This is a genomic window from Blautia sp. SC05B48 (assembly GCF_005848555.1).
Lineage (GTDB): Bacteria > Bacillota > Clostridia > Lachnospirales > Lachnospiraceae > Blautia_A.
This window is the reverse complement of sequence record NZ_CP040518.1, coordinates 634,386-749,728: the sequence shown is the minus strand read 5'-3', so window position 1 is coordinate 749,728 and position 115,343 is coordinate 634,386. Positions and strand designations below refer to the sequence as shown.

General features: G+C 44.1%; 98 protein-coding genes, 1 tRNA gene and 2 pseudogenes (2 of these 101 cut by a window edge). 90 read left to right on the top strand and 11 right to left on the bottom strand.

Features of this window, described 5'->3' with window-relative positions; genetic code table 11:
- From EYS05_RS03330 to EYS05_RS03215, 24 genes and pseudogenes are all read left to right on the top strand, one after another.
- Nucleotides 1–663, top strand: partial view of a carbohydrate ABC transporter permease gene (locus EYS05_RS03330; RefSeq protein ID WP_227752301.1) — the 3' portion only. Its footprint begins 204 nt before the window's first position; 663 of the gene's 867 nt are visible here — the last part of the coding sequence; its start codon lies off the left edge, out of view; it ends in the stop codon at nt 661–663.
- On the top strand, nt 663–1,481 hold the full coding sequence (locus EYS05_RS03325; RefSeq protein ID WP_227752300.1) for a carbohydrate ABC transporter permease: 819 nt from the start codon (nt 663–665) through the stop codon (nt 1,479–1,481). The genes EYS05_RS03330 and EYS05_RS03325 overlap by 1 nt, the downstream gene beginning before the upstream one ends.
- A gap of 380 nt (nt 1,482–1,861) precedes the next feature.
- Complete coding sequence (locus EYS05_RS03320; protein ID WP_009273766.1) at nt 1,862–4,906, top strand: SrtB-anchored collagen-binding adhesin; 3,045 nt, start codon at nt 1,862–1,864, stop codon at nt 4,904–4,906.
- 234 nt (nt 4,907–5,140) lie between these two features.
- The gene (locus tag EYS05_RS03310; protein ID WP_004843348.1) at nt 5,141–5,467 is read left to right on the top strand and encodes a YdcP family protein; all 327 of its coding nucleotides are present in this window, start codon (nt 5,141–5,143) and stop codon (nt 5,465–5,467) included.
- A 15-nt stretch (nt 5,468–5,482) separates the two neighbouring features.
- A complete protein-coding gene (locus EYS05_RS03305; protein ID WP_138276596.1) occupies nt 5,483–5,866 on the top strand; it encodes a YdcP family protein in 384 nt (127 codons plus the stop codon).
- Nucleotides 5,867–5,952: 86 nt separating this feature from the next.
- Nucleotides 5,953–6,438, top strand: a complete 486-nt coding sequence (locus tag EYS05_RS03300; RefSeq protein ID WP_138276595.1) for a DUF6560 family protein — start codon at nt 5,953–5,955, stop codon at nt 6,436–6,438.
- A 91-nt stretch (nt 6,439–6,529) separates the two neighbouring features.
- Nucleotides 6,530–7,912, top strand: coding sequence for an FtsK/SpoIIIE domain-containing protein (locus EYS05_RS03295; protein ID WP_138276594.1), 1,383 nt, complete (start codon nt 6,530–6,532; stop codon nt 7,910–7,912).
- A 3-nt stretch (nt 7,913–7,915) separates the two neighbouring features.
- On the top strand, nt 7,916–8,332 hold the full coding sequence (locus EYS05_RS03290) for a hypothetical protein (RefSeq protein WP_009290089.1): 417 nt from the start codon (nt 7,916–7,918) through the stop codon (nt 8,330–8,332).
- Nucleotides 8,333–8,576: 244 nt separating this feature from the next.
- Nucleotides 8,577–9,773 (top strand): MobT family relaxase, encoded by a 1,197-nt coding sequence (mobT, locus tag EYS05_RS03285; RefSeq protein ID WP_138276593.1) that lies wholly within the window; start codon nt 8,577–8,579, stop codon nt 9,771–9,773.
- 12 nt (nt 9,774–9,785) lie between these two features.
- Nucleotides 9,786–9,920 (top strand): DUF3789 domain-containing protein, encoded by a 135-nt coding sequence (locus tag EYS05_RS03280; RefSeq protein WP_005339698.1) that lies wholly within the window; start codon nt 9,786–9,788, stop codon nt 9,918–9,920.
- 1 nt (nt 9,921) lies between these two features.
- Nucleotides 9,922–10,143 carry a hypothetical protein gene (locus EYS05_RS03275; protein WP_004843355.1) on the top strand — a complete coding sequence of 74 codons (222 nt, stop codon included), beginning with the start codon at nt 9,922–9,924 and terminating at the stop codon, nt 10,141–10,143.
- 70 nt (nt 10,144–10,213) lie between these two features.
- Complete coding sequence (locus tag EYS05_RS17575; RefSeq protein WP_005339695.1) at nt 10,214–10,504, top strand: alpha/beta fold hydrolase; 291 nt, start codon at nt 10,214–10,216, stop codon at nt 10,502–10,504.
- Nucleotide 10,505: 1 nt separating this feature from the next.
- Nucleotides 10,506–10,841 carry an alpha/beta fold hydrolase gene (locus EYS05_RS17570; protein ID WP_243119203.1) on the top strand — a complete coding sequence of 112 codons (336 nt, stop codon included), beginning with the start codon at nt 10,506–10,508 and terminating at the stop codon, nt 10,839–10,841.
- Between the two features lie 208 nt (nt 10,842–11,049).
- The gene (locus EYS05_RS03265; RefSeq protein WP_005339691.1) at nt 11,050–11,523 is read left to right on the top strand and encodes a GNAT family N-acetyltransferase; all 474 of its coding nucleotides are present in this window, start codon (nt 11,050–11,052) and stop codon (nt 11,521–11,523) included.
- A gap of 100 nt (nt 11,524–11,623) precedes the next feature.
- On the top strand, nt 11,624–11,920 hold the full coding sequence (locus EYS05_RS03260) for a conjugal transfer protein (RefSeq protein ID WP_101880314.1): 297 nt from the start codon (nt 11,624–11,626) through the stop codon (nt 11,918–11,920).
- On the top strand, nt 11,839–12,342 hold the full coding sequence (locus tag EYS05_RS03255) for an antirestriction protein ArdA (RefSeq protein ID WP_015559967.1): 504 nt from the start codon (nt 11,839–11,841) through the stop codon (nt 12,340–12,342). Before EYS05_RS03260 ends, EYS05_RS03255 begins: the two co-directional genes overlap by 82 nt.
- Before the next feature lie 17 nt (nt 12,343–12,359).
- The gene (locus tag EYS05_RS03250; protein WP_002323345.1) at nt 12,360–12,863 is read left to right on the top strand and encodes an antirestriction protein ArdA; all 504 of its coding nucleotides are present in this window, start codon (nt 12,360–12,362) and stop codon (nt 12,861–12,863) included.
- A gap of 108 nt (nt 12,864–12,971) precedes the next feature.
- Nucleotides 12,972–13,370: a conjugal transfer protein gene (locus tag EYS05_RS03245; protein WP_004843362.1), complete on the top strand. Its 399-nt coding sequence runs from the start codon at nt 12,972–12,974 to the stop codon at nt 13,368–13,370.
- Nucleotides 13,348–14,850: pseudogene (locus EYS05_RS03240) on the top strand (ATP-binding protein); the annotation flags it as partial. The gene EYS05_RS03245 and the pseudogene EYS05_RS03240, both read left to right, overlap by 23 nt.
- 744 nt (nt 14,851–15,594) lie before the next feature.
- On the top strand, nt 15,595–17,421 hold the full coding sequence (gene ltrA, locus EYS05_RS03235; RefSeq protein ID WP_002298631.1) for a group II intron reverse transcriptase/maturase: 1,827 nt from the start codon (nt 15,595–15,597) through the stop codon (nt 17,419–17,421).
- Nucleotides 17,422–17,533: 112 nt separating this feature from the next.
- Nucleotides 17,534–18,478: pseudogene (locus tag EYS05_RS03230) on the top strand (ATP-binding protein); the annotation flags it as partial.
- Complete coding sequence (locus tag EYS05_RS03225) at nt 18,478–20,688, top strand: CD3337/EF1877 family mobilome membrane protein (RefSeq protein ID WP_003431919.1); 2,211 nt, start codon at nt 18,478–18,480, stop codon at nt 20,686–20,688. The pseudogene EYS05_RS03230 and the gene EYS05_RS03225, both read left to right, overlap by 1 nt.
- Nucleotides 20,685–21,692 carry a C40 family peptidase gene (locus EYS05_RS03220; RefSeq protein WP_003431918.1) on the top strand — a complete coding sequence of 336 codons (1,008 nt, stop codon included), beginning with the start codon at nt 20,685–20,687 and terminating at the stop codon, nt 21,690–21,692. The genes EYS05_RS03225 and EYS05_RS03220 overlap by 4 nt, the downstream gene beginning before the upstream one ends.
- Nucleotides 21,693–21,708: 16 nt before the next feature.
- Nucleotides 21,709–22,620, top strand: coding sequence for a conjugal transfer protein (locus EYS05_RS03215; RefSeq protein ID WP_003431915.1), 912 nt, complete (start codon nt 21,709–21,711; stop codon nt 22,618–22,620).
- Between the two features lie 64 nt (nt 22,621–22,684).
- On the opposite strand, the gene EYS05_RS03210 is transcribed toward EYS05_RS03215, so the two are convergent.
- Together EYS05_RS03210 and EYS05_RS03205 are read right to left on the bottom strand one after the other, a co-directional pair.
- Entirely contained in the window at nt 22,685–24,061 is a 1,377-nt protein-coding gene (locus EYS05_RS03210) for a sensor histidine kinase (protein WP_003431912.1), read from the bottom strand.
- A complete protein-coding gene (locus EYS05_RS03205) occupies nt 24,061–24,771 on the bottom strand; it encodes a response regulator transcription factor (protein ID WP_003431910.1) in 711 nt (236 codons plus the stop codon). The genes EYS05_RS03210 and EYS05_RS03205 overlap by 1 nt, the downstream gene beginning before the upstream one ends.
- A gap of 162 nt (nt 24,772–24,933) precedes the next feature.
- Between EYS05_RS03205 and EYS05_RS03200 the strand changes: the two genes are divergently transcribed.
- From EYS05_RS03200 to EYS05_RS03180, 5 genes are read left to right on the top strand one after another with little or no spacing between them, the layout of a single operon-like run.
- Nucleotides 24,934–25,698 carry an ABC transporter ATP-binding protein gene (locus EYS05_RS03200; RefSeq protein WP_003431908.1) on the top strand — a complete coding sequence of 255 codons (765 nt, stop codon included), beginning with the start codon at nt 24,934–24,936 and terminating at the stop codon, nt 25,696–25,698.
- Complete coding sequence (locus tag EYS05_RS03195; RefSeq protein ID WP_003431907.1) at nt 25,695–26,420, top strand: ABC transporter permease; 726 nt, start codon at nt 25,695–25,697, stop codon at nt 26,418–26,420. The genes EYS05_RS03200 and EYS05_RS03195 overlap by 4 nt, the downstream gene beginning before the upstream one ends.
- A 15-nt stretch (nt 26,421–26,435) precedes the next feature.
- A complete protein-coding gene (locus EYS05_RS03190) occupies nt 26,436–27,200 on the top strand; it encodes an ABC transporter permease (protein WP_003431905.1) in 765 nt (254 codons plus the stop codon).
- A 6-nt stretch (nt 27,201–27,206) separates the two neighbouring features.
- On the top strand, nt 27,207–27,491 hold the full coding sequence (locus EYS05_RS03185; RefSeq protein WP_003431903.1) for a hypothetical protein: 285 nt from the start codon (nt 27,207–27,209) through the stop codon (nt 27,489–27,491).
- 43 nt (nt 27,492–27,534) lie between these two features.
- Complete coding sequence (locus EYS05_RS03180) at nt 27,535–27,759, top strand: hypothetical protein (RefSeq protein WP_003431901.1); 225 nt, start codon at nt 27,535–27,537, stop codon at nt 27,757–27,759.
- A gap of 45 nt (nt 27,760–27,804) precedes the next feature.
- Here the strand turns inward: EYS05_RS03180 and EYS05_RS03175 are convergent, their stop codons facing one another.
- A complete protein-coding gene (locus EYS05_RS03175) occupies nt 27,805–29,097 on the bottom strand; it encodes a sensor histidine kinase (protein WP_005342375.1) in 1,293 nt (430 codons plus the stop codon).
- Nucleotides 29,091–29,777 (bottom strand): response regulator transcription factor, encoded by a 687-nt coding sequence (locus EYS05_RS03170; RefSeq protein WP_015559973.1) that lies wholly within the window; start codon nt 29,775–29,777, stop codon nt 29,091–29,093. The genes EYS05_RS03175 and EYS05_RS03170 overlap by 7 nt, the downstream gene beginning before the upstream one ends.
- A gap of 162 nt (nt 29,778–29,939) precedes the next feature.
- Between EYS05_RS03170 and EYS05_RS03165 the strand changes: the two genes are divergently transcribed.
- The 17 genes from EYS05_RS03165 (at nt 29,940) to glpK (ending at nt 47,208) form a co-directional block, all read left to right on the top strand.
- The gene (locus EYS05_RS03165; protein ID WP_138276592.1) at nt 29,940–30,434 is read left to right on the top strand and encodes a chitinase; all 495 of its coding nucleotides are present in this window, start codon (nt 29,940–29,942) and stop codon (nt 30,432–30,434) included.
- 11 nt (nt 30,435–30,445) lie between these two features.
- Complete coding sequence (locus EYS05_RS03160) at nt 30,446–31,669, top strand: ABC transporter permease (RefSeq protein WP_055232974.1); 1,224 nt, start codon at nt 30,446–30,448, stop codon at nt 31,667–31,669.
- A 3-nt stretch (nt 31,670–31,672) separates the two neighbouring features.
- Complete coding sequence (locus EYS05_RS03155; RefSeq protein WP_138276591.1) at nt 31,673–33,118, top strand: ABC transporter permease; 1,446 nt, start codon at nt 31,673–31,675, stop codon at nt 33,116–33,118.
- Between the two features lie 13 nt (nt 33,119–33,131).
- Nucleotides 33,132–33,767: an ABC transporter ATP-binding protein gene (locus tag EYS05_RS03150; protein ID WP_003431891.1), complete on the top strand. Its 636-nt coding sequence runs from the start codon at nt 33,132–33,134 to the stop codon at nt 33,765–33,767.
- 274 nt (nt 33,768–34,041) lie between these two features.
- Complete coding sequence (locus tag EYS05_RS03145) at nt 34,042–34,482, top strand: RNA polymerase sigma factor (protein ID WP_003431889.1); 441 nt, start codon at nt 34,042–34,044, stop codon at nt 34,480–34,482.
- Nucleotides 34,467–34,700 (top strand): helix-turn-helix domain-containing protein, encoded by a 234-nt coding sequence (locus EYS05_RS03140; RefSeq protein WP_003431885.1) that lies wholly within the window; start codon nt 34,467–34,469, stop codon nt 34,698–34,700. Before EYS05_RS03145 ends, EYS05_RS03140 begins: the two co-directional genes overlap by 16 nt.
- Nucleotides 34,701–35,014: 314 nt before the next feature.
- On the top strand, nt 35,015–35,218 hold the full coding sequence (locus EYS05_RS03130) for an excisionase (protein ID WP_002347229.1): 204 nt from the start codon (nt 35,015–35,017) through the stop codon (nt 35,216–35,218).
- A 77-nt stretch (nt 35,219–35,295) separates the two neighbouring features.
- Nucleotides 35,296–36,486: a site-specific integrase gene (locus EYS05_RS03125; protein ID WP_025489609.1), complete on the top strand. Its 1,191-nt coding sequence runs from the start codon at nt 35,296–35,298 to the stop codon at nt 36,484–36,486.
- Between the two features lie 219 nt (nt 36,487–36,705).
- Nucleotides 36,706–37,986, top strand: a complete 1,281-nt coding sequence (locus EYS05_RS03120; RefSeq protein ID WP_243119200.1) for an ABC transporter substrate-binding protein — start codon at nt 36,706–36,708, stop codon at nt 37,984–37,986.
- A 288-nt stretch (nt 37,987–38,274) separates the two neighbouring features.
- Nucleotides 38,275–38,991, top strand: coding sequence for an MgtC/SapB family protein (locus EYS05_RS03115; RefSeq protein WP_158293300.1), 717 nt, complete (start codon nt 38,275–38,277; stop codon nt 38,989–38,991).
- 457 nt (nt 38,992–39,448) lie between these two features.
- Nucleotides 39,449–40,906, top strand: coding sequence for an NAD(P)/FAD-dependent oxidoreductase (locus EYS05_RS03110; protein WP_138276589.1), 1,458 nt, complete (start codon nt 39,449–39,451; stop codon nt 40,904–40,906).
- A 7-nt stretch (nt 40,907–40,913) separates the two neighbouring features.
- Nucleotides 40,914–42,200, top strand: coding sequence for an NAD(P)/FAD-dependent oxidoreductase (locus EYS05_RS03105; protein WP_138277670.1), 1,287 nt, complete (start codon nt 40,914–40,916; stop codon nt 42,198–42,200).
- 5 nt (nt 42,201–42,205) lie between these two features.
- A complete protein-coding gene (locus EYS05_RS03100) occupies nt 42,206–42,577 on the top strand; it encodes a DUF1667 domain-containing protein (RefSeq protein ID WP_138276588.1) in 372 nt (123 codons plus the stop codon).
- A gap of 300 nt (nt 42,578–42,877) precedes the next feature.
- Entirely contained in the window at nt 42,878–43,609 is a 732-nt protein-coding gene (locus EYS05_RS03095) for a glycerophosphodiester phosphodiesterase (protein ID WP_021976755.1), read from the top strand.
- 140 nt (nt 43,610–43,749) lie between these two features.
- Nucleotides 43,750–44,868, top strand: coding sequence for an Ldh family oxidoreductase (locus tag EYS05_RS03090; RefSeq protein ID WP_015527445.1), 1,119 nt, complete (start codon nt 43,750–43,752; stop codon nt 44,866–44,868).
- Nucleotides 44,869–45,081: 213 nt separating this feature from the next.
- The gene (locus EYS05_RS03085; RefSeq protein ID WP_138276587.1) at nt 45,082–45,657 is read left to right on the top strand and encodes a glycerol-3-phosphate responsive antiterminator; all 576 of its coding nucleotides are present in this window, start codon (nt 45,082–45,084) and stop codon (nt 45,655–45,657) included.
- A 51-nt stretch (nt 45,658–45,708) separates the two neighbouring features.
- Nucleotides 45,709–47,208, top strand: coding sequence for a glycerol kinase GlpK (gene glpK / locus EYS05_RS03080; protein ID WP_138276586.1), 1,500 nt, complete (start codon nt 45,709–45,711; stop codon nt 47,206–47,208).
- A gap of 126 nt (nt 47,209–47,334) precedes the next feature.
- On the opposite strand, the gene EYS05_RS03075 is transcribed toward glpK, so the two are convergent.
- Entirely contained in the window at nt 47,335–47,742 is a 408-nt protein-coding gene (locus EYS05_RS03075) for a DUF6465 family protein (protein ID WP_015527442.1), read from the bottom strand.
- A gap of 171 nt (nt 47,743–47,913) precedes the next feature.
- On the opposite strand from EYS05_RS03075, the gene holA reads away from it, so the two are divergent.
- Nucleotides 47,914–48,909, top strand: a complete 996-nt coding sequence (gene holA / locus EYS05_RS03070) for a DNA polymerase III subunit delta (protein ID WP_118625892.1) — start codon at nt 47,914–47,916, stop codon at nt 48,907–48,909.
- Between the two features lie 3 nt (nt 48,910–48,912).
- Here the strand turns inward: holA and EYS05_RS03065 are convergent, their stop codons facing one another.
- Nucleotides 48,913–49,485: a M48 family metallopeptidase gene (locus EYS05_RS03065; RefSeq protein WP_174235826.1), complete on the bottom strand. Its 573-nt coding sequence runs from the start codon at nt 49,483–49,485 to the stop codon at nt 48,913–48,915.
- A 113-nt stretch (nt 49,486–49,598) separates the two neighbouring features.
- On the bottom strand, nt 49,599–49,862 hold the full coding sequence (rpsT, locus tag EYS05_RS03060) for a 30S ribosomal protein S20 (RefSeq protein WP_022426951.1): 264 nt from the start codon (nt 49,860–49,862) through the stop codon (nt 49,599–49,601).
- Between the two features lie 292 nt (nt 49,863–50,154).
- Here rpsT and gpr point away from each other — a divergent pair, with 292 nt between their 5' ends.
- The 16 genes from gpr (at nt 50,155) to EYS05_RS02980 (ending at nt 71,968) form a co-directional block, all read left to right on the top strand.
- Entirely contained in the window at nt 50,155–51,084 is a 930-nt protein-coding gene (gpr, locus tag EYS05_RS03055; RefSeq protein ID WP_118625890.1) for a GPR endopeptidase, read from the top strand.
- A 23-nt stretch (nt 51,085–51,107) separates the two neighbouring features.
- Nucleotides 51,108–52,439 (top strand): stage II sporulation protein P, encoded by a 1,332-nt coding sequence (locus EYS05_RS03050; RefSeq protein ID WP_243119198.1) that lies wholly within the window; start codon nt 51,108–51,110, stop codon nt 52,437–52,439.
- 82 nt (nt 52,440–52,521) lie between these two features.
- Nucleotides 52,522–54,330 carry a translation elongation factor 4 gene (gene lepA / locus EYS05_RS03045; RefSeq protein WP_118515036.1) on the top strand — a complete coding sequence of 603 codons (1,809 nt, stop codon included), beginning with the start codon at nt 52,522–52,524 and terminating at the stop codon, nt 54,328–54,330.
- Between the two features lie 11 nt (nt 54,331–54,341).
- Nucleotides 54,342–54,719 (top strand): hypothetical protein, encoded by a 378-nt coding sequence (locus EYS05_RS03040; RefSeq protein WP_138276585.1) that lies wholly within the window; start codon nt 54,342–54,344, stop codon nt 54,717–54,719.
- Nucleotides 54,709–55,845, top strand: a complete 1,137-nt coding sequence (gene hemW / locus EYS05_RS03035; RefSeq protein ID WP_138276584.1) for a radical SAM family heme chaperone HemW — start codon at nt 54,709–54,711, stop codon at nt 55,843–55,845. Before EYS05_RS03040 ends, hemW begins: the two co-directional genes overlap by 11 nt.
- A gap of 154 nt (nt 55,846–55,999) precedes the next feature.
- A complete protein-coding gene (uvrA, locus tag EYS05_RS03030; protein WP_118625884.1) occupies nt 56,000–58,849 on the top strand; it encodes an excinuclease ABC subunit UvrA in 2,850 nt (949 codons plus the stop codon).
- A 132-nt stretch (nt 58,850–58,981) separates the two neighbouring features.
- The gene (locus EYS05_RS03025; protein ID WP_118515028.1) at nt 58,982–59,965 is read left to right on the top strand and encodes a rod shape-determining protein; all 984 of its coding nucleotides are present in this window, start codon (nt 58,982–58,984) and stop codon (nt 59,963–59,965) included.
- 125 nt (nt 59,966–60,090) lie between these two features.
- Complete coding sequence (gene recD2 / locus EYS05_RS03020; RefSeq protein ID WP_118515120.1) at nt 60,091–62,364, top strand: SF1B family DNA helicase RecD2; 2,274 nt, start codon at nt 60,091–60,093, stop codon at nt 62,362–62,364.
- Nucleotides 62,361–63,068 carry a ComF family protein gene (locus EYS05_RS03015; protein ID WP_243119197.1) on the top strand — a complete coding sequence of 236 codons (708 nt, stop codon included), beginning with the start codon at nt 62,361–62,363 and terminating at the stop codon, nt 63,066–63,068. The genes recD2 and EYS05_RS03015 overlap by 4 nt, the downstream gene beginning before the upstream one ends.
- Nucleotides 63,069–63,215: 147 nt before the next feature.
- Nucleotides 63,216–63,650, top strand: coding sequence for a hypothetical protein (locus EYS05_RS03010; protein WP_118625880.1), 435 nt, complete (start codon nt 63,216–63,218; stop codon nt 63,648–63,650).
- On the top strand, nt 63,647–64,756 hold the full coding sequence (locus tag EYS05_RS03005) for a hypothetical protein (RefSeq protein WP_138276583.1): 1,110 nt from the start codon (nt 63,647–63,649) through the stop codon (nt 64,754–64,756). Before EYS05_RS03010 ends, EYS05_RS03005 begins: the two co-directional genes overlap by 4 nt.
- Before the next feature lie 42 nt (nt 64,757–64,798).
- Nucleotides 64,799–65,683: a diadenylate cyclase CdaA gene (cdaA, locus tag EYS05_RS03000; RefSeq protein ID WP_118515022.1), complete on the top strand. Its 885-nt coding sequence runs from the start codon at nt 64,799–64,801 to the stop codon at nt 65,681–65,683.
- Nucleotides 65,664–66,965, top strand: coding sequence for a CdaR family protein (locus EYS05_RS02995; RefSeq protein WP_118515020.1), 1,302 nt, complete (start codon nt 65,664–65,666; stop codon nt 66,963–66,965). The genes cdaA and EYS05_RS02995 overlap by 20 nt, the downstream gene beginning before the upstream one ends.
- Nucleotides 66,966–67,023: 58 nt before the next feature.
- Nucleotides 67,024–67,287, top strand: coding sequence for an HPr family phosphocarrier protein (locus tag EYS05_RS02990; protein ID WP_118515018.1), 264 nt, complete (start codon nt 67,024–67,026; stop codon nt 67,285–67,287).
- A 52-nt stretch (nt 67,288–67,339) separates the two neighbouring features.
- On the top strand, nt 67,340–70,249 hold the full coding sequence (locus EYS05_RS02985) for a L,D-transpeptidase (RefSeq protein WP_138276582.1): 2,910 nt from the start codon (nt 67,340–67,342) through the stop codon (nt 70,247–70,249).
- Between the two features lie 171 nt (nt 70,250–70,420).
- Nucleotides 70,421–71,968, top strand: coding sequence for a GH25 family lysozyme (locus tag EYS05_RS02980; RefSeq protein ID WP_138276581.1), 1,548 nt, complete (start codon nt 70,421–70,423; stop codon nt 71,966–71,968).
- A gap of 43 nt (nt 71,969–72,011) precedes the next feature.
- Here the strand turns inward: EYS05_RS02980 and EYS05_RS02975 are convergent, their stop codons facing one another.
- Nucleotides 72,012–72,350: an EamA family transporter gene (locus EYS05_RS02975; RefSeq protein ID WP_118515012.1), complete on the bottom strand. Its 339-nt coding sequence runs from the start codon at nt 72,348–72,350 to the stop codon at nt 72,012–72,014.
- Entirely contained in the window at nt 72,343–72,693 is a 351-nt protein-coding gene (locus EYS05_RS02970) for an EamA family transporter (protein WP_015527420.1), read from the bottom strand. Before EYS05_RS02970 ends, EYS05_RS02975 begins: the two co-directional genes overlap by 8 nt.
- Before the next feature lie 168 nt (nt 72,694–72,861).
- Here EYS05_RS02970 and EYS05_RS02965 point away from each other — a divergent pair, with 168 nt between their 5' ends.
- The 11 genes from EYS05_RS02965 to EYS05_RS02915 all read left to right on the top strand — a co-directional run bounded on the left by EYS05_RS02965 (nt 72,862) and on the right by EYS05_RS02915 (nt 90,994).
- Complete coding sequence (locus EYS05_RS02965) at nt 72,862–73,794, top strand: glycosyltransferase family 2 protein (RefSeq protein ID WP_118515010.1); 933 nt, start codon at nt 72,862–72,864, stop codon at nt 73,792–73,794.
- Nucleotides 73,794–74,765, top strand: coding sequence for a hypothetical protein (locus tag EYS05_RS02960; protein ID WP_174235825.1), 972 nt, complete (start codon nt 73,794–73,796; stop codon nt 74,763–74,765). Before EYS05_RS02965 ends, EYS05_RS02960 begins: the two co-directional genes overlap by 1 nt.
- A complete protein-coding gene (locus tag EYS05_RS02955) occupies nt 74,762–76,054 on the top strand; it encodes an ATP-grasp domain-containing protein (protein ID WP_138276580.1) in 1,293 nt (430 codons plus the stop codon). Before EYS05_RS02960 ends, EYS05_RS02955 begins: the two co-directional genes overlap by 4 nt.
- Before the next feature lie 88 nt (nt 76,055–76,142).
- Nucleotides 76,143–77,273 carry a dTDP-4-amino-4,6-dideoxygalactose transaminase gene (gene rffA / locus EYS05_RS02950; RefSeq protein ID WP_138276579.1) on the top strand — a complete coding sequence of 377 codons (1,131 nt, stop codon included), beginning with the start codon at nt 76,143–76,145 and terminating at the stop codon, nt 77,271–77,273.
- Between the two features lie 18 nt (nt 77,274–77,291).
- On the top strand, nt 77,292–78,608 hold the full coding sequence (locus EYS05_RS02945; protein WP_138276578.1) for a D-alanyl-D-alanine carboxypeptidase family protein: 1,317 nt from the start codon (nt 77,292–77,294) through the stop codon (nt 78,606–78,608).
- A 27-nt stretch (nt 78,609–78,635) separates the two neighbouring features.
- Nucleotides 78,636–79,193: a dTDP-4-dehydrorhamnose 3,5-epimerase gene (rfbC, locus tag EYS05_RS02940; protein ID WP_138276577.1), complete on the top strand. Its 558-nt coding sequence runs from the start codon at nt 78,636–78,638 to the stop codon at nt 79,191–79,193.
- Nucleotides 79,194–79,204: 11 nt separating this feature from the next.
- Nucleotides 79,205–80,011, top strand: coding sequence for an ABC transporter permease (locus EYS05_RS02935; RefSeq protein ID WP_138276576.1), 807 nt, complete (start codon nt 79,205–79,207; stop codon nt 80,009–80,011).
- A 132-nt stretch (nt 80,012–80,143) separates the two neighbouring features.
- The gene (locus EYS05_RS02930; RefSeq protein WP_138276575.1) at nt 80,144–81,466 is read left to right on the top strand and encodes an ABC transporter ATP-binding protein; all 1,323 of its coding nucleotides are present in this window, start codon (nt 80,144–80,146) and stop codon (nt 81,464–81,466) included.
- 14 nt (nt 81,467–81,480) lie between these two features.
- Entirely contained in the window at nt 81,481–87,120 is a 5,640-nt protein-coding gene (locus EYS05_RS02925; protein ID WP_138276574.1) for a glycosyltransferase, read from the top strand.
- Entirely contained in the window at nt 87,096–89,543 is a 2,448-nt protein-coding gene (locus EYS05_RS02920) for a glycosyltransferase family 2 protein (protein WP_138276573.1), read from the top strand. Before EYS05_RS02925 ends, EYS05_RS02920 begins: the two co-directional genes overlap by 25 nt.
- An 11-nt stretch (nt 89,544–89,554) precedes the next feature.
- Nucleotides 89,555–90,994 carry an ArnT family glycosyltransferase gene (locus tag EYS05_RS02915; protein WP_243119195.1) on the top strand — a complete coding sequence of 480 codons (1,440 nt, stop codon included), beginning with the start codon at nt 89,555–89,557 and terminating at the stop codon, nt 90,992–90,994.
- Nucleotides 90,995–91,103: 109 nt separating this feature from the next.
- On the opposite strand, the gene EYS05_RS02910 is transcribed toward EYS05_RS02915, so the two are convergent.
- The gene (locus tag EYS05_RS02910) at nt 91,104–92,351 is read right to left on the bottom strand and encodes a D-alanyl-D-alanine carboxypeptidase family protein (protein ID WP_138276572.1); all 1,248 of its coding nucleotides are present in this window, start codon (nt 92,349–92,351) and stop codon (nt 91,104–91,106) included.
- Between the two features lie 214 nt (nt 92,352–92,565).
- On the opposite strand from EYS05_RS02910, the gene EYS05_RS02905 reads away from it, so the two are divergent.
- The 9 genes from EYS05_RS02905 (at nt 92,566) to EYS05_RS02865 (ending at nt 103,753) form a co-directional block, all read left to right on the top strand.
- Nucleotides 92,566–94,425 (top strand): glycosyltransferase family 2 protein, encoded by a 1,860-nt coding sequence (locus EYS05_RS02905; protein WP_138276571.1) that lies wholly within the window; start codon nt 92,566–92,568, stop codon nt 94,423–94,425.
- 4 nt (nt 94,426–94,429) lie between these two features.
- On the top strand, nt 94,430–95,386 hold the full coding sequence (locus EYS05_RS02900; protein ID WP_118625852.1) for a glycosyltransferase family 2 protein: 957 nt from the start codon (nt 94,430–94,432) through the stop codon (nt 95,384–95,386).
- Between the two features lie 108 nt (nt 95,387–95,494).
- Nucleotides 95,495–96,898 (top strand): undecaprenyl-phosphate glucose phosphotransferase, encoded by a 1,404-nt coding sequence (locus EYS05_RS02895; protein ID WP_022426969.1) that lies wholly within the window; start codon nt 95,495–95,497, stop codon nt 96,896–96,898.
- Between the two features lie 18 nt (nt 96,899–96,916).
- Nucleotides 96,917–98,257 carry an LCP family protein gene (locus EYS05_RS02890; RefSeq protein WP_118625850.1) on the top strand — a complete coding sequence of 447 codons (1,341 nt, stop codon included), beginning with the start codon at nt 96,917–96,919 and terminating at the stop codon, nt 98,255–98,257.
- Nucleotides 98,258–98,328: 71 nt separating this feature from the next.
- Nucleotides 98,329–99,258: a glycosyltransferase family 2 protein gene (locus tag EYS05_RS02885; protein WP_138276570.1), complete on the top strand. Its 930-nt coding sequence runs from the start codon at nt 98,329–98,331 to the stop codon at nt 99,256–99,258.
- A 150-nt stretch (nt 99,259–99,408) separates the two neighbouring features.
- Nucleotides 99,409–100,992 carry a S1C family serine protease gene (locus EYS05_RS02880; RefSeq protein WP_138276569.1) on the top strand — a complete coding sequence of 528 codons (1,584 nt, stop codon included), beginning with the start codon at nt 99,409–99,411 and terminating at the stop codon, nt 100,990–100,992.
- A gap of 136 nt (nt 100,993–101,128) precedes the next feature.
- Nucleotides 101,129–102,514 carry an ATP-dependent Clp protease ATP-binding subunit ClpX gene (gene clpX, locus EYS05_RS02875; RefSeq protein ID WP_022426973.1) on the top strand — a complete coding sequence of 462 codons (1,386 nt, stop codon included), beginning with the start codon at nt 101,129–101,131 and terminating at the stop codon, nt 102,512–102,514.
- Nucleotides 102,515–102,556: 42 nt separating this feature from the next.
- Entirely contained in the window at nt 102,557–103,210 is a 654-nt protein-coding gene (locus EYS05_RS02870; RefSeq protein ID WP_138276568.1) for a zinc ribbon domain-containing protein, read from the top strand.
- Between the two features lie 81 nt (nt 103,211–103,291).
- A complete protein-coding gene (locus tag EYS05_RS02865) occupies nt 103,292–103,753 on the top strand; it encodes a signal peptidase II (RefSeq protein ID WP_138276567.1) in 462 nt (153 codons plus the stop codon).
- Nucleotides 103,754–103,870: 117 nt separating this feature from the next.
- Here EYS05_RS02865 and EYS05_RS02860 read toward each other — a convergent pair.
- A tRNA-Leu gene (locus EYS05_RS02860) sits at nt 103,871–103,954 on the bottom strand.
- Between the two features lie 238 nt (nt 103,955–104,192).
- Here EYS05_RS02860 and EYS05_RS02855 point away from each other — a divergent pair.
- The 7 genes from EYS05_RS02855 to EYS05_RS02825 all read left to right on the top strand — a co-directional run.
- Nucleotides 104,193–105,269, top strand: coding sequence for a carbamoyl phosphate synthase small subunit (locus EYS05_RS02855; RefSeq protein ID WP_015527400.1), 1,077 nt, complete (start codon nt 104,193–104,195; stop codon nt 105,267–105,269).
- On the top strand, nt 105,269–108,484 hold the full coding sequence (carB, locus tag EYS05_RS02850) for a carbamoyl-phosphate synthase large subunit (RefSeq protein WP_138276566.1): 3,216 nt from the start codon (nt 105,269–105,271) through the stop codon (nt 108,482–108,484). Before EYS05_RS02855 ends, carB begins: the two co-directional genes overlap by 1 nt.
- Before the next feature lie 130 nt (nt 108,485–108,614).
- The gene (locus tag EYS05_RS02845) at nt 108,615–109,517 is read left to right on the top strand and encodes an undecaprenyl-diphosphate phosphatase (RefSeq protein WP_118512958.1); all 903 of its coding nucleotides are present in this window, start codon (nt 108,615–108,617) and stop codon (nt 109,515–109,517) included.
- Nucleotides 109,518–109,541: 24 nt separating this feature from the next.
- Nucleotides 109,542–110,435, top strand: a complete 894-nt coding sequence (locus EYS05_RS02840; RefSeq protein WP_138276565.1) for a hypothetical protein — start codon at nt 109,542–109,544, stop codon at nt 110,433–110,435.
- Nucleotides 110,436–110,462: 27 nt separating this feature from the next.
- Nucleotides 110,463–111,659, top strand: a complete 1,197-nt coding sequence (locus EYS05_RS02835) for a CDP-glycerol glycerophosphotransferase family protein (RefSeq protein WP_138276564.1) — start codon at nt 110,463–110,465, stop codon at nt 111,657–111,659.
- Between the two features lie 14 nt (nt 111,660–111,673).
- Nucleotides 111,674–113,338, top strand: coding sequence for a CDP-glycerol glycerophosphotransferase family protein (locus EYS05_RS02830; protein WP_118512956.1), 1,665 nt, complete (start codon nt 111,674–111,676; stop codon nt 113,336–113,338).
- Nucleotides 113,339–113,361: 23 nt separating this feature from the next.
- On the top strand, nt 113,362–115,343 hold the 5' portion of the coding sequence (locus EYS05_RS02825; RefSeq protein ID WP_118512955.1) for a CDP-glycerol glycerophosphotransferase family protein. 787 nt of this gene lie beyond the right edge of the window; 1,982 of the gene's 2,769 nt are visible here — the first part of the coding sequence; its start codon is at nt 113,362–113,364; its stop codon lies beyond the right edge, outside the window.

Here is a 115,343-nt window from a genome sequence, read left to right as displayed (position 1 = left end):
AACAGTTTGGTGGCAACACTGAAATTCTCTGTTATGCGAGTTATCCTTTCTATTGTGCTCGGTTTTATACTGGCAATCATCAGTACAGAGAAGATCAGGGCGAAAGGATTTTTCCGTACTGTATATGCACTTCCGATGGCTATTTCCGCAGCAGCGGCATCTGTAGTGTTCATGTTTATTTTCCACAGCTCTCTGGGTATCCTGAACAAGGCTCTCGGAACTCATATCGGATGGCTGACAGATAAGAAATATGCACTGATCGCAGTTACGATCGTCAGTGTATGGATGGCTATCGGTATGAACTTCATTTACCTTACTGCAGCGATCCAGAGTGTACCGGCTGAGCTTTATGAGAGCGTTGCCCTGGATGGAGCGAATTTCTTCCAGAAGCACCGCCATGTAACGATTCCGTCAATCTCTCCGACACTGTTCTTCCTTCTCATCATTAATGTCATCAACTCCGTACAGGCATACGCAGAGTTCAAGATGATGACCCAGGGCGGACCGGCAGAGAGTACCAACGTTATTGTGTATGAGATTTACCAGGAGGCATTTATCAACAGCCGTTTCGGTGTGGCCTGTTCAGAATCCGTAATTCTGTTTGTTATTTTGATCATCCTGACTGCACTGCAGTTTAGACTGGAAAAGAAGGTGACCTACTGATGAAAGAAAAACCATATGTAAAAGTGGCGATGTATGCGCTGAATATTATTTTTGCAATTATTATCATTGTTCCTGTTATCTACTGTTTCAATGTTAGTATGATGGATCTGAAGGAGATCTACGGTGGAAGGTTCTGGCCGTCCCATCTGACTATCGAGAACTATACGAGAGCATTTCAGCTTGCACCGTTCTTTACTTTCATTAAGAACTCACTGATCGTATCCGGTGTCATCACGGCAGCACAGGTTATCACAGGTGCTCTTGCTGCTTATGCTTTTGCAATGATGGAGTTTAAAGGCAAAAAAGTCCTGTTCTATATTATGCTGGCAACCATGATGATCCCGAGCCAGGCGATCATCATCGCAAACTACCTGACAATCGCTGACTGGGGTATCCGCAATACATATGCAGCTCTGATCCTTCCGAATGCGGCAGCAGCCTTTGCAGTATTTAACATGCGTCAGGCATTCCTGACACTGCCGAAAGAGATTCATGAGGCAGCCGAAATTGATGGATGTACAAACTTCAAGTTCTTATATACAATCGGTGTTCCGCTTATTAAACCATCACTTGGTGCTCTGATCATCTATGTATTCCTTCAGAGCTGGAACTACTATCTGTGGCCGCTGCTGGTAACAGACAGTGTAAATATGAGAACTGTTCAGATTGGTCTTGGTATGCTTCAGGGTGCTGAGGCAACGGACTTCCGACCTGTTATGGCAGGTGCAATGGTAATCCTGATCCCGTCAATCCTTGTATTCATCATTGGTCAGAAACAGATGATCAGTGGTCTGACAGCAGGTGCTGTTAAAGGTTGATTTGATCACAGATATTGGGTAATGTAGCGAAAATGTTAATTTATCCGGCCTGTATGGGGCGGGCCGGAACAAATAAAAAGGAGGGTTTTTATATGAAAAACACAATAAAAATCTGATTATCCGCTAAAACACAGTATCTATCAGCATTTTCAAGGAAACAAACACATCAATTTACTACTTATTTACTACTAACGAATGAGCCTTGATACGCAAGTTTTCCTAGATATGCAAAGATATGGTACAACACATCAGTATTGAAACAAGAAAAAATTGAATAACTTATAGACTATGGAACGCCTAACATGACGTTCCTTTTCTATTTCCAGCCGTTCTTATTGGACGGCTATTTTATTACCCAAAATGAAAGGAGCATTAGATTTATGAAAAAGATGTTAAAACGATTGTGTACTGGCTTCTTAGCTCTTGCAACTGTCGTTACTACTTTACCGACGACACCCGTTCATGCAGAAAGCAAGCAATACTGGACGGAGTCAAAAGAGCGTGTCGGTATCGTTGAAAAAGTAATGAATGACGGTTCGATTGGTTCTACTTTTAACGAGGGACATTTGACCGTCGAGGGCGAGGACGCTTACTGTATCGACATTAACACAGATTTTAGGAATGGCTACAAGACCAGAATTGACGCAAGCACCCGTATGAGTGCCGACCAGATAAGCGACGTTGCCTTATCTATCGAATATGTGAAACAGTACACAGACAGCCACAGCGGAATAAGCAACAATCACGCCTACCTTTTAAGACAGCTTGTTGTCTGGCAGAGATTGAGCGTACATCTTGGCTGGCAATGCGACAACGTGAGAGCTTCTTATGATGAAATTCCAAAGGCAACGCAGGACGAAGTTTTCTCTGGTGCAAGAGCCTTTGTCAAAGAAAATAAAGGACGTTATGAATGTGGCGGTTATATCTACTCTGGCGAGGGGCAGGAATTGGGGCAATTCTGGGCGAAGTTAAATATCGGAAATGCGAAACTTAAAAAGGCTACCAGTAATACCAGCATTACAGACGGTAACGGGAATTACTCTATCGCTGGTGCAACATACGGTGTCTTTTCTGATAAGAACTGCACGAAACAGCTTGCCACTCTTACGACTGATGAAAACGGAAATACAGATGTTGTAGAGGTAAAAGCAGGCACAGTCTATATCAAGGAATTATCCGCACCAGCAGGATATAAAGTAGATAAAACTATATATTCCTTAAAGGTTGAAGCTGGAAAAACAGCGACTTTGAAAGTATCTGATACACCAAAAGTAACGGACACGTTGATTGAGCTTTTCAAGATTGATATGGAAACACAGAAAGACAATCCGCAGGGGAACGCTTCTCTAGCAGGTGCGGAATTTACATGGAAGTATTATGCAGGCTTCTATAATAAAGACAATCTCCCTGCCGAAGCTACTCGTACATGGGTTACAAAGACAATCGCTGAAACAGACAGCGACGGGTCAACCCACTACATCACAAAATTTGCGGACGCATACAAAGTATCTGGCGATAGCTTCTATATGCAGGACGGTAAAGCGGTTCTTCCACTTGGAACGCTAACCGTTGAAGAAACAAAAGCTCCAAACGGATACTTGTTAGACGGTGCATATATGCAGGCTGGCGATAAGTCCGAACAGATAAAAGACTTATACCTTACACAGATTACCGAGGACGGCGACCTTGCCGTATTATCTGGAAGTAACCAGTTTTCCGTATCAGATAAGGTTATCCGTGGCGGTGTGAAAATTCAGAAACGAGATTTAGAAACGGGCGATACCAAACCACAAGGAAGTGCAACTTTAAAAGATACTGCCTTTGACATCATTTCCTTAAATGATAATGCAGTATTGGTTGAGGGCAAGCTCTATAAGAAAAATGAAGTGGTAAAGACAATTCGTACCGATATTGAGGGTATCGCTTCTACTTCTGCTGACCTTTTACCTTATGGAAACTTCCGTATCGTTGAGAGCGAAGCACCAGACGGATATTTGACAGACGGTGCAAAACCGATTGATTTTACAATCACAGAAAATGGAAAAATCGTGGACTTAACCGACGAAGCCCATTCTATCTATAATCAGATTAAGCGTGGAGATATTGAGGGTGTAAAAATCGGTGCAGGCACACACAAGCGTCTTGCTGATGTTCCTTTTAGGATCACAAGCAAGACAACGGGCGAAAATCATATAGTTGTAACTGATGATAACGGGCAGTTTTCCACTTCTTCTGAATGGGCTTCGCATAAGCACAATACCAACGCAGGCAAGACCAGCGAGGACGGTGTGTGGTTTGGAACTTCTGAACCAGACGACAGCAAGGGTGCATTACCTTATGATACCTACATCATTGAAGAAATGCGTTGCGACAGTAACAAAGGCTTTGAACTTATCCCACCTTTTGAAATCGTGGTATCAAGAAATAACCTTGTGATTGATTTAGGAACGTTGACTGATGAATACGAAAAAGAAATCTCTATCCATACCACAGCGACCAGCAAGGACGGCGAAAAAACTATCCTTGCAGGAAAAGAGGTAACAATCGTTGATACTGTCAAATTAAACGGGCTTACAAAAGGCACAAAGTATCAGTTGAAAGGTTGGCAGATGTTAAAGGAAGAAAACGCCGAGCTTATCATTGACGGGAAACGTGTAGAAAACGATTATACCTTTGTCGCTGATGATGAAGAAATGAAAGTGGAAATTTCCTATATATTCAATGCGTCTGCTTTAGGTGGCAAGAACCTTGTTACCTTTGAAGAATTGTATGATTTCAGCAATCCAGACGAACCCGTGAAAGTTGCGGAGCATAAAGACATTGAGGACGACGGGCAGACCGTACTTATCACAGAGCGTATCATCAAAATTCATACGACTGCTACCGATAAGGACGGCAACAAAGAGCTTGAAGCTGGAAAAGAGGTAACAATCATTGATACCGTAACCTTAGAGGGCTTAGAAGTCGGTACACAGTACAAACTGGTGGGCTGGCAGATGTTGAAAAAAGAAAATGCCGAGCTTCTTATCAATGGGAAACGTGTGGAAAGTGATTACACTTTTACTGCTGACAGCGAAACTATGAAAGTGGAAGTTGCCTTTACCCTTGACGCTACTTCCCTTGACGGCAAACAGCTTGTAACTTTTGAAGAATTGTACGATTTAAGCAATCCAGACGATCCGAAGAAAGTTACCGAGCATAAGGATATTGAGGATAAGGGACAGACGATTACCTTTAAGGAAAAGCCAAAAGAACCAGAGAAACCCGAAACACCACCGACACCAGAAAAGCCAAACAGACCGAGCGACAGTCCCAAAACGGGCGATAACACAAACCTTTACGGACTGCTTGCACTTCTTTTGACCTCTGGTGCTGGACTGGCAGGTATCTTCTTCTACAAACGCCGTAAAATGAAAAAATCATAAGGCGGTAACGGTATGAGAAAAGAAAAATCACGCTCTCCGCCGAAGTTGTCAAACGGCAGACTTCCGCTTATTCTGGCTTGTCTGCCAACAACCTGCAAGAACACGGATAGTCAAGGGTGCGTAAGCATTGATTTTACCCTTTACTATCTGTGGGATTGCTGGTACTTCCCAAACCGCCAGAATAAGAAATCACAATCAATTTATCAAAAATAGAAAGAAACGAGGTAAAACAATATGGAAATGAAATATGTCGTGCCAGATATGGTACAGTCTTTTGGAACTCTTGAATTTGCAGGCGAAAGTGAGCCAGTCTTTGAAAGAGATAAAAATAACCGCAGGGTCTTAGCAAGACGAAGCTATAACCTTTATTCTGACGTACAGAAAGGCGAAAATGTTGTGGTAGAAATTCCCGTGCAGGCTGGCGAAAAAAAGTTCAAGTATGAACAGAAAGTAAAACTTGTCAATCCGAAGTTATACGGCAGAGGTTATGCAATCGGGGATATGGGACATACCGATTATGTGTTAGTTGCTGATGATATTGTAGCAGTTGAAGAAAAGTAAAGGAGTGAAGAATTTATGAGATTATCAAACGGGTTTGTTATTGACAAAGAGAAAACATTTGGAGAATTAAAATTTACAGCGGTGCGTGATGTGTTCTTACAGAATGAGGACGGGACACCGAGTACCCAGCTTAAAAAGCGTATCTATGATTTGAAGTGCAGTTTGCATGGTGGAATTATCCCCGTGTCTGTACCGCCAGAAGTACCGTTAAGAGAATTTCCGTACAATGCAGTCGTGGAACTTGTCAATCCCGTAGCCGATACTGTATCACGAAAAACCTATATGGGTGCAGATGTGGACTGGTATGTAAAGGCAGAGGATATTGTGTTGAAGAATAAAGGCAATCAGAACGCAGGCAATCCACAGAACCCTACACCACAGGGACAGCCGAAGAAATAGGATTGTTGGATAGATTTTCGTTGTAGCGGATATATAAAACTGTTATAATATGGGTATGAAAAATTTAATTATAAGGAGTGCTGTTTATGATAAGAGCTATTATATTTGCTGTATTCGTTGTCCCTATTATATCTCTCGTATTAGATAAGACACAAAAAGCAACTAAAAAAGAAAAATTCACAAATACTGTTTTTGTATCACACGCCTATCAAACAGTATGTCATATTTGTTCATTGATAATGGTAGGAATTGCAATAGCTTTAGGATTGTTCATGGGATTTGATAATACGGTGGGACACTCTGTTGTTTTTGCTATTTTTGTTCTATTGATTGAATTTTGTGCGTGGGCATTAAAAAGACATAAGGTAGTAATTGACGGAAATAATTTGCGTATTACTCCTGCTGTTGGAAGAACAAGAGAAATTTCATTTAATGATATTTCCCGTTGCACAGAAAAAGAGCAAATAGGATTGAAAATATTTGTAGGAAACAAAAAAATTTGTACAGTTTCTTGCGACTGTGTTGGATATAAAGAATTTCTTGAAATGTTAAAAGAGAAAAGTTTACTCTAATACGTTTCGCCCAAATAAACAGTTATATTATTTTAGCAGTTAGTCTTAGGATTGACTGCTTTTTTCATACCCAGAAAGGAGTGAACGATTTATGCGTAAGATTTGGAACAAAGGACACCGTATCAGAGCCAGCGACAAGCACCTTGTTTACCGTTTTTCCATAGGGACACTTCTGTTTGTGTTTGTGGCGGTTCTTCTGCTACTGAATATAAAACAGCTCATGCGTACCGATTGGGAGCATTTCAGCTTGTTAGAAAACGGCTTGACGCTTTCCCCTTACAACTTCATAACTATACTGATAGCGACTGGTGTTTGTGCATTGGTCGCTTTTCTATATTACCGCTTCTGTTACGACAGTTTCAAGAAGCTCCTGCACCGTCAAAAGCTGGCAAGAATGATACTGGAAAATAAGTGGTATGAAGCCGATACCGTGCAAGACAGCGGTTTTTTTACTGACCTGCAAAGCAGATCAAGGGAAAAAATCGTCTGGTTTCCAAAGATTTATTATCAAATGGAAAAGGGACTGCTTCATATCTGCTGTGAAATTACGCTGGGAAAATATCAAGACCAGCTTTTACGGTTAGAGGATAAATTGGAAAGTGGCTTGTATTGTGAACTGACCGACAAGACCTTGCATGACGGTTATATCGAATATACCCTGCTTTATGATATGATAGCGAACCGCATTACTATTGATGAAGTACGGGCAGAAAATGGCTGTCTTAGACTGATGAAAAATCTTGTCTGGGAATATGACGCACTTCCTCACGCTCTGATTGCTGGTGGAACTGGTGGCGGTAAAACCTATTTCCTGCTGACGCTCATTGAAGCCTTACTGCATACCAACGCTGTCCTTTACATCTTAGACCCAAAAAATTCAGACTTAGCAGACTTGGGAACAGTTATGGGAAATGTGTATCACACCAAAGAAGAAATGATAGATTGCGTCAATGCCTTTTATGAGGGCATGGTACAGCGAAGTGAGGAAATGAAGCGACACCCAAACTATAAGACGGGCGAAAACTACGCCTATCTGGGACTGCCACCCTGCTTTCTTATCTTTGATGAATATGTAGCATTTTTTGAAATGCTTGGGACGAAAGAAAGCGTGGGCTTACTTAGCCAGTTAAAGAAAATCGTTATGTTGGGACGACAAGCAGGATATTTCCTTATCGTTGCCTGCCAGCGTCCAGACGCAAAGTATTTCTCGGACGGTATCAGAGATAATTTCAATTTCCGTGTGGGATTGGGGCGTATCAGCGAATTAGGTTATGGTATGCTGTTCGGTTCAGATGTGAAAAAGCAGTTTTTCCAGAAGCGTATCAAGGGGCGTGGTTATTGTGATGTGGGAACAAGCGTTATCAGTGAGTTTTACACGCCTTTAGTCCCGAAAGGACATGACTTTTTACAAACAATCGGCAGGCTTGCACAAGAAAGACAAGTCATGCCAGAACAACAAGGAAAGGAGAACTAACTCATGGAAATAAAAGAAATCAATAAAATAATACAATCAGATGATAAAGACGAGAAAGCTAAGAGCGTAAAATGTATCTGTATCAATTATGGAGATTTTCTAGCCGATTGCGAGGGATTTGTGCAGAAACGTTATCACGATTTTAAATGTAATCCAAAACATCAGTTCGAGAAAAAAGCTGATACTATTCTTGAAAATGCAATTCACGAAAAAAACTTCATGCCCGATTTGTTCTTGATACGCTTAAATAGAAAACAGTCGGCTTGCAACAGCCAGATTGATTTTGTTTTTGAATTGCTTGATAAGTCTTTTCTGGAAACAGACCCTATCCGTAAAAGTGAAATATCAGAAGAAACATTAAATTTATGTTTATCCGCTGATGTTTCATTCATCATGGTTTACATTGGTATGAACAGGTAGGATAAGTTCTGCCTGCACAACGGCAGGAACGGTCGGCGGAGCAAATACGACCGTGGAAGCCGTTTTGCAGAGCAGGGCTTGTCCCTGCTCTGCTGATGAACCCCTCGGTATCTAACAGAGGGGTACGTTTGCAAATAGACAATAGACAAAAAACATAGGAAACATAAGGCTTCTGGCATGATTTCCTAGTAAAAATCAGTTGTGAAGTCGCCTTAAAAAACTTCACACTTTACAGATTGGGGGTATGGTTCTGAATGAAGAACAATGGATAAAAGAATTACGGGAGAAACGGATTGCTTACGGTATCTCACAAGGCAGGTTGGCGGTGGCTTCGGGTATCACAAGGGAATATCTCAACAAGATAGAAAGCGGAAAAATGAAGCCGTCAAAGGAACTTCTGGAAACTTTGCATAAGGAACTGGCAAGGTTCAATCCAGAAGCACCGCTTACCATGCTGTTTGATTATGTGAAAATTCGTTTTCCCACGCTGGATATACAGCACATCATCAAAGATATATTAAAACTGAATATCAATTATATGCTCCATGAAGATTACGGACGTTACAGTTATACGGAGCATTATTCTTTAGGGGACATCTTTATCTATACGTCGGCTGACGAAGAAAAAGGTGTCCTTTTAGAGTTAAAGGGGCGTGGTTGCAGGCAGTTTGAAAGTTACCTGTTAGCACAACAAAGAAGCTGGTATGACTTTCTCATGGACGCACTCGTAGACGGTGGCGTGATGAAGCGTATCGACCTTGCTATCAACGACCATACGGGCATTTTAGATATTCCAGAGCTTGCGGAAAAATGCAGAAAACAGGAATATATTGGAAAGTCCAGAAGCTATAAGTTTTATCAGTCGGGCGAGCTTATCAAGCACAGAGAGGACGACAGAGAATATATGGGACGTACCCTTTATCTTGGTTCGCTGAAATCAGATGTGTATTTCTGTATCTATGAAAAGGACTATGAGCAGTACGTCAAGTTAGGGACACCGCTTGAAGAAGCCGACATTATCAACCGTTTTGAGATACGACTTCGCAATGAACGTGCCTATTATGCAGTACGAGATTTGCTGACCTATTATGACGCAGAACAGACCGCCTTTTCTATTATCAACCAGTATGTGCGGTTTGTTGATGAAGAACCAGACAAGCGAAAAAATGACTGGAAACTCAATGACCGCTGGGCTTGGTTTATCGGCGATAATCGGCAAAGTCTGAAGCTGACGACAAAGCCAGAGCCTTACACCTTAGACCGTACATTGCGGTGGGTACAAAGGCAGGTAGCACCGACCTTGAAAATGCTGAAAAAGATTGATAAAGGAAACGGTACAGACTACATGGAAACAATCGAACAGCAAGCAAAGCTCACAGAAAAGCATGAAATGATAATCAAACAGCAGACGACCCCTGCAAAAGATTTAGTAGAAAGTTAGGAGTGATAAAAAATGTGGGTATTATTAAAAGACTTCCTGCTGGTATCTATGGGAATGGGTATCGGCGTAGTCTTGATGTGTATTTTGAATGTCGGCAAAGAAGCTGACTATGAAATGAAACAATTAGAAGAAAGCGAGGACAAATAACATGAATTTCGGAAACAATTTGTATCAATGGTTTTTATCAAACGCACAGAGCTTAGTGCTTATGGCGATTGTGGTTATCGGTATCTACTTAGGGTTCAAGCGTGAGTTTTCAAAGCTCATTGGCTTCTTGGTAGTTGCCTTGATTGCTGTCGGTTTGGTATTCAATGCTGGCGGTGTGAAAGATGTACTGTTAGAGCTGTTCAATAAGATTATCGGTGCGTAAAATTTTATTGTGGTGCTGATATGCGAATGTTATAATGTGGATATGAAACACAGTATCTAGGAGTGATGGAATGAAATATATAATGCTTCATGGTTTGGGACAATCTTCTGAAAGTTGGAGTGATACCGTAAAAGTATTCAATGATGATTTTGAAGTTTTATGCCCTAATTTATCAGATTGGCTTTTTGGGAAAACACCATGTTATGATACATTGTATCGGACATTGGAAACATACTGTGAACAGTTTGAAGAACCGCTAAATATTTGTGGACTTTCTTTAGGTGGTATTCTTGCTATGCAGTATGCGATAGAACACCCAGAAAAAATGAACTCATTAGTGTTAATAGGCACAACAATATGAAATGCCAAAGTATCTGTTAAAAATGCAAAATCTGATATTCCGTATTATGCCTTGTTCAGCATTTGAAAAAATGGGCTTTCAGAAAACAGATTTTATCAATCTATGCAAATCTATGACGGAACTTAGTTTTAAACATAAACTGAAAAAAATATCATGTTCGGTACTTGTTGTCTGTGGCGATAAGGATAAGATAAATAAAAAAGCTTCTTTAGAATTGCAACAACAGATAGAAAACGCAGAAATAGCTATTATTGAAAATGCAGGACATGAAGTAAATACAGATAACCCAACACTACTAGGGCAAAAGTTAAATGTATTTTTCAAACAATATGTCTGATAAACAATTTCATATCCATACACACAAAGCAGTTAGTCTTAGGATTGACTGCTTTTTTCTTACAAAAATTTCAGATTGGAGTGATGAAATGATATACTCTTAGAACTTTTCAACAAGATTATCGAAGCATAAAATTTTGTTGTAGTGCTTATATGTGAATGGTATAATCGGGGTATGAAAAAAGATAAAATAGATTAGGAGTCAAGTTATGGATTATATCATAAGGGAAATTAAAAAAGCAGAATATGATTTACTCAATGACTTTTTGTATGAAGCAATTTATATTCCAGACGGTGTTGAGCCACCACCTAAATCAATAATTAACTGTCCAGAATTACAAGAATATGTTTTTGAATTTGGAAAGCGAAAAGATGATAGGGCTTTAGTTGCGGAAGTTCAAGGAAATGTCGTAGGTGCTATTTGGGTGCGAATAATGAACGATTACGGACACATTGACAATGATACACCGTCCCTTGCTATGTCTGTTTTTCAAAAGTATAGAGGACAAGGGATTGGGACTTCATTATTGCAACAATTATTGTTAGTGGAAAAATCTTTTGGTTATTCAAAAATTTCCTTATCTGTTCAGAAAAATAATTATGCAGTAAAAATGTATAAGAAAGCAGGTTTTCTTGTTGTTGATGAAAACAGCGAAGAATATATTATGACTATAAATCTATAACAAACAATCTAGTTTACAATTTCATATCCCTACACACAAAGCAGTTAGTCTTAGGATTGACTGCTTTTTTCTTACCAAAATTTCAGATTGGAGTGATGAAATGAACGATATTTTTAAGGATATGCAGGCAAAAGTCGGCTGTGATTATCTTTCCGACCTGCCCTCTTACAAGCGTAAGGTGTGGCATGAAATGAAACGGCTGAACCTTGCTGACTATGAAGAAAGACAGTTAGAAGATTTTTCAAAGTATGTGTTTGGTATGTCGTACCAGACCATAAAAGATGTGATGAAACAACAGAAAGGACGTGAGGAACAATGCAGGAAACAAGGGTGCTGGTGGAAACGAAAGGAACAACTGGCGAAGAAACAACATCATACTGGTTCGACCTGCCGATAGATGTTGCAGAGTTTGAAGAAAAGTTAGGTATCGGTGCAGAAAGTGGGGATTACCGCATTATCGAAAAGGTGTTGCCTTATGCTGATGAAGTTCACGAACATACAAGCGTGTATCAGCTTAACGAATTAGATTTTATGTACCGCCAGCTTTCAAGTGATATGCAGGAAGAATATGTATCACTACTTACGGTGTTTGAGAATTTAGAAGCACTTTATATTTGCAGGAACGTGATTACCGTTTATCCAGACTGCAAAAGCATGATAGATGTTGCAAGGCAAAAGCTGATGAACGACCCGACGTTCAAACATCTGTCCGAGGACTGTCAAGAATATTACTTTGATTTTGAAGCCTACGCTTCTCACTTGCAGGAACACGGGAAATTTTCAGTAACAGAACACGGTATCTTTGAACTGCCAGAGTAGGAAATGAGGTGGTGCTTATGATTGATGATATGGCGGTTTATATTGCTAATCTTGGTAAATACAATGAGGGTTATTTAGTCGGTGCTTGGTTCACGTTCCCCATTGACGAAGAAGATGTGAAAGAAAAAATCGGCTTGAATGAACAGTATGAGGAATACGCAATCCATGATACCGACAACTTCCCGATTGCGATTGGCGAGTATGTTTCCATTGAAGAACTCAATGAGATGTATGAAATGATAGAGGAACTTCCCGACTATATCGTAGAGTGTCTGGACGAATTTATCAGCCACTACGGGACGCTGGAAGAAGTCGTGGAACACAAGGACGATATTTATTATTATCCCGACTGTGAAACCATGACAGACGTTGCCTACTACTACATAGACGAATTGCAGGCACTTGGCGACATTCCACCCAGCTTACAGAACTACATTGACTATGAAGCCTACGGGCGAGATTTGGATATGGGCGGTTGCTTTATTGAAACAAGCCGAGGTATGTGCGAGATACCATACTAACGCTGGAAGATCAGCAACAAGCATTGTTGCTACTGACAGCGTATTTCTCTTTTAAGGGACAGTCTGAAAATGGCTGTCCTTTTCTATTTTGAAAGGAGCTGAAAGAACTTGAAAAAGATTAAATCTTATACAGGTATCTGGAACGTGGAAAAAGTCTTGTATGCAATCAATGACTTTAACTTACCCTTTCCCGTTACTTTTACACAGATTACATGGTTTGTGATTACGGAATTTATCATCATTCTGTTTGGGGATATTCCTCCACTTTCCATGATTGAGGGAGCATTTCTCAAATACTTCGGTATTCCTGTTGCTCTCACTTGGTTTATGTCGCAGAAAACCTTTGACGGAAAGAAGCCGTACAGCTTTTTGAAATCACAGATAACCTATGCCCTGCGACCTAAAATCACTTATGCAGGAAAAGCCGTAAAACTGCATAAGCAGACCTTGAATGAAACAATCACGGCAGTAAGGAGTGTGAACTATGTTCCCGATAAAATATATTGACAATAACCTTGTCTGGAACAAGGACAATGAGGTATTCGCCTACTATGAGCTGATACCGTATAACTATTCTTTCTTATCCGCAGAGCAGAAATTTATCGTGCATGACAGCTTTCGACAGCTAATCGCACAGTCCCGTGAGGGTAAAATTCATGCGTTGCAGATTGCCACAGAAAGCTCAATCCGCAGTATGCAGGAGCAGTCAAAGAAGCTGGTAACTGGAAAATTAAAGGAAGTTGCCTATCAGAAGATAGACGAACAGACCGAAGCGTTAGTATCTATGATTGGGGACAATCAAGTGGACTACCGCTTTTTTCTTGGCTTTAAGCTCATGGTTACGGAAGAACAGCTCAATCTGAAGAACATCAAAAAATCGGCGTGGCTGACGTTCACGGAATTTCTCCATGAAGTGAACCACACGCTGATGAATGACTTTGTTTCCATGCCGAATGATGAAATCAACCGTTACATGAAAATGGAAAAGTTACTGGAAAATAAAATCTCCCGTCGTTTTAAGGTGCGTCGCTTGGAAATCAACGATTTTGGGTATCTCATGGAACATCTTTACGGCAGGGACGGTATCGCCTATGAAGATTATGAATACCAGCTACCGAAGAAGAAATTACAGAAAGAAACGCTGATAAAATACTACGACCTTATCCGTCCGACAAGGTGTGTGATTGAGGAAAGCCAGCGGTATTTAAGATTGGAACATGAGGACAAGGAAAGTTATGTGTCCTATTTTACTGTCAATGCGATTGTCGGGGAGCTTGATTTTCCGTCAAGTGAAATCTTCTATTTCCAGCAACAGCAATTCACATTCCCCGTTGATACTTCTATGAATGTAGAAATCGTGGAGAACCGAAAAGCATTAACAACCGTCCGCAATAAGAAAAAGGAATTGAAAGACCTTGACAATCACGCTTATCAAGCAGGAAGTGAAACCAGCTCAAATGTGGTGGACGCATTAGACAGCGTGGACGAGCTGGAAACCGATTTAGACCAGAGCAAAGAAAGTATGTATAAGTTAAGCTACGTGATACGGGTGTCTGCACCCGATCTTGACGAGCTGAAACGCCGTTGTGATGAAGTCAAGGACTTTTACGATGACCTCAATGTAAAGCTGGTGCGTCCTGCTGGGGATATGCTGGGGCTTCATTCTGAATTTCTTCCAGCCAGCAAGCGATATATCAATGACTATGTGCAGTATGTAAAATCAGACTTCTTGGCAGGGCTTGGCTTTGGAGCGACCCAGCAGTTAGGGGAAACTACGGGTATCTATATGGGCTATTCCGTTGATACGGGAAGAAATGTGTACCTGCAACCGTCTTTAGCTTCGCAGGGCGTAAAAGGCACAGTTACAAATGCCCTTGCTTCTGCTTTTGTCGGTTCGCTTGGCGGTGGAAAGTCGTTCTGCAACAATCTTCTTGTGTATTATTCGGTGTTGTTTGGGGGACAAGCGGTTATCTTAGACCCAAAATCAGGTGCGAAACGTTCCTACTTGAAAAGAGTAGGCACAGCACTTCATTAAATCAATATTTAATGTGTGTTGGAGAACTAAACACACGAATAGTCGAATGACGGGGTAACGCCCTGAAAGGCTACTTTAATACTCCGACTGGCAGAAACTTGAGTAAACAAGGCTCTGTCAGAAGCTCGGTGAAGTCGGCAGACAGACACCGTAACAGATAATGCTGACGAAAGATTCCCAGAGGTGGGCGTTGTGTCCTATATGCCGGAAGTCTATAAAATATCTATGGTTAGAATGTAGATGAGAGGTCTACTGACGAATCCTTGAATGTACAGGTCTATATCGGGGCTGGATAGAAATGTCCAGTGACACAAACAGTGTCGCTACTGTGGGTGAGTAAGACTCCGCATTTATGAAAATCCATATAACGTTAAAGGCGTTATCAAGGTAGCAGGCTTATAGAGGAAACCTAAGGATATATGTACAGATAGTGTGTTTGGAACGTTGAAAGCTGACAACATGGAGATTTTACTGTCTGTGAAGTGTTCACATCAGAAAGTTATTGTGAGATTAGCAATGATATAAGGTGTGTTAATGTCAGTGAGAGTGGTGGCACAGTACCTATGAAACCGTGATAACAAGCGGTGGAGGGATAGCCACTAGTCATATGAAGAATAGAATTACTAAGAAAAATGGTATGGGTTCGAGTAAGACTAAGAGATGTACTTGCTCCTGCAAACAAGGAGGGTACAGACCATGCTAAAGAAAAACAAGCTCCGCTATAACGAGTATTATGATATGCAACATATTTATGACGAGTTATACGCACAGAGCAAGAACGGTAATAACTTTTATAAGTTACTTGAAATTATTGGTTCGGAACAAAATATTTGTTTAGCTTACCGTAATCTGAAATCAAACAGTGGCAGTAAAACGGCTGGAACGGATGGAATGACGATAGACGATATAAAACAACTCAGCAATGCTGAGATTGTTGCTACCGTTCGGGAAAGCCTTAGCAACTACCGCCCCAAATCAGTCAGACGTGTTTTCATTCCAAAAGCTGGGAGCGATAAAATGCGTCCATTGGGGATTCCGTGTATCTGGGACAGGCTGGTACAACAATGTATCCTGCAAGTCCTAGAGCCGATATGCGAACCAAAGTTCCATAATCATTCCTATGGATTCCGTGCGAATCGAAGTGCCCACCATGCAGTCAGCAGAGTAACGACACTGATAAATTTATCAAAATATCATTACTGTGTTGACGTAGACATTAAAGGATTTTTCGATAATGTCAATCATGGAAAACTATTAAAACAAATCTGGACACTTGGTATTCGGGATAAAAGATTGATTTGCATTATCAGCAAAATGCTGAAAGCCGAAATTGACGGCGAGGGTGTCCCAGAAAAAGGAACGCCACAAGGCGGTCTGTTAAGTCCACTGCTCTCCCTCATAGTCCTTAATGAATTAGACTGGTGGGTAAGCAGTCAGTGGGAAACATTCCAGCCGAAGAACCGCAGTAAAAATGGGTGGCTTCAATACGCAAAGAAATATACCAAACTGAAAAGCGGTTTTATTGTACGTTACGCTGATGATTTTAAAATCATGTGTTCAACCTATGGAGAAGCACAAAGATTTTACCACAGTACCGTAGATTTTCTTAATAAAAGGCTGAAATTAGAAATCAGTCCAGAGAAATCAAAGGTAGTAAATCTGAAGAAAAATTCATCAGATTTTCTGGGGTTCAAAATCAAAGTCATTCCAAAAGGAAGAACGAAACACGGTTATGTTGCCAAAACAGATATGAACCAAAAAGCATTAAAGAAAGCGAAAACAAATCTAAAGTTAAAGGTAAAAGATATAGCCAGACATACGACTGGCTTCAATATCAGCAGATATAATCTGACAGTTATCGGTATGCAGAATTACTACTGCATAGCAACTAACGTATATAACAACCTGACAGAAGTAAGTTACGCTCTCTTACCGACCATACGAATCCGTTTAAGGAACATTGCAAAATCAGTTCCATTTGAAAGTACAAGTTCAGAATTTCAGAGCAGGACAAAAGGAATCAGACCAAAAACAAAAATAGTGATGATTGCGGATAATCCGCTATTGCCGATTCAAGGAGTACAACACAAAAATCCTATGAATTTCTCGCAAGATATTTGTAATTTTACAAAGCAAGGGAGAAACAAGGTGCATGAGGACGTTGTAGTTGTAACAAAAGAAGAAATCCGAGCGTTGTTGGAAAATGAAAACCCTGCCGATAGCGTAGAGTTTAACGACAATCGTATTTCGGCATATATCGCACAACAAGGCAACTGCTATGTAATGAATCGTCGAGGAACTCCGTCCACTCTGATATGTATTCACAAATCAGACAAAGGAGATAACCTTGATAGATATTCTAATCTGGCATTTGTGGAAATTCCCATTGCAAAGGCAATCCTAACAGAATCAGCAGACGAAGCAAAATCACTGTTAAAAGGTTATGTTCTTAATAGTCAGCAGAAGAAAAAACTGAACAGAATACGGACGAATTACGGATACCAGACAATAACTGGGAAATAACTTATAAATCTATTTGGATATGATGGAACGCCGTATGAAGCGAAAGTTTCATGTACGGTGTGAAGCGGGGGAAAACTTGGAGATAACATCAAAAAGTTACCTATCGCTATAGCGTGGCAACTGGAAAGAAACACTTCCAGAAATCGCCCATGAAATCAATATCGTAAATCTTACCAGCGACAAGGACAATGCAGGACTTCTTGACCCATTTGTGATTATGAAAGACAAAGAGGACGGAGCGACGCTGGCAAAAGAAATTTTAACATTCTTAACGGGTATCTCTACCCGTGACGGAGATAAATTTCCTGTGCTTATTAGTGCAATCAGCAATGTATCTGAAAGCGAACACCGAGGGCTGTTAAATGTTATCACAGAATTACGGAAAGAAAATACGCCGATTGCGAACCATATTGCAAATCATATTGCCAGTTTTACGAACTATGATTTTGCACATTTATTGTTTTCAGACGGGACAGTAAAAAATACAATCAGCCTAGATAATCAGCTCAATATCATTCAAGTAGCGGACTTAGTATTGCCAGATAAAGACACCACTTTTAATGAATACACAACCATTGAATTATTATCGGTGTCTATGCTGATTGTGATTAGTACCTTTGCACTCGACTTCATTCACAGCGACAGAAGCATTTTTAAGATTGTAGACCTTGATGAAGCGTGGGCGTTCTTAAATGTGGCACAAGGAGAAACGCTCTCTAACAAGCTGGTTCGTGCTGGACGAGCTATGCAGGCAGGCGTTTATTTTGTTACCCAGTCTGCCTATGATGTTTCAAAGGAAAGTCTGAAAAACAATATCGGCTTGAAATTTGCCTTTAGAAGCACGGATATAAACGAGATAAAGCAGACCTTAGAATTTTTCGGTATCGACAAGGACGATGAAAACAACCAGAAACGCTTGCGTGATTTGGAAAACGGACAATGTTTATTGCAGGACTTATACGGGCGTGTCGGTGTGGTACAGATACACCCCGTCTTTGAAGAACTGCTACACGCCTTTGATACCAGACCGCCCGTACAGAGAAATGAGGTGGAGTGATGAAAGAAAGGATAAAAGGTGCGTTCACAAAAAAGAAGATTTTCCACTTTCTCAAAATGGCTCTGTTCGTGGTGGCACTCTCCCTTATCCTGCTTTCACTTCTGGGGACGGTGGCTCATGCAACGGGGCTTGTGGACGATACCATAAACGCAGAAAATCTTTACTCAAAATATCCCCTTTCCAACTACCAGCTTGATTTTTATGTGGATAATAGCTGGTCGTGGTTGCCGTGGAACTGGCTGGACGGGATTGGAAAATCGGTGCAGTACGGGCTTTACTGCATTACCAACTTTGTCTGGACGATAAGCCTTTATTTAAGCAATGCTACGGGCTATGTGGTGCAGGAAGCCTATAAGCTGGACTTCATTAACGATATGGCAGACAGTATCGGAAAGAGCATACAGACCCTTGCAGGCGTAACACAGAACGGCTTTTCTTCTACGGGCTTTTATGTTGGTTTCCTGCTTCTCATTATCTTAGTGGTGGGACTTTATGTTGCCTATACGGGACTTATCAAACGGGAAACCAGCAAGGCACTTCACGCCGTTATCAACTTTGTAGTGGTGTTCGTACTGTCCGCTTCGTTTATCGCCTATGCTCCCGATTACATCAAGAAGATAAATGAATTTTCATCAGACATCAGTACCGCTTCACTTGATTTGGGAACAAAAATCATGCTCCCCAACTCTGACAGCGAGGGCAAGGACAGCGTAGACTTGATACGGGACAGCTTATTTTCTATTCAAGTGGAACAGCCGTGGCTACTTCTGCAATTTGGAAACAGCAACGCAGAGGAAATCGGGGCAGACCGTGTAGAAGCTCTCGTATCGGCAAGCCCAGAGGACGAGGACGGAAAGACCAGAGAGGAAGTCGTGAAAACAGAAATCGAGGACAACGACAACAACAATCTGACGATACCGCAGGTGGTAAACCGTTTAGGCATGGTGTTCTTCCTATTGTTCTTCAATTTAGGGATAACAATATTTGTATTCTTACTTACGGGCATGATGTTGTTCAGCCAGATACTTTTTATTATCTTTGCAATGTTTTTACCTATCAGCTTTTTACTTTCCATGATACCGAGCTATGAAAGCATGGCAAAGCAGGCAATCGTGAGGGTGTTTAATACCATTATGACACGGGCAGGAATAACGCTCATTGTAACGGTGGCGTTCAGTATTTCCAGTATGTTTTATAACATATCCACAGACTATCCATTTTTCATGGTGGCGTTTTTGCAGATAGTATGTTTCGCTGGTATCTACATGAAGCTGGGCGATTTAATGAGTATGTTCTCTTTGAACGCTAATGACAGTCAAAGCATGGGACGAAGAATTTTCCGCAGACCGTATCTGTTTATGCGACATGGGGCTAGGCGTATGGAACACCGTATTGCAAGGGCGGTAAGTGCTGGCGGTATTTCGGGCGGTGTCGCTGGTGCGGTGGCTGGAAGTGCCGTTGCTAATAAACGAGCGGAAAGAAAAAATACAGCTTCAAAAGAAAATCGGGGCAATACCACTTCCAGCATGGGACAGCGTGCAGGCTCAAAGGTTGGTGCTGTCTTAGATACGAAAAATAAAGTAAAAGACAAGGCAAACGCTGTCAAAGAGAATATCAAGGATATGCCAACACAGACCGCTTATGCGGTATATTCCGCAAAGGAAAAAGCAAAGTCCAGCGTGTCTGACTTCAAGCGTGGTATGGTGCAGGAACAGCAGTCCAGACAAACGGGACGATTGGAAAAGCAGACACAGCATAGACAAAATATCGCCGATAAGCGTATGGAGCTTCAAAAGGCACAAGAAGCAAGGCAGGCACAGCGAAAGGCTGACGGATCAGCGACAACGGGAGCTACCCGTCCCCATGAGCGACCAGCCACGGCTTCAACCATTCCAAAGCCGAGTATGGAAAAGACGCAGGAAGTCAAACGCCCTGCCACAGCGACCACTTCAAAAACAAGTGAGCCAGTCAAGACAAGTGTTATCAAAGAGCGTCCGCTATCTTCTGGTGCTTCTGATAGAAAAGCGACCCAGTCTGTACAGCCAGTACATAGGCAGAATGTAGAAAAAGTGGTATCGCAGGAAACACGCCAGAACTACAAAGCAGAGCGTACTACAAAGACACAGACCTTTGAACAATCAAAGCGTACAACAGAACATACCGAAAAGAACCGTAGTCTTGTAATGAAGAAAGGACAGAAGAAAAAATGAAACTGAAACATATCGCTATCATTGGCAGTCTGTTTCCTATCCTCTTTTCTCTGGTGCTTTTCTTTGGTGTCTTGATTAGTGCGGACAGCGACGACGAGAACAGTAACTTTTCTTCTGGCATTACGGGTATGAACTTATCCGCAGAAGTCTTGAAACATCAGCCTATGGTGGAAAAATATGCCAGGGAATACGGCATTTCCGAGTATGTCAATGTGCTACTGGCTATCATTCAAGTAGAAAGTGGCGGTACGGCAGAAGATGTTATGCAGAGTTCAGAAAGTCTGGGACTACCGCCCAACTCTTTAGATACAGAAAGCTCAATCAAGCAGGGGTGTAAATATTTTGCGTCCCTGCTTTCTTCCTGCAAAAATCAAGGTATCGACGATTTGAATGTAGCGATACAGTCCTATAACTATGGCGGTGGTTATGTGGGATATGTGGCAGGAAAAGGAAAGAAACATACCTACAATCTTGCAGAGAGCTTCGCCCGTGAGAAATCGGGCGGAAAGAAAGTAACCTACACCAACCCGATAGCTGTTGCGAAGAACGGGGGCTGGCGGTATGGCTATGGAAATATGTTCTATGTGGAATTAGTCAATCAATATCTGACTGTGGCACATTTTGATAATGCGACGGCACAAGCGATTATGAATGAAGCGTTGAAATATCAAGGCTGGAAGTATGTGTATGGTGGCAGTAACCCGAACACTTCCTTTGATTGTAGCGGACTTGTGCAATGGTGCTATGGAAAAGCTGGTATCTCCTTACCGAGAACAGCACAAGCACAGTATGACGCTACCCAACATCTTCCACTCTCGCAGGCAAAGGCTGGGGACTTGGTGTTTTTCCATTCCACCTATAATGCTGGTTCGTATGTAACCCATGTGGGAATATATGTGGGAAATAACCAGATGTACCATGCAGGCGACCCGATAGGATATGCAGACCTAAGCAGTAGTTACTGGCAACAGCACTTAATCGGTGCAGGACGAGTAAAACAATAGAAAGGACTTGAAAAATATGTTTAAGAAGAATAAGAAACAGACAGAAACTATCAAAGAACCAAAAGAAAAAAAGGTGCGTACTGTCAAGGTAGGCACACATCAGAAAACCGTGATTGCGTTGTGGGTGGTGCTTATCGCAAGCGTGAGTTTTGGGGTGTATAAGAATTTTACGGCTATCGACCAGCACACGACCCACGAAAAAGAAATCATTGAGCTTCGCTTACAGGACACCAACGGGATAGAAAATTTCGTGAAGAACTTTGCGAAGTCCTACTACACATGGAGTAACAGTAAAGAAGCGATTGAAGCAAGGACGCAGGCAATCAACGGTTATCTGACAAAGGAATTGCAGGACTTGAATATAGATACCATTAGAACCGATATACCGACCAGCTCCACAGTTACAGATGTGATTGTGTGGCATATCGAGCAATCGGGAACGGACACTTTTTCTGCTACCTACGAAGTAGATCAGCAGATAAAAGAGGGAGAACAGACAAGAAATGTCAAGGCAACCTATACCGTAAAAGTCCATGTAGACGCTGACGGGGATATGGTAATCGTTCAGAACCCTACCCTTGCACCAGCAATCGAAAAATCAGACTATGAGCTAAAGACACCAGAAGCAGACGCAAGCGTAGACGCTGATACCGTCAATGACGCTACCGCATTTCTGGAAACATTCTTTAAGCTCTACCCAACAGCCACAGAAAAAGAGCTTGCCTACTATGTAGCTGGAAATGTGATTGAACCTATCGGCAGGGACTACCTTTATTCTGAATTGGTAAACCCTATCTTTACAAAGAACGGGGATAATGTGAAAGTCAAGGTAGCGGTAAAATTCCTTGATAATCAGACAAAGGCGACGCAGGTATCACAGTATGAGCTTGTGTTACAAAAGGATAGTAACTGGAAGATTGTAGGATAAATGATATAAAAAGACCGTAGCCTGTAATATAACACTCTGATGTGATATACAAGCTACGGTTTTGTCATTGATTATTTATAGGTAAGGAAATAGTTGTAGAAAAGCCTTTATTTAATGCACTTGAAATGGAAACTGTTCCTTTATGAATAGAAATGATTTCTTTCACAAGAAGAAGTCCTAGACCATGTCGCAAATCTAACCTATTATCTGTACTTTGTAAATAATGAGGTGTCGATTGTATTTTTTGTAGTTCTTTTTCGGAAATTCCTTTTCCATTATCGCTGATTACTAATTCTAAATTATTTCCATTTATTTCTAATCTAACTGAAATTATACAGCCGTTTTCATTATGATTGATACTGTTAGAAATAATATTTTGTATTGCTCGACATAGCAATCTTTCGTCGCCTATAATAGTGATTTGTTCTGTATTATGGTTTAAGTTCAATTCAAATTCAAACTTATTATTTATATTGCTGTTTAGATATTCAGCAACAATTTCTCGTATCAATTTACAGAAATGAACTGGTTTTTCTTGATGTGGTTGCACATTATAATTTAATTGGCTTACAAGGTTTAAATCTTGAACCAAATTTTTGATTTTTACACTTTGAATTTTGATAATATTAGCTTGTTTTCTAGCGTTTTCCTCAACATTTAATGAAGAAGATATTCTATCTGCATATCCCATAATCATGGAAAGGGGTGTTCGTATATCGTGTGAAACGCCACTTATCCAGTTTGCTCTTGCTTGATTTTGTTTTTTTAATTGCAATGACGTTTCGTTGATACGATTTCCAATTTCTTCCAATTCTCCATTTATATTAAGTGTAACCGTTTCGCCGTGTGATAGTTTATCTATTCCATTGAGTATAGGGGAAATTTTTAACATCACATTTCGTTTTGATAAGTAGTACACAATAAATAGAATGGCAATATTTGATACTAACATAATCAAAAAAAGAAAGGGTGTTTTCTGTATTGCTGATAAGGGAAGATAGTTAGTCATAAATTTTGAATAGCTGTTCTTTGGATAACCTAATACTAATAAATCATTTCCTTGTTTCCATGTAAATACGGGATAATTTTCGATATACCCCTTAGAAAAGGTAGCAACATCTTGTAATGAATAGTTTAATGGTATTTCTTTTGGTAGATTGTGTTTCCATACTACATTACCATTATCATCTATTACTATTCCCCAGATATTGTTTGTAACTAAATCTTTTTGACATTTATTATTTAATATATATTCTCCATTTTGAATAGTAAGGTTATTAGATACTTTTTCTAGTATTTGAATAGGATTATCTTTGCTTATACTGTTGACAGTACCATTAAAAGTTAGGAAGAAAATTAATAAATCTAAAAGCACTATAAGAATTACTACTGATAAGTATATAAAGAAATGTTTACTGATAAATTTTCCAAAATTACGCATTATTGTAACCTGCTTTCCACGTTTATTTTATATCCCAATCCTTTAACAGTTATTAATGATTTTGGTTTTGAGGGGTTAAGTTCAATTTTTTCTCTTATACGTCGAATATGAGCAAGGAGAGAATTTCCATATCCAAATGGGTTATCGCCCCATACAGCTTCACAAAGAGCGTCTATTGTTACAATATGATTAGCATTTCGTACAAGTGTTTCTAAAATATCATGTTCTTTTGCGGTAAGAGGTAAAACTTCATCGTTCTTTATAACTTGTGCATTAGCCAAATCAATTTTACAATCATGTAATTCTATAAGAGGGCTATCTTCCTTATAACATCTGCGTAATACGGCATTTAGGCGAAAGACAAGTTCTTTTGGCATAAAGGGTTTTGTTATATAATCGTCAGCTCCTAACCCAAAACCAGAATATTTATCTTGTATATCATCTTTTGCAGTCAAAAATATTACTGGAATATTAGTGAAACTTCTTAGTGCGTCCATAAGTTCAAAACCGTTTCCGTCTGGAAGCATAACATCTAATATAGCTATATCTGGTTTTTCCTGTTGGCAGATTTCCAAAGCTGATTTTACACAATCAGCGGTAATAATATTAAAAAAGTTTTCATCTTCTAATATGGTAATGAGCATACTTCTTAAACTTTCTTCATCATCAACTATTAATACTTTTTTTGATTTTAAGTATGTATCTTTCATTTGTTTGTCACACTCTCTTTATCTTTTTCTTTATCCTATTATAACATTCTGAAAAAAGTTGAACAGTCATTTTCGCATTTGTAAGGTAAATGTAAGGTAGAGAGAATGTTGCTGTAATGTCGGTGTTTTATATTATAAGTAACGAGAAAGGAGTTAAAAATTATGAAAAACATGATTGAAACTAAAAATTTGACAAAAACATACAAAGAGTTTATTGCAGTAGACCACGTATCTTTACACATTAAGAAAGGTAGTATTTACGGTTTTCTCGGACCAAATGGTGCTGGGAAATCTACGACTATGAAAATGCTTTTGGGTTTGACTGCACCTACTGATGGAGAATTTCAAATTGATAACATGACTTTCCCGAATGACCGTGTTCGTATTTTGAAAGAAGTTGGTTCATTTATCGAGTCTCCGTCATTCTATCCAAATTTAACAGGTAGAGAAAACCTTGATATTATTCGTAGAATTTTAGAACTTCCAGCGTCAAGTGTTGATAAAGCATTAGAATTAGTAGGATTATCTGAATTTGGTAATCGCTTGGCAAAAAAATATTCTTTAGGAATGAAACAGCGTTTAGGTCTTGCTTCTGCTCTACTTGGCGAACCACCAGTTTTAATTTTAGATGAACCAACCAATGGTTTAGATCCAGCAGGTATTCACGAAATTCGCAATCTCATTAAAACACTTCCAAAAAGATATGACTGTACGGTTCTAATTTCGTCACATATGCTGTCAGAAATTGAATTATTAGCAGACAATATTGGTATTTTAAATCATGGAAGATTATTATTTGAAGGAAGTCTTGATGATTTGAAATTGACGGCACATCAAGCTGGCTTTGAAAATGATAACTTAGAAGAAATGTTTTTATCTATGATTGATGAGGACAATGCCAATAGAAAGCAGAGGTTAAAATTATGAAGAATTTAACCGTAGAATTAAAAAAATGTAAACGTACTGGAATATTAGTGGTTTTACCGCTTGTTGGACTTCTTGGTGCATTATACGCTTTTGTAAATTTTATAGTTCGTAAAGAGGTTTTGTTGAGTTTACCGCTTCCGCCTATGGACGTTTTGCTGACACAACTTTATGGAATGGTTATGGTTCTTAATATGTTCGGCATTATCGTGGCAACAACTTTAACATATAATATGGAGTTTCAAGGAAATGCAATTAAAAAGATGTATATGCTTCCTTTTAAGACATCATCTATTTTCAAAAATAAATTTTATATATTATTTGTTTTGCTTACTTTTTGTATCGTCTTGCAAAATGGAGCATTGTGTATTATTGGAAATATCTTTTTACCCAACGGAACTTTTGAGTTACTAACACTTGTCAAATATACAGGATATTGCTTTGTATCATCTTTACCTGTATTGGCATTTATGCTTTTGGTGTCATCACGATGTGAAAATATATGGTTTACATTAGGTATTGGAGTAGCAGGTTTTTTTAGCGGTATGGCAATGTCCCTTTCAGATATATCACTATTTCTTGTCAATCCATTTGTACTGATGATGAAACCTGCGGTAGCTTCAACAGCAAGTATTGATACAGGTATTTTAATATTGGGAGTTTTTGAAACAATCATATTCTTTATGATTGGCTGGTATCTTTGCAAAATAAAGCATTATGAATAAAAGGGGGGCAATCGTATGTCAATTATTGAATTGTTAAAAATAGAATTTATGAAAGTAAAAAGGTCTATGATTTTACCTTTGCTTTTAATTCCGCCTATCTTAGTTGTGATTTCTGGCGTATCTAGTATTAGTATGTATATGACGCCAGAATATACAGACGCTTGGTCGGCAATGTTCATTCAAAGTGCATTACTTTTTGGATATTATTTACTTCCATTTTCAATGGTAATTGTTTGCGTTATGATTTCCAACAGAGAAACAAAGAATAATGGTATATTAAAAATGCTTGCTTTGCCCATCAGTAAAGGAAAACTTGCATTGGCAAAGTTCTTTGTATTATTAAGTTTTTTAATGATTGAATTATTAATCTTTTTCAGTTCATTCATCATTGCAGGCATTATTGCTACTAAAATAATGAATGTGGCAGAAAATATTCCTGTTTTCTACTTACTCACATGGACATTAAAATTGTTTGCAACAATGATTCCAGCTATTGCTTGTATGTGGGCGATTACTGTACTATTTGAAAAACCACTATTGTCTATGGGATTAAATTTACTCTTAATAATTCCGGGGGTTTTAATTGCTAATACGCCTTTATGGTTAGTGTACCCTTATTGTTATAGTGGTTATGTCGTATCAGACGCATTACATACTGTAACAACGACGGGAACAGGAAGTACAATATCGCTATTTCCTTTTATACCGTGTGCTGTAATCATATCAGCCCTTGCACTATATGTTTCTATTAAATGCTTTGGACGAAAAGAAATGAGGTAATATAAAATGAAAAAAAATAAATTAAGTGTTATTACATTTATCATTTCGCTGTTACCATTTATCACGTTATTGATTTCTCTTTTTACAGAAGAAATTACAGGAGGACTTCAAACGGGATTGATTGTATTAAATGTAATCTCGATATTATCTGGTTTTGTTCTTTCGGTTTCGTTAGTAAAAAATCCCAAACGACGAGATGTATTTTCAATCGTCGCTTTATGTGTTAGTGCTTTTTTCGGTTTTCTTATGTTTGGTATTTTAGCTTTTGGCTTAATAGCCACTTTTATGTAAAAAATGTTTATGAAAAATATATAGATTAAAGGTTATTTGAAATATGATAGGTCTAAAAAAACGAGATATTAAAAAAGCTTTGAAAGCAGGTGCAAAGGCTGGCGGTGTTTCATTGGCTGATATACGGGCTGATATTGAAGCAACGATTGATGAAGCCATGAACAGCCCAGACCCAGAGGTGCAGGCAAATTTCAAAAAATATTTTGGTAATAAACGCCCTACCCCAGAAGAATATATTTACAAGATTACCAAAAAGACAAAGATTTGAAAAAAGGCTTGCTCCATACATATTGTATGATCTGCAAGCCTTAATCTATTTCAGAGGAAATTTAACAGTAAAAGTAGCACCGCCACCAGCAGTATCATTGATAGTTATTGTGCCGTTCAGCATTTGGGTTAATTCTTTGGCGATACTTAGTCCCAGTCCAAAATTTGATTTGTTCGTATGGGACTTGTCGCCACTATAAAAGCGGTCAAAAATATACTGCTTATCTTCATCAGAAATGCCTTGTCCGTGGTCTGCCACAGAAAAAGCAATATTCTTTTCGGTGGCGATTACTTCTATCTCTATCAAAGAATTATTCTTGGAATGTTGAATGGCATTATCCATAAAGACACACAAGATTTGAAATAATCGGTCTTTGTCGGTAAGCATGGCAGGATAACTTTCCTCGGATAAATGCAGTTTTAGTTCTAAATTCTGCTTCATGCAGACGGGTTCGTAGGTTTCATATAACGTGATGAGTAAGGTATCTACATTGATTGTGCTTTTATGCAATGTCCATGTTTTAGCGTCGGAAGAAGCCAGAAGCAACATATCTTTGACTAAACGGGATAACCGCATACATTCAAAATCTATGGTCTGTACGGCTTGCCTTGCCTGCTCGTTTAAGGAAACATTATCAAGAAGCATATCCGTGTTGGAAATCATAACAGCAAGTGGAGATTTTAATTCATGGGACGCTGTTGCAACAAAATCTTTTTGGCTTTGCAGTATCCGTTCCGTTGGAGCAAACGACTTTTTCAGCAGATAACGGGTCAGCACGATAACAACGATACAAGCCAAAAACCAGATAAGAAGATAGATAGGCAATGTCTTTTGTAAAATATCCGTCAAACTGGCTGTCTGATAAAAAAAGGTTGCATGATATACGGTATCATTTGCTGTCCGAATGGTAGCAGGAATAACAAAATAAGTATCGTGATGTGTTCCTCTTATTTCCAGAAAACCGCCTTGTGAAGTTGTGCTGTTTTCTGTTTGTGATAATGGTTGTGTAGAAATCTGCTTTTCTACATCATGCAACAGATTGTCCGTAGGAGTTGGAAATGGAAAATTACTCTGATAAATGGTATTTCCTTTTGTATCGCTAATCAAGGAAAAAATATGATAACTTTCTTCGTAGGCTTTAAGTTCCTTATCCATATCCGAAGAAGCACTTTCCACTTGATAAATCAGCAAGGTTGTCAATCTTTGAAACAAGGTGCTTTCGTTGATTTTTTCCGTGTGAACTGTGTTCGCAACAACAAAGGAAATCACAAGGGTAATAATCAGCATAACAGAACTTGCAAACAGAATATGAAGTTTTCGGTATAAATTATTTAACATGTTTCTTTCTCCAGTTTGTACCCTGCACCGTAGACCGTTGTTATTTTACAGGAACTTTTTAACTCTTTTAGGCGTTTTCGCAGAAAAGAAATGTAACTGTCTACATTGCCAGTTTCCACCTCAGAAGAACTGCCCCAGATTTTAAGGATAAGCTGTTCACGGGAAAATAGTGTTTCTGGGTTCTGCATAAATACAAAAGTCAATTCGGTTTCCTTTGAAGTTAATAAAATAGAATTGACGGGTGTAGATAAGGTTCGGCTGTCTTTATCGAAAGTTAAATCTCCATATTGTAATTTAGACGATAACTGGATATTGGCAGGTCGCCTTGTCAATGCCCGAACTCTTGCAAGCAATTCTTTGATATGAAATGGCTTTACTAAGTAATCATCAGCACCGCCGTCTAAACCCTCAACCCGATTGTCAAGGGTACTCATGGCAGTAATGATAAGGATAGGAATAGATATTCCTTTTCTACGCATAGATTTTATGATTGTCAAACCGTCAATGATTGGTAGCATACGGTCTACAATGGCGAGGTCATAAGCATAGTCGGTATTTAAGGCATACAGCATAGCGGTTTCCCCGTCATTGCAACAATCAACCATATAGTTTTCTTTTTCCAGCGAAATTTTTATATTTTTACATAATTCTAAATCATCTTCCAGAAGAAGTATTTTCATAATGTATCAATCCTTTTCTATATAAATTATAGACAGTATAACAGAAAAGTCTGTAAAAATCCTCTAAAAAATGATGATGATTTTCTTACTTTTTTACAGGATTTTTAGAATGGTTTCCTTTTACAATAGGGGCATATCGAACAAGAAAGGTGGAATACAAAAATGAAAAAAACAAACATCAGTAAATTTGTAGCAGTTGGATTATGTATCTGTGCATTGACGGGGTGTGGTGCAAGTCCAGATGAAAAACCAGATACGTCTAATCCTATTGTCAATTCTAATACGAATGAAGAAAATGCAAATGGTTCTTCAGAAAATAAAGGAAACGACATATTAGATTCTGCTAATTTGATAGGAAGTGTTTTGGAATTTACAGACAATGGTTGCTTGGTAAATCAAGCAAAAGATATTGAGGGTGGAGCTGGGATAAAAATAGAAGCACCGGGAATGGAAAAAAAAGAGAATGCTGTTTCTGTAACCTATAACCCAGATTGTGAATTTGTCATTGCCACAGTAAATGCACAGTCTGGTGTTAGGAATGTAACAACGGGTTCTATATCCGATGTAAAAAAACAATCTGAAGTATATCTCTATGGAGAGTTTTCAGACACACTTCATTTTAATGCAACAAAGGTTGTCGTAGCTCGTTGGGAATAGAGGTGTGAAGTATGAAGTTTTATCAACTTGGCTTTCGCTATTTACAGCGAAAAAAAGGAAAAACCATTCTTCTGTTGATTGTTTTGATACTTGTAAACAGTATGATTTTAGGTACAAGCATGATTTTAAGGACTACAAATGAGTCCAAACAAGCCATGCAGGAAAAGACAAATTCTAAGATTGTAGCTGAAATTACAAGTAAGGACAGCAAGATAACCGAGAATGAAGTAAACAAGATTGAAACGCTGGAAGATGTTTCGTCTATCAACCGTATCGGCAGACAAGAGGTATTTCCGAATGATTTTGCTCCCGTTACGCTCAATACTTCTACGAATGAGGAAAATTTGAAAATAGCGTTGCTCTCCTATGATGATTTGGAAAAAGACAGTCCTTTTTCAGAAATGCAGTACCGCTTAGCTTCTGGCGATTATATCAAACATGAGAAAAAAGGTGCTGTTATCAATGCGAACCTTGCAAATCAAAATGGACTAAAGGTTGGAGATACGATTGAACTAGGTACAGAAAACGGAACAAAAGTATCTGTTCAGATTATTGGAATTTTCATGTCCGCAGGAAATGCGGAAAAAGACCAGCCGTCAAAAACTACGGCGGTCAATCGAATAGAAAATCAAGTCTTTATTGACAACAGCACTTATAAAGAATTGTTCAAAGAAGCTGAATTTGAAAAACTCTGCGTTTATTCAAAAAGACCAGAAAAATTAGATGTGCTGGAAACCAGCCTGCAAAAAATATTCGGAAATGATGTAGAACTTAGCACTTCCGATACCCTTTATCAACAGATGTCTGCTCCATTAGAGCAAATCAGTAAGGTGGCAAATCTTATGCTGGTACTTACATTGGTAACTGGTACTGTTGTTGTTTCCCTGCTGTTATGTATGTGGATGCGGACAAGGCAAAAAGAGGTGGCAATCTTTATGAGCCTCGGCAAGACAAAAAGTGAAATTTTCCTGCAAACTTTATTAGAAGCAGGCAGTGTATTTACACTTTCGGTTTTAGGAGCAACAGCCATTGGTAAATTGTTCTCGGGCGTTTTGCAAAACGTCATTACCGGTTCAGAAACAGTAACAGAAAATCTGAAAGTGGTTTTGCAGATACAAGATATTGGAATGTTGTTCCTTTTAGGCGGTGCAGTTATTTTGGTGGCATTGTGCTGTTCCATTCTTCCGATATTACGAGCAAACCCAAAAGATATATTAGCAAAAATGGAGGGATAGTACATGAATTTTTTTGGATTGGCAAGGCGTTCTGTGTTCAGAAAGCCCGTAAAAAGTATTCTCTTATTGTTGATTGTTTTTGCAATCAGTACCTTGCTTCTTGCAGGTGTGGCGAGCAAAAATGCCAGTATTGAGGTGCAGGACAAAACCAGACAAGCCATAGGTGCAGGCTTTCTTTTAGAAAGAAATGCAGAGTACCGAACAAAGCGAGTTCGTGAATACTCAGAAAAGATTGGTAATGATAAGGAAGGTAGTTTTGGTGGCTACCATCAGGAAAAAGAGATTATCAATGGTGTGGAGACTTGGACAGGCTGGACAACAAATGAATTTGAAAGCTTAGATATAAAAGACATTGAGAAATTGGCAAAAGCAAAAGGAATTGCTGATTACAATATTACAACAGTAACAACTCCCGTAAACCCTGTAAATTTCAAAAGGATTGAAGATAAAGATGTAGACCAGAATGCAGATGTTGGCGGTGTAAGTTTAATTGGAAACAAAGATATGAAACTAGACAGAAATGTTTTATCTGGAAACCTGCATATCAAAGAGGGACGAATGATAACCCCAGAGGATAAAGATATGTGTGTCATTTCAGAGGAACTGGCAAAGCAAAATAATCTGAAAATCGGCGATAAGATTTCTTTTAATGATTACCACGATACTGAAAATTCAAAGGTATCAGAAGCTGAGATTGTTGGAATTTATCAAGTGGATCAAAAGATGTCCCCACTTATGCAGGGAGATACTTACCGTTCGGAAAATGTAATATTTACAGATTTGAGATTTCCAGAAAAGGCAGAGGGTGAAACAAGTCCATTATATGAAAGAGCCTATTTCAAAGTGGAAGATGTGGAAGCTTACGACGAAGTAAAAGAAAATCTGCAAAAAGTAGACATCAATTGGGAGCAATATGATTTGATTGACAATAACGGAAATTCCGAAACCATGTCCTCAAACTTCAATGATTTAGCAAAAGTGAGCGAAATGATGATATTGGTAATCTCTGTTGCAAGTTTTGTTATCCTTGTTTTAGTATTTCTGTTCTGGCTGAAAAATCGGGTGCAGGAAGTTGGTATTTTCTTATCTCTCGGTGTTCCGAAATTTAGAATTATCGGACAAATTTGGAGCGAAGCGATTATGATTGCTGTTCTCTCCCTTATGTTGTCCTTTGCTGTCGCTCCTGCTGTTTCTAAAGTAACTGCAAATTATCTGGTATCACAGCAGGTTCAGCAAATGCAAGAGGAAGAAAAGAATAATGAGGGAAAAGTATCCACAGAATACGTTGCACCAAAGCAGGACGTGCAGAGTATCAGCGTAGAGGTTACGCCAGAAATGTATCTGTTGGACGGTGTAAGTGTTCTTGTGTTGATAACGGCTTCTGTTCTGGTATCTGGAATTGTAATACTAAAGAGAAACCCGAAAGATATTTTATCGGAAATGAGTTAGGAGGACGACGAAAATGTTAGAAGTAAAGAATGTAAGCTATGCTTACAAAACAAAAAAAGATAAAACCATTTTGAATAATGTATCTGCTACTTTCGAGGAGGGTATCTTCTATACCATTGTCGGTCCGAGTGGTGCAGGAAAAACAACACTCTTATCGTTGTTAGCAGGCTTAGACACAGCGGTAAAAGGGACTGTCCTTTGCAATGGCGAGGACATTACAAAAAAAGGGCTGAATTACCACAGAAAGCATAATATCTCATTGGTATTTCAAAATTATAATCTGATTGATTATTTGACAACGGTTGAAAATGTCAAATTAGGTGGTAGTGGAAATGCTGAAAAATTATTGGAAGAAGTCGGCATTGGAAAAGAATACTGGCAGAGAAATGTATTGCAACTATCTGGCGGACAGCAACAGCGTGTAGCGATTGCAAGAGCATTAGCCAGCGACGCTCATGTACTTTTGGCAGACGAACCGACGGGAAATCTTGACGAAACTACCGCTGATGAAATCATTGCTTTGCTGAAAAAGACTGCACATGAATTAGGAAAATGTGTTGTTGTGGTTACACACAGTAAGCATTTGGCAGAAGAAGCCGACGAAATCTTAGAAATTAAAAACGGTGCAATTTCTTTTCTGTCTGATTAAATTAGAATAGTGCCGTAAAGGAGTTGTCATTATGGAATATTTTAGATATACCTCGACGCAATCAGTTTGAACCTAACGGCATTTTTATAACAACTGAATATAGCACAGTTTTAAAAGCTCGTACAGACTATATGTTTTGTGCGGGCTTTTTTCATGCCAGAAAAAAATTTTTTAAAGTTTTTTCGATTTTGGTTACGCTGTCCCCCACTTTCAACGCGGTATATATGAAAAGGGGCAGACACCTCTTTTCGACTAGCGAAAGGAGGTGAGGAAAATGAAACCGTCAGAACTACAAGAAAAAACCTGTCATCAATTCGATTGTGCTATTAAAACAGTTATACGTCATAGAGCGATTGACTTCTATCGAGCGATACGTCGTTCAGAGAAAAAAGAAATGCCATTCGCCGAAATTATGGACGACCTCTTAAATTCCATAGGTACAGAAGATACATATTCTACGGATTATGTTGCGGTATTTGAAGTCTGTGGAGAAAAAGTATCAATCGAAGATGAACAACTGGCTCGTGCATTGAAAGCTATTGAAGAACGAAAGCGTAATATCGTTTTACAGTATTTTTTCATTGGCGACACGGACACTTACATTGGGAAAATGCTTGACTGTTCCAGAGCGAATGTAACGAAGTGCAGAATACAAGCACTAGACAAGTTAAAGCAACTGATTGAGGAGGAAAAAGAAAAATGCCAAAAGAGCTGACACCGACTTTCACGGTTATTTCCAAAGCCTGCGACGGCGACGAAACAGCAATTTCAAAAATCTTGGAATTTTATGACCCATATATCAATCAGTGCTGTATGCGTCCGTTTTACGACGATAACAACAACTTACGTCTTGCGGTAGATTTGGAAATGAAAGGTTTTATCAAAGAAGCGATTATTCGTAAAATCTTAAACTTTGATATTAAACGCTTCTAATTCATATTGGGATTGATTATGCCCGTCTGGTCTTTGACAACTGAATAAAGCAGACAGATACGTTTGTGAGATAGCAAGCCACGGGGACTGTACGCCATGACCTTTCCAAAAGAAAGCGAGCGACCCACGCAGTGATCCGAGAGCGACTGTTGGAATAGTCGTTTTGCCACGACCTATCCTCACAGAATAATGATACGTCCGCATGGTGCGGTTCTGCCCACAAGAATGGGAATAGTTGAGATACTAACGGAGCTTTCCAAAGCCGTTTGTCTGCTTGTAAAAAAATGACACACAGTAAAGGGGGTGCATAGATTATGAACAATACTGATGTGCCTATCTGGGAAAAATATACGCTGACGATTGAAGAAGCGTCTAAATACTTCCGTATTGGCGAAAAGAAATTGCGTAAATTAGCCGAAGAAAATCTTGACGCTGGCTGGGTTATCGTGAACGGTAATCGTATTCAGATTAAGCGAAAACAATTTGAAAAAATCATAGATACATTGGACGAAATCTAATGTCATTGAGCCGTAGATATGGTATAATATTAGTAGCGTATCACGGCTCATTCCATGACGGAAAGGAGCTTTACACTATGTCTAATGTGAAACGAAAAGACAGTAAAAATCGCAATTTGCGTAATGGAGAGAGCCAGCGAAAAGACGGAAGATACGTTTATAAATATACCGATATATACGGAAAGCCACAATTTATCTATTCTTGGAAACTTGTACCGACAGACAAGACACCTGCTGGAAAGCGTGATGATATATCGTTGAGGGAAAAAGAAGCACAGATAAAAAAAGACCTTAACGACGGTATCGACACAGTCGGCGGTAAAATGACAGTCTGCCAGCTCTACGACAAGAAGAACAGTCAAAGAAAGAACATCAAAAGGGCTACTGAAAAAGGACGACAGTATCTTATGAACGCTTTGAAAAATGACCCATTAGGTATGAGGGCGATTGATACGGTTAAGCAGTCGGACGCTAAAGAATGGGCTATCAGAATGAGCGAAAAAGGATATGCCTATAAAACGATTGATAACTATAAACGTTCCTTGAAAGCGTCATTTTACATGGCAATACAAGACGACTGTATCAGAAAGAACCCATTTGAATTTAAGTTAAGTGATGTTCTGGAAGATGATACCGAACAGAAAGTTATCCTTACACCAGAGCAGGAAGAACACCTGCTTGCCTTTATGGAAAAGGACAAGATTTACAGTAAGTATTATGATGAGGTTGTGCTTCTGCTGGAAACGGGACTTCGTATTTCTGAATTTTGCGGACTGACGACGCATATTGATATGCAGAACAGAATACTCAATATAGACCACCAGTTATTGAAAGATAGCGAAATGGGCTACTATATTGAAACACCAAAGACCAAAAACGGAAAACGGGAACTTCCATTGACAGAACGGGCTTATCAAGCAATCCAAAGAATACTAAAGAACAGAGGAAAGGCACAACCGCTGATTGTAGGTGGTTACAGCAATTTCCTATTCCTAAATCGTGAGGGCTTGCCTAAAGTTGCAGGAAACTATGAGGGCATGGTGCGAGGACTGATTAAGAAGTATAACAAGTATCACACGGACAAGTTACCGAACATCACGCCACATTCATTCAGACATACTTATTGTACGAATATGGCAAACAGAGGAATGAACCCAAACACTCTGCAATATCTCATGGGACACGCTAACATAACCATGACACTTGGCTATTATGCACACGGCACATTTCAATCTGCAAAAGCAGAACTGGAAAGGCTGGCTTGTTAATATCGGAGCTTATATTTACTACTCATTTACTACTTTTGGTTGCATTTTCATGCTGGTAAATGCCAGCTTATGCAAGGTATCTTCCGAAAAGAAAATACCGATAAAGCCCTAAAATACGGGATATATCGGCATTTACCAACTTATGAAAAGATAATCAGAAATTTAGTAAGTTTTTCATTGAAAAACAAAAAATGGATGGCGATTCTTTTAGGAGGAATCATGGCAGCATCTCTGGCAGCTCCGTGTTCAGTAAGCGCAGCAGAGAAAACAACAATTACTTTCTGGCATGCAATGGGCGGCACAAACGGTGAGGTGCTTCAGCAGATCGTGGATGATTTCAACGCATCCCAGGATGAGATCGAGATTAAGGCTGAGTATCAGGGAACCTATGATGATACCATCACAAAACTGAAAGCTGCTATGCAGAGTGATTCCGGTCTTCCGGATGTTTGCCAGATGTATGACGTAGGAACAAAGTTCATGTATGACAGTGGTGCTGTCATTCCTGTAGAAGACAAATTTGAGAGCACAGGCTATGATAAGAGTTCCGTTATGGATGTTATCAGCAGCTACTATACCGTAGAAGGCAAGCAGTATGCAATGCCATTTAACGTATCCACACCTATGCTGTATTACAACAAAGACGTATTTGAGGCAGCAGGACTTGATCCTGAAACTCCTCCGACAACTTATGATGAGGTTCTTGAGGATGCCAAGAAGATCGTAGAGAGCGGAGCAGCTCCGGTTGGTTATTCACAGGCTATTTACGGATGGTTCTTTGAGCAGCAGCTTGCAGGACTTGGCGTAACATACGGAAACAATGACAATGGACGTACAGAGGCAGTTACAGCTGTTGATTTTGATTCCAACGGCGGCGGACTGAAAGTATTTGACATGTGGAAAAAGCTGTATGATTCCGGATACTTCGAAGATTACGGAACAACAACAGCAGATACTCAGACAGCGTTCTTCTCCGGACAGGTTGGTATGTTCATCGAGTCTACTGCTATCCTGAAAAACGCAGTTGATTCTTCACCGTTCGAAGTTGGTACAGGATATCTTCCGAGAATCGAGCAGAATGATGAAGGCGGTGTTATCATCGGTGGTGGATCCCTGTGGCTTACAGATACAGGTAACGAAGCTAACGAAGATGCAGCATGGAAATTCATCGAGTACATCACAACTCCTGATGTACAGGCTAAATGGTCCATGGGCACAGGATACTTCGCAATCAACGAGAAAGCTTATGAGACAGACGATATGAAAGCTTATCTTGAAGAGAATCCGAACTTTATGACAGCTATCAACCAGCTGAAGGATTCTCCTGTAAACTGCAATACAGCAGGTGTTCTTTCCGGTGTACAGACAGAGGCCCGTCTTACATTCAACGAGATCATGCCGCAGGTATATGATGGCAAGCTCACAACTCAGGACGCTGTTGATCAGCTTGCAGCTTCTGTAAACAAAGCAATCGAGAACTATAACGAGTCTATTAAATAATCAGAATGCCCTCTGATCAGTAGATAGAGTAACAGATAGGGATACCGCCGCCAGGCGCCGGTATCCCTGCTGTTTTACATGCTGTGAGACTACAGATAATGTATATCCGGGGCATAGGATCATATGAAAAACTGCGTAGTGAGACGGACAGAGAGAGTCCGGCTGACTAGACAGCTTTCGAATGGCGGGAGTGTGGTCTACGGCGTTTGTGCAGGGCAAAATGGAAGGATACGCTATTGGCGTTATCACCGGCGGAAAATAATGATACAACAGGAAAGGGGCAAATTTATGGGCGGAATTCTCGGAGCATATAATGCAATATCGGATTATTTGCACACTTTAAATATGGGATCGACGCTGTTTCGGCTGATCCTTGCGATGTTTCTTGGATGTCTGATCGGTATTGACCGTGGAATGAAGAAGCGTGTGGCAGGTGTAAAAACACATATGATCGTCTGTATGGGGGCAACCCTAGTTATGATGACGGGCGATTTTATCCATGTATATTCTAACGGGGCAGGGATCGGAGATACTGCACGACTTGGCGCGCAGGTTGTCAGCGGGATTGGTTTTCTTGGCGTAGGAACGATTATCGTGACCGGGCAGAGACATGTTTCAGGTCTCACGACGGCGGCCAGTCTCTGGACATCCGCATGTATCGGACTGGCTGTGGGGATCGGCTTTTACAGCGGTGCGATCTTTACCACGCTGGGACTTATTCTGGTGTTCAAATATGCGAAATATATAGAGGTTTATGTGGAAGAGCATTCCAATACCTATGACGTATATATGGAGTTTGAAAATGAAGACAAGATGAGTATGGTCATAAAGAAGCTTCGGGAAGAGGACATCCTGATCTCCAACGTAGTTATCATCAAAAAGAGATCCAAAACACAGAGTGTGGTGATCCAGGCAACAATGGAGGCTGCCAAATGGAAAGCACGCCATACTGTATTTCGTGAGGTAAGACAGCAGGAAGGAGTTATTTCTGTGGAGGAAATATGATCGGGAATACAATGAAACTTATCATTTTTTTGATGAAGTTAAAAGTACGTTAAAGAAAAAACGATATATTTTACGAAAAATGCACTTGAAATACGAAGAATAGCCTGATATAATGAGTACAAAGTGAAGAAGGAATCTGATTCAGCTTGCTGAATACAGAGAATGCCATTGAGAACAGAGACCGGCATGAAGACACATGGATAAATGTGTTTTTATGCCGGCTATTTTTATGTACAAATGTTAATGTTTCAAAAGGATTACAAGGGTTACAAGGGTTACGGCATAAAAATAATGGCATATTCGCTTGAAAGATTGCTGTTCGTAAGCAGTACTCCTCGCAGAATATTTACCTGCGGACGGCAATGCTTGTGTTGCAACGGATATTCTGCTGTTTCCGGCGCAGAGAAAGCCGGGGACAGTTCAGAAGATCCGCAAACAGGAAAGGAGAAACAGATCTATGTATGATGTGATCATTATCGGAGCAGGAGTTTCCGGAGCGGCAGCGGCGAGAGAGCTTTCAAGATATCGGCTGAAAATCTGCGTTCTGGAGCGAGAAGAGGATGTATGCTGTGGAACTTCCAAGGCAAACAGCGGAATCGCTCATTCCGGTTATGATGCAGAACCGGGAAGCCTTATGGCGGAACTGAATGTGAAGGGCAGCAATATGATGGGACAGCTTTCGAAGGAACTGGATTTTCCTTTTAAACAGACTGGTTCACTGACTGTCTGTACAACTGAGAATGGAATCGCCATGCTGCATAAGCTGCGTGAAAGAGGACTGAAAAACGGAGTAGAGGGACTGAGGGTCCTTGACAGAGAAGAGGCACTTGCCATGGAGCCGAATCTGTCTGACCAGGTGCTGGCAGCACTGTATGCACCGACAGCCGGAATTGTCTGTCCCTTTGAACTGAACATTGCAATGGCAGAGAATGCATATAACAATGGTGTGGAATTTAAATTTGACACAGAAGTAAAGAACATCCGAAAAAAGGAAAAAGGTTTTGTTGTGGAAACCTCAAAAGGTGATTTTGAGACAGGCTGTATCGTTAATGCTGCCGGTGTCTATGCGGATGTTTTTCATAATATGGTAAGTGAGAAAAAACTGCATATCACTCCTCGTAAGGGTGAGTATATGCTCCTTGATAAAAGTGCAGGAACACATGTGAATCATACGATCTTTGCACTTCCAAACAAGAGCGGAAAAGGAGTTCTGGTAACACAGACTGTTCATGGAAACCTTTTGATCGGACCTACAGCTACGGATCTGGAGGATCGGGAGGAAACAGCAACTACCTCGGAGGGGATGGAGACAGTAAGCGTCAAATCCGGTAAAACAGTAAAGGATATTCCACTGCGGAAGGTGATCACAAGCTTTGCGGGACTCCGTGCTGTCGAGGATGGTATGGATTTTGTGATCAAAGAGGTGGAGGATGCACCCGGATTTATCGATTGTGCAGGAATCGCATCACCGGGACTTACCAGCTCACCGGCCATTGGCTGTATGATTGCTGACATCGTAAAAGAAAAATTACATCCGGAAGTAAATCCGGATTTTAATCCGGTGAGAAAAGGGATCCTGGATCCGTCAGAGCTTTCTCTGGAAGAAAGAAATGAGCTGATCAAAAGATCACCGGAATATGGAAATATCATCTGCAGATGTGAGATGATCTCTGAGGGAGAGATTCTGGATGCGATCCGAAGACCTCTCGGAGCGAAATCTCTGGATGGAGTAAAACGTCGTACAAGAGCAGGAATGGGAAGATGTCAGTCAGGCTTTTGCTCTCCCAGAACAATGGAGATCCTCAGCCGGGAGCTTGGCATTTCCATGGAGGAGATCACAAAAACAGGCGGAGATTCCAGACTGATCGAAGGAATCAACAAGAAAATTGCAGAGGAGGGCGAGAACCATGAATGATAAGATTATGGTGAAGAGAGATATCGTGATCATAGGCGGAGGCCCTGCAGGACTGGCAGCAGCCCTGGCTGCAAAGAAAGAGGGAGCAGAGAGTATCCTGATCCTGGAACGTGATAAGGAACTGGGCGGGATTTTGAATCAGTGTATCCATAATGGATTTGGCCTTCATACATTTCAGGAGGAGCTGACAGGACCGGAATATGCGGCACGCTTTATCCGGATGGTAAAAGAGCAGCAGATCGAGTACCGGCTGAACACCATGGTCATGGATATCAGCCAGGATAAGGTGATCACTGCCATGAGCCGCCAGGAGGGAATGTATCAGATCCGGGCAAAAGCTGTGATCCTTGCCATGGGCTGCAGGGAGAGACCGCGAGGTGCGCTGAACATTCCGGGATATCGACCGGCAGGCATTTATTCAGCAGGAACAGCACAGCGCCTTGTAAACATGGAAGGATTTATGCCGGGAAAAAAAGTAGTGATCCTGGGATCCGGTGATATCGGATTGATCATGGCCAGACGTATGACGCTGGAAGGCGTAGAGGTTAAGGCAGTGGCAGAACTGATGCCATATTCCGGAGGCCTGAAGCGAAATATCGTGCAGTGCCTGGACGACTTTGGGATCCCGTTGAAGCTTAGCCATACAGTGGTTGACATAAAAGGAAAAGAGCGTGTGGAAGGAATCACTCTTGCAGAGGTAGACGAAAACAGACGCCCGATTCCCGGTACAGAGGAATTTTTTGAATGCGATACGCTTCTTCTTTCTGTTGGTCTGATCCCGGAGAATGAGCTTTCCGGACAGGCAGGTGTGAAGCTGAGCAATGTGACCTCCGGACCGGTGGTAAATGAAAGTCTGGAGACAAATGTAGAAGGCGTTTTTGCCTGCGGAAATGTTCTTCATGTTCATGACCTGGTGGATTTTGTTTCGGAGGAAGCCGGCAATGCAGGAAGAAATGCGGCTCTCTATATAAACAACAATGGAGAGGACAAAATACCGGAAGAGATAAAGATCACGCTTTCGCCCAAAAACGGAGTCCGCTATACAGTGCCGTCTGAGATCCGTATCGGTCATATGGCGGAGGAGCAGCTGGTCCGCTTCCGTGTGGGAAATGTGTATAAAAATTGTTACATCCGTGCATATCTGGATGGAGAACGGATCTTTTCCAGAAAAAAACAGGTGGCAGCACCCGGAGAGATGGAACAGATCAAATTGAAAAAAGAGCAGCTTCTTTCCATTCTGGAAGGAAAACAGAAACAGGATAAACATGAACTTGTGATCCAGGTGGAGGAGTGATGAAAATGGAAAAAAGGAATCTTACTTGTATCGGATGTCCTATGGGATGCGCCCTTCTGGTGGAAATGAATGGAAAAGAGATCATTTCCGTCACAGGAAATACCTGTAAAAAAGGCGCGGAATATGCAGTGAAGGAAGTGACAGATCCGACCAGGATCGTGACAACGACCGTGCGTGTGAAGAATGGAAGCATGCCGGTGGTGTCAGTAAAGACAGCACAGGATATTCCGAAAGGAAAGATTTTTGACTGTGTGGAAACGCTGCGGGATGTATGTGTGGAAGCACCGGTTCAGATCGGGGACGTGATCCTGGAGAATGCAGCAGGAACAGGCGTGGATATCGTGGCTACAGGAAATGTGAAGCAGATCATACAGTGATCAGCAGAGGATATATATGGCAAACTGTATGCTTATAATATGTCAGCCCTCCGGCAGACAAAGCGAATAAAATAAACCTGAAAAGGCTTTTTTATCGCTTTGTTTGCTATGAAATGAAATATACAAAATGCACAAAAAATATCAGCGCTTAAAAAAAGATAATTGATTAAAAACAACAAAAAATATACATAAAAATAGATGAAAAATGTTGAAAATAAATAAATACTATGATATAATCAGAAATATAAATTGGCAAAAATGCTCACAATGATGTAATGCATTGAATGGAGGATGATTAGAATGAAAGTATTTGGACATCGTGGTTTCAGCGGAGAATATCCGGAGAATACAATGCTGGCGTTTCAGAAAGCTGTGGAGGCTGGCTGCGAGGGAATCGAGCTTGATGTGCAGCTGACCAAGGATCTGGTTCCGGTGATCATGCACGATGAGAAGGTTGACCGTACCACAGATGGAAACGGATATATCTATGATCTTACATATGCTGAGCTGTGTAAACTGGATTGCAGTTATCCGGATAAGTTTGCCGGAAAATTCGGCAGGCTTCAGATTCCGACTCTGAGAGAGTATTTGGAGTGGATGGCAGAGGAGGAAGATCTGATTACAAACATCGAGCTGAAGAACAGTGTTTATTATTATGGTGGTATGGAAGAGAAGGTCATTGATATGATCTGCGAATATGGTCTGGAGGATCGGATCATCCTTTCCTCTTTCAATAACGCATCCATTGTATTGTGCAGACAGAGTGATGAGACTATTGCAGGAGGCTTTCTGGTAGAGAAATACGTGGATAATGCAGGGGTTTATGCAAGAACCTGTGATGTGCAGTATTATCATCCGAATCTGGAATACCTGAAGGAAGAGCATGTACGCAGCTGTTCCCAGAACGGGATCGGAGTGAATGTCTGGACTGTAAACGAGGAAGAGGATATGAGAAGGATGAAGAAATGGGGAGTAAACTCCATCATCACCAATTATCCGGACAGAGGAAGAGCAGTGGCAGACGAGGATTGAAACTGTAATGCAAAGACGCTTTCTGTAAGGTACATACAGGAGGCAGGCTAAATTTGAAATCTCCGGCAGGAGGGGGTCCTGCTGCAGATCTATATAAGCAAAATAAAAAACTATAATAATGTATATGGAGGATTTTTACAATGGAGAAAGAAACAAGACCTTTTATTTCCTGGCAGCTTGCAGATGATTTTATGACTGCAGTATTTGAGAAAATGGGAGTTCCGACGGAGGATGCAAGACTTTGCGCTGATGTACTTCTGGAAAGTGACAGACGTGGAATCGAGAGCCATGGTTGCAACCGCTTTAAACCGATCTATATCGACCGTATCAAATCCGGAATCTTAAATCCTGTAACAAAGATCGATATTCTTAAAGAGACACCGACAACTGCAGTTCTTGATGCTAACGATGGTATGGGAATGGTAGCCAGCAAGAAGGCTATGGACATGTGTATCGAAAAGGCACATAAATACGGCATGGGTATGGTTGCAGTCCGTAACTCTTCTCATTATGGAATCGCAGGATATTGGACAGGTCTCGCAGCAAAAGAGAATATGATCGGTATCAGCGGTACCAACGCAAGACCATCCGTTGCACCGACATTTGGTGTTGAGAATATGCTTGGAACCAACCCACTGACATTTAGTATGCCTACAGATGAGCCGTTCCCGTTTACACTGGACTGTGCAACATCTGTTATCCAGAATGGCAAGATCGAATACTACGCACGTATTAACCATGATACTCCTAAGGGTCTTGTTATTTCCAGAGAAGGAGAGGAGCTTACAGATAGTGCAGAGATCCTTAAGAAGATCAGAAGCCAGCAGGCAGCACTTGCTCCTCTCGGTGGATTTGGTGAGACAACCGGAGGATATAAGGGATACGGATACTCTACTGTTGTTGAGATCCTTTCCGCTGCTCTTCAGTCCGGTCTCTTCCTGAAAGCTCTGGATGGTAAGGATGAGGAAGGAAAGATCCGTCCATATCATCTTGGACATTTCTTTATTGCTATCGACACAGAGGCATTTATGGGTGCAGAGGCATTCAAGAAAACATGCGGTGATATCCTGAGAGACCTGAGAGGCTCCGAGAAGGCTCCTGGACAGGAACGTATCTACACAGCAGGCGAGAAGGAATATGATGTATGGATGTATCGTAAGGATAAGGGAGTTCCGGTGACAGAGGCAGTTCAGAAAGAGTTTATCGGACTTCGCGATGAATTCGGACTTACACAGTTCAAATTCCCGTTTGAGAAATAATGTATCTGCAGAAGGGAAGTCCATAGGGGCTTCCCTTCTTTTACCAGAGAAGAAGATTGTCTGAGAATTGTAATACAGCCGGAAATAAAACAAATATATTTGGCAAATGCGTCTGGTCTTTGAAGCAATAAACTGATACAATAAGAATAATATCTTCAAATAATGCGCGGAGATAAAATGATATTGTGTGAACATTGCGGAGGAAGAGAGAAGATGAACAAAGAATTTCTGGACGCGATCGAGGCGAACCCGATCATAGCGGCTGTAAAGGATGAGCAGGGGCTTCAGAACTGTTTGGGCAGGGAGGAGCTTACCGTGATCTTTATCCTGTATGGAGATATCCGTTCTATTGGGGGAATTGTGGAGCGGATCCACCAGGCGGGGAAGATCGCGATGGCACATATAGACCTGATCACAGGTTTAAGCTCAAAAGAGGTTTCTGTGGATTATATTTGTAAAAATATCCATGCAGATGGGATCATTTCAACAAAAGCATCCATGATCAACAGGGCGAAGAAGCTTGGAATGTATACAGTTCTGCGTTTTTTCCTTATTGATTCCATGGCAATCAAGAACATTGAGAATCTGGAAAATCAGCATGAGCAGCTGCCGGATGTGGTGGAGGTTCTGCCGGGGGTGATGCCGAAGATTCTTAAACAGATATGTAAAACAAGCAAAGTGCCTGTGATCGCAGGCGGTTTGATCTCCGATAAGGAGGATGTAATGGGAGCGCTGGGTGCGGGGGCAGCAGCGGTTTCCACTACAAATCAGAAGGTATGGGAATTGTAAGGCTGCAGAGGCATTGATCTGCAGCAAAGAAATGTATTGGAGGATTTTTATATGGCAAAATATATTATGGCGCTGGATTCCGGAACGACCAGTAATCGCTGTATTCTTTTTGATGAAAACGGAAGGATCCGCAGTGTGGCACAGAAGGAGTTTATCCAGCATTTTCCGAAACCGGGATGGGTAGAGCATGATGCAGGTGAGATCTGGTCCACACAGCTTTCTGTTGCCAGAGAGGCTATGAACCAGATTGAGGCAACGGCAGAGGATATTGCGGCGATCGGTATCACCAATCAGAGAGAGACCACCATTGTCTGGGATAAGAATACGGGACAGCCGGTTTATCATGCCATCGTATGGCAGTGCAGAAGAACTTCAGAATACTGCGACAGCCTGAAAGCGAAGGAACTGGAAGAAAAATTCCGTCAGAAAACAGGACTTGTTATTGACGCGTATTTTTCTGCCACCAAAGTAAAATGGATCCTGGATAATGTGGAGGGTGCCCGCGAAAGAGCAGAGAGGGGAGAGCTTCTGTTTGGTACCGTGGAGACCTGGCTGATCTGGAAACTGACCAAGGGAGCTGTTCATGTAACAGATTATTCCAATGCATCCAGAACGATGATGTTCAATATTAATACACTGGAGTGGGATGATGAGATCCTGGAGGAGCTTGACATTCCGAAATGCATGCTTCCGCAGGTAAAAGAGTCCAGTGAGATTTATGGTGAGACAGATCCGTCCTTTTTCGGTGGAAGGATCCCGGTAGCCGGTGCTGCCGGTGACCAGCAGGCGGCGCTGTTCGGACAGGCCTGCTTTGAGAAAGGTGAAACCAAGAATACATACGGAACCGGTGGTTTTCTTCTGATGAATGCAGGAGATAAACCGGTATTTTCCAATAACGGGCTGGTTACAACCATCGGATGGGGACTTAACGGAAAGATCACTTATGTTCTGGAGGGATCCGTATTTGTGGCTGGTGCTGCGATTCAGTGGCTTCGTGATGAGCTTCATCTGGTGGATTCTGCATCGGATACCGAGTATTTTGCGGGAAAAGTACCGGATGCAAACGGCTGCTACGTCGTGCCTGCATTTACGGGACTTGGAGCTCCTTACTGGGATCAGTATGCCCGTGGCACGATCGTGGGATTGACCCGTGGTGTAAATAAGTATCATATTGTGCGTGCGACTTTGGAATCTCTTGCATATCAGGTCAATGATGTGCTGGAGGTTATGAAGGAAGATTCCGGAAGTGACCTTGCAGTTCTTCGTGTAGACGGCGGAGCAAGTGCAAACAATCTTCTTCTGCAGATTCAGGCCAATATCAGTAATGTGGCTGTAGAACGTCCGGAATGTATTGAAACAACTGCTCTTGGTGCCGCATATCTGGCAGGTCTTGCTGTGGGCTTCTGGAAAAGCAAGGAGGCAGTACTGGAAAGCCGTGATGTGGAACGTATTTTCCGCACGGAGATCGATGATGAGAAGCGAAATGCCATGGTAAAAGGCTGGAGAGCTGCAGTAGGCTGCTCCAGAGACTGGATCAAAAAGATCCAGTAAAAGGTAAAAAAGAAAAGTCATGCAGCGGGACCGGATGAAAATGTCCTGTGCATGGCTTTTTTGCGCTTTCGGAATGTCACAGACAGACCGTCATAGTAAGCGATCGCGGAACAGATCCGCCGGAGTTTACAGAGTGGTCAGATCGATTCTGTAATCGTCGGAACCTTCTCCGTCAGCAGTGTAGTAAGCTGCTCTTTCTTCTGCATTTACATAAATGTGGAGCTCTTTGCCTTTCAGGCCTTTTGCTTCTGCATCTTTCTTAACAGCTGCCTCAAGGTCGGCAACTGTGATGGATGTCTCAAAAATTTCAAGTGTGATGCCGCTGATCTTATGATTTTTTACAGTGTTCTTAACTTCTTCTACTACTTCTGGTGCCTTGGCTGCTACAGTCTCTGTTGCTTTTTTGACTGCTTTAACGGTTTTTTCAGCTGCAGGTGTTTTTTCAATCTTTTCTACAGTTGATTTCACGGTAGCTTTGGCTTTGGTGGTTGCGCTCTTCAGGTTGCTTGTTCTGCTGTTTCTTCTTTTTTCCATAATGGAACACTCCCTTCCACATATCTCGCTGACAGAACTGATCTGTCGGAATATGTACCTGTTTACAGTATCATGAATCCGGTGGAAAGTCAAATTTTTGCTTGGGTGTTGCATTTCCGGCGGTTGTCGTATAAACTGGATTACAGAGAAAATCAGACAGGGGTACAGAGATTGAAGAATATTCAGGAAGATATTAAAACAGGAAAATTTAAGCAGGCATATCTCCTTTATGGTGAGGAAGCCTATCTGAAACAGCAATATAAAAGAAATCTGGTGAAAGCTCTGAACCCGGACGATGATACCATGAATTTCAACAGATATGAGGGGAAGGGAATCGATGTCCGGGAGCTTTTGAGTCTTTGTGATACCATGCCCTTTTTTGCAGAGCGAAGAGTAGTCCTTCTTGAGGATACGGGATTCTTTAAGAATAAATGTGAGGAACTGGCAGATTATATGAAAGCTCTGCCTGATTATCTGTATCTGGTGTTCTGCGAGTCTGAAGTAGATAAAAGAAGCCGTATGTACAAGGCGGTAAAAGCCTGCGGCAGCATCGGGGAATTTAAACAGCAGGATGAAAAGACTCTTATGCGGTGGGCAGCAGGAATCCTTGGAAAAAATGGCCGCAGGATCACCCAGAGAGATGTGGAGCTTTTGCTGACCATGACGGGAACAGATATGGGAAATATAAGGATGGAGCTGGAAAAGCTGATCTCCTATACAGTTGGAAGAGATGTTGTGACTGCTGCAGATATCCGGGCTGTCTGTACTACACAGACAACCAATAAGATCTTTGATATGGTGCGTGCGGTGACGGAGAAGAATCAGAAGCGGGCCCTGGATCTGTACTATGACCTTCTGACTCTTCGGGAACCGCCAATGAGGATATTGTTTCTTCTGGCGAAACAGTTTCGCCAGATCTGCCTGACTAAGAAAATGTCGCAGGAAGGTCTTTCTCAGACTGAGATCGCTTCCAAACTGGGAGTACCCTCTTTTGTTGTGCGGAATCTGGCGTCCTGTGCCAGATCCTACACTGTGGAAGAGCTGGAGAATGCCGTGCGGGATTTTGTGGATGCGGAAGAGGCGGTAAAGACAGGTACACTTGGAGATGTGCTCAGCGTGGAGCTTCTGATCGTGAAGTACAGCTCGGCGAGAGCAGTGAGAGCCTGAGTTTTACGGAGCCGGGTTCTGCCACAGGGTCGCTCCGTTGTCCCTGAGCCATTTTTCGCAGGCTTTATACTCCGGCATCACAGATGCCACCACTGCATAAAAGGCAGGGGAATGATTCATTTCTTTTCTGTGGGAAAGTTCGTGCACCACAACATAATCCAGGATTTTTTCCGGGGCGAAGATCAGCCGCCAGTTGAAGTTCAGGTTTCCTTCGCTGGTGCAGCTTCCCCAGCGGGTTTTTTGTTCCCGGATCGTGATACGGCCGTAGGTTACGCCCATTTTTCTGGCGTAGGCTGCGGTTTTTCTTTTGAATATTTTTCTGGCGGATTCCATATAATAACTGCGGCGGAATTCCGAAAGAGGCGGATTTTCAGCCGGGGACTGTGCCGGCTCAGTGGCAGCGTGTGAGAGATGCTCCAGGATCCAGCTTTCTTTCTGTGAGAGAAAACGATGGATGGTGGAATCTGGCATTGTGTGTGGAGCGCGGACAGTCACCTGACCGGAAACGCTGACCTGGATCGCCAGGGTTTTCCGGCTGCTGCGGATAATGCGGTAGGGAAAGGGATGAGATATCATAAAAAACTCCTTTTGGTCAATGCAGAAATCTATATACAAAAAAGACAGTCGCTGACGGTTCGACTGTCTTTCCTTTTACTTATAAGCTTATAACTAAAATATTCCGTGGTCTATTACGCAATGCTGTTGACAGCTTTGGAAAGACGGGAAATTTTTCTGGCGCAGTTATTTTTGTGATAAACGCCCTTGGATGTAGCTTTGCTGATTGTGGAGATTGCGTCCTTAAGAGCAACCTCTGCAGCTGCCTTATCCTTATTCTCAACTGCTGTCTCAACTTTCTTGATGGAAGTCTTAACTGCAGAACGGATTGCTTTGTTTCTTGCAGCCTTAGTGCTGTTAACTAAGATTCTCTTCTTTGCGGATTTAATGTTAGCCAATTCGTACACCTCCGATTCCTTAAAAATATAATATTAAATTACATTCACAGGAACAGACACGGGCGCTCCTATGAAACATGCTTATATATATTATTATACGTGCACAGGAATGTCAAGATGTTTTTCGCAAAAATTCAAAAAAAATATGCGAAAAATACCAGATGCTGTGTGTAAAAGCGGAAATGATACATATTTATGGGAAAAAGGGAAATAATAAAAGGGAAAACACTGGAAAAGCTGCAGGCAGCAGCGAAAATATCTTTTTGATTTTACAGAAAAAGAGGATGAGAGTATGGCTGGAAGGAGCAGAATCAGAACAGACCTGGCGCTGGAAGCAACGGAACGCTTTCGGGAGGAAAATGTAGAAGTACATGGAGTAGAGATCAGGGAAAAATACGATGAGGAAAAGGAGGTGCGTACTACAGTTGTAAGGATCACAACGGAAAACGGAGCCAGGACCATGGGAAAACCACAGGGAACCTATATTACCATTGAGGCACCGGATCTTTCCGTTCCGGATGAGGATTATCACAGGGAGATTTCTGAAGAAGTGGCACATCATTTAAGGGAACTGATCGATCTTGGACGTCAGTTGTCAATTCTGGTGGTAGGGCTTGGAAATCAGGAGATTACTGCGGATTCCCTTGGTCCTCGTACAGTTTCCAATCTTCACATGACAAGGCATGTGATTCGGGAATATGGGCTGAAGAGCAATGGACATATGAAAATGCACCAGATCAGCGGGATCGTTCCGGGTGTGATGGCACAGACCGGAATGGAAACCCTGGAAATTGTTCGGGGTGTTGTTTCTGAGACAAAGCCGGATTTGGTGATCGCCGTAGATGCGCTGGCGGCCAGAAGTACGACAAGACTTAACCGGACGATCCAGATCACGGATACCGGGATCAGTCCGGGCTCCGGCGTGGGGAATCACAGGGAAGGCCTGAATGAAGAAAATCTTTCGGTCCGTGTGATCGGGATCGGTGTTCCGACTGTGGTGGATGCGGCTACTATTGTCCATGATTCCATGGCGGAGCTTCTGGAGGCGCTGGAGGAAGATGAGCAGAAGGAGTTTCTGGAAGAAATGATCTCGCCGAAGCTTTACACCATGTTTGTAACACCAAAGGATGTGGATGAAACGGTACGGTATTTAAGCTTTACCATTTCCGAGGGACTGAATCTGGCTTTTTCCGATAGTCTAATCGAAGAGGACAGGTCATAAAATACCATAAGAGGTGATCGTGGGTGACGAATATCCAGAGGGCTTTCTGCGTGGTTTTGAGCCTGATTTTCCTGTGTGTGGTGGCTGTCCTTCCGGGAGATTTTTTCAGGCATGGTGAGATCTACAGACAGCTGCCGCTGTATTGCTTTCTGGAAAAGAAAGCTCTGCAGAAGGAAAATGGCAGAGACAGGGAAACAGAGATGCTTTTGCAGGAAAAAAACGCAGAGCATCTGGGTAAAGAAGTGGAAGCAGAGAACCGAAAAGAGCAGGAGACGCTGCTGATGGCCGAGGCGGAAGAGGTGGAGAAGAAAGAAGAGCTTCAGAAGAAAGAAGAGCTTCAAAAGAAAAAAGAAATTCAAAAGAAAGAAGCGGAAGAGGCAGAGAAAAAATCTTCTGACGGCAAAAAAAGTGAAAAGGAGACCGGTAAGGAAAATGCAGAGCCGGAAGTTACGGAGTCGGGAGACACAGGACAGGAAGTTGCAGAACAGGAGACTCCGGCGTCAGAGGAGAACCGATCCGGTGAAAATACCGCGAAGGAACAGGAGACAGTGGCACTGCCACATCCGCAGATTGATTTGTCTCAGGCGAAACTGGCAGATTTTGACTATGTGATGAATCAGTTTTTTATATTGGATTCCAATACGGAGACGAATGCACAGCAGATCAGTGCGCCCCGTTTTCTGAAGGAGGATCTGTCCGTTAAAAAGGATTCATCGGTACCCCAGATCCTGATCTATCATACCCATTCCCAGGAGGCTTTTGTAGATTCAAGAGAAGGACAGACTGAGGACACCATCGTAGGAGTGGGAGATTATCTTACTGAACTTCTGGAAAAAACATACGGGTACCAGGTCATTCATATAACAGATTCCTTTGATATGATGGGAGGAACACTGGACAGGAGCAAGGCTTATGATTATGCCAGGGCCTCCATAGAAAAAGTGCTGGAGGAAAACCCCACCATTGAAGTTGTGATCGACCTTCACAGAGATGGTGTGCCGGATGACCGGCATCTGGTAACGCAGGTGAATGGAAAACCTACTGCTCAGCTACTTTTTTATAATGGATTAAGCTATACAGTCAGTCAGGGGGCAGTGAGTTATCTGCCCAATCCTTACATAGAAGAGAATCTGGCATTTTCCTTTCAGCTGGAATATCAGGCGGCACAGTATTACCCCGATCTTTACCGGGGAATCTATCTGGCAGGTCTTCGCTATAATCTGCATCTTAAGCCACGTGCGCTGCTTCTGGAGGCCGGAGCGCAGACAAATACCGTGGAGGAAGTCCGAAATGCCATGGAACCTTTTGCAGATATCTTAAACAGAGTTCTGAAAGGCAGTGACAAAGAAGACTGAAATATGGTATGATAAAGAGCAGTATGGAAAAATATGCGTTCTGAACGCTTTATACGAGAGAAATTTAAGGAGGACTTCCTAAATGATAGACCAGAGTAAAATTCGGAATTTTTGTATCATTGCACATATTGACCATGGCAAGTCAACACTTGCGGACCGTATCATCGAGATGACGGGACTTCTTACCGAAAGGGAAATGCAGGCCCAGGTTCTGGATAACATGGACCTTGAGAGAGAACGAGGAATCACCATCAAATCCCAGGCGGTTCGTATTGTATACAAAGCCAAGGACGGAAATGAGTATATTTTTAACCTGATCGATACCCCGGGACATGTAGACTTTAACTATGAGGTTTCACGAAGCCTTGCTGCCTGTGACGGAGCGATCCTTGTTGTGGATGCAGCACAGGGAATCGAAGCTCAGACACTTGCCAATGTATATATGGCACTGGACCATGATCTGGATGTGGTTCCGGTGATCAACAAGATTGACCTTCCAAGTGCGGATCCGGAGCGTGTTATCAATGAGATTGAGGATGTGATCGGAATTGAGGCGCAGGATGCACCGCAGATCTCCGCAAAAACAGGACTGAATGTAGACCAGGTCCTGGAGCAGATCGTCAATAAGGTCCCGGCGCCGTCGGGGGATGTGGATGCACCGCTGAAGGCTCTGATCTTTGACTCTGTTTATGACCCTTATAAGGGTGTTATCGTATTTTGCAGAGTGAAGGACGGACGTGTGAAAAAGGGCACGAGGATCCATATGATGGCGACCGGATTCACCACGGAGGTTGTGGAGGTTGGATATTTTGGAGCGGGTCAGTTTATCCCATGTGACGAGCTGACAGCAGGCATGGTCGGATATATCACAGCCAGCATCAAGAATGTCCGTGATACCCGCGTGGGTGATACGGTAACGGATGCGGACAACCCCTGTGCAGAGGCGCTTCCGGGGTATAAGAAGGTAAACCCTATGGTTTATTGTGGCCTTTATCCGGCAGATGGTGCCAAGTACGGCGATCTCCGTGACGCACTGGAGAAGCTTCAGCTCAACGATGCTTCCCTTTATTATGAACCGGAGACATCGGTCGCTCTTGGATTTGGTTTCCGCTGCGGCTTCCTGGGACTTCTTCATCTTGAGATCATTCAGGAGCGTCTGGAGAGAGAGTATAACCTGGATCTTGTAACTACAGCACCGAGTGTTATCTATAAGGTCTATAAAACCAATGGTGAGATCATCGAGCTGACCAATCCCACCAACCTTCCGGATCCTTCAGAGATCGAATACATGGAAGAGCCCATGGTGAAGGCAGAGATCATGGTAACCACAGAGTTCATTGGTGCGATCATGGATCTTTGCCAGGAGAGACGTGGTCAGTATGAAGGCATGGAATATATGGAAGAAACCCGTGCACTCCTGAAATACAGACTGCCGCTGAACGAGATCATCTATGATTTCTTTGATGCACTGAAATCACGTTCCAGAGGTTATGCATCCCTGGATTACGAACTGGACGGATATGAGAGAAGTGAGCTTGTGAAGCTGGATATCCTTGTGAATAAAGAAGAAGTGGATGCTCTTTCCTTTATCGTGCATGCAGATACTGCTTACGAGCGCGGAAGAAAGATGTGTGAGAAGCTGAAAGACGAGATCCCGAGACAGCTCTTTGAGATCCCGATCCAGGCAGCTATCGGAAGCAAGGTCATTGCCAGAGAGACGGTAAGAGCCATGCGTAAAGACGTACTTGCCAAGTGCTACGGTGGAGATATCTCCCGTAAGAAGAAGCTTCTGGAGAAACAGAAGGAAGGTAAGAAACGTATGCGTCAGGTAGGTAACGTGGAGATCCCGCAGAAGGCATTTATGAGTGTCCTGAAGCTGGATGATAAATAGGAGATGACTTTTTGAAAAAAAATATAAAAAAACTGTTTCTGGCAGCAGGACTTCTGGCTATGACAGGAGCTCTGCTTACCGGATGTGGTTCAAAGAAGAAAAATGCAGAAGAGGAAAGTGTGATCAAAATCAGCACAGCGCCGGAACCGACTGCCACTCCTGATCCGAAAACAGTAGATCCGGATGCAGTGACGAGCAATGGAAATCTGACAATGGTCAATGAGTACCTGGCAGAAAACGGCAGCGAGGCCCTGGGGATAGATGGCGTGACACCGACACCGGCTGCTTCGGATGGAAGCATGGATACTGCCGGTGAAGCTGCAGCCTCCGGTGAAGATACTGATACAACAGATGCCGGTGGAGAGGAAGGAGCCATGGATGGAGAATAAGGCGAAAAAACCGCTGGAGCTCTATATCCATATTCCGTTTTGTGTAAAAAAATGCGATTACTGTGATTTCCTTTCCGGACCTGCAGGAAAAGAGAGGCAGCGTGAATATTTCCAGGCTCTGGAAAGGGAGATCGCTGCTGTTCCGGATTTTTCGGACAGGGAGATCACCACAGTTTTTATCGGCGGAGGAACACCTTCCGTGCCGGATCCGTCTCTTGTGGGAGAGATACTGGATCAGATCAGAAATAAGTTTTTTATGGCCCCGGATGCTGAGATCACTATCGAAGCAAATCCGGGGACTTTATATAAAGAAAAACTTCAGATATATCTGGAACACGGGATCAACCGGCTGAGTCTGGGGCTTCAGTCCCCGCAGAACCGGGAATTAAAGATCCTTGGAAGGATCCATACGTGGGAAGAGTTTCAGGAGAGCTTTTTTATGGCAAGGGATGCAGGCTTTTCCAATATCAATATCGATCTGATGAGTGCCATTCCGGAACAGACCTATGAAGACTGGGAAAAAAATCTTCGCACGGTGGCAGGGATTTCGCCGGAACATATTTCCGCCTACAGTCTGATCATTGAGGAAGGCACTCCTTTCGGGGAGAGAAAGCTGAAATTACCGGATGAGGATACGGAGTACCGTATGTATGAGAATACGGCAGGAATCCTGGAGGAATATGGGTTTCATCAGTACGAGATCTCCAATTATGCAAAAGGCGGACGGGAATGCCGCCATAATAAGGGATACTGGCAGAGAATCGATTATCTGGGGCTGGGACTTGGGGCGTCTTCACTTCTGGATCATATGCGTTTTTCCAATACTGCGGATATGAAGGAATATATTGGAAACAGTGCGTTTCCGGATAAGATCCGTCAGAATATGGAGAGTCTTACAGAGGCAGATGAGATGGCTGAGTTTATGTTTCTGGGGCTTCGGATGACAGAGGGCGTTTCAATGAAAGAGTTTGCGGAATATTTTGGAAAAAATATGGAAAACGTTTACGGAGAGGTCCTGAAAAAACATCTGGAGATCGGAATGCTGGAACAAAAAGGAGACAGGATATATCTTTCGAGAAAGGGAATCCATGTGAGCAATGGAGTGATGGCAGATTTTCTGCTGTAGAAAAATTTGTCGATTTTTTCACCTTGACGAACGGATGTTCTGGCGGTATACTGATAAAAAATCAGAAGTTTTACAGCGGAATAAGAGAGGTAGATTCTGCTGTTGAGAAGAATACCGGAGTATTTTTGTATGACCGGACAGAGTAGGAGGTTTCATGTCAGCAGAAGCAAACGATAAGAAGCGTTTTATCAGGATACGCGGAGCCAATGAGAATAATCTTAAGAATCTCAGCGTCGATATTCCCAGAGACCAGTTTGTGGTACTTACCGGACTCAGCGGCTCCGGTAAGTCATCTCTTGCATTTGATACCATTTATGCAGAGGGACAGAGACGTTATATGGAGTCACTTTCTTCCTATGCGAGGCAGTTCCTGGGACAGATGGAGAAACCGGATGTGGAGAGTATCGAGGGTCTTCCGCCGGCAATTTCCATTGATCAGAAGTCAACGAACCGGAATCCCCGTTCTACAGTGGGTACGGTAACAGAGATCTACGATTATTTCCGACTTCTGTATGCCCGTGTGGGAATCCCGCACTGTCCCAAATGTGGAAGGGAAATCCGCAAACAGACGGTAGATCAGATGGTGGATCAGATCATGACGCTTCCGGAACGCCAGAAGATCCAGCTTCTTGCACCGGTAGTACGGGGCCGCAAGGGAACCCATGTCAAACTTCTGGATCAGGCCAGAAGAAGCGGGTATGTGAGAGTGCAGATCGACGGAAATCTCTATGAGCTTTCCGAGGAGATCAAGCTGGATAAGAATATCAAACATAACATTGAGATCGTTGTGGATCGACTTATTGTGAAACCGGGAATAGAGAAGCGTCTTTCCGATTCCATTGAAACCGTACTGGATCTGGCGGATGGTCTGCTGGTAGTAGACACTATGGACGGGAAGCTTCTGAATTTCAGCCAGAGTTTTTCCTGCCCGGATTGTGGCATCAGCATTGATGAGATCGAACCCAGGAGCTTTTCCTTTAATAATCCATTTGGTGCCTGCCCGCAGTGTCTGGGTCTTGGATATAAGATGGAATTTGATATCGATCTGATGATCCCGGATAAGAAACTGAGTATCAATGAAGGGGCTATCGCTGTTCTCGGATGGCAGTCCTGTACCACGCAGGGAAGCTTTTCCAGAGCGATCCTGGATGCCCTGGCAAGGGAATATGAATTTTCTCTGGATACGCCTTTCTGCGAGTATCCGAAAAAGGTTCAGGATATCCTCATCCATGGTACCGGCGGTCATTCTGTGAAGGTTTATTATAAAGGACAGCGAGGAGAAGGTGTTTACGATGTGGCGTTCCCGGGACTGATCCGCAATGTGGAGCAGAGATACCGTGAAACCGGTTCTGAGGCCATGAAGCAGGAATACGAGAGCTTTATGCAGATTACTCCGTGCACCACATGTAAGGGACAGAGGCTGAAGAAAGAGTCACTGGCAGTGACTGTGGCGGATAAGAATATTTATGAAGTGACCAATATGCCGGTACAGAAGCTGCAGGGTTTTCTCTGCAATCTGAAGCTTTCAAAGCAGCAGGAGCTTATTGGAAGGCAGATCCTGAAGGAAATCCGTGCCAGAGTTGGATTTCTGGCAGAGGTTGGTCTGGAGTATCTTTCACTTGGAAGAGCTACCGGAACCCTTTCCGGCGGAGAGGCTCAGAGAATCCGTCTTGCCACACAGATCGGATCCGGGCTTGTGGGGGTTGCATATATCCTGGATGAGCCGAGTATCGGGCTTCACCAGAGAGATAATGACAAGCTTCTGGGGGCACTGATGCGTCTCCGTGATCTTGGAAACAGTCTGATTGTGGTGGAGCACGATGAAGATACCATGCGTGCGGCAGACTGTGTCATCGATATCGGCCCCGGAGCCGGAGAACATGGTGGACAACTGGTCGCAATGGGGACAGCTGAGGATCTGATGAAAAATGAGGAGTCTGTGACAGGAGCTTATTTAAGCGGAAGGCTGAAGATCCCGGTACCGGAAGTGAGGAAGGAACCAATCGGATTTCTTCATATAAAGGGTGCGGCAGAGAACAACCTGAAGCATATCGACGTAGATATTCCTCTTGGAGTGATGACCTGTATCACAGGTGTTTCCGGCTCCGGTAAGAGCTCTCTGATCAATGAGATCTTGTACAAGAGACTTGCCAGAGACCTGAACCGTGCCAGAGTGATCCCCGGGAAACATGATGACATCCTGGGTATCGATCAGCTGGATAAGGTGATCAATATCGACCAGTCCCCGATCGGAAGAACTCCCCGTTCCAATCCTGCCACATATACCGGGGTTTTTGACCAGATTCGTGATCTTTTTGCAGCCACCGCAGATGCCAAGGCAAAGGGCTACAAGAAGGGACGTTTCAGTTTTAATGTCAAGGGCGGACGGTGCGAGGCCTGCAGTGGTGACGGAATCATCAAGATCGAGATGCATTTTCTTCCGGATGTATATGTGCCCTGCGAAGTCTGCAAGGGCAAACGCTACAATCGTGAGACTCTGGAAGTGAAGTATAAGGGCAAGAGCATTTATGATGTATTGAATATGACTGTGGAAGAAGCACTGACATTTTTTGAGAATGTACCGTCGATCAGGAGAAAGATCGAGACTCTGTATGATGTAGGGCTTTCCTATATCCGTCTGGGGCAGCCCTCCACTACTCTTTCCGGAGGAGAAGCACAGCGGATCAAGCTTGCTACAGAACTCAGCAAGCGCAGTACCGGAAAGACGATCTATATCCTGGATGAGCCTACCACAGGACTGCACTTTGCGGATGTTCACAAGCTGATCGAGATCCTGCGCCGTCTGTCTGAAGGAGGAAACACAGTTGTGGTCATTGAGCACAATCTGGATGTGATCAAGACGGCAGATCATATTATTGATATCGGACCGGAAGGCGGTGACAGAGGCGGAACGGTAATTGCCAGAGGAACTCCGGAGGAAGTAGCAGAGAATCCGGTTTCCTACACCGGCAAATATGTGAAAAAATATCTGGAACAGAAATAACCGGTAAAAGTTCTTTTCAATTTCTGTGGTTTTGTATATAATGAAGTGCGGGAACGTTTCGGCACAGACCGGAACAGAATAAGTCAGAAATGCGTCAGCATACGAATGAGTATGACGCAGGCGGGAGGATTTATGCCGGCAAAGGATATTGGAATCGATCTGGGAACCAGAAACAGTCTGGTGTTTTCCACAGGCAAGGGGATCGTTTTAAGAGAGCCTTCTGTGGTTGTTTATGATAAAGATACAGAGAAGATCAGAGCGATCGGTGAGGAAGCCAGACAGATGGCAAGCCATCTGACTTCCAATATGGAAGTGATCTGGCCGATCCGAAGAGGTGTGATCGTAGATTATAATGTAATGGAAAAGATGCTGAAATATTTTATTTCACAGGCTATGGGACGAAGAGCGTTCCGGAAACCGAGAGTCAGCATCAGTGTTCCGAGTGGGATCACGGAGATTGAGCGTAAAGCAATTGAGGAAGCTGCCTATCAGTCAGGAGCCAGGGAAGTTTTTCTTGTGGACGAGCCTATCGCTGCTGCTATCGGTGCAGGTGTAGATATCACCAAGCCATTTGGTAATCTGATCGTGGATATCGGTGCAGGGACTACGGATGTTGCGGTCATATCGGTAGGGGGAGTGGTTGTTTCCGCTTCTGTGAAGGTTGCAGGAGATAATTTTGATCATGCAATCATGAATTATGTACGTGAGAAGCATAGTCTCTTTATCGGGGAGGATGCAGCGGAGAATATCAAGATCAAGATCGGAACAGCCAGTGAAGAAGCGGATCTTCGAACGATGGAGGTCAAGGGCAGAAATATCATCACAGGACTTCCGAAGGTGGCAACACTGACTTCTGAGGAGATCCGGACCGCTTTAAGGGAAACGACCGGGCAGATCGTGGAAACTGTACATGGTGTTCTTGAAAAAACACCACCAGAGCTGGCGGCAGATATCATGGACAGAGGAATCGTTCTTACAGGTGGAGGTGCTATGCTGCATGGAATGGATACATTGATCGAGCAGAAAACAGGAGTCAGCACACTGACTGTACAGGATGCAATGCTTGTAGTGGCTGCAGGAACAGGAAAATATGCGGAAATCATGTCAAGGATGTAAACCGTTATGGGTTGTCTGGACGGCACAGGAGCAGAGAAGTGATTGCCGCAGGAAACTCATACAGATAAGGCGCTGCAGCTGCAGTGCCTTTTGCTGTTATCAGAGGTTTACAGATGGAGAAGAAAATGAGTGAGACAGTTACAGGATATATAGATCATGTGATCTTCCGGAATGAAGATAATGGATATACGGTCATGGTACTGAAAGGGATGGAAGAGGAACAGGAACTGACCTGTGTGGGAACATTTCCTGCTATCACCCAGGGGGCTGCCATTGAAGCTTCCGGAAATTATACAACACATCCGGTGTATGGTAAACAGTTTCAGATATCCTCCTACGTAGAAAAAATGCCGGAGGATGCACTGGCCATGGAACGTTATCTGGGTTCCGGCGCGATCAAAGGGATCGGTGCGGCACTGGCGGCCAGGATCGTACGTCGTTTCGGCGATGATACCATGCGTATTGTGGAGGAAGAACCGGAGCGGCTGGCTGAGATCAAGGGAATCAGCGAAAAAAAGGCCATGGAGATCGCAGAACAGATGACGGAGAAAGCAGATATGCGCCGCGCTATGATCTTTCTCCAGAAATACGGGATATCGCTGAATCTCGGCGCAAAAATCTATCAGAAATACGGACAGACTGTATATGGAGTCCTGCAGGAGAATCCGTATCGCCTTGCAGAGGATATCAGTGGTGTGGGATTCCGTATCGCAGATGAGATCGCTTCCCGGATCGGGATCCATACAGATTCAGATTACAGGATAAGAAGCGGAATGCTGTATACTCTCCTACAGGCTTCAGGAGAAGGCCATATCTATCTTCCGAAGGAGGAACTTTTTTCCAGGGCATCCGGACTTTTGGGAGTAGATTCCTCCTACATGGAAAAACATCTCATGGACATGATAGTAGACCGGAAACTGATCCTGAAAGAAACAGAAGAAGGTGCAGTTGTCTATCCCACACGATATTATTATCTTGAGCTGAATTCAGCCAGAATGCTCTGTGAGCTGAACATTCTCTGCCCGGAAGATGAGGAGATGGTGGAGAAACGGATCAACAGGATCGAAAAGGAGACAGGAACCCGGTTAGATGAAATGCAGAAACAGGCAGTGGCGGCAGCTGCCAGTCATGGTCTGTTCATTCTGACCGGAGGGCCGGGAACCGGAAAGACTACAACGATCAATGCTATTATCCGTTATTTTGAAGAGGAAGGCGCTGAGCTGCGGCTTGCAGCCCCTACCGGCCGTGCAGCCAAGCGAATGACAGAGGCTACCGGATACGAGGCTCAGACGATCCACAGACTTCTGGAACTGAACGGGATGCCGGAGGAAGAGCAGGAAGGCCGTGCAGTTCATTTTGACAGGAATTCGGAGAATCCGCTGGAAGCGGATGTGATCATCATTGATGAGATGTCCATGGTAGATATCGCACTGATGCATTCATTGCTTCTTGCAGTGACAGCAGGGACCAGGCTGATCCTGGTAGGTGATGAAAATCAGCTTCCCAGTGTAGGCCCGGGAAATGTTCTGAGGGATATTATCCGCAGCGGCTGTTTTTCGGTAGTAGAGTTGAAAAAGATTTTCCGCCAGGCATCTGAAAGTGATATTGTGGTGAATGCCCATAAGATCAACCGGGGCGAGCAGGTGACCATCAATAACAAGAGCCGGGATTTCTTTTTTCTGAAAAGATATGACGCGGACATCATTATCCGTGTGGTGATCGCACTGATCCAGGAGAAGCTTCCGCGTTATGTAGATGCAAAGCCTTATGAGATTCAGGTGCTCACTCCTATGCGTAAGGGACTTTTAGGTGTGGAGCGGCTGAACCAGATCCTTCAGAGATATTTGAACCCGCCGGATGAAAAGAAAAAGGAGAAAGAGATCGGACAGCGTCTTTTCCGTGAAGGGGATAAGGTGATGCAGGTGAAGAACAATTACCAGCTGGAGTGGGAAATCCTTGGACGATACAAGATTCCTGTGGATAAAGGCGTGGGCGTGTTTAACGGAGATACCGGTATTATGACGGAGATCAATGAATTTGCGGAAACGGCCACCGTGGAATTTGAGGATGGCAGACAGGCAGAATATTCCTTCAAACAGCTTGAGGAACTGGAACTCGCCTATGCAGTGACCATACATAAGTCCCAGGGCTCAGAATATCCGGCAGTGATCCTTCCGATCCTTTCCGGACCAAGGATGCTGATGAATCGGAATCTTCTGTATACAGCAGTGACCAGAGCCAGAAAATGTGTTACCGTAGTAGGCAGCGAGACCACTTTTGCGGAGATGATCCGCAATGAAAAACAGCAGCAGAGATACAGCTCTCTGGACAGACGGATCCGGGAGCTGGATGAATCTGAACAGAAAGAGAGCGCCATCGGGGAGAAAGGACTTTCTTGAAAAAAACAGCAGATTTTTTACTTGCCATGCTTTACCCGAAAAAATGCCCGCTGTGTCATCAGATACTGAAAGAAAAAGATCGGCTGATCTGTCCGGAGTGTTCCGGAAAGGTCAGACCTATATCCGGTCCCCGGTGTATGAAATGCGGAAGACCGGTAAAAATGGAAGAAGAATACTGTGAAGACTGCCGCAAGGGTGCTCATCATTTTACGGAGGGCAGAAGTATTTTCTGGTACGGAGAGGTCTGGAGACAGTCTCTGGTACGATTTAAGTATTACGGATGTCGGGAATATGGGGATTTTTATGCAAAGGCAATGAGCGTCTTCGGAAAAAAATATCTGGAACGGTGGAAGCCTGATCTGATCGTTCCCGTTCCTCTGCATCCCAGAAAAAAAAGGATGAGAGGCTTTAACCAGGCAGCGTATCTGGCAGAAAGGCTCAGTGATCTTACAGGGATCCCATGGAATGAGCATCTGGTAAAGAAGATACGAAGCACAAGATCTCAGAAAAAACTCAATGCCATACAGAGGCGTCAGAACCTGAAAAATGCATATCGGGTAACCGAAAAGATCACGGGTTTTTCTGTACTTGTGGTGGATGATGTATACACAACAGGAAGTACAGCAGATGCCATGGCAATGTGTCTTTTTGAGGCCGGTGCAGAGAAAGTTTATTTTCTGACAATATGCGCAGGAAGGGCATGAAACAGCCGAAAAAACACTTTTCATAGGTATGGAACTATGCTACAATAAATTTGATTGCAGTTAAACAGTATAACTGTATGGAAAGCGTAATGCGGATCATATATCGGGGATTTTCCTGATAAAGAAAGCTTATGAGGAGTTATTTTTATGGTAAATGAAGAAAAAGTGAAGATCATGAACCGTCTGGCTATGTATGAACATGGCGAAGGCAGGAAGTATCTTCCGGTGAGCAGATATTATCGAAGTGATTATATTGGACTTGCACTGATCAGAAACTTTTTTCTGGTAACGATCGGGTATGTATTGGGACTTGCAGGTGTTGCTGCATATTTCAGCGAATATCTTATGGATAATGTGAATAAGATTAATCTGGTCGAGGTTGGGATCTATATCGTCGTCGGCTATCTGATCGTACTTGTCATGTATTCGATACTGACCTACATCCAGTATTCTGTGAAATATTTCCGGGCAAAAAAAAGTGTCAGGGAATATTATCAGGATCTTACAAGACTGGAAAAAATCTACGGGCGGGAGGAAAAAAGAAATCCGGTCCGGAGAAATGCAGGAGGACATAGAAAATGACAGCTTTACTTGAGATCAAACAGAATATCAAAAGATTTTACGGACAATATGAAGTATATATACTGCCGGTCCTGAAGTTTGTTCTGGCATTTGCCTATTTTCTCTGGATCAACAGCAATATGGGCTACATGAAACAGCTGGATAATATTTTTATTGTCCTGATCCTGGCGCTTGTATGTTCGATCCTTCCGGTTTCCGTGATGATGTTTATGGGATTTGCGTTGATGATCGGTCACTGTTATGCAGTCGGGATCGAAACGGCAGGATTTATGCTGCTTCTTATTCTGTTGATGATGATTCTGTTCCTCAGATTCAGCAGGTCACAGAATCTTGCAATGATCCTTACACCACTTTCCTTTGGATTTGGTGTTCCTGCACTTATGCCGATCGGAGCAGGCCTGCTGGGCAGCGCATTGTCAGCGCTTCCGGCCGGATGCGGTGTTGTGATCTATTATTTTATACGGTTTGTACATGCGCAGTCGGCGGCACTCAGTGATCCTGCCGCAGAGATCACAGAAAAACTGAAGCTGATCTCTGACGGACTTGTCCACAACTGGGCAATGTGGATCACGGTGATTGCGTTTGTGGCAGTGGTCCTGTTTGTGAACCTTCTGAGAACACGGGCGTTTGATTATGCATGGAGGATCGCTGTCATTGCCGGCGGCGTGATCTATATCCTGATTATCCTTGCCGGAGATTTCTGCCTTAGTATTACGGTAGCCATGGTGCCGATGATCCTGTCCACAGTGGTTTCCGTACTGGCAGGATTTGTTCTGGAGTTCTTTGTTTTTGGCGGAGATTACAGCAGAACAGAACGTCTGGAATATGAGGATGATGAGTACTATTACTACGTAAAAGCCGTTCCGAAGGCATCGGTCGCCACTTCTGAGAGAAGTATCAAAAAGATCAATGCGGAGCCGGTAAAGGAAGAAAAAAAAGAAGACAGTGTTGTGTCTTTCAGTGATGATGTATTTCATGAGAAGAAAGAAATGCATACAGTAAAGATGCCGGATATGGTTTCCGAAAATACAGTAAGTGAGAAACCGCAGGGATTGGACAAGATCGATTTCGAAAAACAGCTGGAGGAATCACTGAAGGATCTTTAAACAGGAACGATTGGAATAGCTCAGGAAGAAAGGAGGAGACTTATGCAGAATGTGCTGACAGTTGTGGTCGGATATCTGGGAAAAATTTCCCTTCCGGGATTTGGCGTGATAGATATCATTGAGATCGGACTGATTTCCTTTTTTGTATATCAGTTTATGGCATGGATCAAATTCACACGTGCATATACCCTTCTGAAGGGCATTTTGATCGTCCTTGGATTTATCCTGGTCGCATATATCTTCAAAATGAATACGATCCTCTGGATCTTCCGGAATCTGGCTAATGTGCTGGTGATCGGTGTGATCGTAATCTTTCAGCCGGAGCTGAGGAAGGCCCTGGAGCAGCTGGGACAGAAGAAGTTTGTTTCTAACATTATTCCCTTTGATTCCGGCAGGGAAGTACAGGAGCGTTTTAATGACAAGACTATCAATGAACTGGTAAAGGCCTGTTTTGATATGGGTGAAGTTAAGACCGGAGCACTGATCGTGATCGAGGAAGAGATCCGGCTTGATGAATATGTGAGAACCGGTATCAATATTGACGGTATCCTTACCAGTCAGCTTCTGATCAATATTTTTGAGCATAATACACCTCTTCATGACGGAGCGGTGATCGTGCGAGGTAACCGCGTGGTAGCAGCAACCTGCTATCTACCTCTTTCAGATAATATGGAACTGAGCAAACAGCTGGGAACAAGACACAGAGCAGGTGTGGGTATCAGTGAAGCTACGGATTCTCTTACGATCATTGTTTCGGAAGAAACGGGACAGGTTTCTGTGGCCAGAGGCGGTGAGTTATCCAGAGGGCTTAACAGCAAACAGCTTCGAGAAATACTTGTTTCTGCTCAGAATAAAAAGGTTGTTGACAACGGTAAGCTGAGAAATCTGCTGAAAGGGAGAGTGAAACATGAAGAAAAATCTGACTAAGAACATCCCTTTGAAAATCATGTCGATTATTGTGGGAATCCTGGTGTGGCTGATCGTAGTAAATGTTGATGACCCTATCATTACGAAAGGCTTTGTGATCTCAGATGTACAGATCATCAACGAAGCTTATGTGGATCAGCTGGGCGAGATGGTCATGCAGGATGATCGTGAAAATTCAGTACGTGTTTATATTACAGGTGAGCGGAAGATAGTCAACCGTCTCACCTCAAGTGATATTAAGGCAGTTGCAGACCTGCAGCAGGCCCAGTCTACCGATACAGATCCTGTAATGATCCCCATTACAGCAACCTGTTCCGGGATACTTCCGGAGAATGTCAGGGTGTCACCGCAGAATCTAAGTGTCCATCTGGAAAAAAAGGTAACCAAGGAATTTGCAATCAATGTTACCAGTGATGACAGCAAGCCTGCACAGGGGCTGGAGGTTGCTTCTCTTACTGCAAATCCGGAAAAAGTCCGTATTACAGGACCGGAATCCCTGGTTGGTAAAATAGATAGTGTGAGTGTGGATGTAAGTTCAAAGCTTGAGGGAATCGACCAGGATACGACGATCACAGGCGCAGAACTGACCATTACAGATAAGAATCAGGATACACTTTCATCAAATTCCATGAGCTATCTGAAATTTGACAACAACGGAAAGGTCAATGTCACGGCAAAGCTCTGGAAGGTGCGTTCTGATATACGAATCAGTGCGGGATATACGGGAGAACCGGCAGAAGGTTATGTTGTGGACAGTGTCACGACAGTACCGGAGACTTTCAGCGTAGCCGGAAGTGAAGAAGCACTGGATAATCTGAAACTTCAGGGAAATACTATTTATCTTGATAATGAGAATGTGGATATTTCAGGAAAGAGCAATGACGTGGAAAAGAAAGTAAACCTGTCAGAGCTTCTTCCGGATGGCCTTAAGCTGACATCTGGATCCAGCACGGACCTCTGGATCACAGTCAATATCCTGCCGGAGGGCAGTAAGATATACAGCTTCCCGACAGAGGATATCAAAGTAAAAGGTCTGCCTGATGATCTGCAGCTGGCATTTGAAGTTGCAGATATTGAGCTAAAGGTGCAGGCGGAAGACGAAGATCTTTCCAAATTCGATCTGAAGTCGGTAGGAGCAGTACTTTCCATGGATGACTGGGAGGAGGGCAGCTACGAAGTACCGATCAAAATCAGTCTTCCGGAAGGCTACAAACTGCTGGAGGATGTAACTGCGGAGATCAAAATCTCTAAGGTTTCCAATGTAGACAGCAGCAATCAGTAAAAGACCATAGCTTTTGACAAGGTTTGAAGGATAAGTAATATAAAGGGAGACAGCAGCAATGTTAAGTTATAAGGTAACGGTCAGGAACCCGTCAGGGCTTCATCTTCGTCCCGCAGGGCTTTTATGCGGCGAGGCAATAAAATACAAATCGTCCATAACATTTCAGTATGCCGGAGGTACAGCGAATGCCAAAAGTGTTCTGAGTGTTCTGGGGGCCTGTGTAAAAAACGGGGATGAGATCACACTGGTCTGCGAGGGTGAGGATGAACAGGCTGCGATAGATGCACTTGTGGCTCTTATCGAAGGCGGACTGGGCGAATGATACGTAACAGATACAGTAATTATTTACAGCAGCATGATCAGGAGGGATTATTGTGAAGAGAAGAGTTGTGGCAATTTTTCTTAGTCTGACATTATGCATGGGCGGAACTCTGGAAGCCGGCGCTGCGGCTTTGGGAAGTACAGACGTGCAGATGGCAGCAGAGACAGCCGGCGATCCGGCTGAGGATGTATTCAGTGATGAAGAGGGAACGACTGTACAGCAGCCGAAGACAGAAGCGGATCAGACAGGTAGTACTGACAGTTCAGAAGAAACACCGGCTGAACCGGAGAATCCGGCAGAGACACCGGATGTTATAGAAACACCGGAGATTACAGAAACACCGGAAACTACAGAGACACCGGAGGTTACAGAAGCACCGGATGCGACACCGGAGGACAGTACAGATCCGGGTGATGATTTCAGTGCAGGTGATGCACGGGAACTGGATGCACCGGCAACAGATACCGCAGTACAGAACAAAGTAGAGAACAACAAGGCAGAGGAAACTTTTGCTACCGGAGCATCACTGGTAAACGGTGTAGTCGTTGCAAAGACAAGTGACTGGGTTTCTGCAAACGGTTTTTACAGACTCCGCAAAAAGAAGGTTGCTGCATCTGCAGCCCCGGAGGGAAAAGCTTCTGAGGATCCGGCAGAAAGCAGCGAAGAAGAGCAGAAAACAGTTGATGAAACAGCTGTAGCAGCACAGGAAGTACAGCAGACTGAAGCGCTTCAGGATGGTGCAGCAGAGAGTGAGCAGGCTCAGGCAATCCAGAATGAGTCAGCAGAAGGAGAGCAGGAGACTGCAGCCGAGGAAGGTGCAGCAGAAGAAGTTTCTACAGAGGAAGTATCCGCAGCAGAAGCTTCTACAGAGACAGCATCCACAGAGACAGCATCCACAGAGACAGCACCCGCAGAAACAGAAGCTGCAGCCGAAACATCAGAGAGCGTAGATAATGCAGAGACTCTTGCCATGGATGAAGGGAATGCTTCTCTGGCATCAGAAACAGGTTCCATCGAAGACAATTATTTTACTGCACAGGATGGTCTTCTTAAGATCGATACCAACGGACATGTGGGATATTATCTTTTTAATGAAGACGGATATCTGGTAACCGGCCGTATGACCCGTGAGCCGGGTGCAGCAGGTTATACCGGAACACAGAAGACAGAATGGTATTTCCTTGAAAGCTCAAAAGCTTCCCTGTATTCGGATTCCACCGGAAAAGCGATCACACCGTGGACATCCAATCTTGGCCAGCAGAAGAGAAATTACTGGTTATGGACAGGAACTATTTTCCGCTATTATAATTCTCAGGGTGATTACAAATCCATAGAGGCTCAGAACCTTGCAGGCAAGATCAAGAAGATCGGAAATGCTTATTATACATTGATGCGTAACGGAAAACCGCGAACAGGGATCCTGAAGCTGACAACCGGTTCCACAACATATCAGTATTACTTCCAGCCGGCATCAAAGGAAGGAGAGATCCCAGGAAAGCTCTTTTATGGCGGATGGACATATGTTTTAAACAGCAAAAATCAGAAACGTTTTATCTATTGTAGCCCGAAGGCTGCCACACGTGGACAGATCATGAAACATGGAGTTTATGTATCACCTGTAATGTCCAAGAAATATCGGTACATGCTGAATGCCAGCGGCTATGTTATGACGAATACAATGGCGAAGGCGCAGAATAACGCATATTATATTACAGACAGCAAGGGCCGCGTCATTACAAAAAAACTTGTGAAGTATAAAGGCAGCAGATATTATTTCGGAGACAATGGCCAGAGAGTTTCCTGGAAGAATTGCTGGCATGGTTGCCCGGGTGCATCCAACAAGATTTATTATTTCGGAAGTACAGCAGGAAAGATTGTTGAAAAATATGGCTGGCAGAAGGTGACCGATGCAAAAGGCCAGTTCTTCGGATGGTTTTATTTCGACAAAAATGGAAATCATTATAAGAGCCAGATGGTAACAAACAAGTCCTCCAAAAAGAGCTATTATTTCAACAGCACAGGACAGCTTGCAACCGGAAAGACCAAGATCGGTAAAAATTATTATTTCTTTGCAACATCAGATGCTAATGCGCGCAGAGGCTGGATGTACAAGAGTACATTGATCCGTTACCAGAATAAGTGGTATTATGCAGGCGGCAACGGCGTTCTGAAAAAATCAGGCTGGCAGAAGGTCGGTAAATACTGGTACTATCTGCAGAACTATACCGTTGTGACAAATAAATCCATGAAGCGTGGTTCCGTAAATGGTTATCTGGACAGCCAGGGACGTTTCTCCACCGGTTGGGTGATCGTCAGCGATTATTATGATCAGGTTAAATATATTGATCCGGACAGCGGTTCCAGGTATCTGACCAACACAAGCAGATGGATCAATGGAAAACTATATTACTTTGATAAGAACGGTTACCGTCGCAATGATGTTTCCAGTATTTATGGCGGACCATATTACCTGGAGGTTGACAAGACTAACGGTGTTATGACTGTATATACAAACAGCAGCAAGACGATTCCGGTTAAGACGATCCGTGTTTCTGTAGGTCTCGCCGGAACACCTACATGGGATGGTACATACAGACTGACCCGCAGTCTGAGGTGGCAGCCACTGATGGGACCGTCCTGGGGACAGTACGGAACACATGTTGACGGATGCGGACAGGGAGGAATCTTTATCCATTCTGTAGCTGGCTCGACCAGGAGTGTTTACAATCTTCCGGCAGGTGAGTACCTGAAACTTGGTCAGCCGGCATCTCACGGATGTATCCGTGCCTGTGTGGCTGATGCGAAGTGGGTATATGAGAACTGTAACGGTTCTACGATCCACATTTACAGCAGCGGAAATTACGTTAACAATGAAGCCTTCAAGGGACCTTTAGGCCGCAGACCGCTGGCAACCTTCCGTGGAGCTGGAAACTTTGATCCTACAGACCCGGAAGTTCCGTGATCTTTGCCGAACAGTACCAGAAAGAAATATATAGAATAACAGAAGACCGATGTTCAGCCATAAAGAGCTGACATCGGTCTTTTTCCATATATGGCTTTACTTTCCATTTTTTCATATGTATAATAAAAGTTATACACAAATTAACAACATACTTTATGGAAGGAAACTAAAATGAAAAACTGGAAGAAATGGCTGGCGGCAGGCTGTATGGCAGCACTGCTGGGAATCGGAACAATGGGAACTACAGCGATGGCCATGGGCGGCGGAGGCGTAGACCGAAGCGAGGCAGTTGCTGAGGAAGAAAAGGTCCCCAGCGGGAAGGCAACACAGAATTCCAGGGTAAGTTCAAAGGCCTGGAAGAAGATCAACGGTGTCTGCTATAACGGAAGCGGCCAGAAGCTGGAAGGTGCTGTTACACGTGGGATCGATGTTTCCGAGTGGCAGGATACCATCAATTGGGCACAGGTCAAAAAGTCCAATGTAGATTTTGCCTTTGTCAGGATTTCCTATGGCCTGAACCATCTGGATAACACATATGATTACAACATGAAACAGGCAGAGAAGGCAGGTGTTCCGACAGGAACCTATGTGTACAGCCTTGCACTGAACACACAGCAGGCACTGAAGGAAGCACAACTTGCCATCCGTAAAATGGATGGATATAAAGTATCCTATCCGGTGGTTTATGACATTGAATATGATCAGATGCGTAATCTTTCCGCATCACAGATCGCGGATCTGGCAAAAACCTTCTGCAATGAGGTAAAAAAAGCCGGATATCATCCAATGATCTACTGCAATACAGACTGGTATGACAACAAGCTTGACTGGAGTAAGATGACAGGGTATGATGTATGGCTTGCACGATATGGTGATACGATCCTGGCTCCTGACAAGAAAAAGTACAAATATACCATCTGGCAGTCCACCGATGGTGACGGCGGAGGATATCTGAACACCACCAAGGGGCTGGTTGCGGGAATCCCGTCTTATTCTACTGTAGATATTGACTTCGGTTATGTTGATTATACCAAGATCATCACACCCAGATGGCATGCACAGACCGGATACAAAGCATCCACCAGACCGGATACCAGCAACTATAAAGGAAAAACCGGCTGGGCAACAGAGAACGGAAAGAAATTCTATTATGTCAATGGTGTCAAAAAATACGGCTGGGTTCAGGTGAAAAATAAGAAATATTATATCCATAAGACCGCAGGAATGTACCGCTCAAGGCTGATCAGGGATTCCAGGAACATTTCCAGATATGTAGACAAAAATGGAGTCCTTGTGAAAAATACCTGGATTACCTATAAGGAGAAAAAATATTATTTTGACAAAAACGGACATGCATTAAAGGGCATGAAAAAGGTGGGAAAGAACTATTATTATTTTCAGGCCAAATATGGATACATGATGAGACACGTGCGGTATATGAACAGCAGGAATGATGTATATTATTTTGGCGGTGACGGCGTTATGGTCAAAAATGTATTCTATACATGGAGCGGAAACGATGAAAGCCATACCTATTATTTTGGCTCCAATGGAAAGATGCAGAGAGGCTGGCTCAAACTGGACGGAAAGAGATATTATTTTGATCCGGAAACAGGAATCATGTACAAAAACTGTACAATTAAGAAAAACGGAAAGAGCTATACATTCGATGAAGATGGCGTATACACAACTGTATCCGCAGCAAATAAGAAAAAATAAAAAAATGCCGACAGCGAACGTAAAGCTGCCGGCATTTTTATGATCATAAGGTATAAATAAGGATTCCCAGGATGATGATCAGATTTCCGATGATCTTTCCGCGGGAAATTTTTTCTTTCAGGATCCGCCAGGAAAACAGCAGGACAAAAACATAGGCGGCAGTATCGATCACCGGCCCGAATTTCATATCCACTTTGGTGTAGCACCAGGTATTCAGGAGCAGCACTCCGAAAAAGATACCATAGGCCAGGATCACCCGCCAGTTCAGATATTCCCGGAGGGGATTTTTGTATTCCATATTGGCACTCTGCTTCAGAAGTACCTGGGAAATTGCCGAAAAAAAGGTTCCGGCCAGCATGATCAGCATAAATGTTCTATTCATATCTCTGCACCATCCAGACTCCGATCAGAACGATCAGGATGCCGATGATGTTCTGAAGCGAAAGATTTTCGTGAAAAATGATCACAGCCCATACCTGGGACCACAGAAGATAGACACTTTTGTTGGCGTAGGCCGTGGAAAGAGAAAATTTTTTGATCACCTGCTGCCATGCAATGGCGTAGATCCCACAGTTTGCGATCATAAGAAAAAGAAATACATAGAGAAGAGGACTATGAAGTCCTTCTTTATTATAATAAACCGATGCAAGCTTGGAAAAAACGCTGGTAAGAGAAAACAGCAGGATATTCAGATGAAGCTGAATATAATCTTTGATTTTTGTCATGTTTCCTCCATATCATAAATGTGATTATCATAGACTGATAATCAATATATATCATCTGGCAGGTTTATGCAAGAAAATGTTTGAACAATGTAACGGTTTACAACAGGAAATGAAAATGATAAGATTAAACGATAAGTGTCAATTGATACAAAAGAGAGGAAAAACGATATGTGTTTATATTCAGTGGTTGTTCCTGTATACAATTCAGAACATACGCTGCAGGAACTGTACACTCGTCTGGAAAAAGTATTCCGGGAAACGATAAAAGAAGAATTTGAACTGATCCTTGTAGATGACGGGTCCAAAGACCGGTCTTTTGCGGTTATGCAAGAACTCCGGGAAAAAGATTCCCGTGTCAAGATCATCCAGATGGCAAGGAATTTCGGACAGCATCCTGCGCTTCTGTGCGGATTTGCCCACACAAAGGGAGAGTTCATAGTAACTATGGATGATGACCTTCAGCATCAGCCCGAGGAGCTCCCCAAAATGATCAATGTAATGAAGGAACGTGACGATGTGGATGTGATCATCGCAAGTTATGAAGGACGTAAGCATAATCTGATCCGGAAGCTGGGCACAAAGCTGTCTGTATGGGCAACTTCCAAAATGCTCGGCAAGGATCCGAACCTTCAGATCACCAGTTATCGACTGATACGTCGGTTTCTGGTGGAAGCCATGCTGAAAACCAATACATATCTTCCGCAGATCGGAAATCTTCTGGTTTTAAGCTCCAACCGTATCATCAATGTTCCGGTGCAGCATGCAGCACGTGCATATGGAAAGAGCGGATATTCTTTTCGCCGCCTTGTGAAGGATCTCATCTATGATATTACTGCCCATACGGCATTTCCGCTGCTTATGGTGCGAAACATCGGCATTGCCAGTTTTCTGGTAAGCTTTTTATTGGGGATCTATTATCTGGTGAGATATTTTCTGTGTGGGATCTCAGTGGAAGGCTGGACATCCCTGATGCTTGTGATGCTGGCATTTTTCGGACTGACATTGCTTTCAATCGGGATCATCGGTATTTATCTCATGAATATTCTCAATGAGGCCAAAAAGATGCCGCACTATGTGATCCGTCAGGAGGAGACAGACTGATGAAAAAAGAGATCGGCGGCTATCTGGAACTGGAAGAACCGGCGGGACAGGAATATTATCCTGATCTCTGCGGCGTGAATCTCGGAAGAACAGCGCTTCTGTGGCTGATGGAAGCACGTAAGTGCAGAAAGATCTACCTGCCATTTTTTCTCTGCGATTCCGTAACCGGTGCCTGTGAGAGATCCGGGGCAGAAATCGAATTTTATCATATGGATGAAGGTCTGCATCCGGTCTTTGAGGAGAGAACACTTTCGGAAGGAGAATATCTGTATCTGGTAAACTATTATGGCCAGCTTACCGATGATAAGATTCGGAAATATAAAAAAATCTATGGAAATATCATTGTGGATCATACGCATGCGTTTTTTCAGAAACCGCTGCCTGGCGTGGACACTCTGTATTCCTGCAGAAAATTTCTCGGAGTCAGTGACGGAGCATATCTGTCTACCGATGCGGAGCTGGAACCGGAAAAGAAGCCTCTGGACCATTCCATGGGAAGAATGGAGCATATTCTGGGACGTTATGAATATGATGCCGGAACCTTCTATCAGAAAATGCTGGATAATGCAGCAAATTATCATGAGATGGAGATCCGCCGAATGTCCCGTCTGACCGGAAACCTCCTCAGGACTATGGATTATTCCGGTATCAAAACAAGAAGAGAAAAGAACTACCGTCTGCTGGCGAAGCTTCTTCCTTCAAGGAATGCTTTTACAGGGAAGATGCCGGAGGGACCGTTTGCCTATCCGTATTATCATAAGAACGGATTGGAGCTTCGCCACTGGCTGGCAGGCCGTAAGATTTTTGTGCCAACAAACTGGCGCAATATCCTGGAAGAATTTGACAGGGATACCATGGAATATGACTGGGCTGCCAATGTGCTGCCGCTTCCCTGTGATCAGAGATACGGGGCAGAAGAAATGCAGTATATCGCGGATTCCATAAGAGAATGGGAGGAAACGGAATCATGAAACACAGATTGCTGATATTGGGAACACTGGGAGAATTTGTGCAGCTGGTGCAGAAGGCCCGCGAAAAAGGATACTACACCATTGTCTGCGACGGATATCCGGATGGTCCGGCAAGAGAATTTGCAGATGAGGCATTTCAGATCCCGGTAACAGATACGGAACAGATCGCCTGTCTCTGCCGAGAAAAAGAGATTGATGGTATCATCACATCCTTTTCCGACCTTCTTCTGGAATGTATGGTAAAGATCGCGGACCGGGCAGGAATCCCCTGTTATCTGAAACCGGAGCAGCTTCCCTGGTATCGTGATAAATCAGCGACCAGAGCACTGCTTACTGAACTGGGACTTCCCACTCCGGGCTTTCGAAAAATCCCGATCGCATATTTTAAAGACAGGTCCAAAAGAACTCAGCTGAAAGAGCTGCTTGAGGGACTTCGTTATCCGGTGGTCAGCAAGCCACTGGATAAATACGGCTCCCGCGGGATCTATATATCCGAAGATCTGGAGGAGCTGATAAACGGGGCAGAAAAAACAGCAGGATTTTCTGATATGCCGGAGATTTTGGTGGAAGAATATAACGATGGCTATGAATTCAATATGATGACCTGGGTGCGGCATGGAAAAGTCCATGTGATCAGTATTGCAGACCGTGAAAAGACATTTGTTGCCAAAGGTGAGATCCCCATCAGCACAAGAAATGTGTATCCTTCCAGATTATTGTCAAAAGTTGAAAAGCCTGCCACAGAACTTCTTCAGACATATGCGGACAGAACCGGCCAGAAAGACGGAGCCCTTTCCATGCAGTTTTTCTGGAATCCGGGAGAAGGTATCCAGGTCTGCGAGATCGCCGCACGATTTTTCGGATATGAGCATGAATTGACCGATATGGTCTATGGATTTAATATGGAAGAGCTTCTTCTTGCATCTCTCTATGATCCGGATAAACTGGAAAAAATGCTTGCAGAACACGATGTTCATAAACCACAGTGTTGTGGAGCTGTCATTTATTTTCAGGGAAGACTTCTTACCATCGGAGATCAGTCTGCGGCAGTTCGGTTGGGAGAGAAAGAACAGGTGGAAAAGCCCTGGATCTTTTATCAGGAAGGAGAGAAGGTCATTGAGCATGGTCCTAATCCGTATCTGGCATTATATTATGTAAAAACAGAGAATCGTAAGGAAATGGATCTTCTCACAGAGGAATTTTATGAGAAAATGCATATTCTGGACCCCAACGGCCAGGAGGTGGCATACCATAATCAGATCCCGGATTATGCACCGGCAGAAAAATAGGCATTGAATTTACAACATGAGTGTGAGAAAATGGAATGTACAGTTAATGTAGAAAAACCATGAAGAATGAGAAATAAAGAGGAAATACATGATTGATTTTAACAGACCTGCGTTTACAGGTAAGGAATTTGAGTACATCCGTGACGCAGTAGAACGAGGAATGCTCTGCGGCGACGGGATCTACACGAAGAAATGTTCTGCATGGATGGAAGAGCGCTTTCATGTGGGCCATGTGATGCTGACAACCTCCTGTACCCATGCACTGGAGATGGCTGCTTTTCTGGCAGATATCCAGCCTGGCGATGAGGTGATCATGCCGTCTTATACTTTTGTATCAACGGCAGATGCATTTGTGCTGCGCGGTGCAAGGATCGTATTTGTGGATATCAGACCGGATACCATGAATATTGACGAGAAGCTGATCGAACAGGCGATCACAGATAAGACCCGTGCGATCGTTCCGGTCCATTATGCAGGAGTAGCCTGCGAGATGGACACGATCATGGAGATTGCCAGAAGGCATGATCTGAAGGTAGTGGAAGACGCGGCCCAGGGTGTGGATGCCTACTATAAGGGAAAAGCCCTTGGTACCATTGGAGATTTTGGCTGCTACAGCTTCCATGAGACTAAGAACTATACCATGGGAGAGGGCGGTGCGATCCTGTTCAACGGGGAGCAATACCTGGAGAAGGCAGAGATCCTGAGAGAAAAAGGAACGGACCGCAGTAAGTTTTTCCGTGGTCAGGTAGATAAATACCGCTGGATGGATTATGGATCATCCTATCTTCCGAGCGAATTGAATGCGGCATATCTTTATGCCCAGCTGGAGCAGCATAAGAAGATCAGCGATAAGCGGATGCAGATCTATGATTTTTACAATGAGAACCTCAGGTTTCTGGCGGAGGAAGGAAAGATCCAGCAGCCTTATGTACCGGAAGAATGCACACATAATGCACATATGTACTACATTAAGGTACATGATATCCAGGTACGCACAAGGCTTCTGAAATATCTCCGCGAAAAGGATATCTGCAGTGTGTTCCATTATGTACCCCTTCATTCCGCACCGGCAGGAAAAAAATTCGGAAGATTTTCCGGAGAAGATGTTTATACTACAAAAGAAAGCGAGCGTCTTATGCGACTGCCCATGTTCTATAATCTGGATATGGAGGATGCGAAGAGAGTTGTGGATGCGATTGCTTCCTTTGATGGGTTTTGAAAGAAGAAGGGGAGAACTATGAAAAAAATAAAAAAATTACTGGCAGTTTTCGCAGCAGTCAGTGTGGCACTGATGCTGCCGTTACAGACCATGGCTGCAGTGGATCTGAATGCGAAATATGACATCAGCACCAACCAGATCCAGGGATGGCCGGCAGGACCGGATATTACCTCAGATACCGGTATCCTGATGGATGCAGACACAGGAGTTGTTCTTTATAACAAGGGCGGAGATGAACAGAGATATCCGGCCAGCATTACCAAGATCATGACCTTGCTGGTGGCAGTGGAGAACTCCACCATGGATGAGAAGGTGACCTTTACAGAGACCGGGGTGCGTAATGTTACGGCAGATTCCAGTAATATCGGCACAAAGGTGGGCGAAGTCCTGACTATGGAGGATTGTCTTCATGCTCTGATCATCCAGTCTGCCAATGACGTTGCGGCACAGATCGCAGAGCATATCGGCGGGACAGAGCAGACATTTATCGATATGATGAACCAGCGCGCCAGTGAGATCGGATGTACCAATACACATTTTGCAAATTCCAGCGGACTTCCGGATGATAATCATTATTCTTCAGCACGGGATATGGCGCTGATCTTCCGAGAAGGCCTGAAAAATGAAACATTCCGTACGGTTGTGGGCACACCGGACTATATCATCCAGCCTACAAATATGAACAGCCAGCAGAGAATCCTGCATACCCATCATCCTATGTTTGCACCGGAAAGCGGATTTTACTATGAAGGCTGCATTGGCGGAAAAACCGGAACTACCGTTGCGGCAGGGCATACACTTGTCACAGGAGTGACCAGAGATAATACCACATATATTGCAGTGACCATGCGTGGAACAGAGCTTTCCAATTCCTGTATGGACAGTACAGCTATGTTCAATTACGCATTTGAGAATTTCACAAAAACAGAAGTAAATGGCGGCTATGTATTCCTTCCAAAAGGGGTGGAGCTGAATTCCCTTACCGAGAAGTCAGAGAATACCAATGGGAAAACAGAAACCGGTTACTATTTCGGAGATTATCTGATCGGTACCGCAAGTGTTGCACAGGCAACTGATACACCGGTACCGGAACCGACCGCTGCGGCAGAGGACAGCCAGGAAGCGGACAGTTCCGAAGCGGAAGCTTCCACAGAATCAGCAGAGGAAGATAACAGCAAAACAACAGAGAAGAGTACAGCCGGAGAGGACTCCAGCGAAAAAAAGAGCATTCCTGCCCTGCGTAAGATCCTTCTTATGATCATGGCAGCGATGATCCTGATCCTGATCGCCCTTCTTGCGGCTCTCAGAATAAAAGAAAAGAAACATCACAAATAAATCAAAACAGAAAAGGAGAAAGAAAAAATGGGAAAAATAAAAGTAACACAGTGCGGAGATATTGAAGGACTGAAAGTGATCGAGCCAACTGTATTTGGTGATTCCAGAGGATATTTCATGGAAACATACAATTATAACGATTTCAAGGAAGCAGGCATTGATGTGGAATTCGTTCAGGACAATCAGTCCAGCTCCCGTTACGGTGTTCTCCGCGGACTTCATTTCCAGATCAGCTATCCTCAGGATAAGCTGGTACGTGTGGTAAACGGAGAAGTGTTTGATGTTGCGGTTGACCTTCGTGAAGGTTCCAAGACCTTTGGAAAATGGTATGGTGTAGTCCTTTCCGCAGAAAACAAGAAACAGTTCTTTATTCCGAAGGGATTTGCTCATGGTTTCCTGGTACTTTCCGAGAATGCAGAGTTCACTTACAAGTGCTCTGATTTCTATCATCCAAACGATGAGGGCGGACTGATCTGGAATGACAAGGACATTAACGTTGAGTGGCCGATCCCGGAAGGCATGGAACTTATTTTCTCCGACAAAGATCAGAAGTGGGGAAGCTTCAAGGAATATAAGAATCGATAAGGAATTGTAGAATGAAGAAAATATTAGCTTTACCGGCGGAGCTGTACCAGAATCGAAAGCTGGTTCTAAGCCTTGCAAAAAATGATTTCAAAACAAAATATGCAGGATCTTATCTTGGTATTGTCTGGGCATTTATCCAGCCTATCGTAACGATCCTGGTCTACTGGTTTGTATTTTCCGTAGGACTGAAGGCCGGAACGGTATCGGATTATCCTTTTGTACTCTATCTGGTATCCGGTATCGTACCGTGGTTTTTCTTCCAGGATGCATTAAACGGTGGAACCAATGCCCTGATCGAATACAATTATCTTGTGAAGAAGGTTGTATTCAAGATCAGCATCCTTCCCATCGTAAAAATAATTTCCGCACTTTTCGTGCATATTTTCTTTTTGGCCTTTGCACTGATCTTATGTGCATGCTACGGATATACACCAAGCCTTTATACACTGCAGATCATTTATTACTCTGTCTGCACTTTCCTTTTTGTACTGGGACTTGTGTATGCTACAAGTGCGATCGTCATTTTTTTCCGTGATCTGGCCCAGATCATCGGTATTTTTCTTCAGGTGGGTGTATGGCTTACACCGATCATGTGGGATATCGACATGCTTTCTTCACATCCATGGCTGATCAAGCTGTTTAAGCTGAATCCGATGTACTATGTAGTTACGGGCTACCGTGATTCCATGCTTGGTCATGTCGGGATCTGGAACCATGCTTCATGGACGATCTATTTCTGGGTAGTTACGATCCTGCTTTTCGGACTGGGATCTGTGATATTCAAACGTCTGAAGCCGCATTTTGCAGATGTGCTTTAATTGAATGCGGATGGCGGATATAAGTCTGATCCGGAGCGTACAGTTCCCATGGGGGATTTGCTCTGTACGGATAAAAAGCAGAACGGTGGCAGATTGTGAGAGTGAACGATTTACACAAAAGTGAGGTTGAAAATGGCAGAAGATATTGCGATTTCAGTAAATGATGTCAGTAAGATGTACAAGCTTTACGATAATCCTATGGATCGTCTTAAGGAGTCCCTGGGATTATCCAGAAAAAAGAAATATAAAGAGCATTATGCGCTCAACCATGTATCCTTTCAGGTGCATAAGGGAGAAACAGTGGGAATTATCGGAACAAATGGTTCCGGAAAATCCACGATCCTGAAGATCATCACCGGCGTACTTTCGCCCACAGCCGGGGAAATAGCCGTAAACGGAAGAATCTCAGCTCTTCTGGAGCTGGGGGCTGGATTTAACGGAGAATATTCCGGACTTGAAAATGTATATCTCAACGGAAGCATGATCGGTTTTTCCAGAGAAGAGATCGATGCCAAGCTGCAGTCCATTCTTGATTTTGCAGATATCGGTGATTTTATCTATCAGCCGGTAAAAACATACTCCAGTGGTATGTTCGTGCGTCTGGCTTTTGCGGTAGCTATCAATATCAATCCGGAGATCCTGATCGTTGATGAGGCTCTTTCCGTGGGAGATGTATTTTTCCAGGCAAAATGTTACCGGAAGTTCGAAGAGTTTAAGGAAATGGGGAAGACCATTCTGTTTGTAAGCCATGACCTGAGCAGTATCGGAAAATACTGTGACCGTGTTGTGCTTCTAAACAAAGGTGAGAAGCTTGCAGAGGGTGGTGCCAAGGAGATGGTCAATCTTTACCGTCGTGTACTGGTCAATCAGTATGACGATGCAGATCTGGAAGAAAACACAGACGATGAAGAAGAGGAACAGGCACCGGAGAACCAGGAAGCCGGAGCAGACGTTTCACTGAAAGCACATACCGGAAGCGGAAAAGCTATGAAGGACAGCCTGAACCTGAATCCCGAGGTTCTGGAATACGGCAGCAAGCTTGGCGAGATCGTGGATTTTGCAATCCGGGATGATACAGGTATGATCACCAATGTGATCGAAAAAGGCAAGAAATTTTCCGTTCAGATGAAAGTGAAGTTCCAGGCAGATGTCAGCGATCCGATCTTTGCATTTACCCTGAAAGATCTGAAAGGCACCGAGATCACAGGAACCAATACCATGTATGAACATACGCCTCTGAAACCGCAAAAAGCAGGCGATGTCCGTGAGATCACCTTCAAACAGGTGATGCCTCTGGAGGCAGGAGAATATATGCTGTGTCTGGGCTGCACCGGATATAAAGATGGTGATTTTACCGTATTTCATCGTCTTTACGATGTGTGTAACCTGACCGTGATCACAGATAAGAAAGCAGTGGGATATTTCGATCTGTTTTCCAAAGTATCTGTGAAATAAGTGGAGGAACGACTATGGCAGAGTTGAATTTAGATTATTATACGGCGAAGGATCATTATTCCGATGGGGATATCGAGGAAACACTTCTGAAAATGGCGCAGGAAGGCAAATCTTTTGAAGACCTGCCGGAGGAAGAGGTGAGTTTTCCAATGATCTACCATTTTTCAGGGGTGCGGGAGAATATTTTAAACTGGTATCCTCTGAAAAAGTCGGATTCCGTTCTTGAGATCGGAGCCGGATGCGGAGCCATTACCGGAATGCTTTGCCGCAAGGCCGGTCATGTGACTTCCGTGGAGCTTTCCAAACGTCGGGCAGATATCAATTATGCGAGAAACAGGGATAAGGAAAATCTGACGATCATGGTTGGAAATCTGAATGACATGATTTTTTCGGAAAAATTCGACTATGTGGTAGTAAACGGTGTGCTGGAGTATGCCATGAGCTTTACCGAGGGAAAAACTCCCTACGAGACATTTCTTCAGCGGATGGGTGCTTATCTGAAGCCTGAGGGAAGACTTCTGATTGCCATTGAGAACAGACTGGGACTGAAGTACTTTGCCGGAGCACCGGAGGATCACACAGATCTTCATTTTTTCGGGATCAACGGATATCCGGGAAATCAGTCTGTGCGCACCTTTTCCAAGAATGAACTGGGAGAGCTGCTGGAAAACAGCGGCTTTCCTTTTCTGCGCTTTTACTACCCGTATCCGGATTATAAATTTCCGACAGAGATTTTTACAGATGAGAGCCTTTATACCAATTCCTACGGAAGAAGCTATCCTGTATACACAGACAAAACAGCAGATCTTTTTGCAGAAAGTGAAGGCGTAAAGGCCTTCGAAAAAGAGAAGATCCTGGACAGCTTTGTGAATTCTTTTCTTGTGGAAGCAGGACGTACCGAAAACCGGAACCCGGAGGAAATCCTTTATGTGAAGCTGAACCAGGAGCGAAAAGAAAAGTTCCGTCTTCTGACCAGGATCGTCCGGGAGAACGGAGAGATCCGTGCGGAAAAAGAGGCTATGGCGCCCCAGGCTGAGAAATTTGTGGAAAAACTGGAAAAAACCGGAACAGAGAGTACCGGATCCGATAAATACAAGAATCTTCCCTGCAGGGCAGCAAACGGAAAGATCTCTTATCCACTTCTTACCGGAAAAACTCTTCACCAGGAAATAGCAGAGCTTGCCCATAAAGAAGATATTGAAGAGATCAAGGCACTTCTTAAAAAATTCTATCAGGAATTTTTTGGGGCTCGTCAGGCTGTGGATTACAGGACAGGAGAGTTCCGCGAGGTATTTGGTGATCATCCTGGAAGAAATGATTACGAATGTGTCTGCCCGGCCAATGTGGACCTGATCTGCAGCAACATCTTTATGGGAGAAAAGGAAAATCAGATCATAGATTATGAGTGGATGTTTGATTTCCCTGTGCCTGTGAATTTTATCATGTGGCGCCTGATCCATGAACTGTATACACATATTCCTGAGCTGCCACGGTTATGTCATGAGGATGAGATGATGGCGGAGTTTGACATCAGCTATACAGACTATGAGATATTTATGAATTGGACTATGCATTTCGTCTATGAGTATGTGGGCTGTGGTTCTCTGATCCCGTTTGAACAGAAAAAAGTGCCGGTTTCCGTAACAGAGCTGGTGAACAGAGAAAGAGAAAAGAACCAGATGCACAGCAAGATGTACTATGACTTTGGTGAGGGATTCTGTGAAGAGCATACACTTTATGCAGAGGGAAAACTTTCCGGAAACCGTTTCCGGGTAGAGTTTGCGCTTTCTGGTATCAAAGGAATACGAAATCTCCGCTGGAATCCTGCAAACGGTCATTTCCTGAAAGTGAAGATAGAGCGTCTGGACTGCGGATGCAGTGCGGAGCTTGAGCCTCAGGGTATCCATATGAAAGTGGATAACAGTACCACTGTGTTTTTTACCACCGAGGGCTTTTATCTTATCGATGTTACACACCCGGAAAATGTGGACAGGATCGTAATAGAGGGAAAACTTGACTGCCTTGAGCTTCCGGATGTGGAAAAACTTCTGGCCTTTGAAAAAGAGCGTGAAGTACGAAGAGAACAGGAGCGTGTCAGAAAAGAGGCTGAACGTGCCGCAAAGCAGGCTGCAGAGGAAGCAGCCCGTGCGCAGGAAGAGGCCCTTCGTCATCCAGGCAAAAAAGCGCAGGTAAAGAAACTGGTCAAAAAAGTTCTTCGTTATCATACAGAGCCGGCAGCAGTGATGGGAGTGGAGACAACTCCTACCTGTATGGGCAGTGTTGATTTCTTCCATTATGAGAATGGCACCTTAAATGCCATTGGCTGGGCCTTTGATCCGACGTTTGCGTCTATGGGACAGCCAAGGATCGCATTTTATCAGGGAACACAGAAGCTTCAGGAGGCTTCCTGTACTACGATCTACCGTACGGATGTGGCTAATGCCATTGGAAACCCGGATGCGGAAAGTGCCGGATTTTCTTTCCTGGCAACGGTTCTTGCGCCGGCAGAGACTTCTGTTTTCCTGGAATACGGAACCGCAGCGGATACCGGAAGATTCCTTATCGGAAAGATCCCGGGAACCAGGGATCAGAAAGAGCTTCTGGTATACGCGATCGAAGATCCGAAGAGTATCGGAAATCTCCGCCATTTCAAACAGCGTCATGTACGCAGCACGAGAAAGGCATATCCACAGGCAGTCTATCAGCAGAAGGTAGATGTGATCGTGCCAGTTTACAACGGACTGGAGTATTTTGATGCCCTGTTTTCCGGAATTGAAAAGACAAAGGTTCCATATCGTCTGATCCTCGTAAATGACAAGAGCCCGGATCCTGAAGTAGGAAACTATCTGGAAAAATATGCCGCAGAGCATGACAATGTGGTACTTCTGAATAATGAGACCAATATGGGCTTCCTTCCGTCTGTAAACCGTGGATTAAAGATGGCGGAAAATCATGTTGCCCTTGTAAATACAGATGTGGAGGTTCCGGAAGAGTGGCTGGAGCGCCTGATGCTTCCGATCTTTGCAAAGGAAAATATTGCAACCACCACACCATTTACCACCTGCGGAACCATCTGCAGCTTCCCGGATTTCTGCCGGGATAACAAACTGTTTGAGGGAATGCCGCTGTGGGAGATCGATGATGAATTCCGCATGATCCGTCCGCAGTATCCGGCCATGCCTACCGGTGTGGGCTTCTGCATGGGTATGAACCTGAAAGCAATCCAGGAGGTTGGCCTTCTGGATGAGGAGAATTTCGGAAAAGGCTACGGTGAGGAGAATGACTGGTGCCAGCGTGCCATAGCTGCAGGCTATGAGAACGTGCATGTGGATAACCTGTTTGTATATCACAAGCATGGTGGAAGTTTCCCGTCTGAGGAAAAGCAGAGACTCCTGAAAGAGCACAGTGAGGCGCTGCTCCGCAAGCATCCGGATTACAACAAGGATACTGCGGATTACTGCAGAAGAGACCCGCTTCGGCCGGTAAGACTTTACGTGGAAATGAAGCTTCTCAACAGGAAGCTGGATGTGCCTACTATTGTGGCCTTTGACCATGATCTCGGCGGTGGTGCCACGGCTTATCTTGTGGAGAAAAGACGTCTGGCTCTGCGGGAAGGATACCGTTTTGTGACCATTCGCTATAATATCGTAAGCAATCGTTTTTACTTTACGTATCAGTATAAGCAGTATGAGATGGAATTTTTTGCAAATGATCTGGAAACTGCCCTTGGTGAGCTGATGCGTGTGGATGAGATCTGGATCAACGAGCTTGTGACCTATCAGAATCTTTACGGAACCCTGGAACGTATCCTGCGTCTTAAGAGAGAGCAGGGGGCGAAGCTCCTTATGCTTCTTCATGATTTCTTTGCCCTTTGTCCGGCAGTGAATCTGATCGATGCAGAAGGAAAATACTGTGGTGTTCCATCCTGTGAGGTCTGTGATAAATGTATTCCGGATAACCGCAGCAATGCCTGCACAGAATACGGAACCGGAACTCTCTGGCGTACAAAATTCCGGGAATTTCTGTCAAACTGTGATGAGATCCGTGCATTTTCCGATGATACGGCAAGGCTGTTCAAGCGTGCTTATCCGGATGTATACAATCTCCATGTGATCCCTCATGCACCTCATTACCTTCCGGCAGTGAAAAAAAATAAAAAGACCACAGAGACCTTTAACATTGGTCTTATCGGCGTACTCTGCTACAAAAAAGGCCTGGAAGTTGTGAAGGCACTTGCGGGATATATCGAAGAGAATGAACTGAATATCCGTCTGAGACTGATCGGTACTTCCGACGAAGAGATCGAAAGTCCGGTATTTTCCCAGACAGGAAGATATACAAGAGAGGAGATCCCGAGACTTACCCTGGAGCAGGATATTGATATGTTCCTGATCCCGTCCGTATGGCCGGAGACCTTCTCCTACACAACCTCGGAAATCATTTCCATGGGATTTCCGGTAGCTGTACTTCCGGTAGGTGCACCTGTAGAACGTGTGAAACGCTATGCCAAGGGCCTTGTTCTGAAAGATGAGCAGCCGGAGAATATTGTGGAAGAGATGATTTCTCTGTGGAAAACTCTCGGCGGAAGTGAACTCCCTGTGGAAAAACGCAGGCTTCTTTTTGTAGGAGAGGAGATTTCCTTTGCTTCCAGATACCGTGTGGAGCATTTCCGGGAGCAGCTGATCCTTAAAGGCTATGCATCGAAGTTTATCCAGATGGATCAGGCAGAGCAGGAAAAGATCGAGGAATATACAGCGATCGTGATGTACCGCTGCAGCAAGCTGATGGAAGCAGAAATGCTTGCCAACCGGGCGAAATCAGCCGGAATCCCTGTTTACTATGATGTGGATGACCTGGTATTTGATTACGAAAAAATTTCCGGACTGCATTTCCTGAAGGGAAGCGAGTACAGTGACTTCTGCACAACTACAGACCGTATCCGCGGATGTATGGGATTCTGCGACGGATATTTTACATCCACGGAGACGCTGGCAGGAGAGATCCGGGCAGAATTCCCGGGAAAACCGGTGGTGATCAACCGTAACTGTATGAGTATGGAGATGGAAATCCTGTCTCACGAGGCTGTGGAGCAGACAGACAAGGCTAAAGACCGGATCTATATCGGATATTTAAGTGGTTCCAAAACCCATGATCAGGATTTTGCCCAGGTGGAGGCAGCACTTCTGGAGGTGATGGAGCGCCACCCGAAGGTTTACCTGAAGCTGGTGGGGGTGCTGGATGAATCCGGAATGGAGCCGGTGCAGAACCGCATCGAGAAGCTTCCGTTTATGGACTGGAGACAGCTGCCTGCCGTGATCGCAGGACTTGATATCAATCTGATGCCGCTGGAGAACAGCCTGTTCCATTGGTGTAAATCCGAGAATAAGTGGACAGAGGCTGCCCTTGTAAAGGTTCCAAGTGTCATGAGCCGTAACTGTGAGATGGAATACGTGGTCGAAAACGGAAAAGATGGCTGGATGTGCACCACAAAAGAAGAGTGGGTCAATGCCCTGGAAGCTCTGGTAACCGATGAGAAGGCCAGAAAAGCTATGGGTGAGGCCGCACATCAGAAGGTTATGGAACATTACCTTACAGTAAATACCGGAAAGGATGCAATGGAGGAATTGTTATGCAGCGAGAGCTATACGAAGTAGAAAAGGACAGGTTTGACCTGAAGGACAGTTCTCTGTATCACCTTCAGGGGATCTGGCCGAAGAATCATAAGCCGGAAGCCGTTCTTGACGGGGAAAAGCTTCCGGCAGCCATCAGTGCCCAGGAGCGTGTCAGCGCCCTGGAGCGCTTTAAGGATCTGGATCTGGTAAACGGAGAACGTGTGCAGATGGAAATCTGCCTGCCGGATCTGGAGGGCAAAAAGAAGCTTGTTGTTTATGCGGTAAAGGGTGAAAAACGTATCCGGTGGTTTTCTGTTTCGGCAGCACAGCTTTACAGGAAACAGGGAAAACCGCAGTACTTTATCGAGAGCATCGAGGTGGAAGCTGGGGAAAAAATCTGCCGTGTCCGTGGGTGGGCAGCCTTTAACAGCCCCCTGACCATACGCCTGGAGGATCGCAGCCGGAATGAAATCCCCTGCGAGATCACCAGACTGAAACGTGTGGATGTACAGAATCAGTACCAGGAAACAGAGATCGATGAGAAGAGCGGTTTTTTCTTTGAATTCCATTATGACAGTGTGAAGGACTTCTACATTGTATTTGAGGCAGGCAATGTGCGGACACTTCGTCTGGTACATCTGCAGCCACAGAAGCGCCTTGCGGAGAAAGCTGCGGTATATTTCCGTAAGGGAAGCCGTTACATGAAGCTTCACGGAGCAGCAGCCCTTACCGGAAAGGTATTCGGAAAGGTGCTGGACCGTAAAAACCGTCCGGTGGATTATTCCAAATGGATCGTGAAGCATCTGCCGGACAAGGCAGAGCTTGCAGAAGAAAGAAAAACGAAATTTTCCAGGAATCCAAAATTCAGTATCGTGATCCCGCTTTACAAAACACCGGAGAAATACCTCCAGCAGTTAGTGGATTCCATAGAAGCCCAGACCTACGGGAACTGGGAGCTCTGTCTTTCTGACGGAAGCGGAGCAGATTCTCCTCTTACCGATTATCTGAACAGGCTGGAAAAAAGTGATGACAGGATCCGCGTGATCCGCAACGACCAGGCACTTCAGATCGCAGAGAATACCAATGCGGCCATGAAAGCGGCAACAGGAGATTTTATCGTGTTTGCAGATCATGATGATGAGCTGACGCCGGACGCCTTGTTCCGGTGTGTGAAAGCGCTGAATGAGGATCCGGAACTTAAGGTTCTGTATTCCGATGAAGATAAGATGTCCATGGATGGGCACAAATTCTTCCAGCCGCATTTCAAACCGGACTTCAATATTGATCTTTTGTGTACAGTAAACTACATCTGCCATCTTTTTGTCGTAAAAAAAGAGATCGTGGATCAGATCGGAATGCTGAAAAAGGAATTTGACGGTGCACAGGATTATGATTTTGTATTCCGCTGTGTGGAAGCTGCGGGAAGAGAGCAGATCCATCATATCCCCAGGATCCTTTATCACTGGAGATGCCATGAGGATTCCACAGCAGAGAATCCGGAAAGCAAAATGTATGCCTTTGATGCAGGAGCACGTGCCATCAAGGCTCATTATGACAGGATCGGAGTTCCGGTGGAAATCGAAAAGGGTGAATATCTTGGACTTTACCGTACAAAATTCCTCTGGGAGGAAAAACCGCTGATCTCCATCATTATCCCCAACAAGGATCACATCGATGATCTGAAGAGATGCATTGATTCCATCGAAGAAAAGGCGACTTACCGCAATTATGAGTATGTGATCGTGGAGAACAACAGTACGGAGGATGAGACCTTTGCTTACTATAAAGAGCTGGAAGCATCCAATCCGAAAGCCCATGTGGTGTACTGGGATGGTATTTTCAACTATTCTGCCATCAATAATTTCGGAGCTGCTCATGCTAAGGGTGACTATCTGCTTCTTCTCAACAACGATACGGAGATCATCAGCCCGGACTGTCTGGAGCAGCTTCTGGGATACTGTATGAGACCGGATGTGGGAGCTGTAGGAGCGCGGCTCTATTATGAGGATGACACCGTGCAGCATGCAGGAGTAGTCGTTGGTTTCGGCGGCATTGCGGGACACTGCTTTGTGCAGCAGAAGAGAGACGCTACCGGATACTGCCACAGGATCATCTGTGCCCAGGATTACAGCGCTGTAACAGCAGCCTGCATGATGGTGAAGCGTGAGGCCTTTGATAAGGTTCACGGATTAAGTGAGGAATTTCAGGTTGCCTTTAATGACATAGATTTCTGCCTCCGTTTGGGAAAAGCCGGATATCTGGTTGTATACAATCCTTATGCGGAGCTTTATCACTATGAATCCAAATCCAGAGGTCTTGAGGATACACCGGAAAAGGTGGCAAGATTTAACCGTGAGATCGCTTCCTTTGAGAAGCACTGGCCGGAGATCCTCCGTGACGGAGATCCTTACTATAATCCGAACCTTACACTGGAGAGCCAGGATTTCTCTCTGAAGCGGATATAGGAGGTTATATTTTGGAAAAGAAAAAAATCTGGAAGGATGAGAGAGTTCAGGCAGGAGTTCTTGTCCTGGCAGCATTTCTGCTCCTGACCGCATGGGCGTTCATGCAGCCGCTGGGGGCAGGCCCCGATGAAAAAATGCGCTACATGGTGGCGCAGTATCTTCATGCACATTCGGGAAAGCTGCCTCTTGGAGATGAACCCACCATCCGTGATGCGACCTGGGGGATTTCCTATGCTTATTATCCGATCCTTTCCTACATGGTATCTGCTGTATTTATGGGAATCGCAGGTCTGTTCCATGCATCTGCAGACGGATTGCTCCATGCGGCGAGAATGGCAGATGTGCTCTTTGTGACCGGAGCGGTATATTTTGTGGTGAAAGCATCCGGAAAGCTCTTTCCGAAAGAGGGAAGATGGCTGTTTGCCGCACTGGCAGGCTTTATGCCGCAGGCATTGTTTCTGGGAACTTATGTAAATACGGATTCCCTGGCACTTTTATCCATGGCGATGATCCTGTATTCCTGGGCCTGTTATCTGGAAGCGGGAGACTGGAGCTTCAGAAATTCAATCCTTCTGGCTGTTGGAATGGCAGTCTGTGCACTGTCCTACTATAATGCCTACGGATGGATCTTATGCAGTTTCCTGTTTTTCTGCCTGACAGTCCTTCTGTGCAGGGAAGAGCCGGTAAAACAGAGAGTTGCATTTCTGTTCCGGAGAGGGATCGTGATCGCGGCAGTAACCCTTGCTTTATGCGGCTGGTGGTTTATACGAAATGCCGTTCTCTATGACGGAGATCTTATCGGAAGAAAGGCCTGTGCACAGTGTGCGGAAAAATATGCGGCTGTTGATTACAGGCCGTCCAGATACCCTACACCGGAGAAGCTGAACTGGTCATGGAAGGATATCCTTCTGTATCAGGACCCGGGCTGGCAGCATAACTGGCTGCTGACAGTTCTGGTAAGCTTTATCGGAACCTTTGGCCTGATGCAGATCTATATGCCTTATAGTGTGAGCAAGGCATATTTCCTGTTCTTTGGAATGGGTGGGATCGGTATTTTGACCATGTTGGGAATGTTTTATCCGAAGAAACGTACTGTGGTAAAAGAACGAAAAGCAGCAGGAAGTGAAAAGCTGAAGATAAAAACGATAACAGTGTACGATAAATGGGACAGAAAAGGAATCTTTCATCTGTTGCTGATCCTTCTGATCCTGATCCCTGTGGGTCTGTTTATGTATTATGTATATTATAGTGACAACCAGGCACAGGGACGTTATATCATGCCGGCACTGTATCCGGCTATGTATTTTGTGACAGCCGGCTGGAACCGTCTGCTTGAGCGTTTTGTAAAAAAAGAAAATATCAGAATGTGGATATACCGGGTCCTGACAGCACTTCTGGCTGCTTCTCCGTTTTTATGCTATATCTTTCTGGTAGTTCCGTTTTATGGCTGACACCCCGATGGGTGAGATGGCAGAAAAAAATCCCTTCTATGTATCCGGGTATGACCGGTACATAGGAGGGATTTTTTAATTCTGAAGTATATCCGCTTGGGAACCAAGATCAGGAACGGATGATCCGGATCATGCGCCACAGCAGAAGGATAAGGAGCAGGATGCCCACACCGCCAATGGCAAAATACGGGATCTGGGATCTGGATTCGGAATAAGCTTTTGCAGAATCCATGTTTTCATCATTTTCCAGTACATCGGAGGAGCTTTCCTGGGAGGAATCCTCGACTACTGCAGTTCCCACCTGAGTTCCGCCAAAGGAATAGGTGCGTAAGATCTGACCGTCAGATTCCGTATCTTCCGTAGTCAGGTCGTCTGCGGTCGCACCGGATGGAACCATTACAGTGCCTCCGGACAGAATGTGAAAATCATCCTCGCTGAGATCCAGAAGCTGGAAATTGGAAAAACCATAATCCAGAAGTGAGATCGCTTCGTTGGCTGTCTGACCGGTAGCTCCGTTCATGACTACAGCGATCAGAGTAGTCCCATTTCGCTGCGCAGCTGTGACAAGAACGCTTCCGGAAGCAGTGGTGGTACTTTCGCGACCGCCGATGCATCCTTCATAATAGGAAGCGGATGCAGGATCTGTCATGGTAAAAGAGCTTGTCAGGTTACGGGTACCGCCGGAAACATTGGTAGCCGGGATCGTATAGGAGGTGGCTCCGGAGATGGTGCGGAAGCTGTCATTACTGATAGCCGCCTGCATGATCAGAGCCAGATCATGTGCTGTGGTATGCTGGTTGTCATCCGGGAGACCGGTAGGATTGGTGAATACCGTATTGGTACATCCTAGCTCTTTGGCACGGTCGTTCATTTTCTGGACAAAGGCATCCACAGATCCGCCGATCTGTTCTGCGACCTGGAGAGCAATGTCATTGGCAGAGGCCAGCATCAGAGCGTAAAGGCACTGTTCCATGGTAAATACCTCTCCGAGCTGTGAGGAAATATGAGCGCCTCCGTCTGTAACACCGGATACACCGGTTTCGGTCATGGTAACCTGATCGTCAAGCTGGCTGTTCTCCAGTGCCAGAAGACAGGTCATGATCTTAACTGCGCCTGCCGGAGAAAGCGTGGTGTCCATATCCTTGGCATAGAGGAGCGTATCGGAAGTATCTTCCATGATCACGGCAGATGCGGAAGTGATCTCAGGCCCCTGAGGCCATCCGCTGATTCCATTGGTGGTAATACCGGAGGATGCAGCAACAGCGGTTTCTTCTGTGGCGAAAACCGGAGTCTGGAACACCATGGAAGCGGAGATCCCAATAGCCAGAAGCGCTGTGGTTATTCTTGATTTTTTCATGATAAATGGTACTCCTGTATAAAAAATAATTCTTATGTAAGCAATACATACGTAAGCCTAGTATAACACATTTCCTCTCTTCCTTGCAAAAAAAATGATGGAATGGTAAAATATGTTCATCAAACTGTTACTGTTCACTGGAAATATTCCGCGAAGCGTGTTGCTGAGAACGGAGTGAACAGTAACATCAAACTGAGTAATACGGAGATAATATATGAGTAAAGATGATTCTACAGGAAAGATCCAATGGGACAGACTTATAAAGAAGCTTTCCCCCTATACAGTACAGAAGGGCTTAAGATACCTGAAGCATTATGGCCTGAAAGAGTTCTGGATCCGGCTTCATGAGCGTTTTGAACCGGAAGAGGTTCCCTACGGACCATGGTATGAGGCATACAGACCTGACGAGGAAACACTGGAGAAGCAGCGGAAACGCAAATTTCCGGATGGGCCGCTGATCAGCATTGTGGTACCTGCATATCTGACACCGGAGCGTTTTTTAAGACAGATGCTAGACTCTCTCCTTGCACAGACATATGAGAACTGGGAGTTGTGTCTGGCAAACGGAAGCCCGGAGGATCCGGACATGCAGACTGTGCTGAAATCCTATGCAGAGATGGACAGGAGGATCCGCTATCAGGACCTGAAAGAAAATCTTGGCATTGCAGAAAATACAAACGCGGCTTTTGCCATGGCAAAGGGTGATTTTATCGCACTTCTGGATCATGATGATCTGCTGGCCCCCAATGCATTGTATGAGATCGCGGCGGCGTTGGAGGAGCATCCGGAGGCGGATGTGATCTATACAGATGAGGATAAGGTCACGACAGATCTTTCTGAACATTTTCAGCCCCATCTGAAACCGGACTTTAACCCGGATCTTTTAAGATCCAATAATTATATCTGCCATTTTCTGGTGGTAAGACGTTCAGTAGTGCAGACGGTGGGCGGATTCCGTCGGGAATTTGACGGCGCCCAGGATTATGATTTCATTTTCCGCTGTGTGGAGCAGGCAAGGGAAGTGGTCCATGTACCGGAGATCCTTTATCACTGGAGGACACACAAATCCTCCACAGCAGATAATCCGGCAAGCAAGATGTATGCTTTTGAAGCCGGCAGACGTGCCATTGAGGGGAATCTCAAACGGACCGGAACTCCGGGAACCGTGGAGCATACTCCGGATTTTGGATTTTACCGTGTGAAGTATCCGGTGCAGGGAGAACCTCTGGTTTCTGTTATCATTCCGAACCGTGAGGAGAAAGAAACGCTTCAGGCTTGCGTGGAATCCATTTTTGAAAAAACTGCCTACAAAAATTACGAGATCATCATTGTGGAGAATAACAGTAGCTCCGAGGAGATCTTCCGGTATTACAGAAAGCTTTCGGAGGATCCCAGGGTTCATCTGATCCGCTGGAAAAAAGGCTTCAACTATTCTGCCATCAACAATTTCGGGGTGCGCCATGCCAAGGGAGATTACCTGCTTTTTCTGAATAATGACGTTAAGGTCATCGATCCGGACTGGATGTCAGAGATGCTGAGCGTGTGCCAGCGTAAGGAAACAGGTGCAGTCGGCGTCAAGCTGATCTATCCGGACAACACCATTCAGCATGCAGGCTGCGTGGTGGGAATGGGCGGAATTGCCGGGAATATGTTTGTGAATATGCCGGCGGAGCGTACCGGATATCTCCATAAGGCCTCTCTTTTGCAGGATATGAGCTGTGTGACTGCAGCATGTATGATGATGAAGAAGGAAGTTTTTCTGGAGGCAGGAGGCTTTACGGAAGAGCTTGCAGTTGCGTTTAATGATGTGGATCTCTGCCTGAAGGTGCGAAGCCACGGTCATCTTATCGTCTATGATCCGTATGTGAAGCTCTATCATTACGAATCCAAGTCAAGAGGCACTGAGGACAGCGAGGAAAAGGTCCGTCGTTTCCAGACGGAGATCGAGTACATGCGCTGTCACTGGCTGGATATCCTGAAAAAAGGAGATCCATACTATAACAAAAATCTTTCTTTAACCAAATGGAATTATTCCCTGAAGCCCCTTCCGGGAATGGGAAAGAAGAAGGGATAAAGCAATGCAGGAAGTATCAGTAGTCATACCAAACTTTAACGGAATGGCATATCTGGATGGTGTTCTTTCCAGTCTTGAAAGACAGACCATCCGTAATTTTGAGGTTATACTGGTGGATAATGGTTCCACTGATGGCAGCTGTGCATTTGTTTCAGCGGAATATCCATGGGTACACATGATACAGCTTCCGGAAAATTACGGCTTCAGCAGAGCCGTCAATGAAGGAATCCGTGCGGCACGTTCCCCATATGTGCTGCTTCTGAACAATGATACGGAAGCGGAACCGGATTTCCTGGAGGAGATGGTTGCTGCCCTGCGCAGACATAAGAAGGCATTTTCCTGTCAGGCAAAGATGATCCAGCTTCATGACAGGGACAAGATGGATGATGCCGGAAATTATTACTGTGCCCTTGGCTGGGCTTTTGCCAGGGGAAAAGGCAAGGACATCAGCCATTATGACCGAGAGCAGAAGATTTTTTCCACCTGTGCGGGAGCTGCGATCTACCGGAAGAAATTTATTGACAGGATCGGAGATTTTGATGAGGAGCATTTTGCTTATCTGGAGGATCTGGACATCGGTTATCGTGCCAGGATCTGCGGTTACCAGAACTGGTATGCTCCCAAAGCGAAGGTTTATCATGTAGGAAGCGGCACCAGCGGTTCCAGATATAATCAGTTCAAGATCCGGTATTCTTCCAGAAACAATATTTATCTTATCTATAAGAATATGCCGTTTCTCCAGATCGTGCTGAACCTTCCGTTCTTTCTGGTGGGATTCGGTGCGAAGATCCTGTTTTTTGCGTCCAAGGGATTCGGACGTGAGTACCTTGCAGGCATCAAAAACGGCTTTCAGATCAGTCGCAAAAACAAAAAAGTCAGATTTTCCATGAGGAATCTTCCGCGTTATATACAGCTCCAGTTTGAACTCTGGATTAACATTTTTAGGCGTTTTGCCGGTTAAGACATCATATTTTCACAGAATTTTTATATTTCGGAGGGAAGATTTTATTGCTTTTGAGTTTCATCTATTATAAGATAAAAGCAATGAACTTAAATGAGGTGGCGGAAATTGATTAAAGATAACCAGAAAAATTTCAGTCGTCTCCATATGCTGATCGATGTATTTGTGATCGCGGCCTCCTATGCCCTGGCCTGGCTGATCCGTTTTCAGGGAATTTTTGAGCATTCGGCGGTCCAGTCCAAGACCGTCCAGGAATATATGTTTATGCTGATATTCATTATTCCGGGATATTTACTTCTTTATCAGGCCTTTGATCTTTATACACCGATGCGAATGCAGGGGCGTCGTCTCGTACTTGCCGGAATTGTGAAGGCAAATGCGTTAGGGCTCCTTATCATCATGTTTGCACTTTACAATTTTAAAGAGTTGGACTATTCCCGTCTTACTCTGGTTTCTTTCTGTGTGATCAATATCGTCCTGGAATGGTTTGTGCGTATGGTCATATTTTACATTCTCCGGGATATGCGCAAAAAAGGAATGAACCAGAAACAGGTGCTGCTGGTAGGATACAGCCGTGCTGCCGAGGAATATGTAGACAGGATCCTGCAGAATCCGCAATGGGGATACGTGATCAGGGGCATACTGGATGACAATGTGCCGGCAGGCACTACTTATAAAGGCGTTAAGGTGATCGGTCGAATCGCCAATCTGATGATCATCCTTCCATCCAGTCGTCTGGATGAGATAGCCATTACCCTGGGCTTAAGTGAGTATTATCGTCTGGAAGAGATCGTTGCACTCTGTGAAAAATCCGGCGTGCACACAAAATTTATTCCGGACTATAATAATATTATTCCGACCAAACCATATACAGAAGATATTCTCGGGCTTCCGGTGATCAATATCCGGTATGTGCCCCTGAGCAACACGTTTAATGCACTGATCAAGAGATCTATGGATATTGCAGGCGCGATCGTTGCGATCATTGTGTCCTCCCCGGTGATGCTGGTGCTGTGTATGCTGATCAAGCTGACCTCGCCGGGACCGCTGATCTATAAGCAGGAACGTGTCGGGCTTCACAATCAGACTTTCCGGATGTATAAATTCCGTTCCATGGAGATCCAGAAAGAATCAGAAGAAAAAAAGGCGTGGACAGTAAAGAATGATCCAAGAGTTACCGGAATCGGTAAATTTATGCGTCATACCAGTCTGGATGAGCTTCCACAGCTTTTTAACATTCTGAAGGGTGAGATGAGTCTTGTGGGACCAAGACCGGAGCGGCCGTTTTTTGTAGAAAAGTTTAGGGAGGAGATACCACGTTATATGGTCAAGCATCAGGTGCGGCCGGGTCTTACCGGGTGGGCGCAGGTAAATGGCTATCGTGGAGATACTTCTATCAGAAAAAGGATAGAGTGTGATCTGTATTATATCGAAAACTGGTCTGTGGGATTTGATATAAAGATCATGTTTCTTACCATATTCAAAGGATTTATTAATAAGAACGCATACTAAAAAGGGGAAAAGGAAAAGATGTCAAAACCTCGGAAAAAAAGCAAGAAGATTTTATTTATCCTGGAAATCGTTGTACTGCTCCTGTTTATCGGAGGTCTGTTCGTTTATGGTCAGATCTCAGCCAAACTGGATAAGATCGACATCCAGGAAACAGATCTTGCAGACCAGGATATTGTAACTAATGATCAGGCACCGCAGATGACGGGATATACCACCTATGCACTGTTCGGACTGGACCACAGAAGCAAGAACGAGAAGCTGAACACAGAGAACAGTGATACCATCATCATTGCGAGTATCAACAATGATACGAAGGCAGTCAAACTTGTGTCTGTCTATAGAGATACCCTTCTCAATGTAAAGGATGATACCTATTCCAAAGCCAATTCGGCATATGCACTTGGCGGACCGACCAATGCGGTTTCCATGCTGAATACCAATCTGGATCTGAATATCACCGATTATGTTGCTATTGATTTTGATGCACTGGTAACTGTGGTAGACTGCCTGGGAGGGCTGGACATCCCTCTTTCCTATGCGGAAATCGTTCATATGAACAATTACTGTGTGGAGACATCAGAGGAAACCGGAAAGAGCTACACACCGGTTGAACTGCCGGATCCGAAGCCGGAGGATGAGGAAGCGATCGTAGATACCTATCATCTTAATGGCGTGCAGGCTACCTCCTACTGCCGTATCCGTTATACTGCAAGTCTTGATATGGGGCGTACCGAGAGACAGAGACGAGTGATCCAGATGATCGTGGACAAGGCAAAAAAGGCAGGTCTTTCTACTATCTTTGATATTATGGATCAGGTTTTCCCGATGGTCAAAACTTCCGTTTCCAAGACAGAGATCCTGAAGATGATCCCGGCTATGATCGGTTACAGCATTGATGAGACTACAGGTTTCCCGAATGATTACAAATTTGCCCAGGTAAAGGGCAGTGTTATCGTACCTACCACACTGGAATCCAATGTTCTGAAGATACATCAGTTCCTGTATGGAGACGCCAGTTACACTCCGACGCAGGACGTGCTCAACAGAAGTGCCCAGATTACAAATATCGCAGGCGGAGGTGATGTGCAGGACACTGCACCTGCGGTGACAGATACACCAAATGACACAACGGATGATTCGTACACGTGGCAGGGAGATACATCCACAGATTACAGCAGTACGGACACAAGTGGCGATGCTGATTACAGCGCAGACACAGATTATGATGCCGATTACTCCGGAGACGATTACAGCACAGATACGGACTATTCCGGAGACAATTCCGATACGGATACCGGCGATTATGATACGGATTACAGCGATTATACCGACGGAGAAGATTATTCGGAGAATGAATAAAATATCAAAATGATCAACCAGCAGAAGGGACCATCCAGTAACGGGTGGTCCTTTCTGGACAGGAGACAAATATGAAAACATTAAAAACAGACGTGATCATCCCGGCATATCATCCGGGAGAAGAATTTGAAAAACTGCTGGAAAGACTCAGCGCACAGACATATCCTATCAACAAGATCCTTGTCATGAATACGGAAAAGAAATTCTGGAAAGAGATCTGGGAACAGAAATATCCGCTTGTGGAAGTCCGGCATCTTACAAAAGAAGAATTTGACCATGGTGGTACCAGAAGGCAGGCGGCGGAGCTTTCGGATGCGGAGATCCTTGTATTTATGACACAGGATGCAATGCCGGCAGACAGGGAACTGATCGGAGCACTGGTAGGAGCCCTTGCAGAGAATCCACAGGCAGGAGCCGCTTACGCTCGCCAGCTTCCAAAAAAGGACTGCAGATTTCTGGAAAAATATACCCGTTCCTTTAATTATCCGGAACAGTCCTGCCTGAAAACGGAAAAAGATGTACAGACCCACGGAATTAAAACATATTTCTGCTCCAACGTCTGTGCTGCTTATGATCACAGGATCTATGATGAGATTGGTGGATTTCCGGAGCATGCTATTTTTAATGAAGATATGATCTATGCAGGCTGGATGGTAAAAAAAGGCTATGGAGTTGCCTATGTATCAGAGGCACGGGTGTATCATTCTCACAATTACAGCTGTATGCAGCAGTTCCACAGGAATTTTGATCTGGGAGTTTCCCAGGCGGAGCATCCGGAGGTTTTTGAAGGAGTGCCTTCCGAAGGTGAGGGCATCCGACTGGTAAAAAAAAGTATGGCATATCTTCTGAAAACAGGCCACGTATGGCTGATTCCCGGACTGTTTTTGCAGAGTACTTCCAAATACGCCGGATATTTTCTCGGAAAACGATACAAAAAGCTCCCTGAAAAAATGATCCGATCCTGCACCATGAATCCGGAATATTGGAAAAAGAACAAATAAGAGCAGGTCACGGTTTTTTAAAAGAGATATCACAGTTTAAACACAATTCCCTGTTAAACTGTCTTTTATAAGAAAAATAAATGTTACTGAGAACGGAGTGAACAGTAACAGATAAATGCATCAGATAACATAGAAGGGAGCACCAGAGGTATGAGTGAAGAGAATAAATGGGGGACAGGCTTGCCGGATGATGATGAGAATGTTTCGGCAGAACAGAAACCGCTGACGCATCCTTATTCTGAGGGACGCAGGATGCAGGAGAGCGGACAGAACAGTGATGCGGATGCCGGACAGAGTGAAGGTGTTTCGCAGGAGAAAACGAAATACGGACATTATGAGGTGCATCAGCCTCAGGCCGGTAATTATGCCGGTGGAAATATACCGCCCAAAAAGCCGCGGAAAAAGAGGGATTTTTCAGGAAGCAACAGCTTTGGAAAGAAAGCAGCCACTGCGGTGGCACTGGCTGTGATCTTTGGGCTGGTGGCCGGAGCAGTTTTTCAGGGTGTGAACATTGCAGCAGATAAATACAGAGGGAATGACAGCAGTACAACGATCGGGAAAACAGAAACGGTTACCGGAACAGAGGACAGTACTGGCAGCAGCTCTGCAGATTCCACTGTGAAGGATATTGTGGCAGAGAGTGGTACAGTGGCTGGTGTAGCTCAGGCGACCATGTCTTCTATCGTTGCCATTACATCCGTCAGTGTACAGGAGATCCCAAGCTTTTTCGGATATGGAACGAGGCAGTATCAGAGTGCAGGAAGTGGCTCCGGTATTATTGTAGGAGAAAATGACAGCGAGCTTCTCATTGCGACTAACAACCATGTAGTTTCCGGAGCGACTACACTTACTGTGTGCTTTGCAGGCAGCGATGTAGTAGGAGCGGAAGAAGAAACCCAGGCCATGGCAAGCAGTGGCAGCACCGGATTCGGTTCCGATGGAGATGTGGACGTGGATAACGCAGTTTCTGCCAAGATCAAAGGCACCGATGAAGAGAATGACCTGGCAGTAGTGGCAGTGGAGAAATCCGATATTCCGGATGAGACCATGGAGGAGATCAAGATCGCGCAGCTGGGAAGCTCGGACGATCTTGTAGTCGGTGAGCAGGTGGTTGCCATTGGCAATGCACTTGGCTATGGCCAGTCAGTTACCTCCGGATGGGTAAGTGCCCTTAACAGAAGCATCAGTACAGAGGACGGAGAAGCCAGCGGACTGATCCAGACTGATGCAGCCATCAATCCTGGAAACAGTGGCGGTGCACTTCTGAACATGAACGGTGAAGTGATCGGTATCAATGCGGCCAAGTATGCAGACAGTCAGGTGGAGGGCATGGGATATGCTATTCCGATCTCCAAGGCAGAGCCAATCCTGGAAGAACTGATGAACCGTGAAACCAGGGATAAGATAGAAGATTCTTCGAAGGTAGGATATATGGGAGTCAAGGCTGCCGATCTTACAACAGAAGCCATCCAGATGTATAATATGCCGGCAGGTGCTTTTATTACTGAGGTAACGGAAGGCGGCGCAGCAGATAATGCCGGGATCAAAAAAGGCGATATCATTGTGAAGCTGGATGGACAGAAGGTAAGCGGCAAGGATGACCTTGTTGATAAGCTGCAGTATTATGAGGCAGGAGAAAACATCGAAGTGGTGATCTCCAGGGCGAACAGTGGAGAGTACAAGGAACAGACGATTGAAGTGACTCTCGGAAGCAAACCATCTTCTGATGAATAAAAGAAAATATAGGATGATCATTTATAAACCGGGGAGCTGCATGTTCTTATGCAGCTCCCCGGTTTATAAAAACTTAATTTGATACAGCGGGATTATGTGCTATAATATGCATAATAAAAACCAGAAAGGAAATGTTATGGCAGATCAGTTTGATAATAATAAAGACAATGACCAGGAGCAGAAATACGAGAAATTCTGTTTTTTATGCCGCAGACCGGAGAGTCAGGCAGGGAAGATGATCGACCTTCCCAATCATATACATATCTGTGCGGATTGCATGCAGAAAAGCTTTGATACTATGAATACCCAGATGAATAATGGAAATTATTCCGATCTTTTTAACATGCCGAATGTGAGCATGATCGATCTCAGTAGTTTCCAGAATCCCGGAAACCAGGCGAAGAAGATCAAGAAAAAATCAGAGACTCCGAAGCCGGTGATCGATCTCAAAGATATTCCTGCACCACATAAGATCAAGGCAACCCTGGATGAATATGTGATCGGACAGGAATATGCCAAGAAGGTAATGTCTGTAGGTGTATATAACCATTATAAGAGGGTTGCTACAGATACCATGGACGATATTGAGATCGAGAAATCCAACATGCTGATGATCGGACCTACAGGCTGCGGTAAGACTTATCTGGTAAAGATGCTTGCCAGACTTCTTCAGGTACCGCTTGCCATTGCAGATGCCACATCTCTTACAGAGGCCGGTTATATCGGTGATGATATCGAGAGCGTAGTATCCAAGCTGCTTGCAGCTGCGGATAATGATGTGGAGAAGGCAGAACACGGGATCATTTTCATCGATGAGATCGATAAGATCGCAAAGAAGAAGAATACCAACCAGAGAGATGTCAGCGGAGAGGCTGTCCAGCAGGGACTTCTGAAACTTCTGGAGGGAAGTGAAGTGGAAGTTCCGGTAGGTGCTACCAGCAAGAATGCCATGGTACCTATGGTGACCGTAAATACAAGGAACATTCTGTTTATCTGTGGCGGTGCGTTCCCGGATCTTGAGAATATCATCAAAGAAAGACTGAATAAACAGGCATCTATTGGATTTTATGCAGATCTGAAGGACAAATATGATGATGATCCGCATGTGCTGGAGAAAGTAACTGTAGATGATCTCCGCGCATTTGGAATGATTCCGGAATTTATCGGTCGTCTTCCGATCATCTTTACCCTGAACGGGCTGACGGAAGATATGCTTGTGAAGATCCTCAAGGAGCCGAAGAACGCCATTCTGAAACAGTACAAGAAGCTTCTGGCACTGGATGAAGTAAAACTGGAGTTTGAGGACGGCGCCTTACATGCCATTGCCCGTAAGGCATTGGAACGCCATACAGGAGCCAGAGCTCTCCGGGCTATCCTGGAGGAGTATATGCTGGATATCATGTATGAGATCCCCAAGGACGACAATATCGGTGAGGTTGTGATCACAGAGGGATACATTCAGGGCAACGGAGGTCCGAAGATCCTTATGCGTGGCCAGGAGATCCCGGCACTGGAAGGATAAGAAACAAGAAGATTCTTTAATATATAAAGGAGCGTGACAGACATGGAAAAAAGCAGTTTTTGGGATGATCTGGGAAACACACTGACAAGAAAGGCAAAGGGCTTAAGTTCCAGGGCAGAGAATCTCTATGAGATCCAGAAGATCCGTAACAAGCTCTCTGCACAGGAGCGTATGACCGAAAAGCTGATGATGGATATCGGAAAGATGATCTATACACGTTATGAGCAGGGAGAAGCCGTTGACGGTGAGACGGGAGCTATCTGCGAGGAGATCAGCCAGCATATGCTGGAGGCAGATCACTACAGAGATGCGATCGCTGCCAGCAAAGGGGAGAAGTTTTGCCCGGCCTGCCATAAGGCGGTGATGCGGGAGGCCAGCTTCTGTCCGTATTGCGGAGCGGCGTGTCCTACAGCGGAGCTGGAAGAGAAAGCGGCCGATGTGATCGAGCAGGCAGATGAGGAACTGAGAGAGGCTGCTGAGGCAGAGGTGACAGAAGTATCGGAGACAGCAGAAGAGCCGGAAGCAGAAGAAGCTGCAGAAGAAGCTGCAGAAGTAGTGGAAACAGCAGAAACCGCAGAAGCATCAGAAACAGAAGCATCAGGATCGGATCCGGAATCGGAAGTGGAATCTGCAGAAACAGAGGAGCCTGCGGCTGATCCGGAAAATACAGAAACAACAGAAGAAAAAACAGAATAACCATGAGCATATAAGGCAGGCTTTCCCCGGCGGGAGCCTGCCTGAGTATTATGCAGACCACAGAAATAAGGAGGGGGAATAATGTTGTGGAATTTACTGACGGCGGGAATCTTTGGTACAGACTATTATATAAAGAAGAAAATCAACACATCGGAGAAGAAAAATCAAAAGTGTCTGGGAGGCAGGCTGATCGTAAGAAACTGCCATAATCACGGGATGATGCTTGGGATATTAAAAAACATAGATAAAGAACTTCTGAGAAATCTTGCATCTATGGTGCTGGGCGGTGCAATCTGGGAGTACATACGTACTTCCGGAGAAAAAGGCACACGCATATCCAAGCTTGGGCTTTCAATGATCCTGGGCGGCGGTCTGAATAATTATACGGAACGGCGCAGAAAGGGATACGTCACGGATTATGTGAGCCTGAATGTGGAAAACCCGAAGCTTAAGAAGGTCGTATTTAATGTTTCGGATCTTTTCATATTTGCAGGTGCGCTTCTCTGGGGCGGGAGAGAGATCTTTTCTGAAAAAGAAAAATAGTAACTATTCAGAAGGTAACTGTGAGGGTACTGGACAGTTACGAAAAATAAATAAAAAAACAGAAGTGCCGGTGTTGGGCGCTTCTGTTTTTTTGATTTTGGATAAAATAAAAAAGAATGCAGGAAATGGGACTTGAACCCACACGATCTTGCGACCACAGGCACCTGAAGCCTGCGCGTCTGCCAATTCCGCCATTCCTGCATTTTTTCAACCGGCTTACTTCGCTATGTTTTGCTCCGCTTGTCGACTGCTCACTTATAATAACTCAGGAATTGGATAATGTCAATAGAAAAATTCAAAAAAATTAAAAAAATTCAAAAAAAATATTTTGAGTTAGTTTTATACATTTTTTTTGCATATGGTGTTGAAAAATGACGATTCCTGTGATACAATCTTGAAGATTTAGGATAAAATAAGAGAACAAAGAAAGGGAGATTGTATGAAAGCATTTCTGATATTGGAAGATGGCCATGTATTTACAGGAACCAGCATTGGTTCTGCAAGGGAAGTCATCAGTGAAATTGTCTTTAACACTTCCATGACCGGTTATCTGGAAGTAATGACAGATCCTTCTTACGCAGGACAGGCGGTGTGTATGACATATCCGCTGATCGGAAACTACGGAATCTGTTATGATGACCAGGAATCAAGGAAGCCGTGGATTGACGGATTTATCGTACGCGAATTATCACGAGTTCCCAGCAACTTCAGAAGCGTAGACACCATTCAGCATTTTCTGAGCAAAAACGACATTCCGGGAATCGCAGGAATTGATACCAGAGCATTGACTAAGATCCTTCGTGAGAAGGGAACCATGAACGGAATGATCACAGTTGATGAGAACTATGACCTGGATACAATCATCCCCAGATTAAAAGCATATACAACAGGAAAAGTGGTAGAGAAGGTTTCCTGCCGCGAAAAGGAAGTGCTTAAGGGGAACGGACCGAAGGTTGCCCTTCTTGATCTGGGCGCCAAGAAAAACATTGCACGCTCACTGAATGAAAGAGGATGCCAGGTTACTATTTATCCGGCTCTGACATCCGCAGAAGAGATCCTTGGAGACAATCCGGACGGCATCATGCTCAGCAACGGCCCTGGAGATCCGAAGGAATGTACTTCTATTATTAAAGAAATCAAAAAACTCTATGACTCCGATGTGCCGATCTTTGCAATCTGCCTTGGACATCAGCTTATGGCTCTTGCAACGGGCGGAGATACCCATAAGATGAAATACGGTCACAGAGGCGGAAATCATCCGGTTAAAGACCTTGAGACAGGAAGAGTTTATATTTCCTCCCAGAACCATGGCTACGTTGTAGACGCAGAGGGCCTTGAGGAGAAAAATATTGCACATCCTGCATTTGTAAACGTCAACGACGGAACAAACGAGGGTATGGCATACAATGGAAAGAATATCTTTACTGTACAGTTCCATCCGGAAGCATGCCCGGGACCACAGGATTCCAGTTACCTTTTTGACAGATTCATGAAGATGATGGGAGGAGAGAAATAATGCCAAGGAATAAGGACATAAAAAAAGTACTTGTAATCGGCTCAGGTCCGATCATAATCGGCCAGGCAGCAGAGTTTGACTATGCAGGAACCCAGGCATGCCGCTCCCTGAAGGAAGAGGGCATGGAGGTTGTACTTTTAAACTCCAATCCTGCTACCATCATGACAGATAAAGACATTGCAGACAGAGTTTATATCGAGCCTCTGACTGTTGAAGTCGTAGAGCAGCTGATCCTCAAAGAGAAACCGGACAGTGTACTTCCTACACTGGGCGGCCAGGCTGGTTTGAACCTTGCCATGGAGCTTGAGGAGAAAGGATTCCTGAAAGAGCACAATGTACGTCTCATCGGTACCACGGCAGCAACGATCCGTAAAGCTGAGGACCGTCAGGAATTTAAGGATACAATGGAAAAGATCGGCGAGCCGGTTGCAGCATCCAAGGTCGTAACAACTGTAGAAGACGGTGTTGCGTTTACTCAGACTATCGGTTATCCGGTTGTTCTCCGTCCTGCATATACACTTGGCGGAAGCGGCGGCGGTATCGCGCATAATGAGCCGGAGCTTCGTGAGATCCTTGAGAATGGTCTCCGTCTTTCCCGTGTAGGCGAGGTTCTTGTAGAGAGATGTATCGCCGGATGGAAAGAGATCGAGTACGAGGTAATGCGAGACAGCGCAGGAAACTGCATCACAGTCTGCAACATGGAGAACATTGACCCGGTTGGTGTCCATACCGGTGACTCCATCGTAGTTGCTCCTTCCCAGACCTTAGGAGATAAAGAGTACCAGATGCTCCGTACATCTGCTCTTAACATTATTACAGAGCTTGGCATCACAGGTGGATGTAACGTACAGTACGCTCTTCATCCGGAGAGCTTTGAATACTGCGTTATCGAGGTTAACCCTCGTGTAAGCCGTTCCTCCGCACTTGCAAGTAAGGCTACCGGTTATCCGATCGCCAAGGTTGCAGCCAAGATCGCACTGGGCTACACACTGGATGAGATCCCGAACGCCATCACAGGCAAAACATACGCAAGCTTCGAGCCGATGCTGGATTACTGTGTCGTTAAGATTCCGCGTCTGCCATTTGATAAATTCATCACAGCAAAACGTACACTGACTACACAGATGAAGGCTACCGGTGAGGTTATGAGTATCTGCCATAACTTTGAGGGCGCTTTGATGAAGGCTATCCGTTCCCTGGAGCAGCATGTAGACAGTCTGATGTCCTATGATTTCTCACATCTTTCTGATGAAGAACTGATGGACGAGCTGAACATTGTGGATGACCGCCGTATTTGGAAGATCGCAGAAGCTCTGAGACGAAATATTTCCCAGGAGAAGCTTCATGATATCACAAAGATCGACATCTGGTTCATTGATAAGCTGGCTATCCTTGTTGAGATGGAGCAGGCTCTGAAGACTCAGAAGCTGGACAAAGACCTTCTTCTTGAAGCAAAACGTCTGGAGTTCCCGGACTACATCATCGCAGACCTGACAGGAAAGGCAGAAGCTGAGATCAAAGACTTGCGTAAAGAGTACGGCATCCGTGCAGCATACAAGATGGTTGATACCTGTGCAGCAGAGTTTGCGGCAGAGACACCATACTATTATTCTGTATATGGCGATGAGCAGACAGAGAATGAAGCTGTAGAAACAAAAGATAAGAAAAAGATCCTGGTACTTGGTTCCGGCCCGATCCGTATCGGTCAGGGTATCGAGTTCGACTTCTGCTCCGTACATTGTACATGGGCATTTGCGAAAGAAGGATATGAGACGATCATCATCAACAATAACCCGGAGACAGTAAGTACAGACTTCGATATTGCAGATAAGCTGTATTTTGAGCCGCTGACACCGGAAGATGTTGAGAATGTTGTAAATATCGAGAAACCGGACGGAGCCGTTGTTCAGTTCGGTGGACAGACAGCCATCAAGCTTACAGAGGCACTGATCAAGATGGGCGTTAAGATCCTCGGAACATCTGCTGAGAACGTAGATGCTGCAGAGGACAGAGAGCTCTTTGATGCTATCCTTGAGAAATGTGAGATCCCGAGACCGAAGGGACATACCGTATTCACAGCAGAAGAGGCGAAAAAAGCTGCCAATGAGCTGGGTTATCCGGTACTTGTCCGCCCGTCCTATGTACTTGGAGGACAGGGAATGCGTATCGCTGTCAGCGATGAGGATGTGGAAGAGTACATCGGGATCATCAATCAGATTGCTCAGGAGCATCCGATCCTTGTTGATAAGTACCTGATGGGTAAAGAAATCGAGGTCGATGCAGTATGCGACGGTGAGGACATCCTGATCCCTGGAATCATGGAGCATATCGAGCGTGCAGGTATCCACTCCGGAGACAGTATTTCCGTATATCCGGCACAGACCATCAGCCAGAAAGCAAAAGAGACCATCACCGAATACACACGTCGTCTTGCACAGGCACTTCATGTTATCGGTATGATCAATATCCAGTTCATCGTTGTAGGTGAGGATGTATATGTGATCGAGGTTAACCCGCGTTCCAGCCGTACAGTACCGTACATCAGCAAGGTAACCGGAATTCCGATCGTTCCTCTTGCAACAAGAGTCATCCTTGGCCGCAAGATCAAAGAGCTGGGCTATACACCGGGACTTCAGAAGGAAGCAGAGTACTTTGCGATCAAGATGCCGGTATTCTCCTTTGAGAAGATCAGAGGTGCAGATATCAGCCTCGGACCTGAGATGAAATCCACAGGTGAGTGCCTTGGTATTGCAAAAACCTTTAACGAGGCTCTTTACAAAGCCTTCATCGGAGCCGGAATCCGTCTTCCGAAGCACAAACAGATGATCATCACTGTAAAAGATGAGGATAAAAAGGATATCATTCCGATCGCAAAACGTTTCGAGGCTCAGGGCTATCGTATCTTTGCAACACGAGGTACTGCAAGCATACTGACTGAGAACGGAATCAAGGTAACACGTACCAATAAGTTGGAGCAGCCGTCTCCGAACCTGATGGACCTGATCCTTGGCCACAAGATCGATGTTGTTATCGACACACCGCCACAGGGTGTTGAGCATCAGAAAGATGGTTTCGTGATCCGTCGTAATGCCATCGAGACAGGTGTCAATGTGCTTACAAGCCTCGATACTGCAGAGGCTCTGGTCACAAGTCTTGAGAATACAGACCTGAACCACCTGACTCTGGTAGATATCGCTACCATCGACAATCGATAAAAAATTGTAAATTTTGCGAAATAAAAAATTAAAAGTTTACGAATTGTCAAATATGTAATATACTGATAAGGACGGGGCCGTCGTTCACATACCGGCCCTGTCCTTATCTTGCTTTTGGAAAGGAGTTAACATGATTTTTATAGAATTACTGAAGGTTATCCTTCTCGGTATTGTGGAAGGAATCACCGAGTGGCTTCCAATCAGCAGTACCGGACATATGATCCTTGTGGACGAGTTCATCAAACTGAATGTATCCGAGGCATTTATGGAATTTTTCCTGGTGGTGATCCAGCTTGGCGCGATCCTGGCAGTTGTTGTATTGTACTGGAACAAGCTGTGGCCCTTTTACATAAGAAAAATCCCGAAAAAAACACAGATGGCGCTGCGTAAACAGTCGGCAGTACCCAGAACTGTCCTTACCTTTGTGGAAAAATACTGTGATAAGGATAAGTGGATCCTCTGGTTCAAGATCCTGGTAGCATGTCTGCCGACGATCATCATCGCTCTTCCTTTTAATGACATTATTGAAGAGAAATTTTATAACTATGTGGTCGTTGCCATCATGCTGATCGTTTATGGTGTGCTTTTTATCGTTATCGAGAACTACAACAAACGCCGCAGACCAACCTGCACCAGACTGGATGAGCTTTCCTTTAAGACAGCGCTGATCATCGGCTGCTTCCAGGTGCTTTCCGTGATTCCGGGAACATCCCGTTCCGGATCTACCATTATCGGAGGTATCCTTGCAGGAACATCCCGTACGGTTGCAGCAGAATTTACCTTTTTCCTGGCAATTCCGGTTATGTTCGGAGCAAGTCTTCTGAAACTGGTGAAATTCGGTTTTGCCTTCAGCTCCACAGAGCTGATCATCCTGATCGTAGGTGTTGTGGTATCCTTTGTGGTATCTATTCTTGCCATCAAATTCCTGATGGGATATATCAAGAAACACGATTTTAAAGTATTCGGCTGGTACAGGATCATCCTTGGTATTCTGGTGCTCGGATACTTCGTTGGAAAAACATTTTTAGCATAAAACTGCAATTTGGAGGTAATCATTATGGAATATAAGAAGCTTTTGATCGTACTGACAGCAGTGACGGCGCTTGGTATGGCCGGATGTGGAAAATCATCAAAGGAAACAGCAGAGGTGACACCAACACCGGTTCCTACAGCCGCACCTACGGCTGCACCGGCTACATCCACACCGCTTCCCACATCTACACCTGCACCGAAGCTGATCGGTGTAAAGACAAGTACCGCAAAATTCGTTTATCTTACCAACAGCACGAAGGGAGAGATCCGTGAGATCTATCTCCGCGCGGCAGGAGGAGAAGAATGGGGCAAAAATCTTGTTCCTGCAGAAGCTACCATCAAAGATGCGGAGCAGGTGCAGATGTATTACACCCCGGATTCTGCAAGGGATGCCATCTATGATATGAAGATCGTAGACGGAGACGGAAATGCCTATGAGATCTACAGTGTACAGCTGAGCGATATGGAAAAGGCAAAACTGATGATCGATAACGGAGAAGCATACCTGACCTATACAAGTCTCAGTGACAAGAGTGAGAAGAGCACTATTGGCAATGTGGAAACTGACAACAGTGAGGCAGACAGCAGTGATTCCGCAGACAGCACAGATGCTTCAGATCTGACAGATAGTTCTTCCGGTATCACAGATACTTCTTCCGACAACAGCGATGGAAGCTATGACAACAGTGATGATGGAAGTTATGACAACAGTGATGACGGAAGCTATGACAGCAGCGATGACGGAAGCTACGACAACAGCAGTGATGATGGAAACTATGACAGCAGTGATGATAGCGGCGACTATGTAGATGACAGCAGCAGCAGCGGCAGCGGTGACGATTCTCTTGACAACAGTACAGATGACAGCGGAGACGGAGAGATTGTCTGGGATGATAACGGAGACTGGTCAGAGGAATAAACCGGGATCCTGTAAACAGAGGGAAACATGGAACAGACATTTCTTGAAAAACTGAAACGAGTAAAACCTGGGGATCTGCTTCACATTATTAAGTTTATCCTGGCATTTCCCATTGCGATGGTCTACAGGCTTTTTCGCAGGGATCTCTGGCTTCTCTGTGATACGGAGAATGAATGCCGGGATAACGGATTCTGGTTGTACAAATATCTGAGAGAAAATACCAGTGAGGATGCAGTGTACGCCATCAACAGAAAATCTCCGGATTATGCCCGGGTAAAAAATCTGGGACAGGTGATCCAGTATGGAAGCTTCCGCCACTGGATCTACTATCTGGCTGCGTCAAAAAATATCAGCTCCCAGAAAATGGGAAAACCAAACGCAGCCATCTGCTATGTGCTGGAGGTTTACGGAATCCTGCGGAACAAGCGGGCGTTCCTGCAGCATGGGATCATCACGGCAGATCTTAGTTTTCTGTACTATCCGCATACAAAAATGAGCCTTTTTGTTACCAGTACCTATGATGAGTGGAAATATGTCAATGACCGGTACGGATATCCGGAAGGCTATGTGCAGGAGCTGGGGCTATGCCGTTTTGACCAGCTTCATGATATGAAGATAAAAAAGAACCAGATCCTGATCATGCCGACATGGCGTATGTATATCCGCAATGAGATATCAGCTGCTGATCACGAGCTGGAAGCACAGAAATTCATGGAAACCGATTATTACCGTTACTGGGATGCACTTCTCAAGGATGAGAGGCTGATCCGCTATATTGAGGAGAACGATCTTCAGATCATTTTTTATCCGCACAGGGAAATGCATCGGTTCCTAAAATATTTTCATGTGGATCATCCGAATATCACAGTGGCGTCCTGGCCTGAGTACGATGTGCAGACACTCCTTAAAGAGTCCGCAGTGCTGGTGACTGATTTTTCCAGCGTGGCCATGGATTTTGCCTACATGAAAAAACCACTGGTCTACTACCAGTTTGACAATGAAAAATTCCGGCAAAGTCATCATCAGATCGGGTATTTTGATTTCCGGAAGGATGGCTTCGGCCCGGTATGTGTAACGGAACAGGAAGTAACGGACTGGCTGATCCGTCTGCATGGACAGGGATTTGCCAATGAAGAAATCTATCTGGAAAGACACGGAAAATATTTTGATCTGTGGGATACAAAGAACTGTGAAAGAAATTACAAAGCGATCAAAGAAATGTAACAGGTGGTGAAAAATTGCAGCAGTTAATGGAGGCTCCGGCGGAGATCAAGGTAAAAACCAGGAAATTTTCGCTGACAAAAGGAACCATAAAGATCAGTTTTGAGCTGGAAGAATCCAGAGGAAGGATCCGTTCCCTGAAGCTGAAACAGCGAAATACAGTGTTGGATACAAGCTTTCCTTTTGAAATGCAGACAGCAAAAAAAGGAAATACGATCGTGTATCATGCACAGATCAATGTAGATCAGTATCCGATGGAAACCGCATTCTGGGATGTGGTGGCATCTGTGGATAAAGAAGGAAAAGAAAATTATGAGGATGCGATCCTGGGAGGCTTAAGTTCAAAACTTAAACTTAAGCTGATTCTTTTTCCAAGATGGACCAGAACCGGGGATGGGCATATGGTTTATCCATTTGTTAACGGAGCAAGGCAGTTTACCATTCAATACCGGAAATATGATCCGAAATATGACAGCTATGCATTTATAGCAAAAGAATTTCTTGCATTATTCTGCTATTTTATCCTGAAACCTTACTGGGATCACAAGAAATTATGGCTGATCTGCGAGAAATATTGTACAATGGCACAGGACAACGGCCTCTATTTTTTTCGGTACTGTATGGAGCATGCACCGGAGAAGGACAGAAGTCGGATTTTTTATGTAATAGATAAAAAATGTCCGGATTATCAGGCTGTAAAAGAGTATGATGCCAATGTGATCCAGTTCATGTCATTTAAGTACATGATCTATCTCAGCGCTGCCCGGTATCTGATATCTACTGATGCGATCCGGCATTTTTATATCTGGGATTCGCCCAACAGCATCTACAAGGTTCTGTATCAGGCACGGAAGAACATCGTATTTCTCCAGCATGGAGTGATGGGCTTCAAGCAATGCCACAGGACCTTCCATAAAGGCGGAGGCAATCAGATGGCACTGTTTGTGGTGTCTTCAGGTTATGAACAGAAGATCATCCATGATTATTTCGGATACGATAATGAAGAGATCATCATTACCGGACTAGCCAGGTGGGATGTGCTGGAGGACAAGTCAGATCCGGCTCATAAAGAGATCCTGCTGATGCCTACATGGAGAAACTGGCTGGAGGATATCAGCGAGGATCAGTTCAAAAAAAGTGAATACTATCAGCGTTATAAAGCATTTCTGCAGGATGAGAGGCTTAAGACTCTTCTGGAAAAGGAGGATATCACGCTGAATTTTTATATCCATCCGAAATTCCGGGAACATATCCGGAGCTTTCAGGTGGAAGACAGGCATATCCGTCTGATCCCATTTGGGACCATGCCGCTGAATCAGCTTCTGATGAGCTGCCATATGCTGATCACCGATTATTCTTCTGTTTCCTGGGATGTCTACTATCAGGAAAAACCGGTGATATTTTATCCTTTTGATCTGGAAACCTATGAGAAAGTTCAGGGAAGCTATATGGACTACAAAAAAGATGTTTTCGGAGATCTGGCATGGGATCAGAACCAGCTGGTGGATCTTATCGGAGAATATGTGAGGAACGGATTCCGTGAAAAACCGGAATTTTCAGGAAGGAGAGATGAGCTTCTTCCCTACAGGGACAATGACAATAGCAAACGAATCTATGAATATATAGCCAATGCTCAAATACCGGACAAACTGAAAAGAAGGCTGAAAGAGAAAAAATTTTAATGTAAGGATACAAAAGGAGCAATATGAACAGGGAGTATGAATTTTCAGTAGTTGTTTTTGCAAAAGATACCGCAAAGCTTTACAGAACCTTTAAAAATGTACGTGAGGTCACACCTAAAGGAACGGTACAGATCCTTGCAGTACGCACAGCAGGAGATATGGATATCCCTGATGAACGGGACATGAGGGAGTTGGAAGAAGCCGGAGAAAAGGAGAAAGAGCTCAAGGACGAAGAGCTGGATAAGATCTACGGAGCGTTCAATCCGGAAGATTCCCGTTTCCGGGAGATGCTGGATGACAGGGATCTTTTATATATTGACGGTCTGGAATGCGGGGATCTTGTGGCGGAGCTGAAGGATAAGATAGCCGGAAACTATGTCGTTTTTGCAAAAGCCGGAATCTGTTTTTCCCCAAAATCCAGTGCAGAGGTCAGACGCTGCTTTGAGGAAGACAACAGAGATGTTGTCATAACAAAGATCCGTGGAAAAGGAAATATCCATGTGCGGGAGCATAATAACTACTGTGACCGTTTCACCGAAAAAACAACGCTGGATAACAATGTATATCTTCTGCATCAGCTGTATACCGCTTATACATTTGCAGCAGATCAGGTGAAATGGGTATCCGAGATCCGTCCGGAGATCTGGTATCTGGATGTGATGACTATGGTATATCAGTCCGTTGTAAGCTGCCGGAGTCTGGGAGTGACTTCAGGGGAAGATATCTATGTGCAGATCCTTGCGGACCATCTCATGGTGGAGGACTGGAAGAATATGCTGCAGGATCCGAAGCAACTGGAGGTATTTTACCAGGAATTTTTCCGAAAGATTGCAGACTGCAGAAGAAAAGAAAATCCTGTTCATGAAAAAAATGCAGATTATGTGCTGCTGTATTACAGCGCAAAAATGGCTGATATCATATTTGATAACGAGGAGCTTGATGAAGAGAAAAAATGCAGATATGAGGAAGGCATCGAAAGCTTCCTGAAACAGATGGAGTTTCCGGAAATCGTGATGTCCAATCAGCATCTCAGCAGGGCAAACAAAGTATATCTTCTCCGGAAATATTATCCGGATATCCGAAAAAAATTCCCGGATCAGGCGGACACGATCCTGAATCCCATATATGATAATCTTAATGTCAAGATATTCCAGCCGGAAAAAGACCAGCTGCACTGTGAATTTTCCATTGTGGAGCCTGTGAGCAGGACAAACCGTGCATATATGATGACTGGTGGCAGCACCTATGAAGCCAGATGGAAATATACACTGGGAAGAACCGGCTGGTGCAGGGAAGAAAGTGCCGTTGAGAAGCTGTATATCGTGGACATTCCGCTTTCTGAGATCAGTGAGTTTATCAGCTGGGGTACAGGCACAGATGGACATGTAAATAAAATGTACAATATTTCCTACGGAAAATATGTGCCATTTACAAAGAAGCTGCCGCTTTTCCTTCATATAGAGGATAAGCTTCTGTATCTTAACGAAAAAGTCCGGATGATCCGTGGAGAGGATCAGGAAGATGCAAAAGTTCTGGGCCATCAGTATGAAGTAACTGTAGAGCCATACAGCCAGAGCAGAGAGAAACAGCTGAAGAAAAAACGCACCAAAGCAATATTCTCTCAGGGAAAGGCCGGAAAAAAGGCAGTTCTCGTGCGTAAGCTCTACGAGATGCAGAAGGCAAAGCAGAAAAAGCAGATCTGGCTGATCTCCGACCGTACAACACGTGGAGATGACAACGGCGAAGTGATGTTCCGCTATCTCTGCGCCAATCCGGACCCTACGGTGGAGCCTTATTTTGTAGTCAACAAGGATACACAGGATTATGTGGAAATGAGGAAGCTTGGAAAGGTTGTGGAGCCTTTCTCCTGGAAACATAAGCTTCTGTTCCTGCTGAATGAATTTTCACTGTCCTCCCAGGCTAACAAACCGGTGATCAATCCTTTTGGAAAGCTGGAGTATCTGTACCGTGATATTATCTATGACAAAAAGCTGGTATTTCTGCA

What these genes read in the sequence shown, in the direction of transcription:
- EYS05_RS02885 (WP_138276570.1), top strand. Translation starts at nt 98,329, where the DNA reads ATGAAAACATTAAAAACAGACGTGATCATCCCGGCATATCATCCGGGA.
- EYS05_RS03010 (WP_118625880.1), top strand. Translation starts at nt 63,216, where the DNA reads ATGGTAAATGAAGAAAAAGTGAAGATCATGAACCGTCTGGCTATGTAT.
- EYS05_RS03320 (WP_009273766.1), top strand. Translation starts at nt 1,862, where the DNA reads ATGAAAAAGATGTTAAAACGATTGTGTACTGGCTTCTTAGCTCTTGCA.
- EYS05_RS02870 (WP_138276568.1), top strand. Translation starts at nt 102,557, where the DNA reads ATGGAAAAAAGCAGTTTTTGGGATGATCTGGGAAACACACTGACAAGA.
- hemW (WP_138276584.1), top strand. Translation starts at nt 54,709, where the DNA reads ATGGAGAATAAGGCGAAAAAACCGCTGGAGCTCTATATCCATATTCCG.
- EYS05_RS03280 (WP_005339698.1), top strand. Translation starts at nt 9,786, where the DNA reads ATGTGGGTATTATTAAAAGACTTCCTGCTGGTATCTATGGGAATGGGT.
- EYS05_RS03310 (WP_004843348.1), top strand. Translation starts at nt 5,141, where the DNA reads ATGGAAATGAAATATGTCGTGCCAGATATGGTACAGTCTTTTGGAACT.
- EYS05_RS03100 (WP_138276588.1), top strand. Translation starts at nt 42,206, where the DNA reads ATGGAAAAAAGGAATCTTACTTGTATCGGATGTCCTATGGGATGCGCC.
- EYS05_RS03185 (WP_003431903.1), top strand. Translation starts at nt 27,207, where the DNA reads ATGAAAAAAAATAAATTAAGTGTTATTACATTTATCATTTCGCTGTTA.
- EYS05_RS03150 (WP_003431891.1), top strand. Translation starts at nt 33,132, where the DNA reads ATGTTAGAAGTAAAGAATGTAAGCTATGCTTACAAAACAAAAAAAGAT.
- EYS05_RS03205 (WP_003431910.1), bottom strand. Translation starts at nt 24,771, where the DNA reads ATGAAAGATACATACTTAAAATCAAAAAAAGTATTAATAGTTGATGAT.
- EYS05_RS02845 (WP_118512958.1), top strand. Translation starts at nt 108,615, where the DNA reads ATGATTTTTATAGAATTACTGAAGGTTATCCTTCTCGGTATTGTGGAA.
- recD2 (WP_118515120.1), top strand. Translation starts at nt 60,091, where the DNA reads ATGAGTGAGACAGTTACAGGATATATAGATCATGTGATCTTCCGGAAT.
- carB (WP_138276566.1), top strand. Translation starts at nt 105,269, where the DNA reads ATGCCAAGGAATAAGGACATAAAAAAAGTACTTGTAATCGGCTCAGGT.
- EYS05_RS02890 (WP_118625850.1), top strand. Translation starts at nt 96,917, where the DNA reads ATGTCAAAACCTCGGAAAAAAAGCAAGAAGATTTTATTTATCCTGGAA.
- gpr (WP_118625890.1), top strand. Translation starts at nt 50,155, where the DNA reads ATGGCTGGAAGGAGCAGAATCAGAACAGACCTGGCGCTGGAAGCAACG.
- EYS05_RS02920 (WP_138276573.1), top strand. Translation starts at nt 87,096, where the DNA reads ATGCAGCGAGAGCTATACGAAGTAGAAAAGGACAGGTTTGACCTGAAG.
- EYS05_RS03120 (WP_243119200.1), top strand. Translation starts at nt 36,706, where the DNA reads ATGGCAGCATCTCTGGCAGCTCCGTGTTCAGTAAGCGCAGCAGAGAAA.
- EYS05_RS02970 (WP_015527420.1), bottom strand. Translation starts at nt 72,693, where the DNA reads ATGACAAAAATCAAAGATTATATTCAGCTTCATCTGAATATCCTGCTG.
- EYS05_RS03140 (WP_003431885.1), top strand. Translation starts at nt 34,467, where the DNA reads ATGCCAAAAGAGCTGACACCGACTTTCACGGTTATTTCCAAAGCCTGC.
- EYS05_RS02865 (WP_138276567.1), top strand. Translation starts at nt 103,292, where the DNA reads ATGTTGTGGAATTTACTGACGGCGGGAATCTTTGGTACAGACTATTAT.
- EYS05_RS03295 (WP_138276594.1), top strand. Translation starts at nt 6,530, where the DNA reads ATGCGTAAGATTTGGAACAAAGGACACCGTATCAGAGCCAGCGACAAG.
- EYS05_RS02855 (WP_015527400.1), top strand. Translation starts at nt 104,193, where the DNA reads ATGAAAGCATTTCTGATATTGGAAGATGGCCATGTATTTACAGGAACC.
- EYS05_RS03170 (WP_015559973.1), bottom strand. Translation starts at nt 29,777, where the DNA reads ATGAAAATACTTCTTCTGGAAGATGATTTAGAATTATGTAAAAATATA.
- EYS05_RS03090 (WP_015527445.1), top strand. Translation starts at nt 43,750, where the DNA reads ATGGAGAAAGAAACAAGACCTTTTATTTCCTGGCAGCTTGCAGATGAT.
- EYS05_RS02965 (WP_118515010.1), top strand. Translation starts at nt 72,862, where the DNA reads ATGTGTTTATATTCAGTGGTTGTTCCTGTATACAATTCAGAACATACG.
- uvrA (WP_118625884.1), top strand. Translation starts at nt 56,000, where the DNA reads ATGTCAGCAGAAGCAAACGATAAGAAGCGTTTTATCAGGATACGCGGA.
- EYS05_RS03180 (WP_003431901.1), top strand. Translation starts at nt 27,535, where the DNA reads ATGATAGGTCTAAAAAAACGAGATATTAAAAAAGCTTTGAAAGCAGGT.
- EYS05_RS03275 (WP_004843355.1), top strand. Translation starts at nt 9,922, where the DNA reads ATGAATTTCGGAAACAATTTGTATCAATGGTTTTTATCAAACGCACAG.
- EYS05_RS03300 (WP_138276595.1), top strand. Translation starts at nt 5,953, where the DNA reads ATGATAAGAGCTATTATATTTGCTGTATTCGTTGTCCCTATTATATCT.
- EYS05_RS03225 (WP_003431919.1), top strand. Translation starts at nt 18,478, where the DNA reads ATGAAAGAAAGGATAAAAGGTGCGTTCACAAAAAAGAAGATTTTCCAC.
- clpX (WP_022426973.1), top strand. Translation starts at nt 101,129, where the DNA reads ATGGCAGATCAGTTTGATAATAATAAAGACAATGACCAGGAGCAGAAA.
- EYS05_RS03215 (WP_003431915.1), top strand. Translation starts at nt 21,709, where the DNA reads ATGTTTAAGAAGAATAAGAAACAGACAGAAACTATCAAAGAACCAAAA.
- EYS05_RS02960 (WP_174235825.1), top strand. Translation starts at nt 73,794, where the DNA reads ATGAAAAAAGAGATCGGCGGCTATCTGGAACTGGAAGAACCGGCGGGA.
- cdaA (WP_118515022.1), top strand. Translation starts at nt 64,799, where the DNA reads ATGCAGAATGTGCTGACAGTTGTGGTCGGATATCTGGGAAAAATTTCC.
- EYS05_RS02840 (WP_138276565.1), top strand. Translation starts at nt 109,542, where the DNA reads ATGGAATATAAGAAGCTTTTGATCGTACTGACAGCAGTGACGGCGCTT.
- EYS05_RS02925 (WP_138276574.1), top strand. Translation starts at nt 81,481, where the DNA reads ATGGCAGAGTTGAATTTAGATTATTATACGGCGAAGGATCATTATTCC.
- EYS05_RS03250 (WP_002323345.1), top strand. Translation starts at nt 12,360, where the DNA reads ATGATTGATGATATGGCGGTTTATATTGCTAATCTTGGTAAATACAAT.
- EYS05_RS03145 (WP_003431889.1), top strand. Translation starts at nt 34,042, where the DNA reads ATGAAACCGTCAGAACTACAAGAAAAAACCTGTCATCAATTCGATTGT.
- EYS05_RS02910 (WP_138276572.1), bottom strand. Translation starts at nt 92,351, where the DNA reads ATGAAAAAATCAAGAATAACCACAGCGCTTCTGGCTATTGGGATCTCC.
- EYS05_RS03025 (WP_118515028.1), top strand. Translation starts at nt 58,982, where the DNA reads ATGCCGGCAAAGGATATTGGAATCGATCTGGGAACCAGAAACAGTCTG.
- lepA (WP_118515036.1), top strand. Translation starts at nt 52,522, where the DNA reads ATGATAGACCAGAGTAAAATTCGGAATTTTTGTATCATTGCACATATT.
- EYS05_RS03125 (WP_025489609.1), top strand. Translation starts at nt 35,296, where the DNA reads ATGTCTAATGTGAAACGAAAAGACAGTAAAAATCGCAATTTGCGTAAT.
- EYS05_RS02880 (WP_138276569.1), top strand. Translation starts at nt 99,409, where the DNA reads ATGAGTGAAGAGAATAAATGGGGGACAGGCTTGCCGGATGATGATGAG.
- EYS05_RS03265 (WP_005339691.1), top strand. Translation starts at nt 11,050, where the DNA reads ATGGATTATATCATAAGGGAAATTAAAAAAGCAGAATATGATTTACTC.
- EYS05_RS03255 (WP_015559967.1), top strand. Translation starts at nt 11,839, where the DNA reads ATGCAGGAAACAAGGGTGCTGGTGGAAACGAAAGGAACAACTGGCGAA.
- EYS05_RS03200 (WP_003431908.1), top strand. Translation starts at nt 24,934, where the DNA reads ATGAAAAACATGATTGAAACTAAAAATTTGACAAAAACATACAAAGAG.
- EYS05_RS03190 (WP_003431905.1), top strand. Translation starts at nt 26,436, where the DNA reads ATGTCAATTATTGAATTGTTAAAAATAGAATTTATGAAAGTAAAAAGG.
- EYS05_RS03005 (WP_138276583.1), top strand. Translation starts at nt 63,647, where the DNA reads ATGACAGCTTTACTTGAGATCAAACAGAATATCAAAAGATTTTACGGA.
- EYS05_RS03075 (WP_015527442.1), bottom strand. Translation starts at nt 47,742, where the DNA reads ATGGAAAAAAGAAGAAACAGCAGAACAAGCAACCTGAAGAGCGCAACC.
- EYS05_RS17575 (WP_005339695.1), top strand. Translation starts at nt 10,214, where the DNA reads ATGAAATATATAATGCTTCATGGTTTGGGACAATCTTCTGAAAGTTGG.
- EYS05_RS03115 (WP_158293300.1), top strand. Translation starts at nt 38,275, where the DNA reads ATGGGCGGAATTCTCGGAGCATATAATGCAATATCGGATTATTTGCAC.
- EYS05_RS03085 (WP_138276587.1), top strand. Translation starts at nt 45,082, where the DNA reads ATGAACAAAGAATTTCTGGACGCGATCGAGGCGAACCCGATCATAGCG.
- EYS05_RS02945 (WP_138276578.1), top strand. Translation starts at nt 77,292, where the DNA reads ATGAAAAAAATAAAAAAATTACTGGCAGTTTTCGCAGCAGTCAGTGTG.
- EYS05_RS17570 (WP_243119203.1), top strand. Translation starts at nt 10,506, where the DNA reads ATGCCAAAGTATCTGTTAAAAATGCAAAATCTGATATTCCGTATTATG.
- EYS05_RS03105 (WP_138277670.1), top strand. Translation starts at nt 40,914, where the DNA reads ATGGTGAAGAGAGATATCGTGATCATAGGCGGAGGCCCTGCAGGACTG.
- EYS05_RS03305 (WP_138276596.1), top strand. Translation starts at nt 5,483, where the DNA reads ATGAGATTATCAAACGGGTTTGTTATTGACAAAGAGAAAACATTTGGA.
- EYS05_RS03165 (WP_138276592.1), top strand. Translation starts at nt 29,940, where the DNA reads ATGAAAAAAACAAACATCAGTAAATTTGTAGCAGTTGGATTATGTATC.
- EYS05_RS02835 (WP_138276564.1), top strand. Translation starts at nt 110,463, where the DNA reads ATGGAACAGACATTTCTTGAAAAACTGAAACGAGTAAAACCTGGGGAT.
- EYS05_RS03130 (WP_002347229.1), top strand. Translation starts at nt 35,015, where the DNA reads ATGAACAATACTGATGTGCCTATCTGGGAAAAATATACGCTGACGATT.
- EYS05_RS02975 (WP_118515012.1), bottom strand. Translation starts at nt 72,350, where the DNA reads ATGAATAGAACATTTATGCTGATCATGCTGGCCGGAACCTTTTTTTCG.
- rfbC (WP_138276577.1), top strand. Translation starts at nt 78,636, where the DNA reads ATGGGAAAAATAAAAGTAACACAGTGCGGAGATATTGAAGGACTGAAA.
- rffA (WP_138276579.1), top strand. Translation starts at nt 76,143, where the DNA reads ATGATTGATTTTAACAGACCTGCGTTTACAGGTAAGGAATTTGAGTAC.
- EYS05_RS03065 (WP_174235826.1), bottom strand. Translation starts at nt 49,485, where the DNA reads ATGATATCTCATCCCTTTCCCTACCGCATTATCCGCAGCAGCCGGAAA.
- EYS05_RS03095 (WP_021976755.1), top strand. Translation starts at nt 42,878, where the DNA reads ATGAAAGTATTTGGACATCGTGGTTTCAGCGGAGAATATCCGGAGAAT.
- EYS05_RS03175 (WP_005342375.1), bottom strand. Translation starts at nt 29,097, where the DNA reads ATGTTAAATAATTTATACCGAAAACTTCATATTCTGTTTGCAAGTTCT.
- EYS05_RS03160 (WP_055232974.1), top strand. Translation starts at nt 30,446, where the DNA reads ATGAAGTTTTATCAACTTGGCTTTCGCTATTTACAGCGAAAAAAAGGA.
- EYS05_RS02935 (WP_138276576.1), top strand. Translation starts at nt 79,205, where the DNA reads ATGAAGAAAATATTAGCTTTACCGGCGGAGCTGTACCAGAATCGAAAG.
- EYS05_RS02905 (WP_138276571.1), top strand. Translation starts at nt 92,566, where the DNA reads ATGAGTAAAGATGATTCTACAGGAAAGATCCAATGGGACAGACTTATA.
- EYS05_RS03195 (WP_003431907.1), top strand. Translation starts at nt 25,695, where the DNA reads ATGAAGAATTTAACCGTAGAATTAAAAAAATGTAAACGTACTGGAATA.
- EYS05_RS02980 (WP_138276581.1), top strand. Translation starts at nt 70,421, where the DNA reads ATGAAAAACTGGAAGAAATGGCTGGCGGCAGGCTGTATGGCAGCACTG.
- mobT (WP_138276593.1), top strand. Translation starts at nt 8,577, where the DNA reads ATGGTTCTGAATGAAGAACAATGGATAAAAGAATTACGGGAGAAACGG.
- EYS05_RS02990 (WP_118515018.1), top strand. Translation starts at nt 67,024, where the DNA reads ATGTTAAGTTATAAGGTAACGGTCAGGAACCCGTCAGGGCTTCATCTT.
- EYS05_RS03290 (WP_009290089.1), top strand. Translation starts at nt 7,916, where the DNA reads ATGGAAATAAAAGAAATCAATAAAATAATACAATCAGATGATAAAGAC.
- EYS05_RS02900 (WP_118625852.1), top strand. Translation starts at nt 94,430, where the DNA reads ATGCAGGAAGTATCAGTAGTCATACCAAACTTTAACGGAATGGCATAT.
- EYS05_RS02930 (WP_138276575.1), top strand. Translation starts at nt 80,144, where the DNA reads ATGGCAGAAGATATTGCGATTTCAGTAAATGATGTCAGTAAGATGTAC.
- EYS05_RS02995 (WP_118515020.1), top strand. Translation starts at nt 65,664, where the DNA reads ATGAAGAAAAATCTGACTAAGAACATCCCTTTGAAAATCATGTCGATT.
- EYS05_RS03260 (WP_101880314.1), top strand. Translation starts at nt 11,624, where the DNA reads ATGAACGATATTTTTAAGGATATGCAGGCAAAAGTCGGCTGTGATTAT.
- EYS05_RS03110 (WP_138276589.1), top strand. Translation starts at nt 39,449, where the DNA reads ATGTATGATGTGATCATTATCGGAGCAGGAGTTTCCGGAGCGGCAGCG.
- EYS05_RS03210 (WP_003431912.1), bottom strand. Translation starts at nt 24,061, where the DNA reads ATGCGTAATTTTGGAAAATTTATCAGTAAACATTTCTTTATATACTTA.
- glpK (WP_138276586.1), top strand. Translation starts at nt 45,709, where the DNA reads ATGGCAAAATATATTATGGCGCTGGATTCCGGAACGACCAGTAATCGC.
- EYS05_RS02955 (WP_138276580.1), top strand. Translation starts at nt 74,762, where the DNA reads ATGAAACACAGATTGCTGATATTGGGAACACTGGGAGAATTTGTGCAG.
- EYS05_RS03220 (WP_003431918.1), top strand. Translation starts at nt 20,685, where the DNA reads ATGAAACTGAAACATATCGCTATCATTGGCAGTCTGTTTCCTATCCTC.
- EYS05_RS03155 (WP_138276591.1), top strand. Translation starts at nt 31,673, where the DNA reads ATGAATTTTTTTGGATTGGCAAGGCGTTCTGTGTTCAGAAAGCCCGTA.
- ltrA (WP_002298631.1), top strand. Translation starts at nt 15,595, where the DNA reads ATGCTAAAGAAAAACAAGCTCCGCTATAACGAGTATTATGATATGCAA.
- EYS05_RS03325 (WP_227752300.1), top strand. Translation starts at nt 663, where the DNA reads ATGAAAGAAAAACCATATGTAAAAGTGGCGATGTATGCGCTGAATATT.